The sequence below is a fragment of the Pseudomonas sp. GNP013 genome, assembly GCF_054343995.1.
This window is the reverse complement of sequence record NZ_JBTGUT010000001.1, coordinates 5,201,078-5,315,910: the sequence shown is the minus strand read 5'-3', so window position 1 is coordinate 5,315,910 and position 114,833 is coordinate 5,201,078. Positions and strand designations below refer to the sequence as shown.

The following is a 114,833-nucleotide window of genomic DNA, read 5'->3' as shown; positions in this document are numbered from 1 at the left end:
GCGACCGCTTTGGCTGGCGTACGCGCGCCCAGGGCCTTGGCGACGGCCTCTTTCACACGACCAACGCCCTGGGCCAGCTTCAGGCTTTCCTGAGCGTCTTTTTTCAGTTGGGCAATATAAGTGCGGGTCTCAGACTGGCGATCTTTGAGAGCGTCCAGCAAGTCTTCGAGTTCTTTGACTGCGTCTTTGGCCTTGGCTTGTGCCTTGGACTTGCCTGCAGTGGCGGCGTCTTGCAGTTTGGTGCGGGATTTGTGCAGCTTTTCCTGCGCTTTGCCGCGTTGTTTTTCCAGTTTGGCGAGCAGTTTTTCTGCATCGGCCAAGGCCTGGGCACAAGCGCTTTCCAGATGTTCGAGCAGGCTGCCCGACAGTTGTTGGAGCAAATGCAACGGGGTATTAACAGGCTTCTGTTTGGCCGACATGGTTTACCTCCTGACTGACGTGGGTGCGGCTCATACTAGCCCTCTGCTCTTACCGCCGCTAGCGCATGTTGACAGTATCGATTGACTTGCGTTGCGCCCTGCGAAAATTCTTATCGGCCTGACCGGAATCCACGACACTTTTTACCCTTCCACACTGGCATAATCCGTCGCACTTTCGGCGGGAGCATGCCCATGTCGCGTTACCTTTTTCTTGTGCTTGGCTTGAGTGTTTGCGTCGCTGACGCGAGCGAACAATCGCCGTCCAGCGCGGCTACCCAAGACCAGCATGACCTCGCGTACAGCCTGGGCGCCAGTCTTGGTGAACGGCTGCGCCAGGAAGTCCCCGACCTGCAGATCCAGGCCCTGATCGACGGACTCAAACAAGCCTATCAAGGCAAGCCGTTGGCGCTGGACAGCGCGCGTATCGAAAAACTGCTTGCCCAGCACGAGGCACAGACTGAGGCCGATGCACAGGCGCCCCAAAGTGAAAAGGCACTGGCCGCCGAGCAACACTTTCTCGCCAAGGAAAAAGCCGCGCCCGGTGTGCGCGAATTGGCCGATGGAATCCTGCTCACGGAGCTGACGCCGGGTAACGGCAACAAGCCGGCAGCCAGTGATCAGGTTCAAGTCAAATACGTGGGTCGGTTGCCGGACGGCACGGTGTTCGATCAGAGCACGCAACCGCAGTGGTTTCGCCTGGACAGCGTGATCAGCGGCTGGCGCAGTGCGTTGCAGCAGATGCCGGTGGGCGCAAAATGGCGCCTGGTGATTCCATCGGCGCAGGCCTATGGCGCAGACGGCGCGGGAGAGTTGATCCCGTCCTACACACCGCTGGTGTTTGAGATCGAATTGCTGGGCACGCGTCATTGAGCCAAAAAAAACGGTGCGACATGCGCACCGTTTTTTGTACCGCCAAGGGTCAGGCCTGGGTCACAGCCTCGTCCTTGTGAGCGTTGTGCAGCACTTCGATCAGGCAATCTTCCAGTTCGAAACGCTCATGCAACAATGCACCCAACTCTTTGAATTTTTCAGCAACACATTTGCCCGCATCACACAGGTCGTTGAAGGCAACGAGCTTCTCAGTGATCGCGTCGAGGCGAGGATAAAGCGTATCTGCCAACTCCAACCCACGCTCATCACCGAAGGCTTCTGCTTCCTTGGTCAATTGATCGTAGACGCCGAAATGGCCGGCTGACACGTAGTCCATCAGCACACCGCAGAAGTCCTGCAGCAATTCGCCGTTTTCGGCCAGCGCTTCGGGCTTGGCGCCTAGCGCATCGAAGGACCGAATCAGTTCGTGACGTGCCTTCAACCAGCTGTCTATCAGCTTGTGCACCCCACCCCAGCGTTCCTGGGCATTCCGGCAACTTTCCAACATGATGATCTCTCTTCCCTAGGGGATGCGTTCGCCTTGTGCCGCGCAACACTCAACGGTGAAGCGCCAGCCGCACGAAGCTGCAACTGACAATCGGTTTCAATGACGCGTGCGGGCCAGATTATGCCCGCATGACTATGGCTTCAAGGTACGCAGGACAGAAAGTTCATACAAGCGTTTAATCCCGTCCTACGAATAGCCTTGCACAGTCATTGCCTCGCAACGGCCGCTCGGCGACCGGACAACAGCGGTGAAAACTGCAGGATGCCCAGTATCAGCATCGCTACGAAAAACAACAGGCTCCACTCTGGAAGGCTCAGGTCAAACAGTGTCCAGTTGATCTCGACGCAATCGGCGGTGCCCCTGAACGTCATTTGCAGCGCCTGCCATGGCGACAGGTTTTCAATCATGTATTGCAGGTTCGGCCAGCAGTCGCCTGTCTGCTCCGGAGCGGCATTCTGCAACAGCACTTGGCGCGCGGCCGTAACGGCACCGAGTAATGCGCAGCCCATGCTCGCCAGACCGTAAAAGTAGCTGGCCGAACGTTTTGGATTATGGAGGGCGGCGAGAAGATTGATCAGCACGAAGGTGGCAATCAGGATGCGTTGCACCTGGCACAGGAAACAAGGCCGTAACAACGCACCGTACTCAAGATAAAAAGACGCACCCAACGTCAGCGCACCGGCCACGAAGGCCAGAAGAAACAAGGAGCGTGAAGGGGCCAAAGACATTGTTATCCGTACCGCAAGAGATAGGTCGTTACGGTAGAGGAAAGTCCTGCCGCCTTTCAATACGCGCAGGGGCAGACAATTCCGCGAGAACACAGGGATATGCCGTCAGACCCTGGATGACTTCAAGAAGCTGTCGGTAGGAATTTACTACGCGGCGACCTGAACCAGGTGTTACGCGGTAATTGATGGGTTGACCCTCAGAATCGTCCGAGCCAACCCACATCACTTTTCCTACTTCAAACCCGTGCGGGGACCGGCAAGGGAGACGCCAGAAGCCGGCTGTCCAACAAGCCCAGGCCTTCCTGGAACAACTGGTTGCTGCGCTCGGTATCGCCCAATTGAGCCAACAGGCGTGCCAGTTCAGCACAGGCCTCAGGATTGCGCTGCACCCGCAGGCTGCTTTCCAGGTAGTCACGCGCCTTGCCCCACAGACTATTCTGCAGGCACAGGCGGCCCAGAGTCAGCAACAGGCTGGCATCGCCAGGGTGGTCCTTGAGCCAGCCTTCGGCAAATTTCAGCTGCCGCGCCGGATCGCTGCCGCGCAGCAAACCGTAGAGTCGGATCAGGTGACTGTCGTAGCCGCGCTTGATAGCACCGCGCAGGGCTTCCTCGGCTTGCGCATCCGCCCCCAATTGGCGCAGTTGCTCAGCGTAGGCCAGTACCAGTTGCGGCTCCTGACGCTGTGCGGATGTCAGCTGCTGCCAAGCCCGCTCCAGCGACTGCAACCCCGCTTCGCCCTGTTCTTCGCGCTGTACGGCCAGACCGAGATTTTCACCCCAGGCGCGGCGCTCCAGTTCAGCCAGCTCGGCGGCAGGCAGCACCTTGTCCTTGCGCAACTCGGGCAGCAATCGGATCACCGACGACCAATCGCCACGCTGCTGATGCAGACGTTGCAACTGGCGCAGCACCTGCGCGTTATGAGGATGACGTGCATGCATGGCCTGCAGGGTGGTCAACGCGCCGTCGGTATCGCCGCGATCCATCTGCAACTGTGCATGACTCAAGGCGACCGCCAGTTCGGCCTGGGGCTGACGCTCCAGCGCGCGCTCCAACAGGCTGTCGCACTCCTCGTAACGCCCTTGCTCGTTGGCGGCGCGGGCGGCGCCGAGGTAGTAAAGCAAAGGCTGACGCTCCGCCTCGGCAGCGCGGTGCAGATGGCGCTCGGCGCTGGCCCAACGGCCTTCGGCGAGGTCCATCTGGCCTTGTTCGATTGCGATCTGCACGCGACGGCTGCGATTGCGCCGCGACCACGGGTTGACCACACCACCGGAGGTCATCACCAGACTCAGCAATACCCGCAGCAGGTAGATCACCAGGCCGATCACAAAGATCGCGACCAGCGTCGCCCAAAGGCTCGACTCATAATGCAGCAGGTGCGGATAGGTAATCAGCACGTAGCCGGTGTGTTTCGAAATGCCCACAGCCAGAGTCAGAGCAATGACAATCGCCAGCACCAGGATCACATAGAAACGCTTCATCGGCTCTACTCCTGGGTCGTCGGCTTGCTTGCCGACGCCTTGGCCTCATCGGCAGACAAATGACGACGCTCGAGGTAGGCCTGCACAGCAGCCAGGCTCGCGGCGAGGTCCGGCGTCACCACCGAAACGGCCTTGGGCTCAAGCTCGGCGATACGTGCCAGCATGGCCTTGCTCTGCGGATTGTCCTGATTGAAGTTGTCCTGCAACACACTGCGCGCCTCACCCAGCGAGCGGCTGTACACCGCCGATTCGCCATTGAGCGCCGCCCACTGCGCCTGCTCCAGGGCCAGGCTGAGGGCCAGGCGCACCTGATTCAGGCCCTGGCCTGCCAGCAATGGGCGAATCGTGTCGTCAGGGTTGAAGTTGATGCGGAAGTAACGGGAAATCTGTTCCCACCACTGGCTCAGGCGGTTTTGCGTATCGTCGGTAGGGCGCCCCTGGGACGCGGGCTCGGTGAGTGAATACTCCGGCGCGATAGCCGACAGTTGCACCACCTGATCACGCAGGGCCGCCAATTGCAGGTACAACCCGGTGCGGTCCGGCTGCTCGGTGCTGCGCAGCGCCGCCAGGCTCTTGGCCAATTGTTCACGGGCGGCGTAAGCGCCAGGATCGCTCTGTTCGCGAAGGATCTCGTCGGCACCCTGGACCAGCGACTGGGCACTGTTGATGTCCTGCAGGGCAGACAGGCGCAGGCTCGCCAGGCGGATCAGGTGCTCGGCCTCAGCCAGACGCCAATCCTTGCGGCTGGCGCCCAGCACGGTTTCCAGGCGCTGGTTCAGTCGCTGCTGGTCACCCTGCAATTGGGCAACCAGGCGCCGACGCTCTTCCAGTTCATCCGCAGCCGGCAGTTGCGCCAGACGCGCGGCCAGTTGCTGCTGGCTCTGCTTGAGGCTCTGGGACTGGTCGTCGAGGGTCTGCACCTGGCCCAGCTGTTGCTGGCTGCTGGCTTGCAGCGCACGCACCTGCCACACCCCCCAACCGCCAACGGCAACGCCTGCGGCGCCGAGCAGCAAGGCGACGATTGCCAGGCCATTACCACGGCGTGGCGCGGTAACCGGTGTCTCGTCCGGCGCATCGAGCGCGGGCTGAGTCTCATCTTTAGGCAAGGCTGTTTCGCTCACGTATCCGTCCTTTGCGTATCAGAGAGTGGGAACGGGATAACTCCGTAACGCCACTAACAAAGCCGCGGCACTCGCACCGCGACAATCCACAACTTTTTCTGCGCCGGCAGCCTGCGCCATCTCACAGACTCGCGGGCTGGGCACGAACAATGGCAACTGTGCCACCAGCGGCCAATCGGCGCCCGCCAGGGCCTGCAGGTGTGTAAAACCCTGCCCACTGCTGACCACCAGCCCGTTCAAGCGTTCCAACTGGATGCGTTGTACCAGCACCCGCGAATCATAGGTCGGAAGAAAACGCCGATACAATTCCAGATAGTCGACACTAGCACCTCTGGCGCGCAAACACTGCGCAAGCAACTCCCGTCCGCCTTCGCCGCGCAGGATCAGCACCCTTGCACCGGAACGTGAGACGGCCTCCTGCAGAGCGGGCAATGCGAGCAACGCCTCGCTGTCATCGCCGGTTTGCGGGCAGTGAACCTTGAGGCCCTGATCGGCCAATACCTGCGCCGTCGCGGCCCCCACGCTGAACCACGGCACTTGCCGCCAATGGGGTTGCATCTGTTGCAGGGCCGCGCGGGCGGCCGGCTTGCTCACGACGATGACTGCGCAATAGCGGCCCAGGTCACGGAACACCGCCTGCTGCTCGGGGGTGACGGGCAACGGTTCGATGTCCAGCAAGGGCAGGCTGCTGCTGAAAATACCGGCGTCGGCCAGCGACGCCGCCAGGGCCGTCGACTCCTCGGCCGGCCGCGTCAGCAGCACCCGCCAGCCGCTCACTGCGGTCCGGCCTCGCCGTAAACTTTTTGCAGAATGGCGCCGGCGCCTTTTTCCAGCAATGCTTCGGCCACCTGGATGCCCAGTGCCGTCGCTTCACGCTGTGGCCCGCGCGTCTCGGCGGTGAGCAGCAAACCACCGTCCGGGTCGCCAACCAGCCCGCGCAGCCACAGGTTTTCGCCCTCAAGCACCGCGTAGCAGGCAATGGGCACCTGGCAGCCGCCGTTGAGGTGTTTGTTCAGGGCGCGCTCGGCGGTGACCCGCACCTCGGTGTCCTGGTGATCCAGCGGCTTGAGCAACGCGTGGATTTCACTGTCGACGGTGCGGCATTCGATGCCTACCGCGCCCTGCCCGCCGGCGGGCAAGCTGTCTTCGACGCTGATCGCCGAGGTGATACGGTCTTCGAAGCCCAGGCGGATCAAACCGGCGGCGGCCAGAATGATCGCGTCATATTCACCGGCATCCAGCTTGGCCAGGCGGGTGTTGACGTTGCCCCGCAGAAAGCGGATTTGCAGGTCCGGACGACGCGTGAGCAACTGGGCCTGACGGCGCAGGCTCGACGTGCCGACGATGCTGCCAAGGGGCAGCTCATCCAGGGATGCGTAAGTATTGGAGACAAAGGCATCACGTGGGTCTTCACGCTCGCAGATACAAAAAAGGCCCAGGCCTTCAGGGAAGTCCATGGGCACATCTTTCATCGAGTGCACGGCGATGTCGGCGTGGTTTTCCAGCAGTGCGGTTTCCAGTTCCTTGACGAACAGACCCTTGCCGCCAATCTTGGACAGTGGCGAGTCGAGCAGCTTGTCGCCGCGACTGACCATGGGCACCAGACTCACCTTGAGGCCCGGATGGGCCAGCTCAAGACGAGCCTTGACGTATTCGGCCTGCCACAAGGCCAAGGCACTTTTACGGGTGGCGATGCGGATTTCGCGAAGAGACATTGAACGATCCGTACTGGGTAGATACGGCAGATAATAACAGCTCAGGCCAGTGCGCCTTGACTTGAATCAGCACGGGCAGCACCCCATCCGTGGGGCTAAAGCTGCTGCATCATCTTGCGCACGCCGGCGACATGGCGCCGACTCACGATCAACGCATCGCCATTGAGCCCTTTGAGAAATAACTGAAAGTGTCCCAGCGGCGTGCGCTGCAAACGTTCGATACGCTCACGGGCCACCAGCGCATTGCGATGGATGCGCACGAAGCGCTCGCCAAACTCATCCTCAAGCGCCTTGAGCGGCTCGTCGAGCAACACTTCGCCGGCCTCGTGACGCAAGGTCACGTACTTGTGATCAGCAATAAAATAGACCACCTGATCCAGTGGGATAAGCTCGATGCCTTTGCGGGTACGCGCGCTGATATGGCTGCGCGGCCCGTTACCGCTTTGGGCGGCAGGCTGAGTCAGGGCGGCCAGTTGCAGGCGGTTCGGGCGCTCGGCTTTTTTCAGGGCCTTGAGCAGACCTTCGCCGGCCACCGGTTTGGTCAGAAAGCTCACACCGCTGTCTTCCAGGGTCTGCGCAGAAAATTCTTCCTCTGCCGCACACAGCACCACCGCCGGCGGGGATTCGCGCTCGCTCAGGCGGGCTGCGACTTGCAGGCCATCGAGGCCCGGCATGCGAATATCGAGCAGCACTACGTCGGGCTTGAGGCTGTCGATCAGCGTCAACGCCTCTTCGCCGGTGGTGGCACTCGGTTCCAGGACTGTATAACCCTCGAGCTCTTTGACCAGACGGCTCAGACGCTCGCGGGCTTGGGGTTCGTCATCAACGATCAGGACATTCATATTGCGCTGGATTCCTGCGTGAGTCTCGCACAAGGATAGCGTAGACAGGTGCGGTGACTTGCGTCACAGCGATCCACGCTAAGACTGGTACGAACGGCAAAAAGTGCCCCGGCAGCGGCACCCATGTTTACCCGGACCTGTTCATTAGCGCCCAGGACCTGCTGCCTCCGGGCATCTTCGTAGGGTTTGCTGATACACAATCCGAATACCCCCTTTTTCAATGGACAGTCAGCCTCTGACCGCATTACCCGACTTTGGTGCGTTCATACACTGTCAGTCCAACTGTAGACGCTCGCCAGAACGATATTGCTCAATCGTCAAATATCGTATCAATAAGCCCGCGCTTGCAGTCTCGTCTCGGACGCGGCCGGCGGCAAGGCGCTTGGCCACCTCTGGCACAAATAAATTGCCGATCACCCGCAGCAGCGCCTCCAAGGGCAACCCTGTTATTATCGGCGCCACATTCCACGCCTCTTTCAAGCAGACCACGAGCGAATCCATGAGCACCGACAAGACCAACCAGTCCTGGGGCGGCCGCTTCAGTGAACCCGTCGACGCCTTCGTCGCCCGCTTCACCGCCTCCGTTAATTTCGACCAGCGCCTGTACCGCCACGACATCATGGGCTCCATCGCCCACGCTACGATGCTGGCCAAGGTCGGCGTGCTGACCGATGCCGAGCGCGACAGCATCATCGACGGTCTGACCACCATTGGCGGTGAGATCGAAGCCGGCACGTTCGACTGGCGCGTCGATCTGGAAGACGTGCACATGAATATCGAGGCGCGCCTTACGGACCGCATCGGCGTAACCGGCAAGAAGCTGCACACCGGTCGCAGCCGTAACGACCAGGTGGCCACCGATATCCGCCTGTGGCTGCGCGATGAAATCGACCTGATCCTGGCCGAAATCACACGCCTGCAAAAGGGTTTGCTGGAGCAGGCCGAGCGTGAATCGGACACCATCATGCCAGGGTTCACCCACCTGCAGACCGCGCAGCCAGTGACTTTCGGCCATCATTTGCTGGCCTGGTTCGAAATGCTCAGCCGCGACTACGAGCGCCTGGTGGACTGCCGCAAGCGCGCCAACCGCATGCCCCTGGGCAGCGCCGCACTGGCCGGCACCACGTACCCGATCGACCGCGAATACACCGCGCAACTCCTGGGCTTTGATGCCGTGGGCGGCAACTCCCTGGACGGCGTGTCGGACCGTGACTTCGCCATCGAATTCTGCGCTGCCGCCAGCATCGCCATGATGCACCTGTCGCGGTTCTCCGAAGAGCTGGTGCTGTGGACCAGCGCGCAATTCCAGTTCATCGACCTGCCGGACCGCTTCTGCACCGGCAGCTCGATCATGCCGCAAAAGAAAAACCCCGACGTGCCCGAGCTGGTTCGCGGTAAGAGCGGCCGCGTATTCGGCGCGCTGATGGGCCTGCTGACCCTGATGAAAGGCCAGCCGCTGGCCTACAACAAGGACAACCAGGAAGACAAGGAACCGCTGTTCGACGCCGCCGACACCCTGCGCGACTCGCTGCGCGCGTTCGCCGACATGATCCCGGCGATCAAGCCCAAACACGCGATCATGCGTGAAGCGGCCTTGCGTGGTTTCTCCACCGCGACAGACCTGGCCGACTACCTGGTGCGCCGTGGCCTGCCGTTCCGCGACTGCCACGAAATCGTCGGGCATGCGGTGAAGTACGGCGTGGACAGCGGCAAGGACCTGGCAGAAATGAGCCTGGAAGAACTGCGCCAGTTCAGCGACCAGATCGAGCAGGACGTGTTCGCTGTACTGACCCTGGAAGGCTCGGTGAATGCCCGCAATCACATCGGCGGCACTGCACCGGCACAGGTGAAAGCTGCGGTCGCGCGCGGCCAGGCGCTGCTCGCCAGCCGCTGAAACCATTGCAGGCGAGCAGCTCCCCCGCTGGAATGCATTCCAACGGTGGGAGTGGACTTGCTCCCGATAGCGCAGAGTCAGCCAACACATGTGCTGACTGACATACTGCTATCGGGAGCAAGCCCCCTCTCACACTGGCTTACTTTTTCGCCGCAATCATCGCCCGAAACGCCGGCATCGCCGCCTGCCGGTCCGCCTCGACCTTACGTGCGTTCGGCATGTCATTCAAACGCTCGAGCAACGCCCTCGCCTTCGGCAACTCAGCCAGCAAATCCAGGCCAAACAGCTTCTCGCCCACGCCACACGCCAGGTTCAAGCTGTACATGAAGTACAGGTCGGCAATCGTGAAGCTCTCCCCCGCCACATACGGCGCAAACTTGCCGTGACGCCCCAGGGAACCAACGCCCAACAGCAACTCGGCGCGGGACTTTTCCTTGATCGCCTCCGGCACCGACAGGCCAAAAAATGCCTCGGCGAAACACGCGCGGGCGGGCAACTCGATGTACAGCTCGATTTCCCGGCACAGCGCCAGCACCTGGGCCCGCGCGAAGGGGTCGCCCGGCAACAGCGCCGGCCCTTCCTGGGTTTGCTCGATGTATTCGAGGATCACACTGGTTTCGTTGATGAAACCCTGTTTTACCTCCAGCACGGGCACTTTGCCGCGCGGGCTGATCGTCAGGGTTTCCTGAGTTTGTCCGGCATAAAAAGGCACCTCTTCAAAGGGCAGCCCCTTTTCCAGCAGCGCCAGCTTGACCATGTTGTAGTAGTTGCTGACCGAAAATCCGTAAAGCTTGAGCATCGCAAAGCCTCCAGGCCGTGTGCGGGGTTGGCTGCAAGCGTTATAGATCCTCGCGACCTGCCTGACCAGCAGCATCACCCACCTGAATGGAGGTAGACTGGCGCCCTTTCCTTGAGGAGCCTGCCATGAGCGAGCCAACCGACATCGACAACGACGAAGAAGAATTCACTGAAAACACGCTGATCGAAGCAATCGAAAATCAGATCGAAAGCGACAACCCGCCGGCTGCCAAAGCTGTGTTCAACAAGCTGACGCTGGTGGGTTACGAGCGCGAAGACATCCTGAATTTGATGGCCCATGTGCTGGCGTTCGAGATCGACGCGATGCTCGACGAAGACCGCCCCTTCGATACCCACTGGTACGAAACAGCGTTGCGGGCACTGCCTGAGCTGCCACCGGAAAAGGAATAAGCCCGGCACGCAGCAACACGCTGGACAGTTCGGCAAAGTGCGTTCACCTTATGGCCTGCTAGCCTCTAATAAATTTAGAAAGTCTGGAGTCCTTATGTCGTATACCCCTGAGTTGGTTGCCGAACTGGAAATCCTTGCACTCTTCAACCTGGACAGCTCCCAGGAAGGCCTGAAAGTCCATCAGACCGCCGCCCCCACTGCCGTTGCCGCCGCCAGGCGCCTGTTTGACAAAGAACTGATTACCCAGCCCGATGGTGGCTATCTGACCAGCCTTGGTCGCGATGCTGCCGAACACGCCCAAGGGCTGCTGACCATCCTGAGCACCACCCAAAAAGAAGCCGCCTGACACCTGATACCGCCCATGGAGTCCGCTGCCTGCGGATTCCGCGGGCGTTGCTGTGGGTGAGCGAAAAATTCCGACACTAAACACCACTCCCCTCTAAAACTCCTGCGCATCTGACTGTAGACTCCTACACGGCCGCCCGCGTCGGGCTCTGCGAGCCACCGAGTTCGACATGACCCGCACCCATGAAATACGCCCTGACCTGGACGAGGGCATCGACCGCAAGGTGCTGGCCCAACTGCGTGGGCGCTTCATGGCGCTCAACGAAGGTCGCATGGCCCGTGCCGTCGAAGGGCTGACGCCGCGCCAGCACAGCGTATTGACGCTGCTTCCGCTGTTTTTCCACGTCAACCATCCGCTGTTGCCCGGCTACGTATCGGGCAGCACGCCGGCCGGACTGTCGAATTTCGAACCCGATGCCCAGGCCCTGGCCGAAGCCCAGCGGCTGACCCGCTCGTTCTCCTACAAGCCGCGCCCCGGCAACCAGCCCAGGCCGATCCACGGCCTGTTTCTGATGGGCAGCCTGGGCACTCTGGCCCAGGCGGACCAGAGCGACATGGACGTGTGGGTGTGTCATGCCGCAGACCTTGGCGACATCGAACTGGCCGAACTGCGTAAAAAATGTCAGTTGCTGGAAGCCTGGGCGCTGACCCTGGGCGCCGAGGCGCATTTCTTCCTGATCGAGCCGACGCGGTTTGTGCTGGGGGAGCGCGATACGCAACTGAGTTCCGACGATTGCGGCACCACTCAGCACTACCTGCTGCTGGACGAGTTCTACCGCACCGCCATCTGGCTGGCCGGTCGCACCCCGATCTGGTGGCTGGTGCCGGTGTACGAAGAATCGCGATATGCCGAGTTCACCCACACGCTGATTGCCAAGCGTTTTATCCGCGCCGATGAAACCCTCGACCTCGGCCACCTGGCACGCATTCCCCCGGGCGAATTCATTGGCGCCGGGCTCTGGCAACTGTTCAAAGGTATCGAGTCACCCTACAAGTCGCTGCTCAAGCTGTTGCTGACCGAGGTCTACGCCAGCGAACACCCGAACGTGGACTGCCTGAGCCTGCGCTTCAAACGCGCCGTGTTCGCCGACCGTATGGACCTGGATGAGCTGGATCCATACATCGTGGTGTACCGCCGTATCGAGGAATACCTCAACGCGCGCAACGAACCCGAGCGCCTGGAGCTGGTACGACGTGCACTGTACCTGAAGGTCAACTGCAAGCTCAGCGCCGGCCAGCGCACCGCTAGTTGGCAACGTTTGCTGCTCGAACGCCTGGCCGATGAGTGGGGCTGGGACCCGCGCCAACTGGCCCTGCTGGACAGCCGCAGCCAGTGGAAAGTGCGCCAGGTGGCGGCCGAGCGCCGCGCCCTGGTCAGCGAGCTCAATTACAGTTACCGGTTCCTGACCCAGTTCGCCCGCACCGAACAGACCGTCAGCCTGATCAACAGGCGCGACCTCAATGTACTGGGCCGGCGCTTGTACGCAGCGTTCGAGCGCAAGGCCGGCAAGGTCGAATTCATCAACCCCGGCATTGCCCCGGACCTGGCCGAAGACACGCTGACGCTGGTGCAGTCGCCTAACCGCAAGGAGCCCGACCAGCACCACTGGGGCCTGTACAACGGCAGCCTCACCGCCTTGGAGTGGGAGCACTTTGCACCGATCAAGCGCAGCCGTGACCTGCTCGAAATGCTCACCTGGTGCCACCGCAACGGCGTGATCGACAGCAGCACACGCCTGGCCCTGCACCCGGGGACCAGCGACATGACCGAGTTCGAACTGTTCAACCTGCTGGGCAGCCTGCAGCAAACCCTCCCCCTGCCCTTGCCCAGCGTCGATGAAACCCGCCTGCTGCGCTCGGCGGTGCCCGACGAGGTGTTGCTGCTGATCAACGTCGGCGTCGATCCGCTCAAGCACCACCGCGACCTGAATATCCTGATGACCACCGAGCGCACCGACTCCCTGAGTTACGCCGGTGTGCGCGACAACCTGGTGCTGACCCTGGACCAGGTCACCCTCAACAGCTGGAACGAGGTGATGGTCAGCCGTTACGACGGGCACCACGCGCTACTCGATTGCCTGCGCGACTACCTCAACCAGTTGCCTCTCGACCATCTGCCGCGCCTGCGCGTGCGCTGCTTCTGCCACAACCGTGCGCCGTTCATTGCCCAGCGCGTGGAGGAGATTTTCGACACCGCGCAACACTTGATGCTGGGGCAATCCAACCACCGTTACCTGCTGCAGGTACAACAGCACTATCACGTAATGGAATTGACGCCGGGTCAGGCCAACCATGTGTCGCTGCCGACTCAGCAAGCACTGATCGCCTACCTCGGCGAAGAACTGGCCAGTTACAGTCCCTGGCACCTGGATGCCATGGCCCTGGAAGGTCACGACCTGGCGCTGTTGCTGCCGATGGGCCTGGCCGATTGCGTGCAGGTGTTCTACCGGGTCAATGAAGGCTTCGCCGAGCTGTATGTGCTGGATGAGTTCAATGCGCTCTGGCAACAGCGCTTGCCGTTTCACGACGAGCAGAGCCTGCTGGCGCCGTTGCAGCGTTTTCTGCAATCGATCATCTATCGGCGTGACGCGTTATCGCCGCTTGACCCACAGCAACCGCAGGGCGCAGTCCACGTCCTGTATTACCAACTGCTGCCTTCGGGCAGCACCCGCGCGCGCGGGGTCGAGCCGCGTCCGGCGCCTTCGACGCCGGCCAACACGCCCTTTTATGAGGTGCAGGCAATCATCGCCAGGGCGGCGCCAGGCCAGGTGGGCATTACCCTGTACTGCAATCAGCGGGAGTTTTGCGAACTGGAATTCGGCGACCAGCTGTTCACCGTGGTCGCCCGGGAAATCGTCGGGCAACGCCGGGAAACCGAGCGCTACCGCTGCTACATCACCGACCTCGACCTGTCCGGCCTGCTCGGTGATGTGCAAAGTCCGAGCAACCTGTACCTGCGCTACAAGGCCGAACTGGAAGTGTCGCTGAACGAGGCACTCAGCCAGATTTAAAGCGGAAAGGCGCCGCCGTCCTTTGGCTGGCCTTCGACGCTGAGCAACTCCAGCTTGAGAGTCTTGCCGCCGGGCGCCGGCCAGTCGATGTGCTGGCCAACCTGCAGGCCGAGCAGCGCGCTGCCGACCGGCGCCAGGATCGAAACCTTGCCTTCGTCGGCATTCGCGTGCTTTGGGTACACCAGGGTCAGGTGGTAGTCCTTGCCGCTGCCTTGCTCGCGGCAATGCACGCTGGAGTTCATGGTCACGACACCCGCAGGCACTTCATCGTGGCCAACCACGTCGGCGCGGTCGAGTTCGGCTTGCAACGCTTCGACACCGGGAAACTCGTCGCCCAGGCGGTCGATCAGTTGCTCCAGACGCTGCACGTCAAGACGGGTGAGGATGATGGACGGTGCGGTGGTCATGATTCAGGCAGACTCCTTTTTTCTGCACAAAAAAGCAAAACCCCGCCAGGAAAGGCGGGGTTCTCACGGGCCTCGATGGGTTGAGGCGTAGTCGGACACTACCACAGCGTCACAAATAAACAAGACGACCTCAGGCGAGTGCCCGGCGCTGCTCGGCCTCGGCACAGATAGTGCGCCGCCGGGCATCGTCGGCGGAGCGCCATTCGCGGATGTCTTCCACGTGACGGAAGCAGCCACGGCAGACTTTCTCATCGTCCAGGCGACACAAACTGATACAAGGTGACGGCACCGCCGGGCTCACATTACTGAACAGCGGCTTGGGCGGACGCGTGGGGGCAGGCTGGCTCACGGTCAAATCTCGTCGAAATCCAGCTCGGCGCCGGATTGTTCCAGAACCAGACGGGTCAGCATCTCGCTGAGCAGCTCATCGCTGGTATCGCACTGCCAGTTGTTGTCTTCTTCGTTGTAGTCGAAGTGAAAACCACCGGAACGTGCCGCCAGCCACAACTGCCGCAACGGTTCCTGCCGGCTGAAGATCAACTGAGTGCCGTTCTCGAACTTGACCGTCAACACGCCGGCCGAGTTTTCCAGGTCCACGTCCAGGCCGCTGTCGTCGAAAATATCCTCCAGCGCCTGCTGGGTAGAATCCACCAGATCGTGAAAACGGGCTTCGGTCAAACTCATTGTGGCAACCTCAAAAGTGTCGGGTTCTGCTCAAGCGCCGCACGATACGGAGGCGCCTGCGTGAATGCAACGGATACCGATTTCATTACCGATGACGGTACGAATTATCACCGGCCAGCGTAGCTCTATTCCCGAACAAGTCGGCAAACCCCCGCCGGACGGGTATTTCGGCGCATAGGCAAGCTGCCGGGTGGTCGGTATACTCGGGCGCAATTAATGCATATTCAAGGATTTCGCCATGAAGCGCCTGATCTCTTCCCTTGCTGCGCTCGTCGCGGTCGCTTGCCTCGTTAGTGCTTGTGGACAAAAAGGCCCACTGTACCTGCCCGATGACAGCAAAGACCCCAACGAACAGGCGCAATCGTCGCAGAAGCCTTCAAAAGCGCACAAGCACGACACTTACTAAGGGAACACCATGGACGCTTTTAACTACCGGGACGGTGAACTGTTCGCGGAAGGCGTGGCGTTGTCGGCAATTGCCGAGCGCTTTGGCACCCCGACCTACGTGTACTCGCGTGCGCACATCGAGGCGCAGTACCGCTCCTTCACCGACCCGCTGAACGGCGTGCCGCACCTGGTGTGCTACGCAGTCAAGGCCAACTCCAACCTGGGCGTACTCAATGTCCTGGCGCGTCTGGGCGCCGGTTTCGACATCGTGTCCCGTGGCGAGCTGGAGCGCGTGCTCGCCGCCGGCGGCCAGGCTGACAAGATTGTGTTCTCCGGTGTCGGCAAGAGCCGCGACGACATGCGCCGCGCCCTGGAAGTAGGCGTGCACTGCTTCAACGTCGAATCCACCGACGAGCTGGAGCGCCTGCAGGTGGTGGCCGCCGAGCTGGGCGTTCGCGCGCCGATCTCGCTGCGCGTCAACCCGGACGTCGACGCCGGCACCCACCCGTACATTTCCACCGGTCTCAAAGAGAACAAGTTCGGCATCGCCATTGCCGACGCCGAAGACGTGTACATCCGCGCCGCCCAACTGCCGAACCTGGACGTGCTGGGCGTCGACTGCCACATCGGCTCGCAACTGACCAGCCTGCCACCGTTCCTCGATGCCCTCGACCGCCTGCTGGCGCTGGTCGACCGCCTCGGCGACTGCGGCATCTACCTGCGCCATATCGACCTCGGTGGCGGTGTGGGGGTGCGTTATCGCGACGAAGAGCCGCCGCTGATCGCCGACTACATCCAGGCTGTGCGCGAGCGTATCGAAGGCCGCGACCTGGCGCTGTTGTTCGAGCCAGGCCGCTACATCGTCGCCAATGCCGGCGTGCTGCTGACTCAGGTCGAGTACCTCAAGCACACCGAACACAAGGATTTCGCCATCGTCGATGCGGCGATGAACGACCTGATCCGCCCGGCGCTGTACCAGGCATGGATGAATGTCACCGCCGTGGCCCCTCGCGACAGCGAAGCGCGCGCCTACGATATCGTCGGGCCGATCTGCGAGACCGGCGACTTCCTGGCCAAGGATCGTCAACTGGCGCTCGCCGAAGGCGATCTGCTGGCCATTCATTCGGCCGGCGCCTATGGGTTTGTCATGAGTTCCAACTACAACACGCGCGGGCGTACCGCCGAGGTGCTGGTGGACGGTGATCAAGCATTTGAAGTGCGTCGCCGCGAGACGGTAGCCGAGTTGTATGCTGGCGAAAGCCTGCTGCCGGAGTAAGCCATGCTGCTGCGTTTTACCAAGATGCACGGGCTGGGTAACGATTTCATGGTCCTCGACCTGGTCAGCCAGCACGCGCACATCCTGCCCAAGCACGCCAAACAATGGGGCGACCGGCACACCGGCATTGGTTTCGACCAGTTGCTGATCGTCGAGGCGCCGAGCAATCCGGAGGTGGATTTCCGCTACCGGATCTTCAACGCCGACGGCACCGAAGTGGAACAGTGCGGCAACGGCGCCCGCTGCTTCGCGCGCTTTGTGCTGGACAAGCGCCTGACCGCCAAGCGCCAGATCCGCGTCGAGACCAAGGGCGGCGTGATCGAGCTGGATATCCGCAATGACGGCCAGATCAGCGTCAACATGGGCGCGCCGCGCCTGGTGCCGGCGGACATCCCGTTCCAGGCCGACGCACAGGCCGCAAGCTACCCGTTGGACGTGGACGGCAACAGCGTCGAGATCGCCGCCGTGTCCATGGGCAATCCCCATGCGGTGCTGCGGGTCAATGACATCAACAACGCGCCGGTGCATGAACTGGGGCCGAAGATCGAGCATCATCCGCGCTTTCCGGCGCGGGTGAACGTGGGCTTCATGCAGGTGATCGACCGCTCCCGCGCGCGACTGCGTGTGTGGGAACGCGGCGTCGGCGAAACACAGGCCTGCGGCACCGGTGCCTGCGCCGCCGCCGTGGCCGCGATCAGCCAGGGCTGGATGGATTCGCCGCTGCTGATCGACCTGCCCGGTGGACGCCTGTCCATCGAATGGGCAGGCCCGGGCCACCCGGTACTGATGACCGGGCCGGCCTCGCGCGTCTACGAAGGACAGGTCCGTCTATGAGTGAGCCAAGCCAATGACCGATAAACCTCGAGTACCCGCACACGCTACCCCGAGCGAAAGTCTGGAGGCCGCTGCAGTAGCGGCGTACCTTGAGGCTAATCCGGACTTCTTCGTCGAACACGAAGAGCTGCTGCCGGCCCTTCGTATTCCGCACCAGCGCGGCGATACCGTGTCGCTGGTGGAGCGGCAGATGAAGATCCTGCGCGAGCGCAACATCGAAATGCGCCATCGGCTCTCGCACCTGATGGACGTGGCTCGTGATAATGATCGCCTGTTCGACAAGACCCGTCGCCTGATCCTGACCCTGATGGACGCCGCCAGCCTGGAAGAAACGGTAATGGCCGTCGAGGACAGCCTGCGTGAGGACTTCCAGGTGCCTTTTGTCAGCCTGATCCTGTTCAGCGAAAACCCGATGCCGGTAGGGCGCTGGGTCAGTGGCAGCGACGCACAGACCGCCATCGGCGGCCTGTTGTCCGAAGGCAAGAGCATCAGCGGCACCTTGCGTGAACACGAGCTGGACTTTCTGTTCGGTGCCGAACAGCGCAAGCAGATCGGCTCCACCGCCGTGGTCGCCCTTAGTCACCAGGGTCTGCACGGCGTACTGGCCATCGCCAGTCGTGACCCGCAGCACTACAAAAGTTCGGTAGGCACGCTGTTTCTGACCTACATCGCCGAAGTGCTGGGCCGCGTGTTGCCGCGCTACACCACCGCCCTGCGCGCGGTGCGCTAGCCATGCAAGGGCAACTGGACGCTTATTGCGCGCACCTGCGCAACGAGCGCCAGGTGTCGCCGCACACCCTGGAAGCCTACCGGCGCGACTTGAACAAGGTGCTGGCCTGGTGCGAAAAGCAGCACGTCACCAGCTGGAAGGCCCTGGACATCCAGGCACTGCGCAGCCTGATCGCCAGGCTGCACCAGCAAGGCCAGTCGTCGCGCAGCCTGTCGCGCCTGCTGTCGGCGGTGCGCGGCCTTTACCATTTCCTGAACCGCGAAGGCTTGTGCGACCACGATCCGGCCAATGGCCTGTCGCCGCCCAAGGGCGAACGGCGCCTGCCCAAGACCCTCGACACGGACCGCGCCCTGCAATTGCTCGATGGCGCGGTGGAGGATGATTTCCTCGCCCATCGCGATCAGGCGATTCTGGAGCTCTTCTACTCCTCGGGGCTGCGCCTCTCGGAGCTGACCGGCCTGAACCTCGACCAACTGGACCTCGCGGATGGTCTGGTGCAGGTGCTGGGCAAAGGCAGCAAGACCCGCGTCCTGCCGGTCGGTAGAAAGGCCCGCGAGGCCCTGCAACTGTGGTTGCCGTTGCGGGCACTGGCCAATCCGGTGGACGACGCAGTATTCATCAGCCAGCAAGGCCGGCGACTGGGGCCGCGAGCCATCCAGGTGCGGGTCAAGGCGGCGGGCGAGCGTGAGCTGGGGCAGAACCTGCACCCGCACATGCTGCGGCACTCTTTTGCCAGCCATCTGCTCGAATCCTCCCAGGACCTGCGCGCGGTCCAGGAACTGCTCGGCCACGCCGACATCAAGACCACGCAGATCTACACCCACCTGGACTTCCAGCACCTGGCAACGGTGTACGACAGCGCCCATCCACGGGCCAAACGCATCAAGGGCGGCGACTCATGAGTATCAAGCTGATCACCTTCGACCTGGACGACACGCTCTGGGACAACGTACCCGTCATCATCAGCGCCGAAGCATCGATGCGCGAATGGCTGGCGCTCAATGCATCCAAAGTCGGCGACCTGCCCCTGGAGCATTTCGCCAGCCTGCGCCAGCAAGTGCTGCAGCGCCATCCGGAGCTCAAACACCGTATCAGCGTGCTGCGCCACCGCGTGCTGATGCTGGCCTTCGAGGAAGCGGGCTACCCACAGCCTGAAGCCACGCAAATGGCCGACATCTGCTACGAGGCGTTCATCCACGCACGGCATCAGCTCACCGTGTTCCCCGACGCCGAGCCCATGCTCAAGGCACTGCGCCAGCACTTCCTGCTCGGCGTAATCACCAACGGCAACGCCGACGTGCAGCGTGTGGGCCTGGCGGATTATTTTCACTTTGCGCTGCGCGCCGAAGACATCGGCATCGCCAAGCCGGACTCGCGATTGTTTGAGGAGGCGCTGCAACGTGGCGGCGTGGCGGCCAGTGAGGCGGTGCATGTGGGCGATCATCCCGGGGATGATATTGCCGGCGCGCAGCAGGCCGGGTTGCGTGCGGTGTGGTTCAACCCGACGGGCAAGGCGTGGGAGGCGGACAAGCACCCGGATGCCGAGATTCGCAGCCTGACGGAGTTGCCGGGGTTGCTCACAGGCTGGAAGTGACGCGCTTGCTGCAACACTGAGTATCAATTGTGGGAGGGGGCTTGCTCCCGATAGCGGGCTGTCAGCCCATACACCTGTTGGCTGACCCACTGCTATCGGGAGCAAGCCCCCTCCCACATTGCCTTGTGTTGATTTATAAATTTGTATCAGGCATGAAAAAGCCCGCAGCGACGGCGGGCTTTTTCCTACAGGCAGGTAGCTGACCTCAGATAGGTCGGCTGCCGTACTTGTTATCCGGTTTTTTCGGCGGATCCGCTACGACATTGGGCTCGACCTCGACCACTTTGCCGCCTTTGGCGAGGAACTCTTCCATCGCACGGGCCAGGGCATCGCGCTCTTTGTTCTTGGCTTCAACGCTCGGCAACTCGTCTACCGACACGGCAGCCTTGGCTTTGCCTTTGGCCTTGGGCGCCGCATCATCGCCACCGCCATCATCGGCCTCGTCGGCAACGTCTTCAGCCGCTGCCTCAAGACCTTCTTCGGTGTCGTCTTCATCACCTACTTCGAGGTCGTCTTGTTCCAGATCATCGTCGCTCATGTTCTACCTCATGACTTGCGAAAAGCAGATTAGTTATAGCCCAGCTTTATCCTCTGTCGAGGTCGCCGGAAAAAAATCACATCCACCGGATAACCAGTGGCTTACGCCTCGTCACCGTACAACGTGGCGAGGACTTTTCGAGCACCGCCTTGATCACGGTGCTCGCCCAGATAAACACCTTGCCAGGTCCCCATCGCCAAGCGGCCGGCGCTTACCGGCAGACTCAACTGGCAGCCCAGCAGACTGGCCTTGAAGTGCGCAGGCAGATCATCCGGTCCTTCGTCATTGTGTTCGAACCCGGAACGACCTTGCGGCACCAGCGAGTTGAAAAACCGTTCGAAGTCACGACGTACCGCCGGGTCGGCATTCTCGTTGACCGTCAACGAGGCCGAGGTGTGCTGCAGCCACAGATGCAACAGGCCCACGCGACACGACTTCAGCTCAGGCAAGCCGGCAAGCAGCTCGTCGGTCACCAGGTGAAAGCCCCGAGGCTTGGCCCGCAGGGTAATCAGGGTCTGTTGCCACATACAGTTCTCCGCCCATCGGCGCGCATTCTAGCGCGCTCTGGGAAAAAACAAAGTGCCGAATACGCCTACATGCCTGTAAGACTTTCGCACCCTTGAAAGCACCGAGTGCGCCCCATTACAAACTCGGCGCAAAAACCGGTACAGCATGTTATGACTGACAAACGCCAGACAAAAAAATGCCCGGCAAGCCGGGCAGTTTTTTTCGCATGCTTACAAGTTGTAACCACGCTCGTTGTGTTGCGCCAGGTCAAGGCCCACCGCCTCTTCTTCTTCGGTAACCCGCAGGCCCATGACCATGTCGAGTACCTTGAGGATGACGAAGGTCACAATGGCTGTGTAGATCACCGTGAAACCGACGCCTTTGCACTGAATCCAGACCTGTGCAGCGATGTCGGTCACAGTGCCGAAGCCGCCCAATGCAGGGGCTGCGAATACACCGGTGAGGATCGCACCAACGATACCGCCGATACCGTGCACGCCGAAGGCGTCCAGGGAGTCGTCGTAGCCCAGTTTGCGCTTGAGCGTGGTGGCGCAGAAGAAGCAGATGACACCGGCCGCCAGGCCGATGATCAGCGCGCCCATCGGGCCCACGGTACCGGCAGCCGGCGTAACGGCAACCAGACCGGCGACAACACCCGAGGCAATACCCAGTGCGCTTGGCTTACCGTGCGCGATCCACTCGGCGAACATCCAGCCCAGCGCCGCGGCAGCGGTAGCGATCTGGGTCACCAGCATCGCCATGCCAGCGGTGCCATTGGCCGCAGCCGCGGAACCGGCGTTGAAACCGAACCAGCCGATCCACAGCATCGCCGCGCCCACCAGCGTGTAACCCAGGTTGTGCGGAGCCATCGGGGTGGTCGGGAAACCTTTACGCTTGCCGAGCACGATGCACGCCACCAGGCCAGCCACACCGGCGTTGATGTGCACCACGGTGCCGCCGGCGAAGTCCAGCACGCCCCAGTCCCACAGCAGGCCGCCATTACCACTCCAGACCATGTGCGCAATCGGCGCATAGACCAGGGTGAACCAGATGGCCATGAAGATCAGCATCGCGGAGAATTTCATGCGCTCGGCGAATGCACCGACGATCAGCGCCGGGGTGATGATGGCGAAGGTCATCTGGAAGGTGATGAACACTGCTTCGGGGAACAGCGCCGCAGGCCCGGTGATGCTGGCCGGGGTCACGCCCGCCAGGAACGCCTTGCCCATGCCGCCGAAGAAGGAGTTGAAGTTGACCACGCCCTGTTCCATACCGGTGGTATCGAACGCGATGCTGTAGCCGTAGACGACCCACAGGATGCTGATCAGGCCAGTGATGGCAAAGCACTGCATCATCACCGACAGAATATTTTTGGAGCGGACCATGCCGCCGTAGAACAGCGCAAGGCCCGGGATGGTCATGAACAGCACCAGGGCGGTGGCGGTCAGCATCCAGGCGGTGTCGCCGGAGTTGAGGACTGGAGCCGCCACTTCGTCTGCCGCCATGGCCAGGCTTGGCATTACGATGGACAACAGGGCTCCGAGCCCTGCGAGTTTACGCAGAGTCATATTGTTTTCTCCTGGGGCGTTGGGGTTTGGCGGCTTAGATTGCGTCGGTATCGGTTTCGCCGGTACGGATGCGAATAGCCTGTTCCAGATTGACCACGAAGATCTTGCCGTCACCGATCTTGCCGGTGTTGGCGGCCTTGGTTATCGCTTCGATAACCCGGTCAAGATCCTTGTCGTCAATGGCGACATCAATCTTCACCTTCGGCAGGAAATCCACCACGTATTCCGCGCCGCGATACAGCTCGGTGTGACCCTTCTGCCGACCGAAGCCTTTGACCTCAGTAACGGTAATGCCCTGCACGCCGATCTCGGACAATGACTCGCGGACATCGTCCAACTTGAACGGCTTGATGATGGCAGTGACTAGCTTCATGAAAACTCTCTCCCGAATTGGTGGACTTGCCCCAGGAAAACAAACCCGACTCAAGTCTAAGCGCAGTGCCTGGCTTTGTAACGCATCGTTGCCTCGGCATTCACCGTTGCAACGCAAGCAAACCACTGGTGACGAAACCTGTACCCCTGATCCATCGGCGCACTGCATTCGTCACAACGACTGCATCAGTGCATGGGTCATGATCGACTAAGCAGAAACCTTGCCAGCTCCGTAAAAACCACTTAAATCAGCCATTTGCCCGTTTATGCCGCAACGCACGTGAGCCTGGCGGTCGCAATGCGCACAAAAACAGTGCGCAGCCGCCCGGCGCGATGCGCGAAAAGCGTGCGTCTGCGCGTTTGAAAAAGACTATAGACGCTGCGTGATACACTGCCGGCCAACAGTTATTCCGGAATATTTCCCATGCTCGCGCCCAAAGACTTCCTCGACGCCCTGAGCGGCCACGCCTCTCGCCTGTTCAGCGGCGACACCCCGCTGCCCCGCAATGAAATCGAAAGCCAGTTCAAGGCATTGCTGCAAAGTGGCTTCAGCAAACTCGACCTGGTAAGCCGCGAAGAATTTGACAGCCAGATGGTGGTATTGGCCCGCACGCGTGCGCGGTTGGAGAGCCTGGAGGCGAAGGTGGCGGAGCTGGAGGCGCGGCTGACACCCACTGCCGCTGAATAACCGCGAAAATTGTGGGAGGGGGCTTGCTCCCGATATCGGCGTGTCATACACCCCATAGACGCCTGACACACTGCCATCGGGAGCCAGCCCCCTCCCACATTTATCCTGTGTCGTGCACCGGATACGTTCTGTAAAACCTCCTCGCCTCGCTCTGTCCAGTCTCGTCTACCCTTGAAAAACCCGCACAAAGCGGCCCTCCATTTCAAGGAACGAGCATGTCCCTCGCCATCGTCCACAGCCGCGCCCAGGTTGGCGTCGAAGCGCCCGCCGTCACCGTCGAGGTGCATATGGCCAATGGTTTGCCGTCCCTGACGCTGGTGGGGTTGCCCGAAACCGCCGTCAAGGAAAGCAAGGACCGCGTACGCAGCGCCATTCTCAATTCGGCCCTGCAATACCCGTCGCGCCGCATCACCCTCAACCTCGCGCCCGCCGACCTGCCCAAGGACGGCGGGCGTTTTGATTTAGCGATTGCGCTGGGCATTCTGGCGGCCAGTGTGCAGGTGCCGACGTTGATGCTCGATGACGTGGAGTGCCTCGGGGAATTGGCGTTGTCCGGCGAGGTGCGCGCCGTCAAAGGCGTGCTGCCGGCGGCGCTGGCTGCGCGCAAGGCCGGGCGCACCTTGATAGTGCCGCGGGCGAATGCCGAGGAGGCCTGCCTGGCGTCGGGGTTGAAGGTCATAGCGGTGGATCACCTGCTGCAGGTGGTCGCGCACCTGAATGGGCATGTGCCGATTGAGCCCTACAAGTCAGACGGCTTGCAGTACCTGAACACGCCGTATCCTGACCTGAGCGAAGTGCAGGGCCAGCTCTCGGCCAAGCGCGCCTTGCTGATCGCGGCGGCGGGCGCGCATAACCTGCTGCTCAGCGGCCCGCCCGGCACCGGCAAGACCTTGCTCGCCAGTCGCCTGCCCGGTCTGTTACCCCCGCTGAGTGAGCAGGAGGCGCTGGAAGTCGCGGCGATTCAATCGGTCGTCAGCCTGGCGCCCTTGAGCCACTGGCCCAATCGGCCGTTTCGCCAACCCCATCACTCTGCATCCGGCCCGGCGCTGGTGGGCGGTGGGTCAAAACCGCAACCGGGTGAAATCACCCTGGCGCACCATGGCGTGCTGTTCCTCGATGAATTGCCGGAGTTTGATCGCAAGGTGCTGGAGGTGCTGCGCGAACCTTTGGAGTCGGGACACATCGTGATCTCCCGTGCCCGCGACCGCGTGAGCTTCCCGGCGCGCTTTCAACTGGTGGCGGCGATGAACCCGTGCCCCTGCGGGTATATGGGTGAGCCCAGTGGTCGCTGTCGCTGTACGCCGGAACAGGTTCAGCGCTATCGCAACAAGCTCTCCGGACCGTTGCTGGACCGGATCGACCTGCACCTGACCGTGGCACGGGAGACCACAGCGCTCAACCCCATTCAACACGGCGGTGACACAACAGCCACCGCCTCGGCGCGAGTAGCCGAGGCCCGTGAGCGTCAACAGCAACGCCAGGGGTGTGCAAATGCCTTTCTGGACCTGCCGGGATTGCGCGAGCATTGCACGCTGGCAAAGGTCGACGAGCGCTGGCTGGAGACGGCCTGCGAACGGCTGACGTTGTCCCTGCGTGCGGCGCATCGGCTGCTCAAAGTCGCCCGTACTCTGGCGGACCTGGAGCAGGTCAGTGCAATCCGCCGCGAACACTTGGCAGAGGCCCTGCAATATCGCGCGGCGAGCCCTTCTATATAGACCTTCACACCTCTGCGCAAAACCAGCTATCGCACCGAATAATTGCCAGATTGACGGCGGCATCAAATTGACATTAAGGTCGCCATCTAAATCAGGGAGCGGTTACAGGCATCACGCCTGTCATTGTGCGCGAATGAGCATATGGAGTCTGGATGCGCGGGGCATTATTACGCAGCGGTAAAAGCGGGTCTTTCACTGCCCTGGGCGAAACCGGTCAACCGGTATATCGCGCAGCCCTGCAGTTGCGCGAAGCAATTCGCCGTAAAGATCCGGAACTGGTCAAGCACCTGGCCGTGCCGCAGAGCGATGAACTCGGCAATCAGATTGACTGGTACAGCGATATCGACGGCGACGTCATTCCCTGGAGTAGCGCGACAGAGCAAGAGCGTGCGCCCGCACGCGAACAGCTCGAAAGGCTGAAAACCTCCCTCCAGGAACTCAGCCAGCGTTTTATCGGCTCCGAGGGCGACGCACACACCGGCGATAAAGCAGTGTTCGGCAAGCTGCTCAAGCGCGTCATCCATTTCCCTGACGAAAATTTCGTGTACCTGGTTCAAGGCAAACCCGTACTGACCTTTTGGGGGTTCGAGCATGCAAATGCCGACGCCAATCGCGACCCGCTGACATGCCTTTACCCCAAGCCAGCGGCGCCGCTGGTCTTCCAACTGCCGCCGGACGAGCCGGTCGTCGCAGCTCCGCTGCCGCCGGTCATCGCGCGTCCCTGGTGGCGTCGCTGGTGGTGGCTCTTGCTGCTGCCGTTGCTGCTGCTTCTTTTATGGCTGCTGCTCGGCCTGCGCGGGTGCGTTCCCGGTATAGCGCTGCCACTTGCGGGTATCACCTCGACTGAGCCTCAAACAACAGAAGTCAGGGGCCAGATACCCGTTGTCACTGGCACCAGCAGTACCGGTGCCACAACTGTCGGCGGCGGCGTGCCCGTCAATGGTGGCTCTATCGAGGCCCCGGCAGCCAGTGCGGAGCAGGACGCGCAGCAACCGCAGGCCGAATCACCCACGCCAGCGGCCCAAGAAGCCCCTGAAACTGCCGTCGAGCCTCAGACGCCCCCTGCAACAGCGCCAGCCCCTGTCACTTCCCAGCCTTCCAGTGCCGGGCTTAGCATTCCGCCAGCAGCACCCGACGGTACGGCCGACTTTCTCAATGGCCAGTATCGCGCCGGTGCCGGCATTCAGGACCGCAAGACCGGCAAGCCACTGCGCCTGGAATACAAGTTCAACAACGGCAAAGGCGAAGTCACCGTGCACCGCGCCAACGGCGTCAACTGCACCGGGCCGGTTTCGGCGGCGATGAAAGGCGGCAGCCTGTCGATCGACAGCCAGGGCCAGGCAGTCTGCGGCGACGGAAGTCACTACGACATGCCAAAGGTCGATTGTCGACAAGGCGCGACCAGTATCGCGGACTGCACCGGCGGTTATGGAACTGAAAAATTCCCAATGTCCATGCGCCAGATGGGCGAATAAGACTGGAAGACCTACCAATGCTGCCTGAAGTCACGCAATTCGAAGACACCGTCACTCTTGTCAGTGATACCGGTATCCAGTTCATGGATTTCGCTCTGCGCCTGGATCCCCGCAAGGAACCGGCCGGCGAGTTCGCCCCTATGAACCTGGGTATCTGCCGCCTGCTGTACAACGAAGAGAAAGACTTCTACTTCTACGAACCGGCACCTGGAAAGATCGAAAAAGCCAAACCGGTGTTCAGCCTGGACATGAAAAGCAGCCTCGATCTGCTGGATGGCATTTGGCTGCCAATCCCGTTCTTCCGTTTCATGCCGCCGTATCGTTTCGATAACGGCCCGGTCAACTGGTCACGCTTGCGTCTGGTCAAGCTGCCCACCCCGGACATCGACGGCAACACGCACCGTCTGACCCTGGCGTTCGACAGCCGCATCATGCACAAGCGCAGCGGTACAGCCTACCTCGCGCCGAACGAGGAGGACGTCAGCTCCGGAGTGGCCTTCAAACTGGCGGTCAACCCGGCCGAGGTGCAGGAGTTCCTTGCCCTGCCGTGGGTCAACGAATGGCTGCAGGAGCTGTTCAACGAAGGCAACATGCAGCGCACGCGCGATGAGTTGGACGCCGATGTGCGCGCCCATCATCACCTGGCCCACTACCTCAACGTGCTGAGTCTGCTTGCGAAACCGTCTGCATCGCAGCAAAGCAACCTCAAGGCCAAGGTAGAGATCCCGGAAGTCAAAGTGATCGCCAATGACCCCGATGGTCTGGTCAAGCCGATCCTGGTAGACCTGGTGCTGGACGTCGGCAACTCGCGCACCTGTGGCATCCTGATCGAAAACCACGGCCAGGCCGGTTCCGGGCTCAAGCAAAACTATGTGCTCGAACTGCGCGACCTGATCACCCCGGAACATACCTACAACGAGCCCTTTGAGAGTCGTGTCGAATTTGCCCAGGCGTATTTCGGCAAAGACCACTGCTCGGTCAAAAGTGGCCGTCACGACGCGTTCCAGTGGGCGACTATCGCCAGGGTCGGCAGTGAAGCCGGGCGCCTTGCCAGCCGTCGTCGCGGCACCGAAGGGTCCACTGGGCTGTCGAGCCCCAAGCGCTACCTGTGGGATGAAAACCCTTACGGTCACGGCTGGCGCTTCAATGCCGCTTACGTCAAGACCGACAACGAACCCTATGCCACCGCGGCACCGTTTTCGCACCTGATCAACGAAACCGGCGAGGCGCTCTACAGCCTCGACGAAGATGATCGTTTGCCCGTATTCATGCCGCGCTACTCGCGCAGTTCGTTGATGACGTTCATGCTCGCCGAAGTCATTGCACAGGCCCTTTCGCAGATCAACAGCCCCGCCCAACGCTCGCGTCAGGGCCATACTCGCAAACCGCGTCAGCTCAACAGCATCACCTTGACCGTGCCGCCTGGCATGCCCCAGGCAGAGCGCAGCATTCTCAATGAGCGCCTATTGCAAGCCATCGGCCTGGTGTGGAAGAGCCTGGGTTGGCACGACAGCGAAGACAGCCCCCACGAAGATGGCGCGACCAAGCCCACCACGCCGATCCCGAGTATCCGTGTGGAGTGGGATGAAGCATCGTGCGGCCAGTTGGTGTACCTGTACACCGAGGTCAACGAAAACTTTGCCGGGCATCCCGAAGAGTTCTTCGCCACCCTCGCACGTCCGGACAAGTCAGACCGTGAGCGCATCACCCTGGCGACCATCGACATCGGCGGCGGCACCACCGACCTTGTGATCACCGATTACCGCCTGGACCGCGCGGGCAACACCAGCACCGGCAGCAACGTGCATATCGTGCCGGAGCAGCGTTTTCGTGACGGTTTCAAAGTGGCTGGCGACGATATCGTGCTGGACGTGATCCAGGACTTCATCCTGCCAAGCTTTGAAAAGGCCTTGCAGGCGGCCGGGGTCAAGTCTGCCGACTCACTCATGTCGAGGTTGTGCGGTGCCGAAAATATCGACGCCAAAGACGTCATCCTGCGCCAACAGCTGAACCTGCAAGTGTTCACCCCATTGGCCCTCGCGCTGCTCAAGGAATACGAGCATTACGACCCGCAGACTCAGGTTGAACTCAATACCCGCACCTACCGCGAACTGCTGGGTGACAGCGCCATCAGCCACAACGTACTGGAATACGTCCACAGCGCCGTGCGCCGTGATATCGGCACCCAGAGCGGGTTCGACTTGTACGCGACGCCCATCAGCTTCGACCTGCAAAAGCTCCATGCCGCGTTCCTCAACGACCAGATCAACATCACCAAAGTCCTCGGAGCCCTGTGCGAAGTAGTCGCGCACTATCCCTGTGACGTGTTGTTGCTGACCGGGCGGCCATCGCGCCTGCCGGGTATTCAAGCCTTCATTCGCAAGGTCTTGCCGCTGCCACCAGGACGCATCCTGGCGCTGCAGAATTACCGCACGGGCGGCTGGTACCCGTTCCACAAAAACGGCCGTATCGACGACCCGAAAAGCACCGCATCGGTGGGGGCAATGCTCTGCCTGCTGTGCGCCAACCACAGCGTGCCGAACTTCTATTTCCGCGCCTCGGCGCTCAAGCCGTACTCGACGGTCAAGCACATCGGAGTCATCGACAAGAACAATGTGATCAAAGAGGCCGACGTGCTTTACCGCGACATCGAAACCGAACCCGAAAGCTACAAGATCAAGCTGCCCGTGATCGGCGTTGGTGACGATGCTGACACGCCACAACTGGAAATGCGCGGCGACTTGCGCCTGGGTTTTCGCCAACTGACGGCCGACCGTTGGGCCGCCTCGCCGCTGTATACCCTGAGCTTCACCCATGCCGGGCGTGAAAAATTCTCCCGCGCGGTCGGCGAAGACGGCGCCGCGCCGCTGCTCAAGGTTCGGTTTGAAGTCAAAGCGGGCGACAGGCACACGCGCAAGCAGGGGCTGGTCAGTGACAGGCTCGTGGTTCAAGGCATCGAATCCAATAGCAGTAATGTCAGCTTCAACCCGCGCAGCGATCTTGAGCTGGAACTCAACACCATGCTCGACGTGGGTCTTAGCGAGACCAAATACTGGCTCGACAGTGGAAGTGTGAAACGCAAATGAATGACCTGACCCCCGAGCAAACTCAGCTTTCTGCCAGTTGGGCCGCTGTTTATGAAGGTGCCGGTCAGGCACTGGAATGGATCAGCCAGACCCGCATCAATGCGCCGCGCCTGGACAGCGAAGCAGATAACCTCAACCTGCGCCTGCACCGTGCGCGCAACCTGGCTCACAGCCTGGGCCGCGTAGCGACCACGCCGATGACCATCGGTTTTTTCGGCCTGTCGCAGGCTGGCAAGTCATACCTGATCTCGGCACTCGCAGCCGGCGAGAACGGCAAGCTGGAAACCCGGCTGGGCGAGCGCCGCCTGGACTTTATCAAGCACATCAACCCCGTCGGCGGCGGCAAGGAAGCCACCGGCCTGGTGACACGCTTCAGCCGCCGCGCCAAGCCCGGCGAAGACCCTCAGTTCCCCATCGAGCTTAAGCTGTTCGGTGAAATCGAGCTGGCGAAAATTCTCGCCAACTCCTGGTTCAAGGACTTCGACCTCGAGCGCATTAACTACCAGATTGACGAAGAGCGCATTCAACGTGCGCTCCAGCCGTTCGAAGGGCGTGAAAACGGCCCGCTGCAACAAGGCGTCAGCGCCGACGACATCGTCTCGCTCTGGGACTACATGCGCGAAACCGCACCCAACTCGGTGAAAAAACTCGAACACGCGTACTGGCCAAAAGTGCTGCAATTGGCACCACGCCTGAACTTCCAGGAGCGCGCCGAACTGTTGTCAATCCTCTGGGGCGAGCAGCGCGAGCTGACACGCGCCTATCAGCAACTGGTCGGCACGCTGCACAAGATCGGCCTGGCGCAAACCGTCTTCGCGCCGCTGGAAGCGCTAATCAGCTTCAACGGCGAGGCGTATCACCAGCGCGACAACATCATGAACGTCGATATCCTCGAGCGTTTCGGCACGCCTCAGGACTTGCCGATCAACGTGCGACCACAGGTCGACGGACGCCTGCAGGGCAGCCAGAGCATTCCGGTTGCGCAACTGGCGGCGCTGACGGCAGAAATGATCTTCGTGCTGCTGGAAGCGCCGGTGGACGAACTGGTCAACCAGGTCGATCTGCTGGACTTCCCAGGCTATCGCGGGCGCAAGAACCTGCTGGACATCGCCGACTCCAGTGACCCGCAATCAAGCACCAAGGATAACTCCGTGGCGCAGTTGATTCTGCGGGGCAAGGTCGCCTACCTGTTCGAGCGCTACACCGATACCCAGGAAATGAATGCCCTGGTGGTGTGCACCAGCTCCACCAAGCAAAGTGATGTGAACGATGTCGGCCCGGTGCTCACCCGCTGGATCGACAAGACCCAGGGCCCCACTCCGGCCTCGCGCAGCAAGCGTGAGGCCGGGCTGATCTGGGCGCTTACCATGCTCGACCTGCGCGTTGCCAATGGCCTGAATCAAGAGCCCGACCAGGACGATGAAGGCTGGAATGGCATGGTCAAGCTGACCATGCTCGAACGCTTCGGCAGCCTGCCGTGGATGACCGACTGGGCCGGCACGCCGTTCCAGAACACCTACCTGGTGCGCAAGCCGCGCATGAATGCCGGGTTTGTTCGCCAGGATAAAAACGGCCCGGAAATCGAGATCAATTCCGACAACCAGGCGCGCCTCGACAGCCTTGGCGCGAGCTTTGCCAAAAACGCGCTGGTTGGGCGGCACATCAAGAACCCGGGCAAGGCCTGGACTGAAATGCTGCGCCTGGACGACGGCGGCATCGGCTATTTCGCCAGCAGCTTCAACGGCGTCGCCAATATCGAGTTCAAGCTGGCGCGCATTCGCGAACAACTCGAAGAGTGCATCGAGAGCCTCACCGTTCATGGCCTGAGCAGTTGGTACCACGCCGATGGTGACGGTGCCGCAGCCGCCAAAAAGATCCAAGCGCAAACCATCCTTACCGGCCTGGGCCGACGCGCCACGGTATTGGGCGAATTTATCCACCAGCTCGATATGCCCGGCGAACATATTCGCGATCTTTACTTGAGCGGTGTTTACGAAGACGCGCAAGCAACGAAAGCGGATGAAAGCCAGCCCGCCAGCGCAGCACCCGCCACCAGCCTGTACAGCGACAGTGCCGGGTTCGACTTCGACTTCAGCGACAGCTTCAATGACGAAGCGCCAACAGCCAGCAGCCACACAAGCGTCGCACCGGTGCAGGAGCAGCAAAGCAACGAACACCGTTTCGCCAAAGCCGCCTTCAAAGCCTGGATCGCCCATCTGCGAGAGCTGACTACACGCCAGAACCTGATGAGCTTGCTGGGCCTTGAACGTTCGCTGATCGAAGCGGTGGTCGACGAGTTGATTACCGCTGGTTATCGCCACGACCTCCCGGGCCAGCTCAGCCGCGCCGTACTCAAACGGGCGCAGAGTGGTGCACGTCGTGACCAACTGGTGGAGCGCCAAGTGCTCGAAGTGCAACTGGTGCTGCGTGACTTCGTGTCGTGGTTCGGCTACCTCCAGAAGTCTGTCAGTGAGCGCCCGAACAGCCGCGCCGGTGCCAAGGCACCGCTGTTTTCGTTCTACGCCGATGTTGCACCGGGCCAATTGCCGCAGCTGCCGCCACAACCGGCGAACCAGGCGCAGCGGTTTCTCGGCGACTGGCTCTCGGGCCTGGCTTATATCACCGTGGAAAACGCCGGCCATGGCGCCGGTCGCGAAATCACCATTGAACAGAATGAACGGCTGGGCCTCGTGCTCACTGCCTTCACAGCGAGATAAGCAATGCCCATTCGTGTAGATCTGCTTGCGTTAGAACCCAATGTGCCGGGTCAGGCGCGGCTGTCGGTAAAAAAGTGGAACGGTGCCAGTGAGCAGCTGGAGTTTTCCATCCAGCGCAATCAGGATCATTTCTACCTGCAAGACCGCCAGCAGTGGAGCAACAACCCGTTCTGGTTCAAGGTCAGTCAATTCAGCACAGCCGATGATGCGCTGGAAACGCTGGTGGGCCCGGATGTGGTGAACCCACTACTGGAAGGAAGCGGTAATTCAAACTTCCAGATCGAACTGCGTGAACAGAGCCTGGGCCATAGTGACCGGGGCGTCGTGCGCCCGGGCCTGGGTCTGCTTTCGTCGACTGCCGGTGGTCAAACCCGCTCCACCTATGATGCAACCACACTGGACGTGCCCGAAGCAGAGCCGCAAATCCCCGAGTTACCGGAGCTGGTACTGGAGCTGCCGCCCCAAGAGCCCGCGCCCGAGCCCATCGTCGCTGCGCGCGAACCGGAACCGGTGCCTGTCACACCGGCCAAGCGCAGCAACAACGTATTGATCGGCGTGATGGTAGCGCTGCTCATCGCCCTGCTGGCTGCCGTAGCTGCCTGGCTGTGGCTGGGTGATTCAGCGCCGGCACGCGCGCCTGACGTGCCAGCCCCGGCGCCGGTCGCCCAGGCACTGCCCTGCGACGCGGCCAGCATGAACAGCCAGCCGGAACTGGCGTTCGTTCAAGCCTGCGTCAAGGCCGCTCCGGCCAGCGCACAACTGTTGGAAATCATTGAGGCCGCCAAGGCGAACAAGCACTGTGGCGTAGCTCAGCGCTTGTATGCCAACCGCGCCCAGGGTGGCGACATGTTGATCGCCAAGGCTTACGCCCGCGAATACGACCCCAAATACCTGAAAGCCAGCGAATGTTTCCCCAAACCGGACAACGCCACCGCAGCGTACTGGTACGAAACCATTCTGGGTCACGAACCGGATAACACCGAAGCCAAGCAGCGCCTGGGGGAATTGCAACCGTGAGCCATCCTACTTCGCTCAAGCGCTGGACGCTGAGTACCGTCGCCGTGCTGGCACTGAGCATGGGTTCGCTGGCCAGTGCCGACGACAAGCCACTGATCCAGGAAGGCAAAAAAACCCTCTTTCAACGCGTCTTGACCACCCCCGGCTGCAAGCTCAGCCCTGCGGCCGGCGGCGCCCCGGGCGCTACACAACCGACCTTCAGCCGTTTCTACGTGTATGAGCGCGCGCAGGCCGCCAACGCCGAATGGCTGAAAGTCGGCCCCGACAGCTATGGCAAAACCATTGGCTGGTTGCCGGCGGCGTGTACCACTGACTGGAAAATGCAGCTGACCCTGGCGTTCACCAACCCGGCGAACCGCGACCGATTACTGTTTTTCAAAGAGCGCGCCACGGTCGAAGGCATCCTGGATGCGCCAGACCCGGTCAGCAAGGTCGCACCGCTGCGCGCAGCACTCAAACAAGGCAAAACGGCGCCCGGCGTGCTGGCTGAAGAACCGGCCTACTTTGTCGACCTGCAGAAGCAATTCTATTTACTGCCGGTGCTCAGCGGCGAAGAAGTAATGACTGAGGGCGGTTTCCGCACGCGGTTGCTCAACGTCGCCTCAGTCAGCAAAGCCGATGAGGCTGGCAGCAAAGATACAGGTGCCGCAGGCAGTACCGACCCAGCGGCAGCCGAGGCCAACGCCAGCCGCCAGTTGAAGGAATTCAGCGCGGCGGTGGTGTTTGTCATCGACTCGACTATTTCCATGGACCCGTACATCGACCGTACGCGGGAGGCGATTCGCAAGGTCTACCAGCAGATAGAAGCGCAGAACCTCGGTAAACAGGTGAAGTTCGGTCTGGTGGCATTCCGCTCCAGCACCAAGGCGGTGCCGGGGCTGGACTATGTCAGCAAAATGTACGCAGACCCGAACCAGGTCAAAGACAGCACCGACTTTTTGGCCAAAGTCGCGGACCTGAAACAGGCCAAGGTCTCCAGCAGCAGCTTTGATGAAGATGCATTTGCCGGTGTGATGCACAGCATCGACAAGATCGACTGGAGCCAGTTCGGCGCGCGCTACGTGGTGCTGATTACCGATGCAGGGGCCATCGAGGGCGATAACAAGCTTTCACAAACCGGCCTCAGCGCTTCGCAGGTGCGCCTTGAAGCGGCTAACCCCGGCGTAGCGATTTACACCCTGCACCTGAAAACCCCGGCGGGCATCAAAGACCACAGCAAAGCTGAGGCCCAGTACCAAAACCTGTCGACCTACCCTGGCACCAACACTTCGCTGTACTACCCGGTGAACGCAGGCGACGTGCAAGAGTTCGGGCGCAAGGTCGACTCCCTGGCTGCCGCCATCACCTCGCAGGTCAAAGCTGCCTATATGGGCGACGATGCCATCGGCAGTGCGCTGAACGCCAAGGCAGAACCTGGCGAGAAAAAAATGCTCGAAGACGCCGCGCTCATTGGCCATGCGATGCAGCTGGCGTATTTGGGCGAAAAAACCAACAGCAAAGCGCCTCCGGTGTTCCAGGCCTGGATTACTGACCGCGACCTGATCAAGCAAAACATTCCAACCACCGATGTACGGGTGTTACTGACCAAAGCCCAGCTCAGCGACTTGAGCGCAGTGATGAAGCAGATTCTCGACGCCGCCAATGAAGGCCTGATTTCGCCCACCGAGATGTTTGATCGCTTGCGCTCAGTGGCCGCGACCATGGGCGCCGACCCCAACCAGCTCAAGCAGAACAGTAACGCCAAGCTGGCGGACATGGGTGTACTGGGTGAGTACCTCGAAGGCCTGCCCTATCAGAGTGAGGTGCTGAACCTTGATGAAGAAACCTGGAAGAGCTGGGATGGGCTGGCACAGGAAAAATTCATCCGCACGCTGAACACCAAACTGCGCCATTACCAACGCTATAACGCCGATGTCGACCGTTGGGTCGGCCTGGCTGAAAACAGCGACGCGCGGGATTACGTGTACCCCGTACCACTGGAAATGATGCCCTAAGCTCATGCCCATTCTTGATATCGATAACCTGCTGGTGCGCCGTGGCGACGGAGCACAGGCGCATCAGGTGCGCCTGCCGCGCCTGCTGGTAAGCGCCGGGCAAATCCTTGCGATTACCGGCGAAAGCGGCTGCGGCAAGAGCACCTTGCTGGAAGCGCTGGGCCTGCTGCTGGCGCCGGTGGAACTCGGGCGTTTTTTGCTGAGCCCCAGTGCAGAGGGCGGGCATCCTCAGGATATCGCGCAGTTGCTGGCCAACAATGATCAACCAGCACTGGCCACCGTGCGCTCGCGGCACTTGGGGTTCATCTTGCAGAGCGGCGGCTTACTGCCATTTCTCAGCGTGCGCGACAACATCAACCTGCCACGCCGTATGCTCGGCATGCCGCTGCACAGTGCGCACATCGACCATGCGGTCGAGGTGCTGCGCCTCAATGCGCTGCTCGACAAACGCCCTCAAGCGTTATCAATCGGCGAGCGGCAACGGGTCGCCTGCGTACGCGCCATTGCCCATGAGCCGCAGCTGTTACTGGCCGACGAGCCCACCGCTGCACTGGACCCACACAGTGCCCGGCGTTTGTTTGAACTGCTGCTGAGCCTGGTGGCGAACCTGGGTTTGAGCGCGCTGGTGGTGTCCCATGACTGGGCGCTGCTGAAAGATTTTGGCTTGCCACGCCTGGGCGCGGTGAGCCGTCAGGGAGAGACACGGTTTGAACCGATGGATTGACCGGCTGCACCTGCTCGGCAAGCTCGCGCTCGAAGACCTCTGGCACGACCGTAAAGTGTCGCTGTGCATTGCCGCCTCGCTGGTGGCGGTGATCGCGCCGTTGCTGCTGCTGTTCGGCCTCAAACATGGCGTGGTCAGCCAGTTGCAGGACGATCTGCTGCGGGACCCGCGCAACCTCGAAATCAAAATGCTCAGCAGCGGCAACTATGACAGTGCCTGGATCAGCGCCTTGCGCCAGCGCCCGCAAACCGGTTTTGCGATTGGCCAGACCCGCACGCTGAACACCCAGGCCGATCTGTTTGTGGGCATGCAGCGGTTTGTCGAAGGTGCCGAGATCCTTCCCACTGAAGCGGGTGACCCACAACTGGGCCTGGGCACGCTGACACCCACTGGCCAGCAAGTCATTCTCAGCGAACGCGCCGCACAGCGCCTGCAGGTGAAAGCCGGCGACAGCGTACGCCTGCGTGCCGAGCGCCGCCTTGAGGGGCGTAACGAGCGCGGTGAGCTGAACCTTACGGTGCTGGCGGTATTGGACGGTGCGCGCTTCGGGCGCGCCGCAGGTTTTGTCGCGCCGCCTTTGCTACTGAGCCTGGAATATTTTCGTGACGGCTATCAGGTCAGCGCCTTTGGCGTAGACACCGGCAAACCCCTGGGCGATCTGCAACCCGTTTATGCCCGCGCCAGGGTATATGCCCGCGATATCGATCAGGTCGCGCCGCTTGAGCGCTGGCTGAACGAGCAACGCATCGAGACGTCGAGCCGGCTGGCCGACATCAATAACGTCAAGGCCATCAATCACGTGCTCGGCCTGATTTTCAGCGTGATCGCCATGGCGGCGTTGATTGGCTGCGTGGCGTCGATGGTCGGTGCGTTCCTGGCCAATATCGACCGCAAGCGCAAAAGCCTTGCGGTGTTGCGCCTGCTGGGCTTCAACCGTCCGGCGGTGGCCGGCTTTGTGGTGCTGCAAGCCTTGTTGCTTAGCCTGGCGGGTTATCTCGGCGGGTTGTTGTTCTATCTGATCGGCAGCCGACTGTTCGACCACTTGCTGGGCAGCAGCCAGGCGACCGATACGTTTGTCTGCCATATCACTATTGGGCATGGCCTTGCGGCCCTGCTGTTGACCTTTTTGGTCGCGGGACTGGTGGCCGTTATCGGCGCCGTGCGTGCGATCAGTATCGAACCTGCGGAGAGTCTGCGTGAGCTATAAACGGTGTGCCTGGCTATTGCCCTTGAGCCTGGGCTGCGCGCTCGAAGTATCAGCGGCGGGCTGGGACGAGAAATATTACAACCCGATGCCCGCGGACAACGACGTGGTGCTGCCGATGCCGTGCGAAGGCTCGATGGTGTTTCGCAAGGTGTTCATTCCTCTTGCCGGGCCGCTGGATGATTACCCGATCAACATCGGCCAGGACGGCGCCGAATACGGCTACGTCGAGCAGACGCGTCCGGCGTTCATTGCCGGCAGTTTCACGGCGGCCAAGGGCGACAAGTCGCGCTATTACCTGCTGGCCAAGTACGAAATGAGCGAGCTGCAATATGCCGCGCTCACCGACGCGACCTGCCCCACCGCGGCGACCAAAATGCGCCTGCCGCAGGTCTCGATCAGTTGGGTACAGGCCGTCGAAGCGGCCGATAAATACAACCTGTGGCTGCGTAAAAACGCTGCCGACTCGTTGCCCAAAGAAGACGGCGCGCAGGGCTTTCTGCGCCTGCCTACCGAGACTGAATGGGAGTTCGCGGCTCGCGGTGGGCTGGAAGTCGGCACCGCCGAGTTTCGCGACAGCCACTACCCGATGCCGGAAGGGCTGAACGCCTATGAGTGGTTTGCCGGGGCGCAGTCATCCAACGGCAAGCTGCAACTGGCTGGCCTGCAAAAGCCCAACCCGCTGGGCCTCCACGACATGCTCGGCAACGCCAGTGAAATGATGTTCGAACCGTTTCGCCTGAACAAACTTGACCGCCAGCACGGCCAGGCGGGCGGCTATGTGGTGCGCGGCGGTAACTACCTGACGGCACAGGCCGACATGCGCACCGCCCAGCGCAAGGAAGAGTCGTATTACAACGCTGAAGGCCAGGTAAAAAACAAAACCACCGGAGTGCGTCTGGCGCTGGTATCTCCCACCCTGACCTCCCGTGAACGTGTTGCCAGCATCGAAAGCAGTTGGAAGAAACTCGGCTCCGGCAGCACCGCGCAGGCATCTGCGGCACCGGGTACCGCACAGGCGTTGAGCACATTGGCCTCGGGCGTCGAAGACAAAGCCCTCAAGGAAAAGCTTCAGGCCCTGGAAAACCAGCTACGCGCCAGCAACCAGCAGCAGGAAGAGACTCGCGACCAGGCGATTCGCGCCAGCCTCAACCTTGGCGCCTTTCTATGTACCAAGATGCTTGATGACGGCCAGTACGTGGACTTTCTGCAAAAGAACTACGCGCTCAATTGCGAAGCCGCCGAGAAAGATCCCAGCTGCGACATGCGCAAAGGCAAGCTCGACGAGCAGAAAGACCGACTGCACAAGCTCAGCCGCTACTACGCCAGCAGCCTGGTGGAGTCCGGCACGCTGTACGGCCAGCCACTGCTCGAAGCTCAAGTACCGGTGATGGAAGAAATCATCTCGCGCAACAAACAACTGCAGGACCTCAAGCCTTACCTGCGCACCCACTGGGCCAATCAGAAGACCTTCCTGCAAAAACAGAAGATCGACACTGAAGCCTGGTTGAAAAGCTGCAAGTCTGTGACTCAATAACCGTCACTCAATAACAAATGACCCACCCCGTCATCAGGAGCAACACCATGTCACGCAGCGTATGGACTCGTTTCAAGCTACAGGTCGCCGTCATCCTCACGGGCAGCCTGTTGCTGGGCGGTTGTGCGAGTACCGGCAGTTCGATGCTCGATACCGGCAAGACCGACCCCCGCCTGACCCAGGGCAATGACGCGCAGTTCTTCAGCAAGTCCGGCTACCAGGCGTGCGCCGTGGGCGCGGGTGTTGGCATCCTCACTTGCGCGTTGTCCAACAGCAGCAACAAGGCGGTATGCGCCGTGGCGGCCGGTATCACCGCGTGCGGCGTGGCCATGGGCGCCAACTATTACCTGGACCAGCGCCGCAGCGAATACGCCGATACTGGCCAGCGCTTGAGCAAGATGAACAGCGAAGTGCAGCAGGACACCCAGAACGTCATTGCGCGTACCGCGACCGCACAACAAGTGATCAACGATGATCAGGTGCGCATTGCCCAGATCAAGCAGGCCATGGCCAGCAAGAAGCTCAATGCCGAAAAGGCCAAAACCGACCTGGCCGAGATCGACAACAATATCGCGATCATGCGCAAGGACCTGACCAATATGCGCAACAAGGCCACCGAGTACGCCAAGGTTGCTCAACGGGAGCGCCAGGACGGCGCCGGCGTAGAGATCAAGCAGGTCGACGCAAGCATCGCGAAAATGAACCAGAAAGTCGCCGCGCTGCAAAAAGAAGTCGACGGTCTTTACAACCAGCGCTCCGCAATCACCCTGGGCTGAGAACTTCACCATGATTACGTTTAAACACTCACTCGGGCTGGCGGCCATTCTGGCCCTCGCCGGTTGTGCGACACCGCCCGGCAGCTGCGATGCCGGCAACCGTGACAGCAGCATGCTGACCAAAATGAATTGCGACTATTCGGGTGGCTACAGCGATCAGGTCAAGCAGAAAGAAGCTGCCCTGACCGCCTCGCGCGAAGAGAACGCGATTTTCCATCAGGTCTACGAAAATATCGCCGCGCAGCAGGCTAACACCCGCCGCGACCTCGCGACCCAGCAGCAGTCCCAGGCGCAGTTGAACCAGTCCCTGGCGCAATTGCTCGGCACCCTGAAAAAACGCCGCGCCAATCAGGGCGACGTGCAAAAGCAGGTCGCCAGCCTTGAGCAGCAGTTGAAGGCCAACCAGGCCCAGGCGTCCGGCGGTTCAGCCACGCCCCAGCAGTTGGCGGCCAAGCAGGAACAGTTGAAAACCTTGCAGAAAAAGGTCAACCAACTGCAGTTCAGCCTCGGCTACGAAGAGTAAAACCGGGCCTCTGCCACTTTGCAGGCCTCTGACGGGTGCCTGCTTCATTTTCAGGAATTGCCTTCATGCAACGGGTCATCAGGGACGCGCAAGCCGTTCTGGACGGAACAAGTGCACTGCAGAACAAGGTTGCGCTGATCCAGAAACACCTTCCGCCGGTGACTGCGAGCCTGTTTGCGATTCCGCGCACCGGCGCCGACGGCGTCCTCGAGTGGTGGACGGAACTTGGCGGCCAGCCGACGCCTTACGCCGACCTGGACAAGGACAGCCAGCAACGTCTGCTGCAAACCTATCAGCAACGTCAGGACGCCCTCAGCCAGCTCGCCGATGAGTTGAAAAAACGCGACCAGCAAGGCGCCGCCCATGAGCTGGAATCGCTGATTGGCGAACCCACACTGACCGACCTCTACAGCCTCAATGGCGAGCCTTTGGTGATTCGCTGGAACACACCACGGCCGGCCAAAGTGCTGCCGCCGCCAGTGATAGCGCCCGCCGCGGTCGCCCCGGTCGCTGCTGCCGTCGCCACCAGCAAAGGCTGGCGCCTGGCTGCGCTGCTGCTCGGTTTACTGCTGTTATTACTGTTGTTGCTTGCACTATGGGCGTGGTGGTTCTGGCGCCCGTTGCCAGTGGTCGAGCCAGTGGCGCAAGCGCCCATCGTCACCCCTGCGCCCGTGGTCGCGCCGGCACCTGAGCCCGCCCCCGAACCCGAGCCTGTGGTGGTCCCGGAGCCGGAACCTGCGCGGGTACCAGAACCCGTGCAGGCACCGCCCCCCAAGCCGAAACCCGTGCCCGTGGCCAAGCCTGCGCCACCGCCCTCGCTGGACAATTACGCCTGCCGCAAGGACGCACCCGCAGTAGAAACGCCGCAGTTTGTGGTGGTGCTCGACACCTCAGGCTCCATGATGCTCAACATCAACGCCGCGAAGGCTGACGAAGACTGGTTCTTCGGCGACCCCGCCAACCGTTACCGCAACCCAAACCGTGTGCAGCAGATCTTTCAATCGCCCAACCGCATGGAGGTGGCCGCCGACTCGCTCAATGCCACGATCAAGGCGCTGGATTCGAAAATCGATATCCGCCTGATTACCTTCGCCGGTTGCAACGCCACGCCGGATCACGGCGTGTTTCGTTTTGATCAGCGTCCACGCCTCATGGCAGGCATTCGCGGGCTGGTGGGCAACGATGGCACGCCCTTGGCCGCCAGCCTGCAAAAAGCCGCCGGCACCGTGGACGGGCGCAACCGTGACGCGATGATCGTGATGTTCATCGACGGGGAAGACGGCTGCGATCAGGACGCCTGTGCTGTGTCACGTCAGATCGCCCAACAGCAACCGCGGCTGCGGGTCAATGTAGTGAACATCGGGGCTGGCGGCGCCTCGCGTTGCATCGCTGAAAATACCGGCGGACGCACCTACGCCAGCAACAATGCTACCGAGTTGGCCAAGGCCATGAAGCTGGCGACCAAGGAAGTCTCCAGCAGCGCGAATTGCAAATAACCGCTCGCCTTCGGCTCAGCGGAACCGGTCCACTTCATGGCGCAAGCCTGCCGCCAACGTCTCCAGCTCCTTGGCGGTAATCGCCAGGTTCGACACCACTTCGCGCTGCTCGCTGTTGGCCATCGCAATGCTCTGCAGGTTGCTGCTGAGCAGCGTCGCAGTGCTGCTCTGCTCTTGGGTAGCCGTGGTGATGGCGGCAAACTGCTGACCGGCCGAGCGGCTTTGCTCGTCGATACGCGCCAGGGCCGAGGCCACGTCGGCGTTGCGCGACAGGCCTTCCTGCATCAGGACATTGCCTTGTTCCATGGTGCTGATGGCGTTACCGGTTTCCTGCTGGATGCTCTGGATCATCACGGAAATTTCATCGGTGGCCTGGCGGGTGCGCGAGGCCAGGTTGCGCACCTCGTCGGCGACCACGGCGAAGCCACGGCCTTGCTCACCGGCGCGGGCAGCTTCGATGGCCGCGTTGAGCGCCAGCAGGTTGGTCTGTTCGGCGATGGCGGTGATCACACCGACAATGCCGCCGATTTCCTCGGAGCGCTGGCCGAGGGTATTGATCACCGTGGCGGTGCTGTTCAGGGCGGTGGCGATATGTTCCAGAGACGACGACGCCTCTTGCATCGAGGTACGGCCGATGCGGGTTTGCTGGGCGTTTTCCTGGGCGAGACGCTCGGTGTTGCCCATGTTGTCGGCGATGTTCAGGGAGGTGGCGCTGAACTCCTCCACCGCGCCGGCCATGCTGGTGATCTCACCCGACTGCTGCTCCATGCCTTCATAGGCACTGCCCGACAACCCGGACAACGCCTGGGCACGGCTGTTGACCTCTTCGGCCGCCTTGCGGATCTGCGACACCATGGTCGACAGCGCTTCGCCCATCTGGTTGAAGCTGCGCGCCAACTGGCCGATCTCGTCATGGCTGGAGACGTTGAGGCGTGCGCTCAAATCGCCCGCACCCAAGGCTTCAGCCTGACGCACCAGGTCGCTCAGCGGCGCCAGCTTGCTGCGCAACAGCCACACGATTGCGCCCACCGCCAGCAACATCGCCAGCACACTGCCGATCACCAGCCGCATGCCGACTTCCCAGGTCACGGCACGAATTTCGGCTTTCGGCATGCTCGCCACCACGGCCCAGGGGCCGCCCTCGAAGGGCACCGACACGCTGTAGAAATCTTCGTTTTTGTCACTCCAGAAGCGGCCTGCGCCAGGCTTTTTCGCCAGGTCCAGCATCACCGGCACGGCTTGATCCGGCGCCTGCACGCCAGCGGGCGGCACCAGCCAGTGCTTCTGTTCGTCGAGCAAGGCCAGGGAACCGGTCTGGCCGATGCGGAAGCGCTTGAGGTTTTCGAACTGCGCGGCCTGCGCATCGGTGTAGTCAAAGCCGATGAACAGCACGGCGATGACCTTGCCGCTGCTGTCGCGCACCGGGCTGTACTGAGTCATGTAGGAGCGGTCGAACAACACGGCGCGGCCGATATAGACCTGGCCATTGAGCACGCGCTGATAGGCCGGGCCCTGGCGGTCCAGCACGGTGCCGATGGCGCGGCTGCCGTCCTGCTTGGTCAGGGAGGTGCTGACGCGGATGAAGTCGTCGCCGCTGCGCACGAACACCGTGGCCACACCGCCGGACATCTGCTTGAACTCATCCACTTCCGTGAAGTTGTTGTTGAGCACATCGCTGCCCAGCAACAGGCTCGGGGTCTGCACGCCGCCCACGGCGATCATCTGATCGGCGCGCACGCTCAACCCGGCGCTGAAGCGCTGTTCAAACAGGCCGGTGAGGCGCTGCGTGCTCTCGCGCAGGGTGCTGTGGAAGGTATTGAGCTGATCGGCGAGTAATCGCGCCTCGCTGGCCAGATGCTCCTCGCGGGTGGCAAGGTTGGCGGAGTCGAGAGAACGCAAGGCGAAAACGGTACTGCCGCCGATGGCGACAGCCAGAATCACGGCCAATGCGAGACCTAACTGTGAGGCAATCCGGGCGCGAGGTTGAGACATGACAGCTCCTGACCGAGGCCAGGATCATCCTGATCTCATAGCGATGCTCGGCAAATTATCTAGTGGGAAACGTCGGGGTGAAGGTCCGACACACCTACTTCGGCGGGGTTTGCCAATACTTGAGAGAATCAAGGGGGCATTACGCAAACGATTGCATTCATCTCTTTTTACAATTGCGCGCAAAGCACCGAGAATCCCCCTTCGCCATCCTTCCGCCTTTTCGAGTGTGATGATCATGCAGCCTGCGGCACGTACCGAACTCTGGGCCATTCTGCGGCTGTCAGGGCCGTTGATCGCCTCACAGCTGGCGCACATGCTGATGGTGCTGACCGACACCTTGATGATGGCCCGCCTGAGCCCGGAAGCCCTGGCCGGTGGTGGCCTGGGCGCGGCGACTTATTCGTTCGTGGCGATTTTCTGCATCGGCGTGATTGCGGCGGTGGGCACGCTGGTCGCCATTCGTCATGGTGCAGGGGATATCGAAGGCGCCACCCGCCTGACCCAGGCCGGGCTGTGGCTCGCCTGGTTGATGGCTCTGGCGGCGGCCTTGCTGTTGTGGAACCTCAAGCCGGTGCTGCTGATGTTCGGCCAGACCGAAACCAACGTGCATTCGGCGGGGCAGTTCCTGACCCTGCTGCCGTTCGCCCTGCCCGGCTACCTGAGCTTCATGGCCTTGCGCGGCTTCACCAGCGCCATCGGCAAGGCGACGCCCGTGATGGTGATCAGCCTGGGCGGCACGGTGGTCAACTACCTGCTCAACCATGCATTGATCGAAGGCATGTTCGGCCTGCCCAAGCTCGGCCTGATGGGCATCGGCCTGGTGACTGCCATTGTCGCCAATGGCATGGCGCTGGCCCTGATGGCGTACATCCGCAGCAACCGAGTCTATGCCGCCTACCCGCTGAGCACCGGCCTGCTGCGCCTCAATACCCATTACCTGCGCGAGCTATGGCGCCTGGGCCTGCCGATTGGCGGCACCTATGCGGTGGAGGTCGGGCTGTTCGCCTTTGCGGCGCTGTGCATGGGCACCATGGGCAGCACGCAGTTGGCGGCGCATCAGATTGCCCTGCAGATCGTCTCGGTGGCGTTCATGGTCCCGGCGGGTATGTCCTACGCGGTGACCATGCGCATCGGCCAGCACTACGGCGCCGGGCAATTGCTGAAGGTGCGTACGGCCGGGCGCGTAGGCATGGGCTTTGGCGGCGTGGTGATGCTGGGGTTTGCCGGGGTTTTGTGGCTGTATTCCGACCCGCTGATTGGTCTGTTTCTCGACCACAACGACCCGGCGTTCCACGATGTGATCGTACTGGCCGTCAGCCTGCTGGCCGTGGCGGCCTGGTTCGAACTGTTCGACGGTGTGCAAACCATCGCCATGGGCTGCATCCGTGGGCTCAAGGACGCCAAGACCACCTTTCTGGTGGGGCTCGGTTGCTACTGGCTGATCGGCGCGCCGTCGGCGTGGTTGATGGCGTTCACCTTTGGCTGGGGGCCGACAGGGGTGTGGTGGGGGCTGGCGCTGGGATTGGCGTGTGCGGCGGTGAGCCTGACCTGGGCGTTTGAAGCGAAGATAAAGCGGATGATTCGGCAGGCGGCACTGCCTGGTTAAAACGGTGGGAAGCGGCTTGCTCTCTCCCACCGTTTATGGGGTTTGCACGTCAGCCCAGTTGCGCCTGCTGGCCCTTGCCGTGAGTCAAATACTGCACCAACTCCGGCAACGGCAACGGCTTGCTGATCAGGTAGCCCTGGGCCTGGTCGCAGCCGAACAGGCGCAGCAACGCCAGTTGCTCCGGCGTTTCCACGCCTTCGGCCACCACTTCCAGGTTGAGGTTGTGGGCCAGGTTGATCATGGCGTGGACCAGCTTGCGGTTCTCTTCGCGCTCCTCCATGCCGCCGACAAAGCTCTTGTCGACCTTCAGCAAGGCAATCGGCAGGCTGTTGAGGTGCACGAACGACGAAAAGCCAGTGCCAAAGTCGTCCAGGGAAAACCGCACGCCGAGGCGGCCGAGGGCGTCCATGGTCTGCTTGACCAGGTCGCTGCGGCGCATCACGGCGGTTTCGGTCAGCTCGAACTCCAGCCATTGCGCTTCCACGCCACGCTCGGTGATCAGCCGACTGAGGGTGGACAGCAACTGGCTGTCCTGGAACTGGCGAAACGACAGGTTGACCGCCATGTGCAGCGGCGGCAGGCCGCGTTCGCGCAGGTCCTGCATGTCGCGCAGGGCGCGGGAGATCACCCAGTAACCCAGCGGCACGATCAGGCCGCTCTGTTCGGCCAGGGGCACGAATTCGCTGGGCGCCAGCAGCCCGCGCTCGCCGTGGCGCCAGCGCACCAGGGCTTCGAGGCCGACGATACGGCCGTCGCCCAGGTCCAGGCGCGGCTGGTAATGCAGTTCCAGCTCGTCACGGCGCAAGGCGCGGCGCAGTTCGCTTTCGAGGTCGGCAAGGCTGCGCGCATTGCGGTTGATGCGCTCGTTGAAGATATGAAAGGTGCAGCCCTGGGTGCTCTTGGCTTGCTGCATGGCGATGTGCGCATGCCACATCAACGGGTCGGCGCCAGCGCGCGCGCGGGCATGGGCCACGCCCAGGCTGCAGCCGATCAGCAGGCTTTCACCGTCTACCCAGTAAGGCTCGGCCATGACCTCGGTGATGCGCTCGGCCATCCATTCGGCGCGCTGAGGGGCGCGGCGGGTGTCGATCAACAGGGCGAATTCGTCGCTGCCCAAGCGTGCCAACTGGTCGCCGGCTTCGAGTTGGCTCTTGAGCCGTGAGACCACTTGCAGGATCAGCCGATCGCCGGCCTGATGGCCGAGGGCGTCGTTGGCATGGCGGAAGTTGTCGAGGTCCAGGTGACCGAGCGCCAGGCCGCGTCCTTCATTGTCGGCCAGCCGCGCCGCCAGCAGGGTCTGGAAGCCCTGGCGGTTGGCGATCCCGGTGAGCGGGTCCTGCTCGGCCAGACGCTGCAGCGTGTGTTCGAGCACGCCACGTTCACGCACATGACGCAGGCAACGGCGCACCGTGCCGGCGTCCAGTGCATCACGCACCAGCCAGTCACTGACCCCCAGCGGTGAAACCAGCGGCTCCTGCTCCAGCAGCAATACGCACGGCAGGCTGCAGCGGCCTGGCCCGGGTTGCAGGCCGGGGGTGGTCAACAACACGGCGCTGTGGTCGTCATCGAACAGACGGCTCACCGAGTCCCAGTTGGGCGCGCTGATCAACACAGCTGCGTCGCCCATCGGCGCCAGGCACTCGCGCAACAAGGCTGCCCACTCAGGCGCATCGGACAGCAGCAGCAAACGCAAGGGTTCGACAGGCGTAGCCAAGCTAGCTCCCTAGACTCTGCAAAATTTCGTTGGCGGCGGGCATTATGACGTGCGGCCTGATAATCACCAATGATAGGGGTTATCAAATACGCAAGTTGTCAGAAAAAGTCCTGAAAACGCGTCACATCCTGCGGCAAAGTAACAAAACCGGCAAATTTAGATCGAGTGGTACGTCACACCGTCGATCCAGAGCAGCAGAATCTTGCCAGCCTGTTAAAATGCCCGCCCTTTTGAACAACGACTCCCCGAATTCTGTATGTCCCGACTCAATCCCCGGCAGCAAGAAGCCGTGAACTACGTCGGCGGCCCTCTATTGGTGCTCGCCGGCGCGGGCTCCGGCAAGACCAGCGTGATCACCCGCAAGATCGCGCACCTGATCCAGAACTGCGGCATCCGTGCCCAGTACATCGTCGCCATGACCTTTACCAACAAGGCGGCGCGGGAAATGAAAGAGCGCGTCGGCACCCTGCTCAAGGGTGGCGAAGGCCGTGGGCTCACCGTGTGTACGTTCCACAACCTGGGGCTGAACATCATCCGCAAGGAGCATGCGCGGCTGGGCTACAAGCCGGGCTTTTCGATCTTCGACGAGACCGACGTCAAGTCGCTGATGACCGACATCATGCAGAAGGAATACGCGGGCGACGACGGCGTCGACGAGATCAAGAACATGATCGGGTCGTGGAAAAACGACCTGATCCTGCCTGCCGAGGCGCTGGAAGCGGCGCGCAATCCCAAGGAGCAGACCGCCGCCATCGTCTACACCCACTACCAGCGCACGCTCAAGGCGTTCAACGCGGTGGACTTCGACGACTTGATCCTGCTGCCGGTAAAGCTGTTCCAGGAACACAAGGACATCCTCGAAAAGTGGCAGAACAAGGTGCGCTACCTGCTGGTGGACGAATACCAGGACACCAACGCCAGCCAGTACTTGCTGGTGAAGCTGCTGATCGGCACGCGCAACCAGTTCACCGTGGTCGGCGACGATGACCAGTCGATCTACGCCTGGCGCGGCGCCCGCCCGGAAAACCTGATGCTGCTCAAGGACGACTACCCGTCGTTGAAAGTCGTCATGCTGGAGCAGAACTACCGCTCCACCAGCCGCATCCTGCGGTGCGCCAACGTGCTGATCTCCAACAACCCTCACGCGTTTGAAAAACAGCTGTGGAGCGAGATGGGCCATGGCGACGAGATCCGCGTGATCCGCTGCCGCAACGAAGACGCCGAAGCCGAGCGCGTGGCGGTTGAACTGCTCACGCTGCACCTGCGGACCGACCGGCCCTACAGCGATTTCGCCATCCTGTATCGCGGCAACTACCAGGCCAAACTGATCGAGTTGAAGCTGCAGCACCATCAGATTCCCTATCGCCTGTCGGGCGGCAACAGCTTCTTCGGGCGCCAGGAAGTCAAAGACCTGATGGCCTACTTCCGGCTGATCGTGAACTCCGATGACGACAATGCCTTCCTGCGCGTGATCAACGTCCCACGCCGGGAAATTGGCTCGACTACGCTGGAAAAGCTCGGTAACTACGCCACCGAACGCAAGATCTCGATGTACGCCGCCACCGATGAAATCGGCCTGGGCGAGCACCTGGACACGCGCTTCACCGATCGCCTGGCGCGCTTCAAGCGCTTCATGGACAAGGTGCGTGAACAATGCGCCGGCGAAGACCCGATCAGCGCCCTGCGCAGCATGGTCATGGACATTGATTACGAGAACTGGCTGCGTACCAACAGCTCCAGCGACAAGGCCGCGGATTACCGCATGGGCAACGTCTGGTTCCTGATCGACGCGCTGAAGAACACCCTGGAAAAAGACGAAGACGGCGAAATGACCGTAGAGGACGCCATCGGCAAGCTGGTGCTGCGCGACATGCTCGAGCGCCAGCAGGAAGAGGAAGACGGCGCCGAAGGCGTGCAGATGATGACCTTGCATGCCTCCAAAGGCCTGGAATTTCCCTATGTGTTCATCATGGGCATGGAGGAGGAAATTCTCCCGCACCGTTCCAGCATCGAAGCCGACACCATTGAGGAAGAACGCCGACTGGCCTATGTGGGCATTACCCGCGCACGTCAGACGCTGGCCTTCACCTTTGCCGCCAAGCGCAAGCAATACGGCGAAATCATCGATTGCGCCCCCAGCCGGTTCCTGGACGAACTGCCGCCGGACGATCTGGCCTGGGAAGGCAACGACGACACCCCGACCGAGGTCAAGGCCGTTCGCGGCAACACTGCCCTGGCCGACATACGCGCGATGTTAAAGCGCTAGAATCGACTACTTTTTAATCTACTTTCGGCGCAGACCGCGCCATTAGAGGAAGCTTTCCGTGGAAGCACTGCACAAGAAAATTCGCGAAGAAGGCATCGTGCTTTCCGATCAGGTTCTCAAGGTCGACGCCTTCTTGAACCACCAGATCGATCCGGCGCTGATGAAACTGATCGGCGACGAGTTCGCCGCGCTGTTCAAGGATTCGGGCATTACCAAGATCGTCACCATCGAAGCCTCGGGCATCGCGCCGGCGATCATGACCGGCCTGAACCTCGGCGTGCCGGTGATTTTCGCCCGCAAGCAGCAGTCCCTGACCCTGACTGAAAATCTGCTGTCGGCGACCGTGTATTCCTTCACCAAGAAGACCGAAAGCACCGTGGCCATTTCGCCGCGCCACTTGACCAGCAGCGACCGCGTACTGGTGATCGATGACTTTTTGGCCAATGGCAAGGCCTCCCAGGCACTGATCTCGATCATCAAGCAGGCCGGCGCGACCGTTGCCGGGCTGGGCATCGTGATCGAGAAGTCGTTCCAGGGCGGCCGTGCGGAACTCGATGCGCAGGGTTATCGGGTTGAATCGCTGGCGCGGGTGAAATCCCTGGCCGGTGGTGTCGTCACGTTCATCTGAGCCAACACCGCTCTAAAAAGTGGGAGGGGGCTTGCTCCCGATAGCAGGGTGTCAGTCGCCGGATGTACGACTGATACACCGCCATCGGGAGCAAGCCCCCTCGCACATTTGGTTTTGTGTGAGTCTTTCAGTGTGCCGTGGCCTGGAGGCCCGCGAGCAGCAGGCGCTGATACAGGTCTTCTTTTAACCCCTCGGGCTTGTTCAGGCGCATCCGCTCCAGGTGCCTGGGAAAGGCCTCCGGCTCCGGCGCATCCAGCGCCGCACGGCCCAACTCAAGAATCTCCGTCAGCTTGAATTTGCTCTTGAGCCAATTCAGCGCGCGCAACAGATCCCGTTCTTCGTCGGTAAAATCCGTGCCCAGCGGGTACTCAGGGAACAACCGGCCATGCCGTGCCTGAATCGCTTTCAAGCGCTCCGGCGTGTTGTCACGAAAGCGCGGATCCAGCTGGAAATCCCTGGGCAACTTGCCGGCCTTTTGCGCGCGCTCGATCAGGTCACCCTGGAACCGTGAGTCGGTGATATTGAGCAGCGCCTCGATCACCTGGGCATCGGTCTGACCCCGCAGGTCGGCGATACCGTACTCGGTGATGACGATATCGCGCAGGTGCCGAGGAATGGTGCAGTGGCCATATTCCCAGACGATATTGGAGCTGACCTCCCCCGCCGACTCGCGCCAGCTGCGCAGGATCAGGATCGAGCGTGCACCTTCCAGCGCATGCCCTTGGGCGACGAAGTTGTACTGCCCGCCGACGCCGCTGAGTACCCGGCCATCTTCAAGCTGGTCAGCCACGCCGGCGCCGAGCAGGGTCACCATGATCGCGCTGTTGATGAACCGCGCATCCAGGCGTTGCAAGCGCTTGAGTTCTTCCTGGCCATACAGTTCGTTGATGTAGCTGATGCGCGTCATGTTGAATTCAAGGCGCTTGGCGTGCGTCATTTCCTGCAGGCGCTGGTAAAAACTGCGGGGCCCCAGGAAGAAGCCGCCGTGAACCGACACGCCGTCGGGTTGCGCTGCATCATCGAGCAGGCCGGCGTTGGCCTGCTCCTGAGTCGCCACATCCGGGTAGACCTTGCGCCGTATGATTCCGGCATCCGCCAGCACCAGCAGGCCGTTGACGAACATTTCGCTGCAGCCGTAGAGGCCACGGACGAAGGGATCGACACCGCCTTCACGGCTGATCAGGCGCGCCCACTGGTACACATTCAGGTCGGTAAGCAGCAGACGGTAGGCCTCGTTATCGGCCTGGCGCGCGAGCAAGGCGGCGGTCAATGCGTCGCCCATGGAGCCGATGCCGATCTGCAGGGTGCCGCCATCGCGCACCAGGGTGCTGGCATGCACGCCGATAAAGTGGTCCTGGAAGCCCACCGGCATATTGGGCGTGGAGAACAGCGTGGTGTTGTCTTTCTCGTCGAGCAGGTAATCGAAGGCGTCCATGCCCAGCTCGGCATCGCCGGGCATGTAGGGCAAATCGCTGTGCACTTGGCCGACGACGAGAATGGTTTCCCCGGCTTCGCGGCGCTTGGCGATCATTGGCAACAGGTCGAGGGAAATATCCGGGTTGCAGCTCAGGCTCAGGCGGTCGGGATGCTCAGGGCTGCTGGCGACCAGTTGCGCCACCAGGTTCAGCCCGGCGGCGTTGATATCGCGCGCCGCGTGGCTGTAGTTGCTGCTGACGTAATCCTGCTGCGCGGCCGCACTGTGCAGCAGGCTGCCGGGCTGCATGAAAAACTGCTGCACACGGATGTTCTTCGGCAGGCTGTCCTTGTTCAGGTCAGCGAGGAAATCCAGCTCGGGGTAATCGCCAAACACGCGCTCGATGAAGGGTTCGAGGAAGCGTTTCTGCAAGCCGTCGCCCATCGTCGGGCGACCCAGGCTAAGTGCGGTGTAGACAGTCAAGGCGCGGTCCGGCAGCGTGGCGATGCGCCGGTAAAGCGCATTGACGAACTGATTGGGTTTGCCCAGACCCAGGGGGATGCCCAGGTGGATATGCGCCGGCAACCGCGCCAGTACGTCGTCAACTGCTTGCTCGATTGAACACAACTGCACCATCCGACCCTCCTGACATTCCATGATGTGGGGTTGGACCGAGATTGCCGGGTCTTTGCTGCAATGAACAGCGTCGAAACAAAAATGACGCCCACAAAAAAGCCGCGGGGCAGCGGCTTTTTGACAAAGATCGGACTATTTCAGCCCAGACATTTTCTCGATGGCGCCCTTGAGTTCGTCATCCGAGCAATCCCCGCAGGTGCCCTTGGGCGGCATGGCATTGATACCGGTGATGGCTTTGGCAAGCAAGCCATCAAGACCTCCCTGCTCCTGGGCGCGTTTACCCCAGTCTGCCGCATCGCCAATTTTCGGCGCGTTCAACAGGCCGACGCTGTGACATGCGGTGCAATGCTGGGCGATCACCTCATCCGGCGTTCTCGCACTGGCGCCGCCCGCAGTTACGGCAACGTCCGTGCCTGTGCAGGCCTTACCCTGAACGCACACCTGTCCTACAGGCTCCAGGCGCTTGGCAATGTCGTCGTCGGTTGCCGCCTGGGCGCTGAACGCCCACAGGGCCAATAAAGTGGCTGGTGCAGCCAGCATTCTGCTGATCCGGTTCACGCGTTCACCCTCATGGTGGCTGTTCACGCCTGCGGCCAGGGTTTCGCAGGCAGCGCGCCTCGTTGCTTAAAAATTCGCGGGGGTGGCTGCGCTGATCAGTCGCGCCGGCACGTCGAACGGGTTGCGAAAACGATGAGGTCTGCTGCTCTCGAAGTAGTAGCTATCGCCCGCTTCGAGCACAAACGTTTCAAGACCGACCACCAACTCCAGACGCCCTTCCACCAGGATCCCGGTTTCTTCGCCTTCGTGGGTGAGCATTTCTTCGCCCGTGTCGGCGCCCGGCGGGTAGATCTCGTTGAGAAACGCAATCGCCCGGCTGGGGTGCGCCCGGCCGACCAGCTTCATGGTGACGGCGCCGTCGGAAATGTCGATCAGCTCGTGGGCCTTGTAGACGATCTGCGTGGGGACTTCCTGGAGAATCTCCTCGGAAAAGAACTCAACCATGGACATGGGGATGCCGCCCAGCACCTTGCGCAAGGAGCTGATCGAGGGGCTGACGCTGTTTTTTTCGATCATCGAAATGGTGCTATTGGTGACACCCGCGCGCTTGGCAAGCTCACGCTGGGAAAGACCTTTGAGTTTACGGATGGATTGCAGTCGTTCGCCGACGTCCAATGCTGGTGCCTCCTGGGATTCAGGCTTTGTTGTAGTTGAGCGTTATCATGGCGACAGCGTTCAGTATTTACAACACTTGGGCCTGAATCCCGGACGGCCGTCTCGCTCGCTTGCGATCAAGCGCCGCAATAGAGCCTTGGCACGCGGCGCAGATTGCAGAAGATCTGATAGGGGATGGTCTCGGCGGCAGCGGCTACGTCACTGGCAAGAATGTGTTTGCCCCATAGCTCCACGGTGGAACCGAGGCCGGCGTGCGGGATATCCGTGAGATCGACGCACAGCATGTCCATGGACACACGCCCCAACAACTGGCTGCGCTGGCCCGCCACCAGCACCGGCGTGCCGGTAGGTGCATGGCGCGGGTAGCCATCGGCGTAACCCATGGCAACCACGCCGACGCGCATCGGCCTGGGCGTGATGAACCTGGCGCCGTAACCCACCGGCTCGCCAGCCGGCAGTTCACGCACGCAAATCACCTTCGACTCCAGGGTCATCACCGGCTGCAGGCGCGCGGCGATGGCCTGGTCTTCGCCAAACGGGGTGGCGCCGTACAGCATGATGCCGGGGCGTACCCAGTCGCTGGACACCTGTGGCCAGCCCATCACCGACGGTGAATTGCGCAGGCTGACCTCGGCCGACAAGCCCTGGCGCGCCGCCTCGAACACCGCCACCTGTTCATCACTGCGCACGCAGTCGAGTTCATCGGCACGGGCGAAGTGGCTCATGAGTACGATCTTCGCCGCCTTGCCACTGGCCAGCAGGCGCTGATAAGCCGACGGGTAATCCTCGGGATGCAGGCCGACGCGGTGCATGCCCGAGTCGAGCTTGAGCCAGACGGTCAGCGGTTTGCTCAAGGGGGCCTGTTCGATGGCCTCCAGTTGCCACAGCGAATGCACCACGCACCAGAAATCATGCTCGATGATCAGCGGCAGTTCGTCGGCTTCGAAAAACCCTTCCAGCAGCAGCACCGGCGCACGAATGCCGGCCGCTCGCAGTTCCAGCGCTTCCTCGATGCACGCCACGGCAAACCCGTCGGCTTCGGCTTCCAGCGCCTGGGCCACGCGCACGGCGCCGTGGCCATAGGCGTCGGCCTTGACCACCGCAAGGGCCTTGGCTCCCGCAACCTCACGGGCCAATTGGTAGTTGTGGCGCAGGGCCTGGAGATCAATGAGGGCACGGGCAGGACGCATGGCGGCGGGCTTCTATCCAGTAGGCGGCAAGGTGAAAAAAAAACGGCGCCGACTGAACGCGTCGGCGCTGGATCGGTAGTTATGGCAACGCAGCCACGACGGACAGCTCTACCAGAATGTCCGGTTCGCACAGCCTGGCCTCAACCGTGGCGCGAGCCGGGGCGACACCCTTGGGCAGCCACTGGTCCCACACCGCGTTCATGCCGGCAAAATCAGCGTCGATATCCTTGAGGTAGATGGTCACCGACAGCAACCGGGTTTTGTCGGTGCCGGCGAGGTCCAGCAAACGCTCGATGTTGACCAGGGTTTCACGGGTCTGCTGCGCAATACCGGCGCTCATGTCGTCGCCGACCTGCCCCGCCAGATATACAGTGCCGCTGTGGACCACAATCTGACTCATGCGCTCATTGGTGAGCTGGCGCTGGATGGACATGTTTTGCGGACTCCTGGTGACTACCGTAACGGGAAATATCGAGGCCTTCGGCGCTGATCTGCGGAGTTTTACGCGCGATCAGGTCGGCCAGCAAGCGACCGGAGCCACAGGCCATGGTCCAGCCGAGGGTGCCATGGCCGGTATTGAGGAACAGGTTCCTGAACGGGGTGGCACCCACAATCGGCGTGCCATCCGGCGTGGTCGGGCGCAGGCCGGTCCAGAAATTCGCCTGGGCCAGATCGCCGCCCTGAGGATAAAGGTCGTTGACGATCATCTCCAGGGTTTCGCGTCGACGCGGGTTCAGCGACAGGTCAAAACCGGCTATTTCGGCCATGCCGCCGACGCGGATGCGGTTGTCGAAACGGGTGATCGCGACCTTGTAGGTCTCGTCGAGAATGGTCGACGTTGGCGCCATCGCCGGGTTGGTGATCGGCACGGTCAACGAGTAACCCTTGAGCGGGTACACCGGCGCCTTGATGCCCAGCGGTTTGAGCAGCTTGGGCGAGTAACTGCCCAAGGCCAGTACGTAGCGGTCGGCGGTTTCCAGCTTGCCGTCGACCCACACGCCATTGACGCGGTCGCCGGCCCAGTCGAGGCGCTGGATATCCTGTTCGAAGCGGAACTCCACACCCAACTGCCTGCACATGTCAGCCAGGCGCGTGGTGAACAGCTGGCAATCGCCGGTCTGGTCGTTCGGCAGGCGCAGGGCGCCGGCAAGAATATCAGTGACACTGGCCAGGGCCGGCTCAACGCGGGCGATGCCGGCGCGGTCGAGCAACTCGAACGGCACACCCGACGCCTGCAGCACGGCGATGTCCTTGGCAGCGCCGTCGAGCTGCGCCTGGGTGCGGAACAACTGCGTCGTTCCCAGGCTGCGGCCTTCGTAGGCAATGCCGGTTTCGGCGCGCAATTCGTCGAGGCAATCGCGGCTGTACTCGGACAGGCGCACCATGCGCTCCTTGTTCACCGCATAGCGGCTGGCCGTGCAGTTGCGCAGCATCTGCGCCATCCACAGGTATTGGTCGATATCGGCAGTGGCCTTGATCGCCAGCGGCGCGTGGCGTTGCAGCAACCACTTGATCGCCTTGAGCGGCACACCCGGCGCGGCCCATGGCGAGGCATAACCTGGCGACACCTGGCCGGCGTTGGCGAAGCTGGTTTCCATGGCAGCGGCAGGCTGACGGTCGACCACAACCACCTCATAGCCGGCCCGTGCCAAATAGTAGGCACTGGTCACACCAATGACGCCGCTACCCAAAACCAGAACGCGCATTTTTTATCCTCATCGCGGGCTCAGCCGCTGACGTGTGTTATTGGAGCAATGATGGGCGCAGTGTAAAAAAGAATCTCCAGTGCATTTCACTATATAAGTGCCTATATTTGGCGACAATTCTCGGCAAAAACCCTTTTCACAGAGGCGTATCCCCTATGCGTACCAACACCCAGACCAAGCGGGAGCTGGACAAGATCGACCGCAATATCCTGCGCATCCTGCAAGCCGATGGGCGTATTTCGTTCACGGAGCTGGGGGAAAAGGTCGGGCTGTCGACCACGCCCTGTACCGAGCGGGTGCGGCGCCTGGAGCGGGAGGGGATCATCATGGGCTATAACGCGCGGCTCAATCCGCAGCATTTGAAGGGGAGTTTGCTGGTATTTGTCGAGATCAGCCTGGATTACAAGTCGGGCGACACCTTTGAGGAGTTCCGCCGCGCGGTGCTGAAACTGCCCCATGTGCTGGAGTGCCACCTGGTGTCAGGCGACTTCGATTACCTGGTGAAAGCGCGGATTTCCGAGATGGCGTCGTACCGCAAATTGCTCGGCGACATCCTGCTCAAGCTGCCCCATGTGCGCGAATCCAAGAGCTATATCGTGATGGAAGAGGTGAAGGAGAGCCTGAACCTGCCGATTCCGGACTAACCGCGCGCATTCAATTGCTAGACCAGCACCTGGCGAGTGCTGGCCATGTAGGCGTGAATCTGCTTTTCCACCCGTGGATGGATCAACTCCACCGGCCGCCGCCCATTGGGGCAAGGCAGGGTTTTGGTTGTGCCAAACAGCCTGCAAATCAGCGGGCGCTCGTCATACACGGTGCAGCCGTTGGGGCCCAGGTGCACACAGTTCAGCTCATCCATTGCCGCGTCCTGTTCGGCAGCCGTCTTGCGCGGCAGGCGTGACATTTCCTCGGGCGAGGTGGTCACCGGCCCACAGCAATCATGGCAGCCGGGGACGCACTCGAACGAAGGAATCTGCTTGCGCAGTGCGCTGATTTTCTGGCTGTTGCAACTCATCGAAACCCATACCAAACGGCGAACAGGCGTGGATTCTGCCGCAAAACGCCGCCCACAGACAGCTCCGCCCGACCGTTGTATCCTGCGTCAAATTTTCCACACAGGGAGGCTCCCATGACCACCAGCGCCCGGCACACCACGTCCTACTACGCCGCCAGCAGCGTGCCGCAGCCCGATTACCCGGCGCTTGCAGGCGACGCGAGCGCCGACGTGTGCGTGATCGGCGGCGGTTATTCGGGGCTCAACACGGCGCTGGAGCTGGCCGAGCGCGGCTTCAGCGTGGTGTTGCTGGAAGCGCGCAAAATCGGCTGGGGCGCCAGCGGGCGCAACGGCGGTCAGCTGATTCGCGGCGTCGGCCATGGCCTGGACCAGTTCGCCAATGTGATCGGCAGCGACGGCGTGCGCCAGATGAAACTCATGGGTCTGGAAGCGGTGGAAATCGTGCGTGAGCGCGTCGAGCGCTTTCAGATCCCCTGCGATCTCACCTGGGGCTATTGCGACCTGGCCAACAAGCCCCGCGACCTGCAAGGCCTGGCCGAAGACGCCGAAGAACTGCGCAGCCTCGGCTATCGCCACGAAGTGCGCCTGCTGCAAGCCTCAGAGATGGGCAGTGTGATCGGCTCCGAGCGCTATGTGGGCGGCATGATCGACATGGGTTCCGGCCACCTGCACCCGTTGAACCTGGCGCTGGGCGAAGCGAACGCCGCGCAGCAACTGGGGGTGCGACTGTTCGAACAATCCGAGGTCACGGGCATCGACTACGGCCCCGAGGTCACCGTGCACACCGCCCACGGCCAGGTACGCGCCAAGACCCTGGTGCTGGCCTGCAACGCCTACCTGAACGGGCTCAACCCGCACTTGAGCGGCAAGGTGCTGCCCGCCGGCAGCTACATCATCGCCACCGAACCGTTGGACGAGGCGCAGGCTGCCAGGCTGTTGCCGCAGAACATGGCTGTATGCGATCAACGGGTGACAGTGGATTACTTCCGCCTGTCTGCCGACCGCCGCCTGCTGTTCGGCGGTGCCTGCCACTATTCCGGGCGTGATCCCCAGGATATCGGTGCCTACATGCGGCCCAAGATGCTGAAGGTGTTCCCGCAACTGGCCAACGTGAAGATCGACTACCAATGGGGCGGCATGATTGGCATCGGCGCCAACCGTCTGCCGCAGATCGGCCGGCTGGCGGACCAACCCAATGTGTATTACGCCCAGGCCTACGCGGGGCACGGCCTTAATGCCACGCACCTGGCCGGCAGGCTGCTGGCCGAAGCCATCAGCGGCCAGCAACAGGGGCGCTTCGACCTGTTCGCCCAGGTGCCGCACATGACCTTCCCCGGCGGCAAGCATTTGCGCTCACCGCTGCTGGCCCTTGGCATGCTCTGGCATCGTCTCAAAGAACTGGTGTGATCAGTCGCGCCAGAACGGCTTGAGTCCTTCCTCGCGCGCCTGTTCTTCGGTCAGGCCGATGTCACGCAATTGCTCGCGGGTCAGCGTCAGCAGGGCCTTGCGGGTATGGCGACGCAGCCAGAACAAATCCCAGCGCTCGCGGGCAGGCGCCGACCGCACGCGCCGCTGCCCGGCTTCCAGTTCCTGACCCTGTAGCGCCAGCCGCACATCACAGATCCCGTTCATATTGCTGCCCCTTTGTTGGCTCGCTGCCTTGAGTGACAAGCATGGGCGTTGCGGCAAAACCAATACAGATCCAACACAGCTTTATTAAATCCATACAGACGCTGCCTATTTGTGGCTGAATCCTGTATTTTTCGCCTATCTGTATTGGTCCCAGGGAATGACCGTCATGACGCTTTACGTCAATCTTGCCGAATTGCTCGGCACTCGGATCGAACAGGGCTTCTACCGCCCCGGCGACCGTCTTCCTTCAGTGCGGGCTTTGAGCGTGGAGCACGGCGTCAGCCTGAGCACCGTGCAACAGGCTTATCGCGTGCTGGAAGACAGCGGCCTGGCGACGCCCAGGCCCAAGTCGGGCTACTTCGTACCGGTGAGCCGTGAGCTGCCGGCGCTGCCCGAAGTGGGCCGCCCGGCGCAGCGGCCGGTTGAGATCTCGCAGTGGGATCAGGTGCTGGAACTGATCCGCACAGTGCCGCGCAAGGATGTCATACAGCTAGGTCGCGGCATGCCGGATGTATTGTCGCCCACCCTCAAACCGCTGCTGCGCAGCCTCGCCCGCGTGAGTCGGCGCCAGGACCTGCCGGGCCTGTATTACGACACGATCCTCGGCTGTATGGAGCTGCGTGAGCAAATTGCGCGGCTGTCACTGGACTCCGGCTGCCAGTTGACCGCCGACGACATTGTGATCACCACCGGCTGCCACGAAGCGCTGTCGGCCAGCATCCACGCGATTTGCGAACCCGGCGATATCGTGGCGGTGGACTCGCCCAGCTTTCACGGCGCCATGCAGACCCTCAAGGGCCTGGGCATGAAAGCCCTGGAAATTCCCACCGACCCGCTCACCGGTATCAGCCTGGAAGCGCTTGAGCTGGCCCTGGAACAGTGGCCGATCAAAGTCATTCAACTGACCCCAAACTGCAACAACCCGCTGGGCTACATCATGCCCGAGGCACGCAAGCGCGCACTGCTGACCCTGGCCCAGCGCTTTGACGTCGCGATCATCGAAGACGACGTATATGGCGAACTGGCCTACAGCTACCCGCGCCCGCGCACCATCAAGTCCTTCGACGAAGACGGTCGCGTGCTGCTGTGCAGTTCGTTCTCCAAAACCCTGGCGCCGGGCCTGCGTATTGGCTGGGTGGCGCCGGGCCGTTACCTGGAGCGGGTGCTGCACATGAAATACATCAGCACAGGTTCTACCGCCACCCAGCCGCAGATTGCGATTGCCGAATTTCTCAAGGGCGGGTATTTCGAACCGCACGTGCGGCGCATGCGCGCGCAATATCAGCGCCAGCGCGACCTGATGCTCGACTGGGTCAGCCGCTATTTCCCCGCTGGCACCCGCGCCAGCCGGCCGCAGGGCAGCTTCATGCTGTGGATAGAGTTGCCGGAGGGCTTCGACACCTTGAAGCTCAACCGCGTCCTCGTCGAACAAGGCGTGCAGGTAGCGGTGGGCAGCATCTTTTCTGCGTCGGGCAAGTACCGCAATTGCCTGCGCATGAACTACGCTGCCAGGCCGACGCCGCAGATTGAAGAAGCCGTGCGCAAGGTCGGCGCCGCCGCGATCACCCTGCTGGCCGAGGCGGCGCACTGACCTTTCCCGTAAACTCGCCGTCAGATGTCGACAACCGCCCTGATCTGGAAACCACGCCCTTGATGATTCGACGGCTTTTACCGTTTTGCCTGTTGGGCGCCCTGGCGCTGGGCGGTTGCGCCACCACGAGTGCACCGCGTATCCCCAGCGACGCGCTGCCCGCCGCGCAATCGTCATTCGGCCGCTCGATCCAGGCTCAGGCGGCGCCGCATCAGGGTCAGTCGGGCTTTCGGCTGCTGCCCAACAGCAGCGAAGCGTTCATGGCCCGCGCCGAGCTGATCCGCAATGCCCAGAGCAGCCTCGACCTGCAGTACTACATCGTTCACGACGGCATCAGCACGCGCATGCTGGTGGATGAGCTGCTCAAGGCCGCCGACCGTGGCGTGCGCATCCGCATTCTGCTGGATGACACCACCAGCGATGGCCTCGATCAGATCATCGCCACCCTCGCCGCCCATCCCAAAATCGACATTCGCCTGTTCAACCCGCTGCACCTGGGGCGCAGCACCGGCGTCACCCGGGCCATGGGCCGCCTGTTCAACCTGTCGCTGCAACACCGGCGCATGCACAACAAGCTATGGCTGGCGGACAACAGCGTGGCCATCGTGGGCGGTCGCAATCTGGGGGACGAGTACTTCGACGCCGAGCCGAACCTGAATTTCACCGACATCGACATGCTCAGCGTTGGACCTGTGGCCGAGCAACTGGGCCACAGTTTCGATCAGTACTGGAACAGCGCCCTGAGCAAACCCATCGATGAGTTTGTCTCCAACGTGCCCACCAAAGGCGACCTGGCGGTTGCGCGCAAGCGGCTGGAGGCCTCGCTGGCCGAGTCACGCCAGCAGAATCACGTGCTGTACAACCGCTTGCGCACCTACCAGACCCAACCGCGCATGGACATCTGGCGGCGCGAACTGATCTGGGCCTGGAACCAGGCGCTGTGGGACGCGCCGAGCAAGGTCCTGGCCAAGGCCGACCCGGACCCGCGCCTGCTGCTGACCACTCAATTGGCGCCGGAGCTGGAGGGCGTCAAGCAAGAGCTGATGATGATCTCGGCGTACTTCGTGCCCGGCCAGCCGGGCCTGGTGTACCTGACCGGACGCGCCGACGCCGGCGTGTCGGTGAGCCTGCTGACCAACTCGCTGGAAGCCACCGACGTGCCGGCCGTGCACGGCGGCTACGCGCCCTATCGCAAGGCGTTGCTGGAACACGGCGTGAAACTCTATGAGTTGCGTCGCCAGCCCGGCGACCCCAGTGCCGGCAGCGGGCCGCACCTGTTCCGGCGCGGCAGTTTCCGGGGCTCGGACTCCAGCCTGCACAGCAAGGCGATGATCTTTGATCGGGAAAAGTCGTTTATCGGCTCATTCAACTTCGACCCGCGCTCGGTGCTGTGGAACACCGAAGTGGGCGTACTGGTCGACAGCTCGGAGCTGGCCGAACACGTGCGCAACCTGGCGCTGCAAGGCATGGCGCCAGCGTTGAGTTATGAGGCAAAACTGCAGGATGGCAACGTGGTGTGGGTGACCGAGGATGACGGCCAGATGCACACCCTGACCCGCGAGCCGGGCAACTGGTGGCGGCGCTTCAATGCCTGGTTTGCCACCAGCGTTGGCCTGGAACGCATGCTCTAAAAGCAATACAGATCAGGCGGGTTGGGCGGTGCCGAATGCGCCTTGGCGCAGCAAAAGTATGACCAACCCCAGCGCCCCTGCCGCCATCAGCAACGGCAGCGCATGCCCACTGATCCACTGGCTGCCCGCACCGGCCACCAGCGGCCCGATCAGGCAACCGATGCCCCACAACTGGGCCACGTGGGCGTTGGCACGCACCAGCGCATCATCGCGATACCGTTCGCCGATCAGGATCAGCGACAGCGTAAACAACCCACCCGCACTCGCACCGAACAGCACCCACACCGGCCAGATCAGCGGCGTATGCATCACCAAGGGAATCGCCAGGCTCGATGCCAGCAACAGCACCGCACAACTCAGGAACAAGGTGCGCCGTGGCAGGTAATCCGCCAGGGCGCCGATGGGCAATTGCAGCAGCGCATCGCCGACCACCACCGTGCTGACCATCGCCAGCGCGACCTCGGCGGTGAAGCCTTGCTGCAGGCAATACACCGGCAGCAGCGTCAGAATCATCGCCTCGAACGCGGCGAACAGCGCCACCGCCCAGGCAATCGCAGGCAGGCTCAGGCAGAAGCGCCACAAGTCGCCGAAGGTCACGCTGAAAGCATCCGCCGTCGGCGCGCCGGAGCGGCCCAGCAGTAACAGCGGCGCCACCAGCAGCAGGCCCACGCCCACCCAGAAACCATAGTCATGCCCGGTGCCGATCACGCCCAACAGCAGCGGCCCCGACAATTGGCTCAGCGCATAACTACAGCCATACAGCGCCACCAGCCGGCCGCGCCACTGTTCCACCACCAGTTGGTTGATCCAGCTTTCGCCGAGGATAAACACGATGGTCAGGATCACCCCGATCATCAGCCTCAGCACCAGCCACACCGGGTAGCTGGGCAGAATCGCCAGCAGGCCGATGGACACGGCCCCTGCCCACAGGCACAGGCGCATCAGATTGGCGGTGCCGAGCCACGCCGCCAGCCGGCTGGACACCTTGGCGCCAAGCAGCACGCCAAACGCCGGCATCGCCGCCATCACGCCAATGGCGAAACTGCCGTAGCCCCAGCCTTCAAGGCGCAGGGACACCAGCGGCATGCTCACGCCCAACGCCAGGCCGACGCTGAGTACCGAGGCCAACACGGCGAAGTAGGTCGCCCAACGCATTGCCATGCTCCAGTGGATAATTCTTGAGTACACACAAAACAGTGCGGGAGGGGGCTTGTCCCCCGATAGCGGTGAATCAGCCAGCACTTGTGGTGCCTGACACACTGCTATCGGGGCAAGCCCCCTCCCACATTTGTACTGCTGTGCTGGTTAGAGCTTGATCCAGGTCGACTTCAGTTCGGTGTATTTGTCGAACGCATGCAGCGACTTGTCGCGACCATTACCCGACTGCTTGAAACCACCAAACGGCGCGGTCATGTCGCCGCCGTCGTACTGGTTGACCCACACACTGCCCGCACGCAGCGCCTTGGCGGTCAGGTGAGCCTTGGAGATATCGGCGGTCCACACCGCGGCGGCCAGGCCGTAGACGGTGTCGTTGGCGATCCTGACCGCCTCTTCAGCACTGTCGAAGGTGATCACCGACAACACCGGGCCGAAGATCTCTTCCTGGGCGATTTTCATGGCATTGGTCACGCCATCGAAGATCGTCGGCTCGACATAGGTGCCACCGGTTTCCTCAAGGATCCGCTTGCCGCCAACGACCAGCTTGGCGCCGTCCGCATGGCCGGCTTCGATGTACGACAGCACAGTGTTCATCTGCTGGGTGTCCACCAGCGCGCCGACGGTGGTTGCCGGGTCCAGCGGGTTGCCTGGCTTCCAGCCTTTGAGGGCTTCGATCACCAGGGGCAGGAAGCTGTCCTTGATTGAACGCTCGACCAGCAGGCGCGAACCGGCGGTGCAGACTTCGCCCTGGTTGAAGGCGATGGCGCTGGCGGCGGATTTGGCGGCGGCCTGCAGGTCCGGCGCATCGGCGAACACGATGTTCGGGCTCTTGCCGCCGGCTTCCAGCCACACGCGCTTCATGTTCGATTCGCCGGAGCGGATCAGCAGTTGCTTGGCAATTTTGGTCGAACCGGTGAACACCAGGGTGTCGACGTCCATGTGCAGCGCCAGCGCATTCCCCACGGTGTGGCCGTAGCCCGGCAGCACGTTGAACACGCCTTTGGGAATACCGGCTTCAACGGCCAGGGCGGCGATGCGGATGGCGGTCAGCGGGGATTTTTCGGACGGCTTGAGGATCACCGAGTTACCGGTGGACAGCGCAGGGCCGAGTTTCCAGCAGGCCATCATCAGCGGAAAGTTCCACGGCACAATAGCGCCAACCACGCCGACCGGCTCGCGGGTGACCAGACCCAATTGATCGTGCGGGGTGGCGGCGACTTCATCGTAGATCTTGTCGATCGCCTCGCCACTCCAGCTCAGCGCATTGGCGGCGCCGGGCACGTCGATGTTCAGGGAGTCGCTGATCGGCTTGCCCATGTCCAGGGTCTCAAGCAGCGCCAGCTCTTCGGCATTGGCCTTGAGCAGCGCGGCGAAGCGGATCATGGTGGCTTTGCGCTTGGCCGGCGCCAGGCGCGACCAGACACCGGAATTGAAGGTAGCGCGGGCGTTTTCGACGGCGCGCTGGGCGTCGGCGACGTCGCAGCTGGCGATAGTGGCCAGCAGGCGGCCGTCGACCGGGCTGATGCATTCGAAGGTGTCACCGGAAACGGCATCGGTGTATTCGCCATTGATGTAGGCGCGACCTTCAATCTTCAGGTCCTTGGCGCGTTGTTCCCAGTCGGCACGGGTCAGGGTGGTCATGCGAGTGTCCTCCTCTTATGAATACAAGGGCCGGGCTATGCCCGGCGGCCTTAAAGAATGCGTGCCCGGCCAGCCTGCTGTTCGGCTCAAGGCAGCTGCCACCCTAAACCAGCGGCTGGTGATGTTTCAATATATTTGACATAACGCCGAAAAACGCCCTTGCGATGTTCATTTTAATAAACATAGACTTTGGGCTCTCCTACCGCAGGCCAGACGGGACACGCACATGAGCATCCAGGATATCGTCGACTTCAGCCAAGCCAGCACCGCCCCCGAACGCTATCGCCCTGCCGCCGAAAAAATCCTCAAAGGCGATCCCGAACAGACTCTCTACAACCACTACAACAGTCCGTGCGGCCAGATGAACGCCGGGGTGTGGGAAGGTGAAGTCGGGCAGTGGAAGGTCAACTACACCGAGCACGAGTACTGCGAGATTGTGCAGGGTGTGTCGGTATTGCGCGATGGCGACGGCAACGCCAAAACCCTGCGCGCCGGCGACCGCTTCGTCATACCGGCCGGCTTCAGCGGCACCTGGGAAGTGCTGGAGGCGTGCCGCAAGATCTACGTGGTGTTCGAACAGAAGGCATAGTCTGCGGGGCGCGGGTTACCACGCAGCGCGCAGATACCCTCCATAAAAAAGCCTGCGCAAGGCAGGCTGATTTATTCGGCGGTGCAATACGTGTGCGGCTGTCAGTGCTAGTCCACGACTTCCCAGATCAGGTTATCGTCGTCGATCATGACCTTCACGATCAGTGTTTCAGGGCCATCCGGGCCTTCGAACTCAACGAGCCCGCGGTACTTGTTTTCCCCGCGCTTGATCAGCGTCAGCTCTTTGATCCTGTTTTCGCCGGGCGAGGTGTCGCTGTCCCACTGCTCCTGGATGCTTTCCCGCACTACTTGAGCAAGCTCTTCATTGGCAGCGTTCGCACTGCCGACGCAAAACAGGTACGCGGCGAACACCAATACGGTCCTGAATCTTGCTGTTGCACGGCTCATTTGAGTGTCCTTGAAGGAGTAGTCCCGGGCGCAGCCTGCGCCCGTCTTGATTTCAGGCCTGCTGGGGTTGTTGAGTTTGCTGGGCCTGGCCGCGCAGGATGTTTTGCTTGCGCTGCTGTTCGGGCAGGTCGTTGATGCAGTAGTTGATGTAGAAGATATGGAAGAGGAAGGTGTAGAAACCGTTCATCCGCAGGTCGATTTTGAACTCGCTGAGAGCGTATTCCGACAGGGCTTTTTTGGCCTTGAATGCCCAGACGATGTAAAGGGCGCTGGAGGCGATCATCAGAACAAAGGACAGCAGGGCCGTAGACGGCGTAGCGCTGTTTGAAAGGAGCCCGCCCAGGCCCAGGCACACCGCCAGCCAAATGATGTAGGTGTCGTCGACCAGGCGAATTTTGATGGTGTCGCTGATGATTTTATTGTTTCGGGACAGCCACAACAGCGCGTAAAGACCTGCGGTCGCCATGCACAGCAATACCGCATTCAAGGTTTTGGTGTTGATCTTGTCTTTCAATTCGTTGATGTCGGACATAACTCTTCCATGTCGATAAATGTCGAGGGGGGACGCAACAAGGGGGTATTGAGGGTGAGTGACGGAGTCACCTGGCCTGTTTTGGTTTTGAATGCCAAAGGCCGACTGGATACGCGAGGGATGCATCCGCGTGATGTTGCTCGCCTGCCATGGCATTCAGCCAAATCATATCATAATGCTACTAGCCTTCAACACGGCGCATGCGTGCAAGGCAGCACCAAATCCCAGGCAAAAAAAAGCCCGACTCGTGAGAGACGGGCTTTTTTCACAAGGAGGAAGACCAATTACTTGATTTTGCCTTCTTTGTAGATCACGTGCTTGCGAACGCGCGGGTCGAACATTTTCTTTTCGAGCTTGTCCGGGGTAGTACGCTTGTTCTTGTCGGTAGTGTAGAAGTGACCAGTACCGGCGCTAGAGATCATTCGAATCAATTCACGCATGATAGAGCTCCTTAGATCTTGCCGGCGGCGCGGATTTCGGCCAGCACGACAGTGATGCCACGCTTGTCGATGATACGCATGCCTTTGGCAGATACACGCAGGCGAACAAAACGTTTCTCTTCTTCAACCCAGAAGCGGTGATGCTGCAGGTTCGGCAGGAAACGACGACGGGTTTTGTTATTTGCGTGGGAAATGTTATTCCCAGTCACCGGACCCTTACCGGTAACTTGACAGACTCTCGACATGCCTCAGCCCTCTAAAACCACATGCCCAACCCGGCATGGGTTGGCCGCTTAATCTCTCAGTCATTTGGCGCCAGGCGCCGCGTTTCTTTAAGGGTCTTACCGGCTACACCTACAGTGAAGGAACCGGGCCCCTAGAAAAGAGCGCTGCTTTATACCAGAAAGACCCTGGCGCAACAACAGCCCGTATGTTTTTACCGGAGTAAATCTGCGCCGTTGTCGCCTGAACCGTTGCCAGGAGGGGCCGCTGTCACAGCCGACCGCTCGTCGCACAGAATGATTTCCAGCGCTCTCTCGCACCGCAAAGGGCAGCGCGAAACCATCTGAGGCGCCATCAAAACAGCATTTGCGGCAAAAGCACAGGCAAAAATGGGCTAGTCATTTATTCATCAGACCACTACGGTAGGACTTTTCCAGACTGCACTCGCAGATGGGCCTTCGATCTGCAAAGGAAACCGACTATGCGCCTCGCTGCCCTACCGCTCCTGCTAGCCCCTTTCTTCATCGCCCCGCTGGCGTCTGCTGCCACCAACCTGAGCGTATGCACCGAGGCCAGTCCCGAAGGGTTCGATGTGGTGCAGTACAACTCGCTGACCACCACCAATGCCTCGGCCGATGTGCTGATGAACCGCCTGGTGGACTATGACGCAGCCAGCGGCAAGCTGGTGCCGAGCCTGGCGGACAGCTGGGACGTCTCGCCGGACGGCCTGACCTACACCTTCAAGCTGCACCCTGACGTGAAATTCCATCGCACCGCATATTTCACGCCGAGCCGCACCCTCACGGCGGAAGACGTGCGCTTCAGCTTCGAACGCATGCTCGATCCGGCCAACCCATGGCACAAGATCGCCCAGAGCGGCTTCCCCCACGCGCAATCCCTGCAGTTGCCCACGCTGGTCAAGAAGATCGATGCCCTCGACCCGCTGACGGTGCGCTTTACCCTGGATCACGCCGACTCGACCTTCCTCGCGGCGCTGAGCATGGGCTTTGCCTCGATCTACCCGGCCGAATACGCCGACAAACTGCTCAAGGCCGGCACCCCGGAGAAGCTCAACAGCCAGCCCATCGGCACCGGCCCATTCATCTTCACGCGCTTCCAGAAGGACGCCGTGGTGCGTTACAAGGCCAACCCGGAATACTTCGCCGGTAAACCGGCGGTGGACAACCTGATCTTTGCCATTACCCCGGACGCCAACGTGCGCCTGCAGAAACTGCACCGTGACGAATGCCAGATCGCCCTGTCGCCCAAGCCGCTGGATGTGGGCGAAGCCGAGAAAGACCCGGCGCTCAAGGTGGAAAAAACCGCAGCGTTCATGACCGCTTTCGTTGCCATCAACAGCCAGCATCCACCGCTGGACAAACCGGAAGTGCGCCAGGCCATCAACTTGGCCTTCGACAAGGACAGCTACCTTAAAGCGGTGTTTGAAGGCACTGCCGAAGCAGCCAACGGTCCGTTCCCGCCCAACACTTGGAGCTACGCCAAGGATTTGCCGGGTTATCCACAGGACCTCACCAAGGCCAGGGCCCTGCTGGCGCGTGCCGGGCTCAAGGACGGGTTCAAAACCACTATCTGGACGCGCCCCACCGGTAGCCTGCTGAACCCCAACCCTAATCTGGGCGCACAACTGTTGCAGGCGGACCTGGCCAAGGTCGGCATTCAGGCCGAAATCCGCGTGATCGAATGGGGCGAACTGATCCGCCGCGCCAAGGCCGGTGAGCATGACCTGCTGTTCATGGGCTGGGCGGGTGACAATGGCGACCCGGATAACTTCCTGACCCCGCAATTTTCCTGCGCGGCAGTCAAATCCGGCACCAACTTCGCCCGCTATTGCGACCCTGCGCTGGACAAACTCATCAGCGCCGGCAAGACCACCAGCGAGCAAGGGGTGCGCAGCAAGCTGTATCAGCAGGCCCAGGCGCAGATCCAGCAGCAGGCGCTGTGGTTGCCGTTGGCACATCCGACAGCGTTTGCCCTGACGCGCAAGAATGTCGAGGGGTACCAGGTGAGTCCGTTTGGCCGGCAGGATTTCTCCAGGGTCAACGTCAAACCGTAATCGCTGCAGCGGGTGGCATTACATCCACCCGTACTCCGCCATCGACAGTGGATCACCGTCACCCACGATGATGTGATCCAGCACCCGCACATCCACCATTTCCAGGGCATCTTGCAAGGTCCTGGTCAATTTTCGATCAGCCGCGCTGGGCTCGACACTGCCCGAAGGATGGTTGTGGCACAGGATCAACGCCGCCGCGTTGTAGGCCAGTGCACGCTTGACCACCTGCCGGGGATAAACCTGCGCCTTGTCGATGGTGCCTTGGGACAAGGCCTCGAAACCCAGCACGCGGTGCCTTGAATCGAGAAACAGGCAGCCAAAAATCTCGTGAGGCTCATGACGCAGCAGCGCCTTGAGGTAATCACGCACGGCTTCGGGGCTTTCCAGCACCGAATAATGACGCAGCCCCTCGGCCATGTGGCGCCGGGCGATTTCCAGCACCGCCTGCAATTGGGCGTATTTTGCCGGGCCCAGGCCCAATTGCTGATTAAACAGGGTCTGACTGGCCTCCAGCAGCGGGCGCAGGCCGCCAAAGCGCGTCAACAAATGGCGCGCCAGGTCCACCGCGCTCAGGCCGCAAACCCCGGTACGCAGGAAGATTGCCAGCAATTCGGCGTCGGACAGGCTCGCCGCGCCCCATTCCAGAAGCCTCTCTCGCGGCCGTTCAGCGGCTGGCCAATCGCGAATACTCATGTCACGTCCCTCTCCATATGCACCCTGCGCGCCGCTGTTGCCAGACGGGCGCTGTGTTATCGTAGGCCCTCTTTTTGCCTGCGATTTCACCTGGGGAGCAGGCATCGCAGGCGTCACTGAACTGGCTTCACTGAACTGGAAAGGCAAACCAATGCAGCGTCTGTATCGGAAACGCATCGTTCTCGGCGTCGGCGGCGGCATTGCCGCCTACAAGAGCGCAGAGCTGGTTCGCAGGCTCCTGGACCAGGGCGCCGAAGTGCGCGTGGTCATGACCCGCGGCGGCAGCGAATTCATCACGCCGCTGACCATGCAGGCCCTGTCCGGCCACCCGGTTCACCTGGACCTGCTGGACCCGGCCGCCGAAGCCGCCATGGGTCATATCGAACTGGCCAAATGGGCCGACCTGGTGCTGATCGCCCCGGCCACCGCTGACCTGATCGCCCGCCTGGCCCAGGGCATTGCCGATGACCTGCTGACCACCCTGGTACTGGCCACCGACGCCACCGTCGCCATCGCCCCGGCGATGAACCAGGCCATGTGGCGCGACCCGGCCACCCAGGCCAACACCCAACTCCTGCAAAGCCGTGGCCTGAAGGTGTTCGGCCCGGCGTCCGGCAGCCAGGCCTGCGGCGACGTCGGCATGGGCCGCATGCTCGAAGCCAACGACCTGGCGCTGTGCGCCGCCGAGTGCTTCCAGCACCTGGCCCTGACCGGCAAACACGTGCTGATCACCGCCGGCCCGACCCAGGAAAACATCGACCCGGTGCGCTACATCACCAACCATAGCTCAGGGAAAATGGGCTTTGCGCTGGCAGAAGCGGCGGTCGAGGCAGGCGCACGCGTCACCCTGATCACCGGTCCGGTGCATTTGCCGACCCCCGATCGCGTCACGCGAATCGACGTAGTCAGCGCCCGGGACATGCTGGCGGCCTGTGAAGCCGCGATTCCGTGCGACCTGTTTATCGCCTCGGCAGCGGTTGCGGATTACCGCCCGGAAGTCATCGCCCCGCAAAAGCTCAAGAAAGACCCTACGAGCGGTGACGGCCTGCTCCTGCAAATGGTGCGCAACCCGGACATCCTGGCCACCATCGCCACCCGCCCGGACCGCCCTTTCAGCGTCGGCTTCGCCGCCGAGACCGAGCACCTGCTCGACTACGCCGCTCGCAAACTGAAAGACAAAAACCTCGACCTGATCGTTGCCAATGATGTCGCCAACCCCAGCATCGGCTTCAACAGCGAGGAAAACGCCTGCAGCGTGATTGACCGCGAGCTGCATGCCACCCTTTTCGCCCAGACCAGCAAGGGCAAAATTGCCCGCCAACTGATCTCCTTTATCGCCCAACGGCTGAACCAGGTTTAATCTCCATGCACGCTTTGCAAGCCAAGATCCTCGATCCCCGCATCGGCACCGACTTCCCGCTGCCCGCCTACGCCACTCCCGGTTCAGCCGGCCTGGACCTCTGCGCCATGCTCAAGCAGGACACTGTTCTCGAGCCTGGCCAGACCATCCTGATTCCTACCGGCCTGTCGATCTACGTAGGCGACCCAGGCCTGGCCGCGCTGATCCTGCCGCGCTCGGGTCTTGGCCACAAACACGGCATCGTGCTGGGCAACCTGGTGGGCCTGATCGACTCCGACTACCAGGGCGAACTGATGGTGTCGTGCTGGAACCGCGGCCAGACCGCGTTCAACATCGCCGTAGGCGAGCGCATCGCCCAACTGGTGCTGGTACCGGTGGTGCAGGCGCAATTCGAACTGGTCGAGGAATTTGACGAAACACAACGCGGCGCAGGTGGTTTTGGGCATTCCGGCAGCCACTGACTAAGCTGAACCTGGCCGGATGCGTTTATCCGGCCAGACGCCACCGCATGGCTTTTCAGGAAGAAGAATGCGCGGTTTTAATCAGCGAGATTTTCACAGCAAAATCAAAGCATTACGCTTTAACAAGGCAGGCACCGACGCGCCGATGGCCTTTTTGCACTACGAACTCCCCGCCGAAAACGCCGTCATACCCTTCAGTTTGAGCCTGCCGGTCAGTCAGTTAAAGGCCAGCCTTGCCCCTTTCCAATGGAGATTCCCCCCGCGATGAGTACCGCACCCCGCGTCGCCCCGACCTTTCCCGACAGCATCTTCCGCGCCTACGACATTCGTGGCGTTGTGCCCAAGACCCTGACCGCCGAAACCGCCTATTGGATCGGCCGCGCCATCGGCGCCCAGAGCCTGGCCCAGGGCGAGCCGAACGTGTCGGTAGGCCGCGATGGACGCTTGTCCGGCCCGGAGCTGGTGGAGCAGCTGATCCAGGGCCTGGCCGACAGCGGCTGTCATGTGAGTGACGTCGGCCTGGTGCCCACACCAGCGCTGTACTACGCGGCCAACGTACTGGCCGGCAAATCCGGCGTGATGCTGACCGGCAGCCACAACCCGTCCGACTACAACGGCTTCAAGATTGTCATTGCCGGCGACACCCTGGCCAACGAACAGATCCAGGCCCTGCACACGCGCCTGAAGACCAATGACCTGACCAGCGGCCAGGGCAGCATCACCCGGGTCGACATCCTGCAGCGCTACTCCGATGAAATCACCCGTGACGTCAAACTCGCACGCCGCCTCAAGGTGGTGGTGGACTGCGGCAACGGCGCGGCCGGCGTAATCGCCCCGCAACTGCTCGAAGCGCTGAACTGCGAAGTGATCCCGCTGTTCTGCGACGTCGATGGCCACTTCCCCAACCATCACCCGGACCCGGGCAAGCCTGAAAACCTGGTGGACCTGATCGCCAAGGTCAAGGAAGTCGGCGCCGATGTGGGCCTGGCCTTTGACGGTGACGGCGACCGTGTCGGTGTGGTGACTGAAACCGGCGAGATCGTGTTTCCAGACCGCCTGCTGATGCTGTTCGCCCGCGACGTGGTGGCGCGCAACCCTGGCGCCGAGATCATCTTCGACGTCAAATGCACCCGCCGCCTGACGCCGTTGATCAAGGAGTACGGCGGTCGTCCGCTAATGTGGAAGACCGGTCATTCGTTGATCAAAAAGAAAATGAAGGAAACCGGCGCTCTGCTCGCCGGCGAAATGAGTGGCCATGTGTTCTTCAAGGAGCGCTGGTTCGGGTTCGACGACGGCATCTACAGCGCTGCGCGTCTGCTGGAGATCCTCAGCAAGGAAAAATCCACCTGCGAAGAGCTGTTTCAGACCTTCCCGAATGATATTTCCACGCCAGAGATCAATATCCATGTGACCGAGGAGAGCAAATTCAGCATCATTGACACATTGCACGATGCACAATGGGGCGAAGGTGCCAACCTGACCACCATTGATGGTGTGCGAGTCGATTACGCCAAAGGCTGGGGCCTGGTTCGCGCGTCCAACACCACGCCGGTGCTGGTCCTGCGTTTCGAGGCGGATACCGAGGCTGAGTTGCAGCGCATCAAGGACGTGTTCCACGCCCAGTTGAAACGTGTTGCCCCTGATCTCCAATTACCGTTCTGATTTTTTGCCCGGAGCCCTGAATGACCCTCGAACGCGAAGCCGCTGCCAATACCGCCAAGGTCCTGTCCGAAGCGTTGCCCTACATTCGACGCTACGTCGGCAAGACGCTGGTGATCAAATACGGCGGCAATGCCATGGAAAGCGAGGAGCTGAAAACCGGCTTTGCCCGCGACATCGTGATGATGAAGGCCGTGGGCATCAACCCGGTGGTGGTACACGGCGGCGGCCCGCAGATCGGCGACCTGCTCAAGCGCTTGTCGATCGAGAGTCATTTCATTGATGGCATGCGCGTCACTGACGCGCAGACCATGGACGTGGTGGAGATGGTCCTTGGCGGCCAGGTCAACAAGGACATCGTCAACCTGATCAACCGCCACGGCGGCAGCGCCATCGGCCTGACCGGTAAAGACGCGGAGCTGATCCGGGCAAAAAAAATGACCGTGACCCGGCAGACGCCGGAGATGACTCAGCCGGAAATCATCGACATCGGCCAGGTGGGCGAAGTGATCGGCATCAACACCGATTTGCTGAACCTGCTGGTCAAGGGCGATTTTATCCCGGTGATCGCGCCCATCGGCGTGGGCGCAAACGGTGAGTCCTACAACATCAACGCCGACCTGGTGGCGGGCAAGGTGGCTGAAGCGTTGAAGGCTGAAAAGCTGATGCTGCTGACCAACATCGCCGGCTTGATGGATAAGGAAGGCAAGGTGCTGACCGGTCTGACCACGCAACAGGTAGACGATCTGATCGCCGACGGCACCATCTACGGCGGCATGCTGCCGAAGATTCGTTGTGCGCTGGAAGCCGTGCAGGGCGGCGTTGGCAGCTCGCTGATCCTGGATGGCCGCGTGCCGAATGCGATCCTGCTGGAAATCTTCACCGATACCGGTGTGGGCACCCTGATCAGTAATCGCAAGCGTCCCTGAACAACGCCGTAATCAAAATGTGGGAGGGGGCTTGCTCCCGATGGCGATGGGTCAGTCACCGAAGATGTTGACTGATACACCGCCATCGGGAGCAAGCCCCCTCCCACATTGTCTTTCTGATACAGAGCTATCGGTGTCAGACGCCGAATTGCTCGCGGTATGCACGCACCGCCGGCAAATGCTGCTTGAGCTGCGGATCATCTTCCAGGAACTGCAACACCTGGTTCAGCGACACGATGCTCACCACCGGAATACCGAAATCGCGCTCCACTTCCTGGATGGCCGACAACTCGCCGTTGCCGCGCTCCTGGCGGTTCAGCGCGATGAGCACGCCGGCGGCTTTGGCGCCGTCCTGGGAAGCGATGATCTGCATCACTTCGCGGATTGCGGTGCCGGCGGTGATCACGTCGTCGATGATCAGCACGTCGCCGGTCAGCGGTGCGCCCACCAGGCTGCCACCTTCACCGTGGGCTTTGGCTTCCTTGCGGTTGAAACACCAAGGCAGATCCTGTCCGTGGTGTTCGGCGAGGGCCACAGCGGTCGCGGCGGCCAGGGGGATGCCCTTGTAGGCCGGGCCGAACAGCACGTCAAAGGAAATCCCGCTTTCAACGATGGCCGCCGCATAGAAACGACCCAACTGAGCCAGGGCCGAACCCGAGTTGAACAAGCCTGCATTGAAGAAGTAGGGGCTGGTGCGCCCGGACTTCAGGGTGAACTCACCGAAGCGCAAAACGCCGCGATCGATGGCAAAACGAATGAAATCGCGTTGATACGCCTGCATGAAAAAAGCCTCAGATACCACGGATTTAGCTAATTAGGTAGACGGCGTGTATCATACACGCACGCGATTTTTGGGGCCATTTATGCGGATCATCAGTGTGAACGTCAATGGTATTCAGGCTGCAGTCGAGCGTGGTTTGCTCAGTTGGCTGCAAGCACAGAATGCCGACGTCATCTGCCTGCAGGACACCCGCGCCTCCGCCTTTGAACTGGACGACCCAGCCTTCCAACTGGATGGCTACTTCCTTTATGCCTGCGATGCCGAAGTGCCCACCCAAGGTGGCGTGGCTTTGTACTCGCGGTTGCAACCCAAGGCGGTCATCAGCGGCCTGGGCTTTGAGACAGCCGACCGCTACGGGCGCTACCTGCAAGCCGATTTCGACAAGGTCAGCATCGCGACCTTGCTGCTCCCTTCGGGGCAGAACGGCGATGAAGACTTGAACCAGAAGTTCAAGCTAATGGACGATTTCGCCCGTTATCTGGATAAACAGCGACGCAAACGTCGCGAGTACATTTACTGTGGCTCGCTGTACGTGGCGCAACAGAAGCTGGATATCAAGAACTGGCGCGACAGCCAGCAATCCCCGGGTTTCCTGGCGCCGGAACGGGCCTGGATGGACGAGATTGTCGGCAACATGGGCTATGTGGATGCCCTGCGCGAAGTCAGCCGTGAAGGCGACCAGTACAGCTGGTGGCCGGATAACGAACAGGCCGAGATGCTCAACCTGGGCTGGCGTTTCGACTACCAGTTGCTGACCCCGGGGCTGCGCCGGTTCGTTCGCAGCGCACGCCTGCCCCGTCAGCCGCGCTTCTCGCAGCACGCGCCGCTGATCGTGGACTACGACTGGACCCTGACCATCTGAGGTCTTTTCCAGGCACAAAAAAACCGACATCGCTGTCGGTTTTTTTGTGGGCGCTCATTATTTGACCAGTCGCCAGGTCAAGGGATAGCGATAAGCGATGCCCTTGTTGGCCTTGATCGAACCGATGATCGTCAGCACCACGCTGGCGATGGCCAGGGCGGTCATCAGGAAAAACCCGATGACTGCAAACGCCAGCACGATGCAGACGATCCAGGCGATGGCCACGGTGATCTGGAAATTCAAGGCTTCCTTGCCCTGATCATCAATGAACGGGTCCACTTCCTTCTTCATCTGCCACAGGATCAGCGGCCCCACGACGCTGCCGAAGGGGAAAACGAACCCCAGAAACGCCGCGAGATGGCACAACATTGCTGCTTGGCGCACTTCGTACGAAGGCGTGGGCACCGGTAGTTGCTGGTCATTCATGGCGCTTCTCCTTGAGGCGGATTTCAGTCAGCCAGGGCGGCGTTCTGCAGTGCGAAAATCTCGGTCATGCCTTTCTGGGCCAGGGCCAGCATGGCATTCAGTTCGGCCGGCTGGAATGGCGCGCCTTCAGCGGTGCCCTGTACTTCGATAAAGCCACCGGTACTGGTCATCACCACGTTGAGGTCGGTCTCGGCGGCCGAGTCTTCCAGGTAGTCCAGGTCCAGCACAGGCTCGCCCTGGTACATGCCCACCGACACGGCGGCGATCATCTGCTTGAGCGGGTCACCGCCCTTGAGGCCACCGCGCTTCTTGATGACTTTGAGCGCATCCACCAGGGCCACCATGGCGCCGGTGATGGACGCGGTGCGCGTACCGCCGTCGGCCTGGATCACGTCGCAGTCGACGTACAGGGTCACATCGCCCAGCTTGGACATGTCCAGAGCCGCGCGCAGGGAGCGGCCGATCAGGCGCTGGATTTCCAGGGTACGGCCGCCCTGCTTGCCACGGCTGGCTTCACGCTGGTTACGCTCGCCGGTAGCGCGCGGCAGCATGCCGTACTCGGCGGTCAACCAGCCCTGGCCCTGGCCCTTGAGGAAACGCGGCACGCCGTTCTCGACGCTGACGGTGCAGATCACCTTGGTATCGCCAAACTCGACCAGTACGGATCCCTCGGCGTGTTTGGTGTAGTTGCGGGTGATGCGGATCGAGCGGAGCTGATCGGCAGCGCGACCACTTGGACGTTTCATAGGGAATTCCTGTACTGAGGACGAAAAACTGCCGAGCATTATAGAGCCGCGAACCGATTCGGGGCACTTCTTAAAATCCGGTTACGAATGCTCGGGTTTGGGCGCATCCGCCCCACTGCGCTACAATCCTGCGCCTTCTTAACCATCAGCCCGTGTGTGCGGGCTGCAACGCGAGGTACCTCCATGGTGCACAGCATGACCGCCTTCGCCCGCGTCGAACAAGCCGGCGCCCAGGGCACCCTGAGCTGGGAGCTGCGCTCGGTCAACAGCCGCTACCTGGAGCCGCACCTGCGTCTGCCGGAATCGTTCCGCGACCTCGAAGGCGCCGTGCGTGAAGCCCTGCGCCAGGGCATCTCCCGGGGCAAGCTGGAATGCACCCTGCGTTTTACCGAAGAAACCACCGGCAAGCCGCTGCAAGTGGACCGCGAGCGCGCCGCGCAACTGGTCGCCGCCGCCGAAACCATCGCCGGCCTGATCAAGCAGCCGGCGGCATTGAACCCGCTTGAAGTATTGGCCTGGCCCGGCGTGCTGGTGGCCGACGCCAGCGACCCGCAGGCCCTCAACGCCCAAGCCCTCGCGCTGTTCACCCAGGGCTTGAAGGAGCTCAAGGCCGGCCGCGAACGCGAAGGCGCCGAGCTGGCGCGGTTGATCAGCGAGCGCCTGACCTCCATCGAAGCCGACGTGATCATCCTGCGCGAGTTGGTGCCGCAGATGCTCGCCACCCAGCGCCAGAAGGTGCTCGACCGCTTCACCGACATGAAGGCCGACCTCGACCCCGTGCGCCTGGAGCAGGAAATGGTGCTGCTGGCGCAGAAAAGCGACGTCGCCGAAGAACTCGACCGTCTCAGCACCCACATCCTCGAAGTGCGCCGCGTGCTCAAGTCCGGCGGCGCCGCCGGTCGGCGCCTGGACTTCCTGATGCAGGAACTCAACCGCGAAGCCAATACACTCGGCTCCAAGGCGTTTGACCCGCGCAGCACCACCGCCGCGGTCAACCTCAAAGTGTTGATCGAGCAGATGCGCGAACAAGTACAGAATATTGAGTAAGGCAACCTTCATGACCCACAGCACCGGCACCCTTTACATCATTTCCGCGCCTTCGGGCGCGGGCAAGAGCAGCCTGGTCAAAGCCTTGACCGACGCTGACCAGCAGATCCGCATTTCGGTCTCGCACACCACCCGCGCCATGCGCCCGGGCGAAGTGAACGGCGTGCACTATCACTTCGTCGAGCGTACCGAGTTCGTCAGGATGATCGAACACGGCGACTTTCTGGAGCGCGCCGAAGTGTTCGGCAACCTCTACGGCACCTCGCAAAGTCACCTGCAGCAGACCCTGGACGAAGGCCATGACCTGATCCTGGAAATCGACTGGCAGGGCGCCGAGCAAGTACGCCAATTGATGCCCAAGGCACGTTCGATCTTCATTCTGCCGCCCTCGCTCGAAGCCTTGCACCAGCGCCTGACCAACCGTGGCCAGGACAGCGACGCGATCATCGAAGGCCGCATGCGCGAAGCCGTCAGCGAAATGAGCCACTACGTCGACTACGACTACCTGATCATCAATGACGATTTTGCCCACGCGCTGGACGACTTGAAGGCGATTTTCCGTGCCAATCAGCTCCAGCAAAAGCGCCAGCAGCAACGTTTCGGCAAGTTACTGGCCGAACTGCTCGGCTGATTGACGCTTCCCAAAACCGCCGCAAGGGCCTTACATTGGCACTTGCAGCGGTTTTGCGAAGGTGTCGCGAAAATCAGCGCTTCCCTAAACGCTGGTGTTTTTTTAAACTGCTCAGTCCGCTCGCCCAGCCGGGCAGCGCGCATCTTGCATTCGCTCCGAGGAATACCATGGCCCGCGTAACCGTTGAAGACTGCCTAGAACACGTGGATAACCGTTTTGAGCTGGTCATGCTCTCTACCAAGCGTGCCCGTCAACTGGCCACTGGCGGCAAAGAGCCTCTGGTCCAGTGGGAAAACGACAAGCCCACCGTTGTAGCCCTGCGCGAAATCGCCGAAGGCCTGATGAGCTACGAGTTCATCGCCAACGCCGAAATCGTTGAAGACGAACCGCTGTTCGCAGCGTTCGAGGACGAGTCCAACGAGGCCGTCTAAGCCTATGCCTGGTCGACGTAGCACGGCGCGGGGTCACAGCCTTCGGCAGGAGTTCACACTTTGCCGAGCATAGACGCCCTCGCCGATCGCTTATCGGCCTACCTCGGTCCAGACCAGGTCAACCTGGTCCGCCGGGCGTATTTCTACGCCGAACAAGCCCACGACGGCCAACGCCGCCGCAGTGGCGAGGCGTATGTCACCCATCCTCTTGCGGTGGCCAATATTCTTGCCGACATGCACATGGACCATCAGAGCCTGATGGCCGCGATGCTGCATGACGTGATCGAAGACACCGGCATTGCCAAGGAAGCGCTCAATGCGCAATTTGGCGAAACCGTGGCCGAACTGGTCGACGGGGTCAGCAAACTGACCCAGATGAACTTCGAGACCAAGGCCGAAGCCCAGGCGGAGAACTTCCAGAAAATGGCCATGGCCATGGCCCGCGACATTCGGGTCATCCTGGTGAAGCTGGCAGACCGGCTGCACAACATGCGCACGCTGGAAGTGCTGTCCGGCGAAAAACGCCGGCGCATCGCCAAGGAAACCCTGGAAATCTACGCGCCCATCGCCAACCGGCTGGGCATGCACGCCATTCGTATCGAATTCGAAGACCTCGGCTTCAAGGCCATGCACCCGATGCGTTCGGCACGCATCTACCAGGCGGTCAAGCGCGCCCGGGGCAACCGCAAGGAAATCGTCAACAAGATCGAAGAGTCCCTCAGCCATTGCCTGGCAATCGACGAAATTGAGGGCGAGGTCAGCGGGCGGCAAAAGCACATCTACGGCATCTACAAGAAGATGCGCGGCAAGCGTCGGGCCTTCAACGAGATCATGGACGTGTACGCGTTCCGCATCATCGTTGACAAGGTCGACACCTGCTACCGCGTGCTCGGCGCTGTACATAATTTGTACAAACCCCTGCCGGGCCGCTTCAAGGACTACATCGCAATTCCCAAGGCCAACGGCTACCAATCGCTGCATACCACGTTGTTCGGTATGCATGGCGTGCCGATCGAGATCCAGATCCGCACCCGCGAAATGGAAGAAATGGCCAATAACGGCATCGCCGCCCACTGGCTGTACAAATCCAGCGGCGACGAGCAGCCCAAAGGCACCCATGCCCGCGCCCGCCAGTGGGTCAAGGGCGTGCTCGAAATGCAGCAACGGGCCGGCAACTCCCTGGAATTCATCGAAAGCGTGAAGATCGACCTGTTCCCGGACGAGGTCTACGTGTTCACGCCCAAAGGCCGCATCATGGAGCTGCCCAAAGGCTCCACGGCGGTCGATTTTGCCTACGCGGTGCACACCGACGTCGGCAACAGTTGCATTGCCTGTCGGATCAATCGCCGTCTCGCGCCGCTGTCCGAGCCGCTGCAAAGTGGCTCCACGGTGGAGATCGTCAGCGCACCGGGCGCCCGCCCGAACCCCGCCTGGCTCAATTTCGTGGTCACCGGCAAGGCACGCACGCACATCCGCCATGCGCTGAAACTGCAGCGCCGTTCCGAATCGATCAGCCTGGGCGAACGCTTGCTGAACAAGGTGCTAAACGGTTTCGACAGTGCTCTGGACAAGATCGCGCAGGAGCGTGTGAAAGCGATGCTCCACGAGTATCGCCAGGAAACCATCGAAGACCTGCTGGAAGACATCGGCCTGGGCAATCGCATGGCCTATGTGGTGGCGCGTCGCCTGCTCGGCGAAGGCGAACAACTGCCGAGTCCGGAAGGCCCGCTGGCGATTCGCGGCACCGAGGGCCTGGTGCTCAGCTATGCCAAGTGCTGCACACCGATCCCCGGCGACCCGATTGTCGGGCATCTGTCGGCAGGCAAGGGCATGGTGGTGCACCTGGACAACTGCCGCAACATCACCGAAATCCGCCACAACCCGGAAAAATGCATCCAGCTCTCGTGGGCCAAGGATGTCACCGGCGAATTCAACGTCGAGCTGCGCGTGGAGCTGGAACACCAGCGTGGCCTGATCGCCCTGCTGGCCAGCAGCGTCAACGCGGCCGACGGCAATATCGAAAAAATCAGCATGGACGAGCGCGATGGTCGCATCAGCGTGGTCCAGCTGGTGGTCAGCGTGCACGACCGCGTGCACCTGGCCCGCGTGATCAAAAAGCTGCGCGCTTTGATCGGGGTTATCCGCATCACCCGTATGCGTGCCTAACCCACCTCTAACAAGGAGTCACACATGACCAAGACCGTAATCACCAGCGACAAAGCCCCGGCCGCCATCGGTACCTACTCCCAGGCGATCAAGGCGGGCAATACCGTCTACATGTCGGGTCAGATCCCGCTGGACCCAAAGACCATGGAACTGGTTGAAGGCTTCGAAGCACAGACCGTACAGGTGTTCGAAAACCTCAAGTCCGTGGCCGAAGCTGCAGGCGGTTCGTTCAAGGACATCGTCAAACTGAACATCTTCCTTACCGACCTGAGCCACTTCGCCAAGGTCAACGAGATCATGGGCAAATATTTCGAACAGCCCTACCCGGCACGCGCGGCCATCGGCGTTGCTGCTCTGCCAAAGGGCGCGCAGGTCGAAATGGACGCGATCCTGGTCATCGAATAAAACACCCGGCGCAGCCTTCTCAAGAGGCCGCGCCGACTTTGTTTCAGAAGGATTTCATGATGCGCAAAGCGCTTGTAGCCTCTTCGTTGCTCGCCCTGTTGCTCGGCGGCTGTGCCAGCAACCCTGCCGACCGGGATGTAAGCGGCACCTGGATCAATCAGGTCGCCATCGACGCGGCAGCCAAGGGCGGTCCTTTGCGTGAAGCATTGCAACGCTTTGGCCCGAACCTCGAATGGGAGGTCAACACCAAGGCCGCGCAGGCGCGTTATTACAACGGCTTTGAAGTGGCCGAAGGCAAGCTGACCGGCGAGAAATCCGGCGCCTGGAGCGTGGACTTCTACGGCAGCTCCGCCACCGAACTCAAGCGCAAAGGCCGGCAACTGCTGCAAGTGGCCAATGACAACGAGCCCGAGCAGCTGTTTGCCCGCGCCAAGGACCCTGCGCCGGAAGGCGCGCCACTGGGCGCCAACTTCGAACGCGCCCTGTACGGGGCCTATATGGGCGGCGACTGGAAAATCACCGACGGCTTCGGCGACGGCGCCACGGTGCAGTTCCAGGCGGACGGCAAGGTCGCCGGCTTGCCCGGCGTAGATCGCTACTCGCTGTGCCTGGCAGGCGACTGCGCCTCGATGAGCGGCGGCTACGACAGCATCTGGCTACAACTGAACGGCCAGGGCAACCCGTGGATTTTTGCGCGCAAGGGCAAGCAGCTGGAGATTTTTCAGGCGGTGAATACTGCACAGGCGGACGAAGTGCCGTCGTTTACCCCTGGCCCTCGTCAATGGTTGCTTGAAAAGTAACAAGCACCCAAGCTCGGATCAACATGTGGGAGGGGGCTTGCTCCCGATAGCGGTGTATCAGTCACAGATGGTTTGACTGACACACTGCCATCGGAAGCAAGCCCCCTCCCACATTTTTTGACCGTGTTTTTCAGCCTTTGAGGATCGCGGCATAACCTTCACGATAAGTCGGGTAGGTCGGCTCCCATCCCAACGCCTTGACCCGCTTATTGCTGCACCGCTTGCTGCCCGCGCGCCGCACACTGGCGTCCTCGGACCACTCGGTCACTCCCAGATACTCACGCAACCAGCCCACCACATCGGCCAGCGGCGCAGGCTCGTTGTCCACGCCGATATAGACCTTGTCCAGCGAACCGCCCTGCTCCACATGGCGCAATAAAAACGCCAGCAAACCGGCCGCGTCGTCCGCGTGGATGCGGTTGCCATATAAAGGTGGATCGGTCGCCACGCGATAACCTTTGCGCACCTGAGTCAGCAGCCACTCACGGCCCGGGCCATAAATGCCGGTCAAGCGCACGACGCTCGCCGGGATGGCGCTGTTGAGTGCCACCTGCTCGGCTTCCAGCATCACCTGACCGGAATAGCCCTGCGCCTGGGTGTCGGACGTTTCGTCGACCCACTCACCATGCTGCTGACCGTAAACGCTGCTGCTGGAGACAAACAGCAGATGCCTGGGCTGCTGGCCATAGTCATCCAGCCACTCCAGCACATGCTGCAAACCGTGCACGTAAGCCGCACGATAGCCGGCCTCGTCGTGGTCGGTCGCGGCGGCGCAGTACACCAGGTAATCCACCCCGCCAATCGGCCAGGTGTCCGGACAATCCTTTTTGAACAGATCGCCGGCGATGCCAATGACGCCCTCGGGCAGGCGCGAAATATCGCGCCGCAGGCCATGAACCTCCCATCCCGAGGCCAGCAATTGGCTAGCCAGCCGACTACCCACATCGCCGCAACCGGCAATCACAACAGAAGGCGCAGACATCACAAAACTCCATTCTCAAAGGCGCAGGTTAGCTGCGCTCGGGGTTCAGCGGCCAGTAAAAATAGAAATAAAGTAACACTGGCACTTTAGTTAACAAGAATTACTTGCAATAATGACCGCCCATTTGTCCTCGGCCCGCGACGGGTCTGGAAGGACGATCACTCCATTTTTTCTTCTCATCAGGTCCGGCCAGCATGACACGTATTACAACCCCCGCTTCGCCAACCAAGCTGCACAGCCCATCCCGCGCCTGGCGCGCGATTGCTGCGTTGCTGTTCAGCGTAATGCTGGCACCGACCGCCGCATTCGCTGATGCCAGCGCTCCCGCAGCGCCCGCCGCTGCCGAGCAAAATGCCGCGAACCCGGCCGCACCCGCGCCGGCAGCAACCGACCCTGCTGCGCCAGCCCCCGCCGATGGCACCGGCGTCGTACTGGAAGAAGACAACACCCTGGGCATGGCCCACGACCTGTCCCCATGGGGCATGTACCAGAACGCCGACGTAGTGGTGAAGGCCGTGATGATCGGCCTGGCCATCGCCTCCATCATTACCTGGACCATCTGGATCGCCAAAGGCTTCGAGCTGCTGGGTGCCAAACGTCGTCTGCGCACTGAAATCGTCCACCTGAAAAAAGCCACCACCCTCAAGGAAGCCAGTGAAACGGCGACCAAAAAGGGCACCCTGGCCAACACGCTGGTGCACGACGCGCTCGAAGAAATGCGCCTGTCAGCCAACGCCCGCGAAAAAGAAGGCATCAAGGAACGCGTGGCCTTCCGCCTCGAGCGCCTGGTAGCCGCCTGCGGCCGCAACATGAGCAGCGGCACCGGCGTGCTGGCGACCATCGGTTCCACCGCGCCCTTCGTCGGCCTGTTCGGCACCGTGTGGGGCATCATGAACAGCTTCATCGGCATCGCCAAAACCCAGACCACCAACCTCGCCGTCGTTGCCCCCGGCATCGCCGAAGCCCTGCTGGCCACGGCCCTGGGCCTGGTTGCGGCAATCCCTGCGGTGGTGATCTACAACGTCTTCGCCCGTTCGATTGCCGGCTACAAGGCCCAGGTATCGGACGCATCGGCAGAAGTCCTGCTGCTGGTCAGCCGCGACCTCGATCACCTGCCTCCCGAGCGCAGCTCGCAACCGCAGATGGTAAAAGTGGGGTAATCGGCCATGGGCCTGCATTTGAATCAAGGCGACGACGAGCTCGTCGAAAACCACGAAATCAACGTCACGCCGTTTATCGACGTGATGCTGGTGCTGCTGATCATCTTCATGGTCGCGGCGCCTCTGGCCACCGTGGATATCAAGGTTGACCTGCCCGCGTCCAGCGCCAAGCCGGCACCGCGCCCGGAGAAGCCGATTTTCCTCAGCGTCAAGGCAGACCAGCGTCTGTTTCTGGGCGAAGAAGAGGTCAAGCCTGAGTCCCTGGGTCCGGTGCTCGACGCCAAGACCCAGGGCAAGAAAGACACGACGATCTTCTTCCAGGCCGACAAGGGCGTGGACTACGGCGACTTGATGAGCGTGATGGATGCCCTGCGGGCAGCCGGCTACCTCAAGGTAGGTCTGGTCGGACTTGAGACGGCAGCCAAAAAATGATCACGACGCGCCACAAACTGACGCGTTATGGCACCAGCCTCGCCGTCGTACTGGGCGTGCATGCCGTCGCGATTGCCATCGCGCTCCATTGGTCGGCCCCGCGTACGGTAGTGCTGCCGCCAGCAGCCATGGTCATCGACCTGGCGCCTGCGCCTGCGCCGCCGCCACCACCGGCACCGCCAAAAGTGGTAACGCCGCCACCGGCACCGGTGGAAGAACCGCCGCTGCCGAAACTGGCCGAAGCGCCCAAGCCGACCATCCAGGTGCCCAAGCCGGTCAAGCCCAAACCCAAACCGCAGCCGCCCAAGCCGGTGGAGAAAAAGCCCGAGCCGCCCAAGGAGAAACCTTCCGATCAGCCGCCGAGTGACGCGCCGCAGAACAACGCCCCGGTTGAAAAATCGGCGCAGCCGACACCCGGCCCATCGCCGCAACAGTTGGCGGCCAAGGCTTCCTGGGAAGGCACGCTGCTGGCGCATTTGCAGAAGTACAAGAAGTACCCGCCAGGCGCCCAGGCCCGTGGCAAGGAAGGCCTGAACCGCTTGCGCTTCGTGGTCGATGGCGAAGGCAACGTGCTGTCCTATGAGTTGGTAGGCCGCTCCGGCAACGCCGACCTGGACCGCGCGACCCTGGACATGATCCGTCGTGCCCAGCCGCTGCCCAAACCGCCGGCCGACATGTTGAAAGGCGGTAGCGTCGAAATCGTCGCGCCGTTTGTCTACAACATCGAAAAGCGTCGCCGGTAAGCGATGCTTTTGTGGGAGGGGGCTTGCTCCCTCCCACATTGTTTTTCAGCACATCTCTGACAGTCCTCGCTCAATCCCCAACAAACTTCTGATAACGTGCGTCTATCGATTGCAGTCGGTATGCTTGGCCCGCAACTTCATGGACGCCCGCTATGACTCTTACAGAATTACGCTACATCGTGACCCTCGCCCAGGAGCAACACTTCGGCCATGCGGCCGAGCGTTGCCACGTCAGCCAGCCGACGCTGTCGGTGGGCGTGAAAAAGCTTGAAGACGAACTCGGTGTGCTGATTTTCGAGCGCAGCAAAAGCGCCGTGCGCCTCACGCCGGTAGGCGAAGGCATCGTCGCCCAGGCCCAGAAGGTGCTGGAGCAGGCGCAAAGCATTCGCGAACTGGCCCAGGCCGGCAAGAACCAGCTGACCGCACCGCTCAAGGTCGGCGCCATCTACACCGTCGGCCCGTACCTGTTCCCCCACCTGATTCCGCAACTGCACCGCGTCGCGCCGCAGATGCCGCTGTACATCGAAGAAAACTTCACCCACGTGCTGCGCGACAAACTGCGCAACGGCGAGCTGGACGCGATCATCATCGCCCTGCCGTTCAATGAAGCCGATGTACTGACCCTGCCGCTCTACGACGAGCCGTTCTATGTGCTGATGCCGGCTTCCCACCCCTGGACGCAGAAGGCCACCATCGACGCCGGCCTGCTCAACGACAAGAGCCTGTTGCTGCTCGGCGAAGGCCACTGCTTCCGCGATCAGGTGCTCGAAGCCTGCCCGACCCTGACCAAGGGCAACGACGGCGCCAAGCACACCACGGTTGAATCCAGCTCCCTGGAGACCATTCGCCATATGGTCGCGTCCGGCCTGGGTATCTCGATCCTGCCGCTGTCGGCGGTGGACAGCCATCACTACGCCCCCGGCGTGATCGAAGTGCGTCCACTCACGCCGCCGGTGCCGTTCCGCACCGTGGCGATCGCCTGGCGTGCCAGCTTTCCACGGCCAAAAGCCATTGAGATCCTCGCCGACTCGATCCGCCTGTGTTCGGTGGCCAAGCCGCCCGCAGCGAGCTAAGCAGACGTATGACTGAGCTGTCGCAGGTGTCGGTGACGGCACTCAAGGGTGTCGGTGAGGCCATGGCCGAGAAACTGGCCAAGGTCGGCCTGGAAAACCTCCAGGATGTGCTGTTCCACCTGCCCCTGCGTTATCAGGACCGCACCCGCGTCGTGCCCATCGGCCACCTGCGCCCCGGGCAGGACGCGGTGGTCGAAGGCACCGTCAGCGGCGCCGATGTGGTGATGGGCAAGCGCCGCAGCCTGGTGGTGCGCCTGCAGGACGGCACTGGCGGCCTGAGCCTGCGCTTCTATCACTTCAGCAATGCACAAAAGGAAGGCCTCAAGCGCGGCACCCGCGTGCGCTGCTACGGCGAAGCGCGCCCTGGCGCCTCCGGGCTGGAAATCTATCACCCGGAATACCGCGCCATTACCGGCGACGAACCACCGCCGGTGGACACCACCCTCACGCCCATCTACCCGCTCACCGAAGGCCTCACCCAACAGCGCCTGCGCCAGTTGTGCATGCAGACGCTGACGATGCTCGGTCCCCAGAGCCTGCCCGACTGGCTGCCCCTGGAGCTGGCCCGCGACTATCAACTGGCGCCATTGGCCGATGCGATTCGCTACCTGCATCACCCACCGGCCGATGCCGATGTCGACGAACTCGCCCTCGGCCACCACTGGGCCCAGCATCGCCTGGCCTTTGAAGAACTGCTGACCCACCAACTGTCCCAGCAACGCCTGCGCGAAAGTATGCGCTCCCTGCGCGCGCCAGCGATGCCCAAGGCCACGCGCCTGCCTGCGCAATACCTGGCCAACCTGGGCTTTGCGCCGACCGGTGCGCAACAGCGCGTGGGCAATGAAATCGCCTACGACCTCAGCCAGCACGAACCCATGCTGCGCCTGATCCAGGGTGACGTGGGCGCGGGCAAAACCGTGGTTGCCGCCCTCGCCGCCCTGCAGGCGCTGGAAGCCGGTTATCAGGTGGCGCTGATGGCGCCCACCGAGATCCTCGCCGAACAACACTTCATTACCTTCAAGCGCTGGCTCGAACCCCTGGGCCTGGAAGTTGCCTGGCTGGCCGGCAAGCTCAAGGGCAAGGTGCGCGCAGCCGCGCTGGAGCAGATTGCCAATGGCGCCCCGATGGTGGTCGGCACCCACGCGCTGTTCCAGGACGAAGTGCAGTTCAAGAACCTCGCCCTGGTGATCATCGACGAACAACACCGCTTCGGCGTGCAGCAACGCCTGGCACTGCGTCAGAAAGGCGTGGGCGGGCGCATGAACCCGCACCAGTTGATCATGACCGCCACGCCGATTCCACGCACGCTGGCCATGAGCGCCTACGCCGACCTCGACACCTCGATCCTAGACGAACTGCCGCCCGGCCGTACGCCGGTCAACACCGTGCTGGTCACCGACACGCGGCGCGTCGAAGTGATCGAACGCGTGCGCGGCGCCTGCGCCGAAGGGCGCCAGGCCTATTGGGTGTGCACGCTGATTGAAGAGTCCGAAGAGCTGACCTGCCAGGCCGCCGAAACCACCTTCGAGGACCTCACCAGCGCCCTCGGTGAGCTCAAGGTCGGGCTGATCCACGGGCGCATGAAGCCCGTGGAAAAGGCCGCGGTCATGGCTGAGTTCAAGGCCGGCAACCTGCAACTGCTGGTCGCCACCACCGTGATCGAGGTGGGTGTGGACGTGCCCAACGCCAGCCTGATGATCATCGAAAACCCCGAGCGCCTGGGCCTGGCGCAACTGCACCAGCTGCGCGGACGCGTGGGCCGCGGCAGCGCCGCCAGCCATTGCGTGCTGCTGTACCACCCGCCGCTGTCGCAGATCGGCCGCCAGCGCCTGGGGATCATGCGCGAGACCAACGACGGTTTTGTGATTGCCGAAAAAGACCTCGAACTGCGCGGTCCCGGCGAAATGCTCGGCACCCGCCAGACCGGCCTGCTGCAATTCAAGGTCGCCGACCTGATGCGCGACGCCGACTTGCTGCCCGCCGTGCGCGATGCGGCGCAAGCGCTGCTGGAGCGCTGGCCCGAGCACGTCAGCCCGCTGCTGGATCGCTGGTTGCGGCATGGGCAGCAATACGGCCAAGTGTGACGGCTGGCGCAGTTATCCAACCCTCACCCGTAACAAGCTGGTTATACTTCGGTGACTGTACGAATTTGGATCAGGCCATGTCAGAAGTCGCCCTCGCCTCCGCCCCACTGACCGCCCCGTCGGTTATTCAGGCGCTGCTCGCAAAACTCGCCATCCCCTACACGGAAGTCGCCGAACACGCGGGCCTGAACCCAGCGCGAAAGGTCCAGGCAGTCTTGTTGGAAGACGCGGTAGGCGCCCTGATGGTGCTGTTCCCCCAGAACCAGTTGCTCGACCTCAACCGCCTCGCCGAACTCACCGGCCGGCGCCTTACGGCCGTAGCGCCGGACCGCGTCAAGCGCATGCTCAGCAAACACGACCTGAACCTGCTGCCGGGCCTGCCGCCACTGACCAGTTCGCCGTGCCTGTATGAAGGCAGCCTGCTGAACGAGCCCAGCCTGCTGGTGCATTCGGGCGAAGCCGGTCTGCTGCTGGACATCCCCACCGACGCCTTCAAGACCCTGCTGACCAAAGCCAGCGCCGCGCAGTTCGGCGAGCCGCTGCGCAATATCCGTCCCAACCTCGACCGCCCCAATGACGACCGCGAGGAAATCACCCAGGCGATGCAGGCGTTCACCGCCCGCCGTATCCAGCAACGCCTGGAAGCGACCATCGAAATCCCGCCGCTGGCCGACACCGCGCAGAAGATCATCAAGCTGCGTGTCGACCCCAATGCAACCATTGATGACATCACCGGCGTAGTCGAAACCGACCCGGCCCTGGCCGCCCAGGTCGTCAGCTGGGCCGCGTCGCCGTACTACGCCTCGCCGGGCAAGATTCGCTCGGTGGAAGACGCCATCGTGCGCGTGCTGGGCTTTGACCTGGTGATCAACCTGGCGCTGGGCCTGGCCCTGGGCAAGACCCTCAGCCTGCCCAAGGACAACCCACACCAGGCCACGCCGTACTGGCACCAGTCGATCTACACCGCCGCCGTCATCGAAGGTCTGACCCGCGCCATGCCGCGCGCCCAGCGACCGGAAGCCGGCCTGACGTATCTGGCCGGCCTGCTGCACAACTTCGGTTACCTGCTGCTGGCGCACGTGTTCCCGCCGCATTTCTCACTGATCTGCCGGCACCTGGAAGTCAACCCGCACCTGTGCCACAGCTATGTGGAGCAACACTTGCTGGGCATCAGCCGCGAACAGATCGGCGCCTGGCTGATGCGCTTCTGGGACATGCCGGACGAACTGTCCACCGCGCTGCGCTTTCAGCACGATCCAGCCTATGACGGTCAGTACGCCGAATACCCGAACCTGGTGTGCCTGGCCGTGCGCCTGCTGCGCAGCCGGGGCGTAGGCTCCGGGCCGGATGAAGCGATTCCGGATGCGCTGCTGGCGCGGCTCGGGCTGAGCCGCGAAAAGGCGGAAGAGGTGGTGGGCAAGGTGCTGGATGCCGAGGTGCTGCTGCGTGAGCTGGCATCCCAGTTCAGCCAGGGATAACTCTGCCGACTTTCAGATAGCTATCGGGAGCAAGCCCCCTCCCACAGTCGACCGGGTTCCAGCTTTGGAATACGGCCCCCTGTGGGAGCTGGCTTGCCTGCGATGAATTCAACTCGATCTGTCCGAAACCCTACTTCTTTTTCTTCGGCCTCAAATACTTGGTCAGCCCCTGAAACCAGATCACCAGCGCCGGGTTGCCCTTGATCTGGATCGACTTGTCCTGAATCCCCGTCATAAACGCCAGCTGCTTGTTCTTCGCCTGCATCGTGGCAAAGCCGTAGGCGGCATCCTTGAACGCAATCGCAAACGCCGGCGCGGGGTGCACGCCCGAGCGGCTGGTGATGCGCTGGTCTTTGACGATGAAGTGACGGGCAACCTTGCCGTCGAGGGTTTGCAACTGGAAGGCCAGGTCTTTATCGCCCAGCTGTTGCTGGAAGGCAGGATTGGTGCGGCTGGCTTTGCCCATCATCAGGCCCAGCACCCACAGCAGGAGACGAAATTTCATGCACACGGCCTCGGTGTAATTATTGAGTGGCCGCAGCAGTTTAACGAATTGGCGGGAGAACGCTACAAAACTTGCGCTTTGGCAGGAGATCGGTCGATTTTTAACGGTGATAGCAACTTATTGCCCAGTTTCGAAAATGCGCGAAAAAACAACCACTAGCTACAAAGCGATACAATTCTTCTCATTGTCTACCACCACTCATCAGCATTTTCATTTGTTTGCACAGCGCATCGGCGGTTAGAGTTTCCGCCACTTAGACATGGAGGTCGAAAAATGAGCATTTGCCGTTTTACAGGGAGTTACAACACTGATGAATTTGACCCACGTTTTCGCACCTCAAAACCGACGCCTGATCAAGCTCATCACCGCCGTCAACGAGGAGCAGACACTGCTGCTGGAGCACTTCAGCGGAAGTGAAGCACTCTCCACGCTGTTCAGCTTTGAGCTGTCGCTGATCTGTCAGGACGCCCGGCGCGAACTCAAATCCCTGATCGGCCACCCCGCCCACCTCGAAATCGAACTGACCGACGGCGGCGTGCGCTATATCCATGGCCACATCACCCATTTCAGCCTGCTGGGCAGTGACGGTGGCCTGGCCCGCTACCGTGCGACATTGAGCCCCTGGCTGTGGATGCTGACGCGTCGGTTCGACTCGCGGATCTTTCAGGAGCAGACCATAGAAACGGTCATTCGCACGGTGTTCGACCACTACGGCGGGTTGGCCGCGTTCGAATTTCGCCTGCAGGCGCCACTCAAGTCCCACAGCTACATCACCCAATACCGCGAAACCGATCTGAGTTTTGTAATGCGCTTGCTGGAGCAGGACGGGTTGTTCTTCTACTTCGATCACACCCAAGACGGTCACCGCCTGATCATCACCGATCAATCGCAATCGTTGGAGGCGCTGGCAGAGCAACCGCAGATCCGCTACCACAGCGCCTCCGTCACCGAGACCGACGATTCAATCACTCAGTGGCACGGTCACCGGGTGCTGCAATCGGGCAAGATGACCACTCAAACCTTTGACTACAAACAGCCGAGAAACCCGCTGCCCATTCACATGGCCAGCCTGAACCAACAGGGCGATACACCGCCTTACGAGGTCTACGATTTTTTCGGCGCCTACAGCCATGGCCTGCCGGAGCAAGGCGAGGGGGCTGGTTCGTCAACGCCTCGAAGCCATGGAAGTGCAGGGCAAAACCTTCATCGGCAACAGCAACTGCCGAGCCATGCGCCCAGGCTTTACGTTTGAACTGACCCAGCACTTTGACCACGACGCCGGCTCCGCAGAGGATCGCCAGTTCCTGCTGATGTCGGTCGAGCATCAGGGCCGCAACAACTACCTGTCGGATGAGCCCGCGGGTTACACCAACGAGTTCGTCTGCATTCGCCGCAAAATCCCCTACCGCCACCCACTCACAGTGCCCCGTCCCACCATCGGCGGGCCACTCAGCGCGATCGTCATCGGGCCCGAGGGCGAAGAGGTATTTACCGATGAGATGGCGCGCATCCAGGTCAGGTTTCACTGGCAGCGCGGCGATGCCCAACCTCAGGGCACCACCTGGGTACGGGTGGCAATGCCCAGCGCCGGCAGTGGGTTTGGTCATCAGTTTTTGCCGCGAATCGGGCAGGAAGTGTTGGTGACTTTCCTGGCGGGCGATATCGATCGCCCCGTGGTGACGTCGGTGCTCTACAACGCCGACCAAACGCCGCCGCGTTTTAGCAAGGCCTCGGGTTTGCCGGGCAATCGCGCACTCTCGGGGATTCAGACCCAGGAGCACAAGGGCCGTGGGTTCAATGAACTGTTGTTCGACGACACGCCGGGGGCCTTGCGTGCGCGTGTCGCCACGACCCATAACGCGACGGCCCTCAACCTGGGCAAGCTCACTGAGCCGCGCACCGACGGCCAGGCCCAGCCCCGCGGCAACGGCGCGGAACTGCGCACCGATGCCGCGATTGCCCTGCGCGCCGCCCAGGGCATGTTGCTGACCACCTACGCGCGGCAGGACGCCAGCGGTTCACAGCTGGACCGTGAAGAACTGCTCAAGCTGCTGGACGAGTGTGGCGAGCTGTTTAAAAACCTCGGGCAAACCGCCGCCGCACGTGGCGGCGCAGCGTTAAACAACCAGGGCATCGACGCTCTGCGCCAGTCCCTTAACCAGTGGCCGGCCCCAGGCAGCAACAGCGCTGGCGACCCACTGCTGGCGACGGCGGCGCAGGCTGGCATCACCAGCGCAACGCCGCGTTCGCAACTGCATTACGCCGGGGCGAACCACGACACCACCGCCCAGGACCATCTGCAACTGACCAGCGGCGCCGCCATGCGCCTGCAAGCCGGCAAGGGCATCAGTGCCTTCGCCCAGGACGACGGCATCAGCGCCATTGCCAATCGCGGCAAGGTGCTGGTCCAGGCGCAGGAAGACGACATCACCCTCAACGCGAAGAAAAACCTGCACCTTTCGGCAGCCGAGGGCGAGGTGGTGATCACTGCGCCAACCATTCGCCTGGTGGCCGATGACGGCAGTTACATCAAGATCGGCGGCGGCGTCGAAATAGGCAGCCAGGGCAAAGTGATGGTGCATGCCAGCGACCATGACTGGGTCGGCCCCAAAACCGACAGCGCGCAGGTCCCGGCATTCAACCGTGACCCAGCGGCCCAGCGCCTGGTCTTCCACTACCCTGGGCACGCCGACGACAACGCCCGAATGGCAGTCGACCACGCCTACCAGATAAAGCTGGAAGACGGCAGCACCGTGCAAGGCCTCACCGACGCCAGCGGCCTGACCGAGCGCGTCGAACGCGAGGCCATGCACCAGGCGCGAATCGCCGCGAAACGCGACCCGAAAGGAGGCAGCCAATGAGTGGTGATCAATACACCGTGGCAGAAAGCGTGACCCGGCTGATACCCAACTTCAGCACCGACCGCAAAATGGAAGTCCCCGCCGACCTGCCAGGGGTGGTGATTTTTCTGCATGGGGTGAATGACCCGGGGGCGTCTTATGAGTCAGTGGAGACGGGGTTGTGTCAGGGGGTGAATGAGCGGTTGGATCGGCCGGATTTGAAGGCGGGAAGGTATGGGGCCGCTTATGCCGAAGCTAAAAAAATGCCGAAAGAAGACCTGCAGGACTGGCAGGTTGACACGCTGAATGACCCAGATACCTATCTTTACCAGCGTGACACCGAAGCACCCAAAACTCGCAGCCTGATGATCCCGTTCTACTGGGGCTACCGCGCCGAGCCAGGCGAGATAAAGCGGGATAAAAACAACGACCCCACCAAGCTGCGCGATCAATACCAGGACGCGTTCGAAAACCGTCTGGACCGACACTTCGCCAAGGGTGGCGGTTTCTTCGCCAACGCCACCAATAACTTGCTGGAAATGTACAGGGAAGGGTTCAACAATTGGATGCGCCATGGTGCCCAACTCACCCTGAAAAAAACTCAGTACATGGGCCGGGGGCCTCATCGGCGTTATTACGTACTCGCAGCAACCCGGTTGGCCATGCTGATCAGCGAAATTCGACGCGTCTCGCCCGATGAAACCATCACCATCATGGGTCACAGTCAAGGCACCTTGATCACCCTGCTGGCCCAAGCCTTGTTGATCGATAAAGCCCAGCGATGCGCCGACACCGTCATCATGGTGGACTCGCCGTACAGCCTGATGCCCGGCGCCACCCCCAAAGGCCATGACACCCTCGCCACGCTGATCGGCATCGTCACTGCCATTACCGGAACGCCTCACGCGCAGCCACCACTGTCTGCCCTGCGAGAGACTAAAACCTATGGCGGTCGCACGGGCCCCAAATGGTCACCGACCCAGGGCACCCGCAAAAACAAAGTCGGCAACCTCACGGTTTTTCCCGAGCGGGACAATCGCGGCAAGGTCTATCTGTACTTCTGCCCCGATGACACCACGGTCGCCCTCGACACGGTGAAGGGTATCGGTACTTTTGGCGTACCAGACGTTGTGCCGGATTTCGGTCGGCCCGCCATGATGGCCCTGCAGTTTTTACGTTTTTATCAACGAATGTGGACAAAACGTGAACGCGACGGTGAACCGTTCACGATAGGGAAAGCCCCTCAACCAGACTTTCTCCGCGCAGGGGGCGAACCCCGTTACTCAGGGGACGACCAGTTCGTTGGGGTTATCTCGCGAACGGGCACTGCGGAGCGCGAAGAGCGCCTGATCAATGGCGAACCTCTAAACCCCCTGCACATACCGCAAATGTTCGGTGGTGAGGCCGTACCTGGAACCCGCAACACGGCAGGCCTGGACAAACCGGACGATGTCGCTATCGAGTCCGCGCTGGGCAACCCCCATGCACAATTCAATCGGCTAAAGATCGATGAACGTACGACAGCGTTCGATCTGGAGCAGGAAGCCAGCCGATGGAACGAGGGAAAGGAGACCGGCGATCACGCGCGCATGAGTCAAGTTAAAATCCCGAACGCGCGCATGGACGGGTCGTTATACATCCTCCTCAGGGAAGAGACCGCAAACGAGATTCGTGCCCGACTGAGGGATAAACCTGAATTGGAGCCCAACAGTTATCACTCTGCGATTTTACGCAGCCCCGAAAATCAGCGCTGGGTGACAGCGATGGATATTGCGGTGGGTCAGGCTCATTGCCTTGACGACCCGGTTATGCGGGAGGTGTTGGTGGCGATTGCGGATTGGAGGATGGATGAAAAACTGTTTAGGGCTACGAGCGAACTACCAGGCTGGTCGCGATTGAGTGAGGAGTCTCAGACATTGGTTGAGGCGTGCTCTCAGTATTATGAAATAGGAACATTCCCTCCTGCGGAGTTGGTATCGCTGACACCTCCCTCTCTTGTAACCAGCCCCGATAAAAAAGAAGCAGGCCAATGAGCGACCAGCAAAAGTCCATGCGAACGCTGCCCAAATTAAAACTCTATCTTTGGAGTGTCGGAGTGCTGCTTGTGCTTTGGCTCGGATTTATCTGGATTCTCCAAATCAAAGCACAGGAACTCAACATGGTACTTCGTGATATGAAACCCGTCATGGCCTGGGGCATCGCTGCCATTGTAGGCCCGTTGTTATTGATCTTTAGCATTCACTGGTGGGCCAACGCCATCGCTGGCGAGAAAGCGGAAATTGCTGCTTATCAAAACAGGATGGAAGCCAGAGACGCTGAACAACGGGCCGCTCGGACTCGAACCTACGGCTTGGAAATACGGGGAATAGGGCTTGCAGTAGATGGTTGGCAGCAATCCACAATCTGGAAGTTGATCAAAAAGAAAAACGATAACTTTGCTTCCATATACTCACAGAATTCGGACGATTACAGAGCGTCTCGAATCGTCAGAGAGAATATTCAGAGAATTAATACCCGCGCGGCCTTCAAACACTCGGCAAGCGAATCGGTAGCCTACTGGCCAATCCCCACCTTTGCTCTGGGTCCGCCCGATCCTTACGAAAAAGGCTACAAATCTGCAAGCCTTATCAACTCTGGGCGTAACGCCGCTACCTTGGGCGTTACACAATTTCTCTGGCAAGCAGATGAAAATACCAGTCATGCCCAAGGCATGATCGAGCGACTGTTTAAGTTTTTTGACGATAACCCCAAGGTGCCACAAGCTCTCATCGTTAGCGAAGACGGCGATGTGACTCGCGATATCTATCGCGAGCCAGGCACTCCCGGATTACGAAGTGCACAGGTCGTACCCACGATCTACGAGAGCATGACTGGCCTGCTAGTGACTCGTTCAGATCGTGTCGACCGTTACATTCGCCCTTTTGTCACTCAGGAGCCTGAGGACAATCAAAATAAAAATACCGATATGGGCAAATTGTGGGCTTTTTATTGGGACCGTAGTAAAGGCTTTAACAGCTGGTACAAGGCTACAGAACAAGCAAAAGGCGTAAAAAAAGTTTCAAACCCCAACACCATGTCCACCGCCTACTGGCAATCCCAGCTCCCCACCTTCTGGAAAACCATCAGCAACCGCGGCCCCGGTTATTTCGAGCCTTCCCCCTGGCTGCCCATCCGTTGGGCCGACCATCAGCTCAAGGAGTTCGATACTGCGCCAGTGCTGGGCTATCTGCACCGCCCCATCAAAGTCCCCCTGCAGGACGAAAGCGGCAAACGCTTCAAACCTGCCCTGCAAGTCAAAGCCCTGCAAGCTGGCTGGCTCAAAGCCCTGGACACCCTGCCTGACGGACAAAAGCCGGTGCGCGTGTTTTACGACACCACCGACAACCTCGAAGCAGAAATCGCCCTGACCAATGCCTTGCACAGCCTCAATACCGACGGCCATGGCCTGGAAGTAGGCAACGTTGAGGAGGGTTATGACATCGGCCGGCGCCTGGGCAACACGGGTGTGAGTGGCGCACTGGTGCAAATCAACCTGGCCACCATCGCCAGCTACCTCGACGGCGGCGCCAGCGCCGTGGTCTACGCCGGCAGCGACGGCAGCCTGACCGTGCAAATGATCAGCCCACCCAATGATGCACAGAAGGCGAAGAACCAACAGTACCGTGGCGCCGATCCCTTCAAGTTCGGTTCCCCAACAGGCGGGGCACCCAAAACATGAGCCATCCCATCTGCTTCGGCGACCCCACCAGCAGCGGCGGCAGCGTGGTGTCGTGCCAACTGGCCGGCACCCATACGCTCAACGGCAAAACCCCGGCAGTCAAAGGTGACAAAGCCTCCTGCCCGTTACACGGGGGCCTGTTTGCGTTTATCGAGGGGCATCCCCATCGACGCATGAACGCAATACCGGTGGTACTGCAAGGGCATCGGCTGGCCTGCGGCTGTCATGGCGTGGCGAGCCATGCGCTGAATGTGCGCGTGGTGTAAATGCGAGCAGAACATTGGAAACCAATAGGGTTCTTCGCGATATGAAACCCGTAATGGCCTGGGGCATTGCCGCGATTGTCGGCCCGCTGTTATTGATATTCAGCATTCACTGGTGGGGCAATGCCATTGCTGGTGAGAAAGCGGAAATTGCTGCTTATCAAAGCAGGATGGAAGCCAGAGACGCCGAACAGCGGGCCACTCGAGTGCGGACCTATGCGCTGGAAATACAGGGAGTGGGTCTTGCTGTAGATGGTTGGCAGCAATCCACAATTTGGAAATTGATCAAAAAGAAGAACGATAATTTTGCCTCGATATATTCGCAGAATCCGAATGATTACAGAGCGTCTGTAACCATCAGACAGAACATCCAGAGAATCAATACCCGCGCAGCATTCAAATACTCAGCAAGCGAATCAGTTGCCTACTGGCCCATCCCAGCGTTCTCTATAGGCCCACCCAAACAACCCTCAGACACAGGCGCAGCGGACAGCATCCTCAACGGTCGCAATGCCGCAACCTTGGGCGTCACACTTTTCCTGTGGCAAGACGCCGAGAATACAACTCATGCGCAGGGCATGATTGAGCGGCTGTTCAAGTTCTTTGATGACAACCCTAAAGTACCGCAAGCGTTGATGGTCAGTGAAGACGGCGACGTGACTCGAAACGGCTTACGTGTAGCGGGAACTCCCGGACTGCAAAGTGCCCAAGTCGTACCCACGATCTACGAAAGCATGACCGGACTTCTTGTCACTCGCTCGGATCGCGTGGACCGTTACATACGCCCATTCGCCACTCACGAGCCTGAGGACAATCAAAATAAAAATACCGACATGGGCAAGCTCTGGGACTTTTACTGGAAGCAATCGCCCAAGTTCATCGACATATACGAGAACGCAGAACGCGCCAAAGGCGCCAAGGACCCCTTGGCCCCTGGCACCATGTCCACCGCCTACTGGCAGTCCCAGCTCCCCACCTTCTGGAAAACCATCAGCAACCGCGGCCCCGGTTATTTCGAGCCCTCCCCTTGGCTGCCCATTCGTTGGGCCGACCATCAGCTCAAGGAATTCGATACTGCGCCAGTGCTGGGCTATCTGCACCGTCCCATCAAGGTCCCTCTGCAGGACGAAAACGGCAAACGCCTCAAACCTGCCCTGCAAGTCAAAGCCCTGCAGGCTGGCTGGCTCAAAGCCCTGGACACGCTGCCTGACGGACAAAAGCCGGTACGCGTGTTCTACGACACCACCGACAACCTCGAAGCAGAAATCGCCCTGACCAATGCCTTGCACAGCCTCAATACCGACGGCCATGGCCTGGAAGTGGGCAACGTTGAGGAGGGTTATGACATCGGCCGGCGCCTGGGCAATACGGGCGTGAGTGGCGCACTGGTGCAAATCAACCTGGCCACCATCGCCAGCTATCTCGACGGCGACGCCAGCGCCGTGGTCTATGCCGGCAGCGACGGCAGCCTGACCGTGCAAATGATCAGCCCACCCAGTGATGCGCAGAAGGCGAAAAACCAACAGTACCGAGGTGCCGACCCCTTCAAGTTCGGTTCCCCAACAGGCGGGGCACCCAAAAAATGAGCTATCCCATCTGCTTCGGCGACCCCACCAGCAGCAGCGGCAGCGTGGTGTCGTGCCAACTACCCACAAAAAATGGGCACCCGACCCAGTCGGCATGCCCATTTTTTTCGTAACGCCCCGCCTCCCTTCGAGGCAGTGCCGCCCCTTACGGATTAACGCTGTCCTTCAACGACTTGCCCGGCTTGAACGCAACGGTGTTGCTCGCCTTGATTTTCACCGGCTCGCCGGTCTGCGGGTTTTTGCCGGTGCGGGCGCCGCGGTGGCGTTGCAGGAAGGTGCCGAAACCAACGAGGGTGACGCTGTCCTTGCGGTGCAGGGCGCCGGTGATTTCTTCGAGGACGGCGTTGAGCACGCGGTTGGCCTGTTCTTTGGTCAGGTCCGCTTTTTCAGCGATGGCGGCTGCGAGTTCTGGTTTACGCATAGATGAAGCCTCTTTGACGGTTTTTTGTTGTTATGTCCGTGCCACTCTCTGGCGGAACGGCGCCCAAAGCGCCGCAGGCTCTACTCTGCGGCAGACGGGAGTGAGGATGGCATGCTCACAGACGCCGCGCCAGCCTCGCGGCGACCTTTCTCTAGGCAAAAACGTGCTTATTCCGACAGAACGACAGGCATTTACGCCAGCAAAGGTGGGAGTTCCTTGTTGAGCGCCAGTTTTTCCATCACGGCGCTGCCGGTCAGCGCGTAACCCAGCAGGCGGCCACTGGCGTCGCGGCACAGGGCCTTGATGTTGGCGCCCTCGCCTTCGACACTCCACACGCCTTCGGTACCCCGTGGCGGTGGCGACACCACCAGTGGGCAAACCGGGGTTTTCACCGTAACCGGCATTGGCCCATAGCTGACCGCCGTGGCATTGCCGGCCAGGGTCTGGGCCAGGGCGCGGGCGCAGGTCATGAGGGGCATCACGTACAGCAGGTTCAGGCCATCGACCTCGGCGCAGTCGCCCAGGGCGTAGATATTGGCATGGGAGGTCTTGAGGTGGCGGTCCACCATGATTCCACGGTTGATCTGCAGGCCGGCGGCGGCGGCGAGGTCGACGCGCGGGCGCAGGCCGATGGCCGAGACCACCAGGTCGCACGGGATCACCTTGCCGTCCGACAAGTGGGCCTCAAGACCATCCGCCGTGCGTTGCAGGCGGTTGAGCACCGGGCCCAGGTGGAAACGCGCGCCCAGGCCTTCCAGGCCGGCCTGTACCGCAGCGGCCGCCGCAGGGTGCAGCAAAGTCGGCATGACTTGTTCGCACGGCGCCACCAGGTCGATTTCATAGCCACCGAGGATCAGGTCGTTGGCGAATTCACAGCCAATCAGGCCGGCGCCGAGCACCAGCACGCGACGTTTGCCCGCAGCGGCGGCGCGAAAGCGGGCGTAGTCTTCGAGGTCGTTGATCGGAAAAATCAGCTCAGCCGCATCGCCTTCAACCGGCACGCGTACGGTTTCGGCGCCCCAGGCCAGGATCAGGTCGCGGTAGGTCACCGCTTCCTCGCCGATCCACAGGCGTTTGTGGCCGGGGTCAATGCCGCTGATGCGGGTGTGGGTGCGCACTTCGGCCTTGAGTTGCTCGGCCATGGCGCCCGGTTCAGCCATGCTCAGGCCATCGGCTTCCTTGTTCTTGCCAAAGCCGGTGGAGAGCATGGGCTTGGAGTAGGAGCGCCCGTCATCTGCGGTGATCAGCAGCAACGGGGTTTCGCTGTCGAGCTTGCGAAACTCCCGGGCCACGTTGTAACCGGCCAGTCCTGTGCCGATGATCACGACAGGTGCGTTCATTCCTTTCTCCTTGTAATACGTTTCTCAAACTTCGAATCAGCCGATTTCGATCATCTCGAAATCCATCTTGCCCACGCCGCAGTCCGGGCACAGCCAGTCTTCCGGGACGTCCTGCCACAGGGTGCCCGGCGCGATTCCGTCATCCGGCCAGCCGTCCTTTTCGTCGTAGATCAGGCCGCAGACTACACATTGCCACTTCTTCATTACTTGCTTCCTCAGGGTCCAGGCATTTTGGCCGGCGGTCCATATTCTGCATTGCCGCACGGCTCAGGGCGTTTTGTACTGACAGGGGCCGCCGGATGCAAGCACGTTCGGCGCAAACGGCCGGTTCAGCCCGGCAAAAGGTCGGGACGCCATGATAAGCTCGGCGCCTCTTTTACTGCCCATACTGACTCGCCGTGCCGCACTCAATCGCCCTTTCCGATGCTTGCCAATGGCTGCCCCAGAGCCTTCTGCGCCCGACACCCGCGCCCCTGATCCTCGATTGGCTGTTCGACGAAGGCTCGCTCACGCGCCGGCTGACAGGGTTGTCCAACGACACGTTCAGCGTGACGCCGCTGGTCGAAGGCTGGCAAGCGCTGCGGGACGACGAATGCGCGGCGCTGGGCCTGCCGCCAGCCACGCTCGGCTGGGTGCGGGAGGTGTACCTGCGCGGGCACGGCCAGCCGTGGGTATTTGCCCGCAGCGTGGCGTCGCGCAGTGCGTTGCAGGGTGACGGCTTGCACATGGACGCACTGGGCAGCCGCTCGCTGGGTGAGTTGTTGTTCTGTGACCACGCGTTTACCCGCCAGGCCATTGAGGTCTGCCATTACCCACGCCAGTGGCTGCCCACGCCGGACCAGGCCGACAGGCTGTGGGCACGCCGCTCGCGCTTTGATCGCGGGGCATTGAGCGTGCTGGTGGCGGAAACCTTCCTGCCCGGCTTCTGGCAGGCGCTGCATGACCATCCGGAGAGTTGCTGATGTATCAACGTGTGCTCAAGTCCCTGAATCGCCTGAACCCCAGGGCCTGGGATTTTATTCAGTTGACGCGCATGGACAAGCCCATCGGCATCTACCTGCTGCTGTGGCCGACACTGTGGGCGCTGTGGATCGCCGGCAAGGGCGCGCCGTCGCTGCTCAATATCGTGATTTTCGTGCTCGGCGTGGTGCTCACCCGTGCGGGCGGCTGCGTGATCAACGACTGGGCCGACCGCAAGGTCGACGGCCACGTGAAACGCACCGAACAACGCCCGCTGGTCAGCGGCAGGATCAGCTCGAAAGAGGCACTGGTGTTTTTTGCGCTGCTGATGGGCATCAGTTTCCTGCTGGTGCTGCTGACCAATGCCAGCACCATCCTGCTGTCCCTCGGCGGCCTGGCGCTGGCGGCAAGCTATCCGTTCATGAAGCGCTACACCTATTACCCGCAGGTGGTGCTGGGCGCGGCGTTTTCCTGGGGCATGCCGATGGCGTTTACCGCCGAAACCGGCCACCTGCCGGCCACTGCCTGGCTGCTGTATATCGCCAACCTGCTGTGGACGGTGGGGTATGACACCTATTACGCAATGACCGACCGCGACGACGATGTGAGGATCGGGGTGAAATCCACGGCGATTCTGTTTGGCGATGCCGATCGGGTGATTATTCTCACCCTGCAGGGCCTGTCGCTGGTGTGCCTGTTGCTGGCCGGCGCGCGGTTCGAACTGGGCGGCTGGTTCCAGTTGGGGCTGCTGGCGGCGGCGGGCTGTTTTGTGTGGGAGTTCTGGTACACGCGGGACAGGGACCGCATGAAATGCTTCAAGGCGTTTTTGCACAACCACTGGGCGGGGTTGGCGATTTTTGTGGGGATTGTGCTGGATTACGCGGTTCGCTGAGGTGTTTGCGGCGACGGTTCGGAGGCCATCGCGAGCAAGCCTCCTTCCACATTTGAATGCATTCACAGATCAAAATGTGGGAGGGGGCTTGCTCCCGATGCGCTCACCAGCGGCGCAGTCTCAAGGTTTGATGACGTGCCAGACGCCACCCTTGCCATCACCGGTCTTTTCCCCGGCCTTGGTGTCACCCTTGAACGTGTACACCGGCTTGCCTTTGTAGGCCCACTGGCTGGTCTGATCGTCACGGGTGATGACGGTCCAGTCGCCGGTCTTGGTGTCGGTGGATTCCGCCTTCAACGGCGGCCAGTTGATTGCGCACTGGTCCTTGCACGCGGATTTGCCATCGGCATCCTTGTCGAAGGTGTAGAGGGTCAGGCCCTTGTGGTCCACCAGCAGACCGTCTTTGGTCATTGCAGGCTCTGCTGCGGATGCCAGGCCAGGCAGCGCCAGTGCAGCCGATACCAGCAGGGCTTTCCAGAAAACAGTGCGGTACGTCATCGGAACCTTCCTCTTGTGGTTGTCAGGATTCGGACCCAAAGGGTAGTCCAGAGTGCCGTGAATTGCCCAGGCGAAGAAATTACTGTCACACGACTGCAATAATTCCGTTATCTAATGCGGCGCAAGACAGTTAAATGACAAGAGGATTTTCGAGCATGGTTGGCAGGAGCATTCTGATCGTCGACGACGAAGCGCCCATCCGCGAGATGATCGCCGTTGCGTTGGAAATGGCCGGCTACGACTGCCTGGAGGCGGAAAACTCCCAGCAGGCCCATGCCATTATCGTCGACCGCAAGCCGGACCTGATCCTGCTGGACTGGATGCTGCCCGGTACCTCCGGCATCGAACTGGCCCGCCGCCTCAAGCGTGACGAGCTGACCGGTGACATCCCGATCATCATGCTCACCGCCAAGGGCGAAGAGGACAACAAGATCCAGGGCCTGGAAGTGGGCGCGGATGACTACATCACCAAGCCGTTTTCCCCACGCGAGCTGGTCGCGCGCCTGAAGGCCGTACTGCGTCGCGCCGGGCCGACCGATGGTGAAGCGCCAATCGAAGTCGGCGGCCTTATCCTGGACCCGATCAGCCACCGGGTGACCATCGACGGCACACCGGCGGAGATGGGGCCCACCGAATACCGCCTGCTGCAGTTCTTCATGACGCACCAGGAACGCGCCTACACCCGTGGCCAGTTGCTGGACCAGGTGTGGGGCGGCAATGTGTACGTGGAAGAGCGTACCGTGGACGTGCATATCCGCCGCCTGCGCAAAGCCTTGGGCGATGCCTACGAGAATCTGGTACAAACCGTGCGCGGTACCGGCTATCGGTTTTCCACCAAGGGCTGAGCCCCGCCTCTGACTTAAGCGCCTGACTTAACCGCTGACAAGGACGCATGTTCAAGTGAATCAAAACTGGCATGGCACCCTGATCCGCCACATGCTGCTGCTGATCACCGCCTGCCTGCTGGTGGGCCTGATCAGCGGTTATTACGGCTGGAGCCTGGCGGTGGGTATCGCCCTGTATCTGGGCTGGACCCTCAAGCAATTGCTGCGTCTGCACGAATGGCTGCGCCAGCACAAACCCGACGAAGCGCCCCCCGACGGCTACGGCCTGTGGGGTGAGGTGTTCGACAGCATCTACCACCTGCAACGCCGCGACCAACGGGTGCGCGGACGCCTGCAGGCGGTGATCGACCGAGTGCAGGAGTCCACCGCCGCGCTCAAGGATGCGGTGATCATGCTCGACAGCGACGGCAACCTGGAATGGTGGAACCGCGCCGCCGAGACCCTGCTGGGCCTCAAGACGCCCCAGGACAGCGGTCAGCCGGTCACCAACCTGGTGCGCCACCCGCGCTTCAAGGAATACTTCGAGCAGGACAACTTCGAAGAAGCCTTGGAAATCCCCTCGCCCACCAACGACCGGGTGCGCATCCAGCTGTACCTGACGCGTTACGGCAACAATGAACACCTGATGCTGGTGCGCGATGTCACGCGCATCCACCAGATGGAACAGATGCGCAAGGACTTCGTCGCCAACGTTTCCCACGAACTGCGCACGCCGTTGACGGTGATCTGCGGCTACCTGGAGACGCTGCTGGACAACGTCGACGGGATCAACCCGCGCTGGACCCGCGCCTTGCAACAGATGCAGCAGCAGGGCTCGCGCATGCAGACCCTGCTCAACGATTTGCTGTTGCTGGCCAAGCTGGAAGCCACCGACTACCCCTCGGATAACCATCCGGTGGCGGTGAAAAGCCTGTTGCACACCATCAAGAACGACGCCCAGGCCCTCTCCGGCGAGCGCGGGCAGCAGATCAGCCTGGAAGCCGACCCGTCGATCCTGCTCAAGGGCAGCGAAGGCGAGTTGCGCAGTGCATTTTCCAACCTGGTGTTCAACGCCGTGAAGTACACCCAGGACAAGGGCAACATCCGCGTCCGCTGGTGGGCTGACGAACACGGCGCGCACCTGAGCGTGCAGGACTCCGGCATCGGCATCGACGCCAAGCACCTGCCGCGCCTGACCGAGCGCTTCTACCGCGTCGACTCCAGCCGCAACTCCAATACCGGCGGCACCGGCCTGGGCCTGGCCATCGTCAAGCATGTGCTGCTGCGCCATCGCGCACGCCTGGAAATCAGCAGCGTGCTGGGGCATGGCAGTACGTTCACCTGCCATTTTCCGCCGACGCAGGTGACGCGTTCGCCCCTGGTCGACGAAGACCTGTAACCCAAGAACACTGTAGATCCCCTGTGGGAGGGAGCTTGCTCCCGATAGCGGTGGATCAGCCAGCCTGTGTGGCTCTGACCCACCGCTATCGGGAGCAAGCCCCCTCCCACATTGGAATTGTGTTGACCTGGAAGCGGTATTCCAGAGCCCGCGCGCCAGCGGGTACTAGGCAAGCGCCCCGCCAGCCGCTACATTGGCCGCCTTGCGCCTGCCTTTCGGGGCCTGCCTGCCATCCCTAATTGAACACACGGAACCCGCAAAACCCCATCATGGACCCTTCCCCTGGTATCACCTTCGCCACACTCTTCGCCGATTTCGGCATGATTCTTTTTGCACTGGTCCTGGTACTGCTCAACGGTTTCTTCGTTGCCGCGGAATTTGCCATGGTCAAGCTGCGCTCCACCCGGGTGGAGGCCATCGCCCACACCAACGGCTGGCGCGGGCAGATCCTGCGCACCGTGCACAGCCAGCTCGACGCCTACCTGTCGGCCTGTCAGCTGGGTATCACCCTCGCCTCCCTCGGCCTGGGCTGGGTCGGTGAGCCGGCGTTTGCGCATATCCTCGAGCCCTTGCTGGGTGCCGCAGGCGTCGAATCGCCGGAAGTGATCAAGGGTGTGTCGTTCTTTGCCGCCTTCTTTGTGATTTCCTACCTGCACATCGTGGTCGGCGAGCTGGCGCCCAAATCCTGGGCGATTCGCAAGCCCGAGCTGCTGTCGTTGTGGACGGCAGTGCCGCTCTACCTGTTCTACTGGGCGATGTACCCGGCGATCTACCTGCTCAACGCCAGCGCCAACGCTATCTTGCGTATCGCAGGCCAGGGCGAGCCTGGCCCGCACCATGAGCACCATTACAGCCGTGAAGAACTCAAGCTGATCCTGCACTCCAGCCGTGGCCAGGACCCAAGCGACCAAGGCATGCGCGTACTGGCCTCGGCCGTGGAGATGGGCGAGCTGGAGGTGGTCGACTGGGCCAACTCCCGGGAAGACCTGGTAACCCTGGACTTCAATGCCCCGCTCAAGGAAATCCTCGCGCTGTTTCGCCGCCACAAATTCAGCCGCTACCCGGTGTATGACGCCGAGCGCAATGAATTCGTCGGCCTGCTGCACATCAAGGACCTGCTGCTGGAGCTGGCGGCGCTCGATCACATCCCCGAGTCATTCAACCTGGCCGAGCTGACGCGTCCGCTGGAGCGCGTGTCGCGACACATGCCGTTGTCGCAGTTGCTGGAGCAGTTCCGCAAGGGCGGCGCGCACTTTGCCCTGGTGGAAGAAGCCGACGGCAACATTATCGGCTACCTCACCATGGAGGATGTGCTGGAAGTGCTGGTGGGCGATATCCAGGATGAACACCGCAAGGCCGAGCGCGGCATCCTGGCCTACCAGCCGGGCAAACTGCTGGTGCGCGGCGACACCCCGCTGTTCAAGGTCGAACGTCTGCTGGGCGTGGACCTGGACCACATCGAAGCCGAAACCCTGGCCGGCCTGATCTACGACACCTTGAAACGGGTGCCGGAAGAAGAAGAAGTGCTGGAGGTGGAAGGCCTGCGGATCATCATCAAGAAGATGAAAGGGCCGAAGATCGTGCTGGCCAAGGTTGTGATGCTGGATTGAATCTTGTGTGGCGAGCCCGCTTGTTGTGGCGAGCGGGCTTGCCCTAATGCCGTTCAGTTAAGCGCAGATTCCCTGTGGCGAGCAGGCTTGTCCTGCGTTGGGCTGCGCAGCAGCCCCAAAATCAGGCGCTGAGCCGTATCAGGTACACCGCGTTTTGCTCGATGGGGGGCGCTTCGCACCCCAACGCGGGGCAAGCCCGCTCGCCACAATAAGCCCACACATTTTCCTTAACTGAACGGCATTAGGGCTTGCCACAGAGAGGTGGTCGGCTGGAAATACTCATGCGCGGCGCTTGATGATGAGAGAGAGCAAGCCCCTCCCACATGGGAAGATCAGGCACCCGGCACAAAATGCTTCTGCGCCGTGCCGCGCGCGATCAGGCGGGAGATGTAGTCGAGCTTCTGCGCGTCCTGGTCGATGAACCGGAAGGTCAGTTGCAGCCAGTCGCTGTCGGGCCTGGGCTCGAAGGCGGCGATGGCGTGCAGGTAGCCGTTGAGGCGCGCGACTTCGGCGTTGTCGCCCTGCTCAAGGTCGAGCACGGCGCTTTCCAGCACCTGGGGCAGTACTTCGCCGCGACGCACCACCAGCAGCGCCTCCTTAATGCTCAGGGCCTTGATCACGCACTGCTGGGTGCCGCTGGACAGACGCAACTGGCCCTGGCCACGACCGCTGGCAGGCGAAGCAGCCGGGGCGGACGGCGGTGGGATGTTGAGCAGGCCTTTGCTCGGCGCCGCCACCGGAGCCGCCCGGACGGCTTCGGGCTTGCCGCCGGTGAGAGCACTCAGGGAATCGTTGCCGAAGGCCGAGCTCATCCTGGTCGGTGCGCTGGCGATCAGCGCGTCGAGGCGGCCCACTTTGTGCAGCGCCTGACGCACCTTGCTCAGCAACTGTTCGTTGGTAAACGGCTTGCTGACGTAGCCGGAAACACCGGCCTGGATCGCCTGCACCACGTTTTCCTTGTCGCCACGGCTGGTCACCATCACGAAGGGCATGGCCTTCAGGTGTTCCTGTTCGCGGCACCAGGTCAGCAACTCCAGGCCGGACATCTCCGGCATTTCCCAGTCGCACAACACCAGGTCGTAGGCTTCGCGCATCAGGATGGATTGCGCCTTTTTGCCGTTTACCGCGTCTTCAAGCTTGATCCCCGGGAAGTAATTGCGCAGGCACTTCTTCACCAGGTCGCGAATAAACGAGGCGTCATCCACCACCAATACACTGACTTTACTCATCGACCCTTCATCCTTTAAAAACCTTGGCTGGCAGCACGCCTGACTGATGGCATTTTGCCAAAACTCTGCAATTACGTTCGGACTTTATTTCGCCTTTGGCGCAATAACATTCAACTGGCCCCAAACGAAAACGCCCGGCCAATGGCCGGGCGTTAATTTCACGGGCAACCTTACTTATCGTCAGGTTCGCCCGGAACATTAGGCATTTGATCGGCAGTGCCCTCAACTTCGGCTTTCATGCGCTTGAGGCCCATGTGCCGTACGTCGGTGCCGCGCACCAGGTAAATCACCAATTCAGAGATATTGCGCGCGTGATCGCCGATGCGTTCCAGCGAACGCAGCACCCAGATAATGTTCAGGACCCGCGAGATAGAGCGTGGGTCTTCCATCATGTAGGTGGCCAGCTCGCGCAGGGCCGTCTTGTATTCGCGGTCGATGATCTTGTCGTACTGCGCCACCGACAGCGCCAGATCGGCATCGAAGCGGGCAAATGCGTCGAGGGCATCGCGCACCATGTTGCGCACCTGATCGCCAATGTGGCGCACTTCCACGTAGCCGCGCGGCGCTTCGCCTTCTTCGCACAGCTGGATGGCCCGGCGCGCGATCTTGGTGGCTTCGTCGCCGATGCGCTCAAGGTCGATCACCGACTTGGAAATACTGATGATCAGACGCAGGTCGGAGGCCGCCGGCTGGCGACGGGCGAGAATGCGCAGGCATTCCTCGTCGATATTGCGTTCCATCTGGTTGATCTGGTCGTCGATCTCGCGCACTTGCTGGGCCAGGCCCGAGTCGGCCTCGATCAGCGCGGTGACCGCATCGTTGACTTGCTTCTCCACCAGCCCGCCCATCGCCAGGAGGTGACTGCGCACTTCCTCAAGCTCGGCGTTGAACTGCGCGGAGATGTGGTGGGTAAGGCCTTCCTTTGAAATCATGGTTTTGCTCCGCAAACGCTGTAAGCCGCAAGCTACAAGCTGCAAGTTGATAGGTGTCGTTGCATTGAACTGCTCTTACTTGCCGCTTGAAGCTTGCGGCTCGCAGCTGCTCCAACTAGCCATACCGCCCCGTAATATAGTCCTCGGTCTGCTTCTTCGCCGGATTGGTGAACAGGGTGTCGGTGTCGCCGAATTCCACCAGCTTGCCCATGTACATGAACGCGGTGTAGTCGGAAACCCGTGCCGCCTGCTGCATGTTGTGGGTCACGATGACGATGGTGAATTTGGATTTGAGTTCGTAGATCAGCTCTTCGACTTTCAGCGTGGAGATCGGGTCGAGGGCCGAGCAGGGTTCGTCGAGCAGCAGCACTTCCGGCTCCACGGCGATGGTACGTGCGATCACCAGACGCTGCTGCTGGCCGCCGGACAAGCCGAGTGCCGATTCGTGCAGGCGGTCCTTGACCTCGTCCCACAGTGCCGCGCCCTTGAGCGCCCACTCCACCGCTTCGTCGAGGACGCGCTTCTTGTTGATGCCCTGGATGCGCAGGCCGTACACCACGTTTTCGTAGATGGTCTTGGGAAACGGGTTGGGCTTCTGGAACACCATGCCGACGCGACGACGCAGCTCGGCCACGTCTTCGCCCTTGCGATAGATGTTGGTGCCGTAGAGGTTGATCGCGCCTTCCACACGGCAGCCGTCCACCAGGTCGTTCATGCGGTTGAAGGTGCGCAGCAGCGTGGACTTGCCGCAGCCGGACGGGCCGATGAAGGCGGTCACGCGCTGCTTGGGGATGTTCATGCTGACGTCGAACAGCGCCTGCTTTTCACCGTAGTACAGGCTCAGGCCAGGCACTTCGATGGCCACGGTTTCCTGGGCCAGGCTCAGGCTCTGCTTGTCGCGACCCAGGGCGGACATGTTGATGCCGTGGGATTGGGTTTCATGTTGCATGGTCTCACTCCGTTCGTAGCTGCCAGCGTCTAGCTGCAAGCTGCAAGATTTGAGCAAAAGCGGCTTGTAGCTTGCCGCTTGTGGCTAATGGCTTTAGCTGTCCAACGCTTTGTACTTCTCGCGCAGGTGGTTACGGATCCACACCGCCGACAGGTTGAGCGTGGCGATCACCAGCACCAGCAACAGCGCAGTGGCGTACACCAGCGGGCGTGCCGCTTCGACGTTGGGGCTCTGGAAGCCAACGTCGTAGATATGAAAGCCCAGGTGCATGATCTTCTGGTCCAGGTGCAGGTACGGGTAGTTGCCGTCCACCGGCAGCGACGGCGCCAGTTTCACTACGCCCACCAGCATCAGCGGCGCCACTTCGCCAGCGGCGCGGGCCACGGCGAGGATCATGCCGGTCATCATGGCCGGGCTGGCCATTGGCAGCACGATCTTCCACAGCGTTTCCGCCTTGGTTGCACCCAGCGCCAGGGAGCCTTCACGCACGGTGCGCGGTATGCGCGCCAAGCCTTCTTCAGTGGCCACGATCACCACCGGCACTGCCAGCAGCGCCAGGGTCAGCGAGGCCCACAGCAGGCCCGGCGTGCCGAAGGTGGGTGCCGGCAGGGCTTCGGCGAAGAACAGGCGGTCCACCGAGCCACCCAGCACATACACGAAGAAGCCCAGGCCGAACACGCCATAGACGATGGCCGGGACGCCCGCCAGGTTGTTCACGGCGATGCGGATAACCCGCGTCAGGGTGTTCTGCTTGGCATATTCGCGCAGGTACACCGCCGCCAGTACGCCGAACGGCGTCACGATCATCGCCATGATCAGCGTCATCATCACGGTGCCGAAAATCGCCGGGAAGATCCCGCCTTCAGTGTTGGCTTCCCGTGGGTCATCGCTCAGAAATTCCCAGACCTTGCTGAAGTAGAAGCCGATCTTGGTCAGCGTGCCCATCGCGTTCGGCTGGTAGGCGTGCACCACCTTGCCGATGCCAATTTCAAGTTCCTTGCCATTGCCGTCGCGCGCCGTCAGCGCATCGCGGTTGAACTGGGCATGCAGGTCAGCCAGACGCGCCTCGATATCCTGATAACGCGCGTTCAGCTCAGCGCGGTCAGCCTCCATGTCGGCCTGGGCGGCGGCGTCGAGCTTGCCTTCCAGTTCCAGCTTGCGACCGTGCAGGCGGATGCGTTCGAGACCGGCGTTGATCGCACCAATGTCGGATTTCTCCAGCGTCTTGAGCTGAGCGGCCAGTGCGTTCACACGGTCGACGCGGGCTTGCAGCTCCGGCCACGCAGCCTCGCCTTCGGCGATCACCTTGCCGTCCTGTTTGACGTTGACCAGAGTGCCGTAGAAATTGCCCCACTCACGACGCTCGATGGTCATGAGGTTCTTCGGCGTGGTCTGGTCCTTCAACCATTCGCCGACAATCCAGGTGAAGTCATTGCCGTTGAGGTCACGGTTGCCGACCTTGATCAGCTCGCGGGTCATGAACTCCGGGCCCGCATCGGGCACCGGCAGGCCCGCGCTTTTCAGGCGTTCGCGCGGTACTTCTTCCTTCTGCACCACTTCGCCGATGACGATATGGTTTTCCTGGCCCGGCACGTTGTAGCTGGCCTGGATCAGGTCGGCCGGCCAGAAGTGGCCCAGGCCACGCACCGCAATCACGGCCAGCAAACCCAGGGTCATGATGACCGCGATGGACACCGCGCCACCGCTGATCCAGACGCCGGGGGCGCCGCTCTTGAACCATCCGTTCAGGGAGTTCTGTTTCACAGACTTCTACCTTTCTTAAAGCGACGAGTATTTCTTGCGCAGACGCTGACGGATCAGCTCGGCGAGGGTGTTCATGACGAAGGTGAACAGCAGCAGCACCAGCGCCGAGAGGAACAGCACGCGGTAGTGACTGCCGCCGACTTCCGACTCCGGCATTTCTACCGCGACGTTGGCCGCCAGCGTGCGCAGGCCTTCGAACAGGTTCATCTCCATCACCGGGGTGTTGCCGGTGGCCATCAGCACGATCATGGTCTCGCCCACGGCGCGGCCCATGCCGATCATCAGCGCCGAGAAAATCCCCGGGCTGGCGGTCAGGATCACCACGCGTGTCATGGTCTGCCACGGCGTGGCGCCCAGCGCCAGCGAGCCCAGGGTCAGGCCGCGCGGCACGCTGAACACGGCGTCTTCGGCGATGGAGTAGATGTTCGGGATCACCGCAAAACCCATCGCCAGGCCCACCACCAGCGCGTTGCGCTGGTCGTAGGTAATGCCCAGGTCGTGGGAGATCCACATGCGCATGTCGCCGCCGAAAAACCAGGTTTCCAGGTACGGGCTCATGTACAGCGACAGCCAGCCCACAAACAGAATCACCGGGATCAGGATCGCGCTTTCCCAGCCATCGGGAACCCGCAGGCGGATCGACTCAGGCAGGCGGCTGAACACGAAACCGGCCACCAGGATGCCAATCGGCAGCAGCATCAGCAGGCTGAAAATCCCCGGCAGATGCCCCTCCACATACGGCGCGAGAAACAGACCGGCGAAAAAGCCAAGGATCACCGTCGGCATGGCTTCCATCAACTCGATCACCGGCTTGACCTTGCGGCGCAGGCTCGGCGCCATGAAGTAGGCGGTGTAGATCGCTGCGGCCACCGCCAGCGGCGCGGCCAGCAGCATGGCGTAGAACGCTGCCTTCAGGGTGCCGAAGGTCAGCGGTGCGAGGCTCATCTTGGGTTCGAAATCGGTATTGGCGGCGGTCGATTGCCAGACGTATTTGGGCTCGTCGTAGTTCTCGTACCAGACCTTGCTCCACAGCGCGCTCCATGAAACCTCGGGGTGCGGGTTGTCGAGTAGCAACGGTTGCAGCTTGCCACCGGCCTCGACGATCACCCGGTTGGCCCGAGGCGACAGGCCGTACACGCCCTGGCCGTCGACCACCGGATCGACCAGCAGGGTGCGGTGCGCGGTGCTGTGGAATACGCCGAACTGGCCGGACGCATCCAGTGCGGTGAAGCCCTTGCGACGCTCTTCGGCGCTGATTTCCACAATGGGCGAGGTGCCCATCTGGAACGTGCGGATCTGCTTCAGGCGCTGCTCGCCATCCGGGTCGCGGGCCATGAACCACTGGGCCAGGCCACCCTTGGAGTTACCGACGATCAGCGAGATACCGCCTACCAGCTGAGTGCTGGCGGTGATTTCGGCGTTGCCGTCTTCGAGCAATTTGTAGCGACCGTTGAGGTTTTTGTCGCGCAGGCTGAACACATCGGCCAGGGCGCGGCCGTTAATCACGTACAGCCATTGCTGGCGCGGGTCGATGAAGATCGCCTTCACCGGCTCGGTCATCTGCGGCAGCTCGATGCGCTTCTGCTCGCTGGTGACTTCGCCGGTCATCATGTTTTCTTCGCGGCTCAGGGACAGCACGTTCAGGAACGAGCCGGCGGAACCGGCCAGCACCAGCGTGGAGTCGGTGGCGTTGAGGGCCACGTGCTCCAGCGGGCGACCGGCGTCATCCAATACGATCGGCGTTTCGCCGTACGGGTATTCGATGGCAGGGCTGATGGTTTTCTTGCCGTCCGGGTAGGACACCTTATAGGTGTGGCGGAACACCAGAGACTGACCGTTGGACAGGCCGAGCACCACCAGCGGGCTGCCGGGCTGGTCTTCACCGATGGATACCACGCTGGCACCGGCCGGCAGCGGCAGGTCGACACGCTTGAGTTCTGCGCCGGTGGTGATGTCAAAGAACAGCGCCTGGCCCTTGTCGGAAACCCGCATGGCCACCTGGTTCTGTTCCTCAAGGGAAATCATCAGCGGCTTGCCCGCGTCCTGGATCCAGGCCGGGGTGAGTGCGTCTTCTCTGGTCAGCGAGGCGCCCTGGAACAGCGGTGCCACTACATAGGCAAGAAAGAAGAAAATCAGCGTGATGGCGCCGAGGACGGCGAGACCGCCGACCAACACGTACCAGCGGGTCAGGCGGTCCTTGAGCGCGCGAATGCGGCGCTTGCGTTGCAGCTCAGGCGTATTGAAATCAATGCGCTTGGGGGGGGAAGTCGTCGTCATGGTGGAATTGGCCAGATCATTCATGCGCACACCCTAGCGGTCCTGTATGACAGAAAGATGACAATGCGGTGACGCAGGAAATCCGCCGCGCAGCGAGGCTGGCAGCGGATAAAAGAATTTTTGGTGCAGGCCGCTTGTGTGGGAGCCGGGCTTGCCCGCGATGGCATCAACACGGTTCAACGTTAAACCGCGTCGCCAGCATCGCGGGCAGCCCGCTCCCACAGAGAAGCG

Annotated in this window: 106 protein-coding genes and 3 pseudogenes (1 of these 109 cut by a window edge); 61 read left to right on the top strand and 48 right to left on the bottom strand. The window is 61.5% G+C overall.

All coding sequences use genetic code 11. The annotated features are described in order from the left end of the window. On the bottom strand, window positions 1–419 hold the start of the coding sequence (locus tag ACXX81_RS23455; protein ID WP_458572477.1) for an AlgP family protein. It extends 727 nt beyond the left edge of the window; 419 of the gene's 1,146 nt are visible here — the first part of the coding sequence; the start codon lies at window positions 417–419; the stop codon falls past the left edge of the window. Between the two features lie 192 nt (window positions 420–611). Here ACXX81_RS23455 and ACXX81_RS23450 point away from each other — a divergent pair, with 192 nt between their 5' ends. Further along, the gene (locus ACXX81_RS23450) at window positions 612–1,289 is read left to right on the top strand and encodes an FKBP-type peptidyl-prolyl cis-trans isomerase (RefSeq protein ID WP_209986279.1); all 678 of its coding nucleotides are present in this window, start codon (window positions 612–614) and stop codon (window positions 1,287–1,289) included. A 49-nt stretch (window positions 1,290–1,338) separates the two neighbouring features. Here ACXX81_RS23450 and rsd read toward each other — a convergent pair whose 3' ends face one another. The 8 genes from rsd to ACXX81_RS23410 form a co-directional block, all read right to left on the bottom strand. Further along, on the bottom strand, window positions 1,339–1,797 hold the full coding sequence (rsd, locus tag ACXX81_RS23445) for a sigma D regulator (protein WP_169896174.1): 459 nt from the start codon (window positions 1,795–1,797) through the stop codon (window positions 1,339–1,341). 206 nt (window positions 1,798–2,003) lie between these two features. Then, window positions 2,004–2,525 carry a disulfide bond formation protein B gene (locus ACXX81_RS23440; RefSeq protein WP_231422801.1) on the bottom strand — a complete coding sequence of 174 codons (522 nt, stop codon included), beginning with the start codon at window positions 2,523–2,525 and terminating at the stop codon, window positions 2,004–2,006. 236 nt (window positions 2,526–2,761) lie between these two features. Then, complete coding sequence (locus tag ACXX81_RS23435) at window positions 2,762–4,003, bottom strand: heme biosynthesis protein HemY (protein WP_209986282.1); 1,242 nt, start codon at window positions 4,001–4,003, stop codon at window positions 2,762–2,764. 5 nt (window positions 4,004–4,008) lie between these two features. After that, complete coding sequence (locus ACXX81_RS23430; RefSeq protein ID WP_458572476.1) at window positions 4,009–5,124, bottom strand: uroporphyrinogen-III C-methyltransferase; 1,116 nt, start codon at window positions 5,122–5,124, stop codon at window positions 4,009–4,011. A gap of 18 nt (window positions 5,125–5,142) precedes the next feature. Beyond that, entirely contained in the window at window positions 5,143–5,901 is a 759-nt protein-coding gene (locus tag ACXX81_RS23425; protein ID WP_458572475.1) for a uroporphyrinogen-III synthase, read from the bottom strand. Continuing rightward, entirely contained in the window at window positions 5,898–6,839 is a 942-nt protein-coding gene (gene hemC, locus ACXX81_RS23420) for a hydroxymethylbilane synthase (RefSeq protein ID WP_231422790.1), read from the bottom strand. The genes ACXX81_RS23425 and hemC overlap by 4 nt, the downstream gene beginning before the upstream one ends. 95 nt (window positions 6,840–6,934) lie before the next feature. Further along, window positions 6,935–7,681, bottom strand: a complete 747-nt coding sequence (locus ACXX81_RS23415) for a LytR/AlgR family response regulator transcription factor (protein WP_209986288.1) — start codon at window positions 7,679–7,681, stop codon at window positions 6,935–6,937. A gap of 273 nt (window positions 7,682–7,954) precedes the next feature. After that, window positions 7,955–8,194 carry a hypothetical protein gene (locus tag ACXX81_RS23410; RefSeq protein ID WP_209986291.1) on the bottom strand — a complete coding sequence of 80 codons (240 nt, stop codon included), beginning with the start codon at window positions 8,192–8,194 and terminating at the stop codon, window positions 7,955–7,957. Here ACXX81_RS23410 and argH point away from each other — a divergent pair. Beyond that, the gene (argH, locus tag ACXX81_RS23405) at window positions 8,181–9,575 is read left to right on the top strand and encodes an argininosuccinate lyase (protein ID WP_057006391.1); all 1,395 of its coding nucleotides are present in this window, start codon (window positions 8,181–8,183) and stop codon (window positions 9,573–9,575) included. The genes ACXX81_RS23410 and argH overlap by 14 nt on opposite strands. 139 nt (window positions 9,576–9,714) lie before the next feature. On the opposite strand, the gene ACXX81_RS23400 is transcribed toward argH, so the two are convergent. Then, window positions 9,715–10,374 carry a glutathione S-transferase family protein gene (locus tag ACXX81_RS23400; RefSeq protein ID WP_231422791.1) on the bottom strand — a complete coding sequence of 220 codons (660 nt, stop codon included), beginning with the start codon at window positions 10,372–10,374 and terminating at the stop codon, window positions 9,715–9,717. Between the two features lie 125 nt (window positions 10,375–10,499). Here ACXX81_RS23400 and ACXX81_RS23395 point away from each other — a divergent pair, with 125 nt between their 5' ends. The 3 genes from ACXX81_RS23395 to ACXX81_RS23385 all read left to right on the top strand — a co-directional run bounded on the left by ACXX81_RS23395 (window position 10,500) and on the right by ACXX81_RS23385 (window position 14,140). Beyond that, a complete protein-coding gene (locus tag ACXX81_RS23395) occupies window positions 10,500–10,784 on the top strand; it encodes a hypothetical protein (RefSeq protein WP_209986296.1) in 285 nt (94 codons plus the stop codon). Between the two features lie 94 nt (window positions 10,785–10,878). Next, entirely contained in the window at window positions 10,879–11,130 is a 252-nt protein-coding gene (locus ACXX81_RS23390; RefSeq protein WP_209986299.1) for a TIGR02647 family protein, read from the top strand. Window positions 11,131–11,299: 169 nt separating this feature from the next. Further along, on the top strand, window positions 11,300–14,140 hold the full coding sequence (locus ACXX81_RS23385; RefSeq protein ID WP_458572474.1) for a class I adenylate cyclase: 2,841 nt from the start codon (window positions 11,300–11,302) through the stop codon (window positions 14,138–14,140). Here the strand turns inward: ACXX81_RS23385 and rnk are convergent. From rnk to cyaY, 3 genes are all read right to left on the bottom strand, one after another. Further along, window positions 14,137–14,547 carry a nucleoside diphosphate kinase regulator gene (rnk, locus tag ACXX81_RS23380; RefSeq protein WP_209986305.1) on the bottom strand — a complete coding sequence of 137 codons (411 nt, stop codon included), beginning with the start codon at window positions 14,545–14,547 and terminating at the stop codon, window positions 14,137–14,139. The two genes, ACXX81_RS23385 and rnk, sit on opposite strands and share 4 nt — an antisense overlap. Before the next feature lie 130 nt (window positions 14,548–14,677). Continuing rightward, window positions 14,678–14,896 (bottom strand): DUF1289 domain-containing protein, encoded by a 219-nt coding sequence (locus tag ACXX81_RS23375; RefSeq protein ID WP_209986307.1) that lies wholly within the window; start codon window positions 14,894–14,896, stop codon window positions 14,678–14,680. A gap of 2 nt (window positions 14,897–14,898) precedes the next feature. Continuing rightward, the gene (gene cyaY / locus ACXX81_RS23370) at window positions 14,899–15,231 is read right to left on the bottom strand and encodes an iron donor protein CyaY (RefSeq protein ID WP_231422794.1); all 333 of its coding nucleotides are present in this window, start codon (window positions 15,229–15,231) and stop codon (window positions 14,899–14,901) included. A gap of 238 nt (window positions 15,232–15,469) precedes the next feature. Here cyaY and lptM point away from each other — a divergent pair, with 238 nt between their 5' ends. The 6 genes from lptM to ACXX81_RS23340 are packed head-to-tail and all read left to right on the top strand — an operon-like array spanning window position 15,470 to window position 20,052. Further along, window positions 15,470–15,637, top strand: a complete 168-nt coding sequence (lptM, locus tag ACXX81_RS23365) for an LPS translocon maturation chaperone LptM (protein WP_003195417.1) — start codon at window positions 15,470–15,472, stop codon at window positions 15,635–15,637. Window positions 15,638–15,646: 9 nt separating this feature from the next. Further along, window positions 15,647–16,894, top strand: coding sequence for a diaminopimelate decarboxylase (lysA, locus tag ACXX81_RS23360; protein WP_231422795.1), 1,248 nt, complete (start codon window positions 15,647–15,649; stop codon window positions 16,892–16,894). A 3-nt stretch (window positions 16,895–16,897) separates the two neighbouring features. Next, window positions 16,898–17,728, top strand: a complete 831-nt coding sequence (gene dapF / locus ACXX81_RS23355) for a diaminopimelate epimerase (RefSeq protein ID WP_458572473.1) — start codon at window positions 16,898–16,900, stop codon at window positions 17,726–17,728. A gap of 13 nt (window positions 17,729–17,741) precedes the next feature. Next, window positions 17,742–18,458 carry a DUF484 family protein gene (locus ACXX81_RS23350; RefSeq protein WP_057006385.1) on the top strand — a complete coding sequence of 239 codons (717 nt, stop codon included), beginning with the start codon at window positions 17,742–17,744 and terminating at the stop codon, window positions 18,456–18,458. A gap of 2 nt (window positions 18,459–18,460) precedes the next feature. Beyond that, complete coding sequence (gene xerC, locus ACXX81_RS23345) at window positions 18,461–19,360, top strand: tyrosine recombinase XerC (protein ID WP_209986318.1); 900 nt, start codon at window positions 18,461–18,463, stop codon at window positions 19,358–19,360. Next, entirely contained in the window at window positions 19,357–20,052 is a 696-nt protein-coding gene (locus ACXX81_RS23340) for an HAD family hydrolase (RefSeq protein WP_209986321.1), read from the top strand. The genes xerC and ACXX81_RS23340 overlap by 4 nt, the downstream gene beginning before the upstream one ends. A gap of 205 nt (window positions 20,053–20,257) precedes the next feature. Here the strand turns inward: ACXX81_RS23340 and sutA are convergent, their stop codons facing one another. From sutA to glnK, 4 genes are all read right to left on the bottom strand, one after another. Continuing rightward, window positions 20,258–20,590 carry a dormancy-specific transcriptional regulator SutA gene (gene sutA, locus ACXX81_RS23335; protein ID WP_057006382.1) on the bottom strand — a complete coding sequence of 111 codons (333 nt, stop codon included), beginning with the start codon at window positions 20,588–20,590 and terminating at the stop codon, window positions 20,258–20,260. Window positions 20,591–20,691: 101 nt separating this feature from the next. Further along, window positions 20,692–21,117 (bottom strand): secondary thiamine-phosphate synthase enzyme YjbQ, encoded by a 426-nt coding sequence (locus ACXX81_RS23330; RefSeq protein WP_209986325.1) that lies wholly within the window; start codon window positions 21,115–21,117, stop codon window positions 20,692–20,694. 210 nt (window positions 21,118–21,327) lie between these two features. Then, window positions 21,328–22,665: an ammonium transporter gene (locus ACXX81_RS23325; RefSeq protein WP_057006380.1), complete on the bottom strand. Its 1,338-nt coding sequence runs from the start codon at window positions 22,663–22,665 to the stop codon at window positions 21,328–21,330. A gap of 34 nt (window positions 22,666–22,699) precedes the next feature. Then, window positions 22,700–23,038 carry a P-II family nitrogen regulator gene (gene glnK, locus ACXX81_RS23320; protein WP_002555808.1) on the bottom strand — a complete coding sequence of 113 codons (339 nt, stop codon included), beginning with the start codon at window positions 23,036–23,038 and terminating at the stop codon, window positions 22,700–22,702. 423 nt (window positions 23,039–23,461) lie between these two features. Here glnK and ACXX81_RS23315 point away from each other — a divergent pair, with 423 nt between their 5' ends. The 13 genes from ACXX81_RS23315 to ACXX81_RS23255 all read left to right on the top strand — a co-directional run bounded on the left by ACXX81_RS23315 (window position 23,462) and on the right by ACXX81_RS23255 (window position 41,989). Next, complete coding sequence (locus ACXX81_RS23315; protein ID WP_209986328.1) at window positions 23,462–23,725, top strand: accessory factor UbiK family protein; 264 nt, start codon at window positions 23,462–23,464, stop codon at window positions 23,723–23,725. 215 nt (window positions 23,726–23,940) lie between these two features. Next, window positions 23,941–25,440 (top strand): YifB family Mg chelatase-like AAA ATPase, encoded by a 1,500-nt coding sequence (locus tag ACXX81_RS23310; protein ID WP_458572472.1) that lies wholly within the window; start codon window positions 23,941–23,943, stop codon window positions 25,438–25,440. A gap of 152 nt (window positions 25,441–25,592) precedes the next feature. Then, on the top strand, window positions 25,593–26,915 hold the full coding sequence (locus ACXX81_RS23305; protein WP_458572471.1) for an SrfA family protein: 1,323 nt from the start codon (window positions 25,593–25,595) through the stop codon (window positions 26,913–26,915). 17 nt (window positions 26,916–26,932) lie between these two features. Next, entirely contained in the window at window positions 26,933–30,001 is a 3,069-nt protein-coding gene (locus ACXX81_RS23300; RefSeq protein ID WP_458572470.1) for a virulence factor SrfB, read from the top strand. After that, a complete protein-coding gene (locus ACXX81_RS23295) occupies window positions 29,998–32,718 on the top strand; it encodes a putative virulence factor (protein ID WP_458572469.1) in 2,721 nt (906 codons plus the stop codon). Before ACXX81_RS23300 ends, ACXX81_RS23295 begins: the two co-directional genes overlap by 4 nt. Before the next feature lie 3 nt (window positions 32,719–32,721). Continuing rightward, complete coding sequence (locus ACXX81_RS23290) at window positions 32,722–33,735, top strand: hypothetical protein (protein WP_458572468.1); 1,014 nt, start codon at window positions 32,722–32,724, stop codon at window positions 33,733–33,735. Between the two features lie 59 nt (window positions 33,736–33,794). After that, entirely contained in the window at window positions 33,795–35,729 is a 1,935-nt protein-coding gene (locus ACXX81_RS23285; RefSeq protein WP_458572610.1) for a vWA domain-containing protein, read from the top strand. 10 nt (window positions 35,730–35,739) lie between these two features. Continuing rightward, window positions 35,740–36,453, top strand: coding sequence for an ABC transporter ATP-binding protein (locus ACXX81_RS23280; protein ID WP_209990574.1), 714 nt, complete (start codon window positions 35,740–35,742; stop codon window positions 36,451–36,453). After that, the gene (locus ACXX81_RS23275) at window positions 36,437–37,660 is read left to right on the top strand and encodes an ABC transporter permease (RefSeq protein ID WP_209986350.1); all 1,224 of its coding nucleotides are present in this window, start codon (window positions 36,437–36,439) and stop codon (window positions 37,658–37,660) included. The genes ACXX81_RS23280 and ACXX81_RS23275 overlap by 17 nt, the downstream gene beginning before the upstream one ends. Then, window positions 37,650–39,194, top strand: coding sequence for an SUMF1/EgtB/PvdO family nonheme iron enzyme (locus ACXX81_RS23270; RefSeq protein WP_458572467.1), 1,545 nt, complete (start codon window positions 37,650–37,652; stop codon window positions 39,192–39,194). The genes ACXX81_RS23275 and ACXX81_RS23270 overlap by 11 nt, the downstream gene beginning before the upstream one ends. Window positions 39,195–39,241: 47 nt before the next feature. Next, the gene (locus tag ACXX81_RS23265; protein WP_458572466.1) at window positions 39,242–39,970 is read left to right on the top strand and encodes a hypothetical protein; all 729 of its coding nucleotides are present in this window, start codon (window positions 39,242–39,244) and stop codon (window positions 39,968–39,970) included. Between the two features lie 10 nt (window positions 39,971–39,980). After that, complete coding sequence (locus ACXX81_RS23260; protein WP_458572465.1) at window positions 39,981–40,493, top strand: hypothetical protein; 513 nt, start codon at window positions 39,981–39,983, stop codon at window positions 40,491–40,493. 65 nt (window positions 40,494–40,558) lie between these two features. Next, window positions 40,559–41,989, top strand: coding sequence for a VWA domain-containing protein (locus ACXX81_RS23255; RefSeq protein WP_458572464.1), 1,431 nt, complete (start codon window positions 40,559–40,561; stop codon window positions 41,987–41,989). A gap of 15 nt (window positions 41,990–42,004) precedes the next feature. Here the strand turns inward: ACXX81_RS23255 and ACXX81_RS23250 are convergent, their stop codons facing one another. Continuing rightward, a complete protein-coding gene (locus ACXX81_RS23250) occupies window positions 42,005–43,981 on the bottom strand; it encodes a methyl-accepting chemotaxis protein (protein ID WP_231422319.1) in 1,977 nt (658 codons plus the stop codon). A gap of 229 nt (window positions 43,982–44,210) precedes the next feature. Between ACXX81_RS23250 and ACXX81_RS23245 the strand changes: the two genes are divergently transcribed. Then, window positions 44,211–45,587 (top strand): NorM family multidrug efflux MATE transporter, encoded by a 1,377-nt coding sequence (locus ACXX81_RS23245; protein WP_231422318.1) that lies wholly within the window; start codon window positions 44,211–44,213, stop codon window positions 45,585–45,587. 49 nt (window positions 45,588–45,636) lie between these two features. On the opposite strand, the gene ACXX81_RS23240 is transcribed toward ACXX81_RS23245, so the two are convergent. Next, on the bottom strand, window positions 45,637–47,301 hold the full coding sequence (locus ACXX81_RS23240; RefSeq protein WP_209986389.1) for a putative bifunctional diguanylate cyclase/phosphodiesterase: 1,665 nt from the start codon (window positions 47,299–47,301) through the stop codon (window positions 45,637–45,639). Window positions 47,302–47,557: 256 nt separating this feature from the next. Between ACXX81_RS23240 and rep the strand changes: the two genes are divergently transcribed. Together rep and ACXX81_RS23230 are read left to right on the top strand one after the other, a co-directional pair. Further along, window positions 47,558–49,567 carry a DNA helicase Rep gene (gene rep, locus ACXX81_RS23235; protein WP_458572463.1) on the top strand — a complete coding sequence of 670 codons (2,010 nt, stop codon included), beginning with the start codon at window positions 47,558–47,560 and terminating at the stop codon, window positions 49,565–49,567. Between the two features lie 58 nt (window positions 49,568–49,625). Continuing rightward, entirely contained in the window at window positions 49,626–50,195 is a 570-nt protein-coding gene (locus tag ACXX81_RS23230; protein ID WP_003176890.1) for a xanthine phosphoribosyltransferase, read from the top strand. Window positions 50,196–50,322: 127 nt separating this feature from the next. Here ACXX81_RS23230 and ACXX81_RS23225 read toward each other — a convergent pair whose 3' ends face one another. The 6 genes from ACXX81_RS23225 to dadA form a co-directional block, all read right to left on the bottom strand. Beyond that, entirely contained in the window at window positions 50,323–52,245 is a 1,923-nt protein-coding gene (locus ACXX81_RS23225) for an acetyl-CoA hydrolase/transferase C-terminal domain-containing protein (RefSeq protein ID WP_322212175.1), read from the bottom strand. Window positions 52,246–52,377: 132 nt separating this feature from the next. Further along, window positions 52,378–52,803: a c-type cytochrome gene (locus ACXX81_RS23220; RefSeq protein ID WP_458572462.1), complete on the bottom strand. Its 426-nt coding sequence runs from the start codon at window positions 52,801–52,803 to the stop codon at window positions 52,378–52,380. Window positions 52,804–52,869: 66 nt separating this feature from the next. Then, the gene (locus ACXX81_RS23215; protein WP_209986400.1) at window positions 52,870–53,418 is read right to left on the bottom strand and encodes a cupin domain-containing protein; all 549 of its coding nucleotides are present in this window, start codon (window positions 53,416–53,418) and stop codon (window positions 52,870–52,872) included. A gap of 116 nt (window positions 53,419–53,534) precedes the next feature. Next, window positions 53,535–54,608 carry an alanine racemase gene (alr, locus tag ACXX81_RS23210; protein WP_231422315.1) on the bottom strand — a complete coding sequence of 358 codons (1,074 nt, stop codon included), beginning with the start codon at window positions 54,606–54,608 and terminating at the stop codon, window positions 53,535–53,537. A gap of 79 nt (window positions 54,609–54,687) precedes the next feature. Beyond that, the gene (locus ACXX81_RS23205; protein WP_458572461.1) at window positions 54,688–55,041 is read right to left on the bottom strand and encodes a RidA family protein; all 354 of its coding nucleotides are present in this window, start codon (window positions 55,039–55,041) and stop codon (window positions 54,688–54,690) included. Continuing rightward, a complete protein-coding gene (dadA, locus tag ACXX81_RS23200; protein ID WP_231422313.1) occupies window positions 55,013–56,314 on the bottom strand; it encodes a D-amino acid dehydrogenase in 1,302 nt (433 codons plus the stop codon). Before dadA ends, ACXX81_RS23205 begins: the two co-directional genes overlap by 29 nt. Window positions 56,315–56,469: 155 nt before the next feature. Here dadA and ACXX81_RS23195 point away from each other — a divergent pair, with 155 nt between their 5' ends. Then, window positions 56,470–56,958, top strand: coding sequence for an Lrp/AsnC ligand binding domain-containing protein (locus ACXX81_RS23195; RefSeq protein ID WP_003206849.1), 489 nt, complete (start codon window positions 56,470–56,472; stop codon window positions 56,956–56,958). 17 nt (window positions 56,959–56,975) lie between these two features. Here the strand turns inward: ACXX81_RS23195 and ACXX81_RS23190 are convergent, their stop codons facing one another. Then, window positions 56,976–57,329 (bottom strand): YkgJ family cysteine cluster protein, encoded by a 354-nt coding sequence (locus ACXX81_RS23190; protein WP_209986414.1) that lies wholly within the window; start codon window positions 57,327–57,329, stop codon window positions 56,976–56,978. A 114-nt stretch (window positions 57,330–57,443) separates the two neighbouring features. Here ACXX81_RS23190 and ACXX81_RS23185 point away from each other — a divergent pair, with 114 nt between their 5' ends. Then, complete coding sequence (locus ACXX81_RS23185) at window positions 57,444–58,736, top strand: NAD(P)/FAD-dependent oxidoreductase (protein WP_209986418.1); 1,293 nt, start codon at window positions 57,444–57,446, stop codon at window positions 58,734–58,736. Here the strand turns inward: ACXX81_RS23185 and ACXX81_RS23180 are convergent, their stop codons facing one another. Beyond that, complete coding sequence (locus ACXX81_RS23180; protein WP_209986423.1) at window positions 58,737–58,961, bottom strand: DUF1127 domain-containing protein; 225 nt, start codon at window positions 58,959–58,961, stop codon at window positions 58,737–58,739. It abuts the gene before it with no gap. Window positions 58,962–59,127: 166 nt separating this feature from the next. Here ACXX81_RS23180 and ACXX81_RS23175 point away from each other — a divergent pair, with 166 nt between their 5' ends. Then, entirely contained in the window at window positions 59,128–60,552 is a 1,425-nt protein-coding gene (locus ACXX81_RS23175) for an aminotransferase-like domain-containing protein (RefSeq protein WP_209986426.1), read from the top strand. Between the two features lie 62 nt (window positions 60,553–60,614). Next, the gene (locus tag ACXX81_RS23170; RefSeq protein WP_458572460.1) at window positions 60,615–62,183 is read left to right on the top strand and encodes a phospholipase D family protein; all 1,569 of its coding nucleotides are present in this window, start codon (window positions 60,615–60,617) and stop codon (window positions 62,181–62,183) included. 12 nt (window positions 62,184–62,195) lie between these two features. On the opposite strand, the gene ACXX81_RS23165 is transcribed toward ACXX81_RS23170, so the two are convergent. Beyond that, entirely contained in the window at window positions 62,196–63,338 is a 1,143-nt protein-coding gene (locus ACXX81_RS23165) for an MFS transporter (protein ID WP_209986432.1), read from the bottom strand. Window positions 63,339–63,488: 150 nt separating this feature from the next. Continuing rightward, window positions 63,489–64,982, bottom strand: coding sequence for an aldehyde dehydrogenase (locus ACXX81_RS23160; protein WP_209986435.1), 1,494 nt, complete (start codon window positions 64,980–64,982; stop codon window positions 63,489–63,491). 226 nt (window positions 64,983–65,208) lie between these two features. Between ACXX81_RS23160 and ACXX81_RS23155 the strand changes: the two genes are divergently transcribed. Continuing rightward, window positions 65,209–65,571 carry a cupin domain-containing protein gene (locus tag ACXX81_RS23155; protein WP_458572459.1) on the top strand — a complete coding sequence of 121 codons (363 nt, stop codon included), beginning with the start codon at window positions 65,209–65,211 and terminating at the stop codon, window positions 65,569–65,571. 107 nt (window positions 65,572–65,678) lie between these two features. Here the strand turns inward: ACXX81_RS23155 and ACXX81_RS23150 are convergent, their stop codons facing one another. From ACXX81_RS23150 to rpmB, 4 genes are all read right to left on the bottom strand, one after another. After that, window positions 65,679–65,978 (bottom strand): hypothetical protein, encoded by a 300-nt coding sequence (locus tag ACXX81_RS23150; RefSeq protein WP_458572458.1) that lies wholly within the window; start codon window positions 65,976–65,978, stop codon window positions 65,679–65,681. Between the two features lie 52 nt (window positions 65,979–66,030). After that, the gene (locus ACXX81_RS23145; RefSeq protein ID WP_458572457.1) at window positions 66,031–66,510 is read right to left on the bottom strand and encodes a hypothetical protein; all 480 of its coding nucleotides are present in this window, start codon (window positions 66,508–66,510) and stop codon (window positions 66,031–66,033) included. A 284-nt stretch (window positions 66,511–66,794) separates the two neighbouring features. Beyond that, on the bottom strand, window positions 66,795–66,950 hold the full coding sequence (rpmG, locus tag ACXX81_RS23140; RefSeq protein ID WP_003176906.1) for a 50S ribosomal protein L33: 156 nt from the start codon (window positions 66,948–66,950) through the stop codon (window positions 66,795–66,797). An 11-nt stretch (window positions 66,951–66,961) separates the two neighbouring features. Next, entirely contained in the window at window positions 66,962–67,195 is a 234-nt protein-coding gene (rpmB, locus tag ACXX81_RS23135) for a 50S ribosomal protein L28 (RefSeq protein ID WP_003176907.1), read from the bottom strand. Window positions 67,196–67,653: 458 nt separating this feature from the next. Between rpmB and ACXX81_RS23130 the strand changes: the two genes are divergently transcribed. Further along, a complete protein-coding gene (locus tag ACXX81_RS23130; RefSeq protein WP_322212179.1) occupies window positions 67,654–69,246 on the top strand; it encodes an ABC transporter substrate-binding protein in 1,593 nt (530 codons plus the stop codon). A gap of 18 nt (window positions 69,247–69,264) precedes the next feature. Here the strand turns inward: ACXX81_RS23130 and radC are convergent, their stop codons facing one another. Then, on the bottom strand, window positions 69,265–69,939 hold the full coding sequence (gene radC / locus ACXX81_RS23125) for a RadC family protein (RefSeq protein ID WP_209986444.1): 675 nt from the start codon (window positions 69,937–69,939) through the stop codon (window positions 69,265–69,267). Window positions 69,940–70,090: 151 nt separating this feature from the next. On the opposite strand from radC, the gene coaBC reads away from it, so the two are divergent. The 5 genes and pseudogenes from coaBC (at window position 70,091) to argB (ending at window position 74,348) form a co-directional block, all read left to right on the top strand. Next, complete coding sequence (coaBC, locus tag ACXX81_RS23120; RefSeq protein WP_057006359.1) at window positions 70,091–71,299, top strand: bifunctional phosphopantothenoylcysteine decarboxylase/phosphopantothenate--cysteine ligase CoaBC; 1,209 nt, start codon at window positions 70,091–70,093, stop codon at window positions 71,297–71,299. 5 nt (window positions 71,300–71,304) lie between these two features. Next, window positions 71,305–71,760, top strand: a complete 456-nt coding sequence (gene dut / locus ACXX81_RS23115) for a dUTP diphosphatase (RefSeq protein WP_458572456.1) — start codon at window positions 71,305–71,307, stop codon at window positions 71,758–71,760. A gap of 67 nt (window positions 71,761–71,827) precedes the next feature. Beyond that, window positions 71,828–72,028: a hypothetical protein gene (locus tag ACXX81_RS23110; protein WP_209986449.1), complete on the top strand. Its 201-nt coding sequence runs from the start codon at window positions 71,828–71,830 to the stop codon at window positions 72,026–72,028. Beyond that, a pseudogene (locus ACXX81_RS23105) lies at window positions 72,007–73,422 on the top strand (phosphomannomutase/phosphoglucomutase); the annotation flags it as partial. The gene ACXX81_RS23110 and the pseudogene ACXX81_RS23105, both read left to right, overlap by 22 nt. Before the next feature lie 20 nt (window positions 73,423–73,442). Continuing rightward, entirely contained in the window at window positions 73,443–74,348 is a 906-nt protein-coding gene (argB, locus tag ACXX81_RS23100) for an acetylglutamate kinase (RefSeq protein WP_209986455.1), read from the top strand. Between the two features lie 136 nt (window positions 74,349–74,484). Here argB and pyrE read toward each other — a convergent pair whose 3' ends face one another. Further along, window positions 74,485–75,129 carry an orotate phosphoribosyltransferase gene (pyrE, locus tag ACXX81_RS23095; RefSeq protein WP_003195489.1) on the bottom strand — a complete coding sequence of 215 codons (645 nt, stop codon included), beginning with the start codon at window positions 75,127–75,129 and terminating at the stop codon, window positions 74,485–74,487. Window positions 75,130–75,211: 82 nt separating this feature from the next. On the opposite strand from pyrE, the gene crc reads away from it, so the two are divergent. Then, window positions 75,212–75,991 (top strand): catabolite repression control protein Crc, encoded by a 780-nt coding sequence (crc, locus tag ACXX81_RS23090; protein ID WP_003195493.1) that lies wholly within the window; start codon window positions 75,212–75,214, stop codon window positions 75,989–75,991. A 57-nt stretch (window positions 75,992–76,048) separates the two neighbouring features. Here the strand turns inward: crc and ACXX81_RS23085 are convergent, their stop codons facing one another. Further along, window positions 76,049–76,417 carry a DUF4870 domain-containing protein gene (locus ACXX81_RS23085; RefSeq protein ID WP_209986459.1) on the bottom strand — a complete coding sequence of 123 codons (369 nt, stop codon included), beginning with the start codon at window positions 76,415–76,417 and terminating at the stop codon, window positions 76,049–76,051. Window positions 76,418–76,440: 23 nt separating this feature from the next. Beyond that, window positions 76,441–77,163 (bottom strand): ribonuclease PH, encoded by a 723-nt coding sequence (gene rph / locus ACXX81_RS23080; protein WP_003176917.1) that lies wholly within the window; start codon window positions 77,161–77,163, stop codon window positions 76,441–76,443. 183 nt (window positions 77,164–77,346) lie between these two features. Here rph and ACXX81_RS23075 point away from each other — a divergent pair, with 183 nt between their 5' ends. The 6 genes from ACXX81_RS23075 to ACXX81_RS23050 all read left to right on the top strand — a co-directional run bounded on the left by ACXX81_RS23075 (window position 77,347) and on the right by ACXX81_RS23050 (window position 82,643). Then, window positions 77,347–78,210 (top strand): YicC/YloC family endoribonuclease, encoded by an 864-nt coding sequence (locus ACXX81_RS23075; RefSeq protein ID WP_209986461.1) that lies wholly within the window; start codon window positions 77,347–77,349, stop codon window positions 78,208–78,210. 10 nt (window positions 78,211–78,220) lie between these two features. After that, window positions 78,221–78,841, top strand: coding sequence for a guanylate kinase (gene gmk, locus ACXX81_RS23070; protein WP_209986464.1), 621 nt, complete (start codon window positions 78,221–78,223; stop codon window positions 78,839–78,841). A 167-nt stretch (window positions 78,842–79,008) separates the two neighbouring features. Beyond that, entirely contained in the window at window positions 79,009–79,272 is a 264-nt protein-coding gene (gene rpoZ, locus ACXX81_RS23065; RefSeq protein WP_003176920.1) for a DNA-directed RNA polymerase subunit omega, read from the top strand. 60 nt (window positions 79,273–79,332) lie between these two features. Continuing rightward, window positions 79,333–81,438, top strand: coding sequence for a bifunctional GTP diphosphokinase/guanosine-3',5'-bis pyrophosphate 3'-pyrophosphohydrolase (spoT, locus tag ACXX81_RS23060; RefSeq protein WP_231422307.1), 2,106 nt, complete (start codon window positions 79,333–79,335; stop codon window positions 81,436–81,438). A gap of 24 nt (window positions 81,439–81,462) precedes the next feature. Then, window positions 81,463–81,843, top strand: a complete 381-nt coding sequence (ridA, locus tag ACXX81_RS23055; protein ID WP_003176922.1) for a deaminase RidA — start codon at window positions 81,463–81,465, stop codon at window positions 81,841–81,843. 59 nt (window positions 81,844–81,902) lie between these two features. Further along, window positions 81,903–82,643, top strand: coding sequence for a hypothetical protein (locus tag ACXX81_RS23050; RefSeq protein ID WP_231422306.1), 741 nt, complete (start codon window positions 81,903–81,905; stop codon window positions 82,641–82,643). Between the two features lie 130 nt (window positions 82,644–82,773). Here ACXX81_RS23050 and ACXX81_RS23045 read toward each other — a convergent pair whose 3' ends face one another. Next, window positions 82,774–83,625 (bottom strand): SDR family oxidoreductase, encoded by an 852-nt coding sequence (locus ACXX81_RS23045; protein WP_209986471.1) that lies wholly within the window; start codon window positions 83,623–83,625, stop codon window positions 82,774–82,776. 194 nt (window positions 83,626–83,819) lie between these two features. On the opposite strand from ACXX81_RS23045, the gene exbB reads away from it, so the two are divergent. From exbB to ACXX81_RS23015, 6 genes are all read left to right on the top strand, one after another. Next, the gene (gene exbB / locus ACXX81_RS23040) at window positions 83,820–84,785 is read left to right on the top strand and encodes a tonB-system energizer ExbB (RefSeq protein ID WP_231422305.1); all 966 of its coding nucleotides are present in this window, start codon (window positions 83,820–83,822) and stop codon (window positions 84,783–84,785) included. Window positions 84,786–84,791: 6 nt separating this feature from the next. Further along, window positions 84,792–85,217 carry a TonB system transport protein ExbD gene (gene exbD, locus ACXX81_RS23035; RefSeq protein WP_003231649.1) on the top strand — a complete coding sequence of 142 codons (426 nt, stop codon included), beginning with the start codon at window positions 84,792–84,794 and terminating at the stop codon, window positions 85,215–85,217. Further along, the gene (locus ACXX81_RS23030; RefSeq protein ID WP_209986476.1) at window positions 85,214–85,960 is read left to right on the top strand and encodes an energy transducer TonB family protein; all 747 of its coding nucleotides are present in this window, start codon (window positions 85,214–85,216) and stop codon (window positions 85,958–85,960) included. The genes exbD and ACXX81_RS23030 overlap by 4 nt, the downstream gene beginning before the upstream one ends. A 152-nt stretch (window positions 85,961–86,112) precedes the next feature. Further along, window positions 86,113–87,033, top strand: a complete 921-nt coding sequence (locus tag ACXX81_RS23025) for a hydrogen peroxide-inducible genes activator (RefSeq protein WP_057006348.1) — start codon at window positions 86,113–86,115, stop codon at window positions 87,031–87,033. A gap of 8 nt (window positions 87,034–87,041) precedes the next feature. After that, the gene (gene recG / locus ACXX81_RS23020) at window positions 87,042–89,117 is read left to right on the top strand and encodes an ATP-dependent DNA helicase RecG (protein WP_209986479.1); all 2,076 of its coding nucleotides are present in this window, start codon (window positions 87,042–87,044) and stop codon (window positions 89,115–89,117) included. A gap of 77 nt (window positions 89,118–89,194) precedes the next feature. After that, window positions 89,195–90,595: an aminoacyl-tRNA deacylase and HDOD domain-containing protein gene (locus ACXX81_RS23015; RefSeq protein WP_231422304.1), complete on the top strand. Its 1,401-nt coding sequence runs from the start codon at window positions 89,195–89,197 to the stop codon at window positions 90,593–90,595. 130 nt (window positions 90,596–90,725) lie between these two features. On the opposite strand, the gene ACXX81_RS23010 is transcribed toward ACXX81_RS23015, so the two are convergent. Next, entirely contained in the window at window positions 90,726–91,100 is a 375-nt protein-coding gene (locus tag ACXX81_RS23010; RefSeq protein ID WP_057006710.1) for a hypothetical protein, read from the bottom strand. 310 nt (window positions 91,101–91,410) lie between these two features. Between ACXX81_RS23010 and ACXX81_RS23005 the strand changes: the two are divergent. The 5 genes and pseudogenes from ACXX81_RS23005 to ACXX81_RS22985 form a co-directional block, all read left to right on the top strand. After that, window positions 91,411–93,961: pseudogene (locus ACXX81_RS23005) on the top strand (type VI secretion system Vgr family protein). Then, a complete protein-coding gene (locus ACXX81_RS23000) occupies window positions 93,958–95,973 on the top strand; it encodes a T6SS effector phospholipase Tle3 domain-containing protein (RefSeq protein ID WP_458572455.1) in 2,016 nt (671 codons plus the stop codon). Before ACXX81_RS23005 ends, ACXX81_RS23000 begins: the two are co-directional and overlap by 4 nt. After that, on the top strand, window positions 95,970–97,658 hold the full coding sequence (locus ACXX81_RS22995) for a type VI lipase adapter Tla3 domain-containing protein (RefSeq protein WP_458572454.1): 1,689 nt from the start codon (window positions 95,970–95,972) through the stop codon (window positions 97,656–97,658). The genes ACXX81_RS23000 and ACXX81_RS22995 overlap by 4 nt, the downstream gene beginning before the upstream one ends. Further along, the gene (locus tag ACXX81_RS22990) at window positions 97,655–97,924 is read left to right on the top strand and encodes a PAAR domain-containing protein (RefSeq protein WP_458572453.1); all 270 of its coding nucleotides are present in this window, start codon (window positions 97,655–97,657) and stop codon (window positions 97,922–97,924) included. Before ACXX81_RS22995 ends, ACXX81_RS22990 begins: the two co-directional genes overlap by 4 nt. Window positions 97,925–97,941: 17 nt before the next feature. Beyond that, window positions 97,942–99,507, top strand: a pseudogene (locus ACXX81_RS22985) (type VI lipase adapter Tla3 domain-containing protein); the annotation flags it as partial. 145 nt (window positions 99,508–99,652) lie between these two features. Here the strand turns inward: ACXX81_RS22985 and ACXX81_RS22980 are convergent. From ACXX81_RS22980 to ACXX81_RS22970, 3 genes are all read right to left on the bottom strand, one after another. Then, window positions 99,653–99,928 carry an HU family DNA-binding protein gene (locus tag ACXX81_RS22980; protein WP_003213368.1) on the bottom strand — a complete coding sequence of 92 codons (276 nt, stop codon included), beginning with the start codon at window positions 99,926–99,928 and terminating at the stop codon, window positions 99,653–99,655. Between the two features lie 191 nt (window positions 99,929–100,119). Continuing rightward, on the bottom strand, window positions 100,120–101,268 hold the full coding sequence (locus ACXX81_RS22975; protein ID WP_209986494.1) for an NAD(P)/FAD-dependent oxidoreductase: 1,149 nt from the start codon (window positions 101,266–101,268) through the stop codon (window positions 100,120–100,122). A 36-nt stretch (window positions 101,269–101,304) separates the two neighbouring features. Continuing rightward, the gene (locus tag ACXX81_RS22970) at window positions 101,305–101,472 is read right to left on the bottom strand and encodes a rubredoxin (RefSeq protein ID WP_003213373.1); all 168 of its coding nucleotides are present in this window, start codon (window positions 101,470–101,472) and stop codon (window positions 101,305–101,307) included. A 194-nt stretch (window positions 101,473–101,666) separates the two neighbouring features. Between ACXX81_RS22970 and ACXX81_RS22965 the strand changes: the two genes are divergently transcribed. Beyond that, the gene (locus ACXX81_RS22965; RefSeq protein ID WP_458572452.1) at window positions 101,667–102,230 is read left to right on the top strand and encodes a chorismate--pyruvate lyase family protein; all 564 of its coding nucleotides are present in this window, start codon (window positions 101,667–101,669) and stop codon (window positions 102,228–102,230) included. Further along, on the top strand, window positions 102,230–103,120 hold the full coding sequence (gene ubiA / locus ACXX81_RS22960; protein WP_209986500.1) for a 4-hydroxybenzoate octaprenyltransferase: 891 nt from the start codon (window positions 102,230–102,232) through the stop codon (window positions 103,118–103,120). The genes ACXX81_RS22965 and ubiA overlap by 1 nt, the downstream gene beginning before the upstream one ends. 120 nt (window positions 103,121–103,240) lie before the next feature. On the opposite strand, the gene ACXX81_RS22955 is transcribed toward ubiA, so the two are convergent. After that, window positions 103,241–103,618, bottom strand: coding sequence for a COG4315 family predicted lipoprotein (locus ACXX81_RS22955; RefSeq protein ID WP_458572451.1), 378 nt, complete (start codon window positions 103,616–103,618; stop codon window positions 103,241–103,243). Between the two features lie 155 nt (window positions 103,619–103,773). Between ACXX81_RS22955 and phoB the strand changes: the two genes are divergently transcribed. The 3 genes from phoB to ACXX81_RS22940 all read left to right on the top strand — a co-directional run bounded on the left by phoB (window position 103,774) and on the right by ACXX81_RS22940 (window position 107,451). Further along, window positions 103,774–104,463, top strand: coding sequence for a phosphate regulon transcriptional regulator PhoB (gene phoB / locus ACXX81_RS22950; protein WP_003231714.1), 690 nt, complete (start codon window positions 103,774–103,776; stop codon window positions 104,461–104,463). 91 nt (window positions 104,464–104,554) lie between these two features. Then, window positions 104,555–105,841 (top strand): phosphate regulon sensor histidine kinase PhoR, encoded by a 1,287-nt coding sequence (gene phoR / locus ACXX81_RS22945; protein WP_458572609.1) that lies wholly within the window; start codon window positions 104,555–104,557, stop codon window positions 105,839–105,841. 269 nt (window positions 105,842–106,110) lie between these two features. After that, window positions 106,111–107,451: a hemolysin family protein gene (locus tag ACXX81_RS22940; protein WP_057006318.1), complete on the top strand. Its 1,341-nt coding sequence runs from the start codon at window positions 106,111–106,113 to the stop codon at window positions 107,449–107,451. 332 nt (window positions 107,452–107,783) lie between these two features. Here ACXX81_RS22940 and ACXX81_RS22935 read toward each other — a convergent pair whose 3' ends face one another. The 5 genes from ACXX81_RS22935 to ACXX81_RS22915 all read right to left on the bottom strand — a co-directional run bounded on the left by ACXX81_RS22935 (window position 107,784) and on the right by ACXX81_RS22915 (window position 114,374). Beyond that, window positions 107,784–108,680 carry a response regulator gene (locus tag ACXX81_RS22935; protein ID WP_209986509.1) on the bottom strand — a complete coding sequence of 299 codons (897 nt, stop codon included), beginning with the start codon at window positions 108,678–108,680 and terminating at the stop codon, window positions 107,784–107,786. Between the two features lie 170 nt (window positions 108,681–108,850). Continuing rightward, window positions 108,851–109,612, bottom strand: a complete 762-nt coding sequence (gene phoU, locus ACXX81_RS22930) for a phosphate signaling complex protein PhoU (RefSeq protein ID WP_057006316.1) — start codon at window positions 109,610–109,612, stop codon at window positions 108,851–108,853. A gap of 115 nt (window positions 109,613–109,727) precedes the next feature. Next, window positions 109,728–110,561 (bottom strand): phosphate ABC transporter ATP-binding protein PstB, encoded by an 834-nt coding sequence (gene pstB / locus ACXX81_RS22925; protein WP_003231719.1) that lies wholly within the window; start codon window positions 110,559–110,561, stop codon window positions 109,728–109,730. Between the two features lie 93 nt (window positions 110,562–110,654). Further along, entirely contained in the window at window positions 110,655–112,325 is a 1,671-nt protein-coding gene (gene pstA / locus ACXX81_RS22920; RefSeq protein WP_458572450.1) for a phosphate ABC transporter permease PstA, read from the bottom strand. 15 nt (window positions 112,326–112,340) lie between these two features. Next, complete coding sequence (locus ACXX81_RS22915; RefSeq protein WP_458572608.1) at window positions 112,341–114,374, bottom strand: ABC transporter permease subunit; 2,034 nt, start codon at window positions 114,372–114,374, stop codon at window positions 112,341–112,343. Window positions 114,375–114,833 lie beyond the last annotated feature (459 nt).

Coding starts and splice junctions, on each gene's coding strand:
- ACXX81_RS23450 (WP_209986279.1), top strand. CDS start 612: ATGTCGCGTTACCTTTTTCTTGTGCTTGGCTTGAGTGTTTGCGTCGCT.
- rsd (WP_169896174.1), bottom strand. CDS start 1,797: ATGTTGGAAAGTTGCCGGAATGCCCAGGAACGCTGGGGTGGGGTGCAC.
- ACXX81_RS23440 (WP_231422801.1), bottom strand. CDS start 2,525: ATGTCTTTGGCCCCTTCACGCTCCTTGTTTCTTCTGGCCTTCGTGGCC.
- ACXX81_RS23435 (WP_209986282.1), bottom strand. CDS start 4,003: ATGAAGCGTTTCTATGTGATCCTGGTGCTGGCGATTGTCATTGCTCTG.
- hemC (WP_231422790.1), bottom strand. CDS start 6,839: ATGTCTCTTCGCGAAATCCGCATCGCCACCCGTAAAAGTGCCTTGGCC.
- ACXX81_RS23415 (WP_209986288.1), bottom strand. CDS start 7,681: ATGAATGTCCTGATCGTTGATGACGAACCCCAAGCCCGCGAGCGTCTG.
- argH (WP_057006391.1), top strand. CDS start 8,181: ATGAGCACCGACAAGACCAACCAGTCCTGGGGCGGCCGCTTCAGTGAA.
- ACXX81_RS23400 (WP_231422791.1), bottom strand. CDS start 10,374: ATGCTCAAGCTTTACGGATTTTCGGTCAGCAACTACTACAACATGGTC.
- ACXX81_RS23395 (WP_209986296.1), top strand. CDS start 10,500: ATGAGCGAGCCAACCGACATCGACAACGACGAAGAAGAATTCACTGAA.
- ACXX81_RS23390 (WP_209986299.1), top strand. CDS start 10,879: ATGTCGTATACCCCTGAGTTGGTTGCCGAACTGGAAATCCTTGCACTC.
- ACXX81_RS23385 (WP_458572474.1), top strand. CDS start 11,300: ATGACCCGCACCCATGAAATACGCCCTGACCTGGACGAGGGCATCGAC.
- rnk (WP_209986305.1), bottom strand. CDS start 14,547: ATGACCACCGCACCGTCCATCATCCTCACCCGTCTTGACGTGCAGCGT.
- cyaY (WP_231422794.1), bottom strand. CDS start 15,231: ATGAGTTTGACCGAAGCCCGTTTTCACGATCTGGTGGATTCTACCCAG.
- lptM (WP_003195417.1), top strand. CDS start 15,470: ATGAAGCGCCTGATCTCTTCCCTTGCTGCGCTCGTCGCGGTCGCTTGC.
- lysA (WP_231422795.1), top strand. CDS start 15,647: ATGGACGCTTTTAACTACCGGGACGGTGAACTGTTCGCGGAAGGCGTG.
- dapF (WP_458572473.1), top strand. CDS start 16,898: ATGCTGCTGCGTTTTACCAAGATGCACGGGCTGGGTAACGATTTCATG.
- ACXX81_RS23350 (WP_057006385.1), top strand. CDS start 17,742: ATGACCGATAAACCTCGAGTACCCGCACACGCTACCCCGAGCGAAAGT.
- xerC (WP_209986318.1), top strand. CDS start 18,461: ATGCAAGGGCAACTGGACGCTTATTGCGCGCACCTGCGCAACGAGCGC.
- ACXX81_RS23340 (WP_209986321.1), top strand. CDS start 19,357: ATGAGTATCAAGCTGATCACCTTCGACCTGGACGACACGCTCTGGGAC.
- sutA (WP_057006382.1), bottom strand. CDS start 20,590: ATGAGCGACGATGATCTGGAACAAGACGACCTCGAAGTAGGTGATGAA.
- ACXX81_RS23330 (WP_209986325.1), bottom strand. CDS start 21,117: ATGTGGCAACAGACCCTGATTACCCTGCGGGCCAAGCCTCGGGGCTTT.
- ACXX81_RS23325 (WP_057006380.1), bottom strand. CDS start 22,665: ATGACTCTGCGTAAACTCGCAGGGCTCGGAGCCCTGTTGTCCATCGTA.
- glnK (WP_002555808.1), bottom strand. CDS start 23,038: ATGAAGCTAGTCACTGCCATCATCAAGCCGTTCAAGTTGGACGATGTC.
- ACXX81_RS23315 (WP_209986328.1), top strand. CDS start 23,462: ATGCTCGCGCCCAAAGACTTCCTCGACGCCCTGAGCGGCCACGCCTCT.
- ACXX81_RS23310 (WP_458572472.1), top strand. CDS start 23,941: ATGTCCCTCGCCATCGTCCACAGCCGCGCCCAGGTTGGCGTCGAAGCG.
- ACXX81_RS23305 (WP_458572471.1), top strand. CDS start 25,593: ATGCGCGGGGCATTATTACGCAGCGGTAAAAGCGGGTCTTTCACTGCC.
- ACXX81_RS23300 (WP_458572470.1), top strand. CDS start 26,933: ATGCTGCCTGAAGTCACGCAATTCGAAGACACCGTCACTCTTGTCAGT.
- ACXX81_RS23295 (WP_458572469.1), top strand. CDS start 29,998: ATGAATGACCTGACCCCCGAGCAAACTCAGCTTTCTGCCAGTTGGGCC.
- ACXX81_RS23290 (WP_458572468.1), top strand. CDS start 32,722: ATGCCCATTCGTGTAGATCTGCTTGCGTTAGAACCCAATGTGCCGGGT.
- ACXX81_RS23285 (WP_458572610.1), top strand. CDS start 33,795: ATGGGTTCGCTGGCCAGTGCCGACGACAAGCCACTGATCCAGGAAGGC.
- ACXX81_RS23265 (WP_458572466.1), top strand. CDS start 39,242: ATGTCACGCAGCGTATGGACTCGTTTCAAGCTACAGGTCGCCGTCATC.
- ACXX81_RS23260 (WP_458572465.1), top strand. CDS start 39,981: ATGATTACGTTTAAACACTCACTCGGGCTGGCGGCCATTCTGGCCCTC.
- ACXX81_RS23255 (WP_458572464.1), top strand. CDS start 40,559: ATGCAACGGGTCATCAGGGACGCGCAAGCCGTTCTGGACGGAACAAGT.
- ACXX81_RS23250 (WP_231422319.1), bottom strand. CDS start 43,981: ATGTCTCAACCTCGCGCCCGGATTGCCTCACAGTTAGGTCTCGCATTG.
- ACXX81_RS23245 (WP_231422318.1), top strand. CDS start 44,211: ATGATCATGCAGCCTGCGGCACGTACCGAACTCTGGGCCATTCTGCGG.
- rep (WP_458572463.1), top strand. CDS start 47,558: ATGTCCCGACTCAATCCCCGGCAGCAAGAAGCCGTGAACTACGTCGGC.
- ACXX81_RS23225 (WP_322212175.1), bottom strand. CDS start 52,245: ATGGTGCAGTTGTGTTCAATCGAGCAAGCAGTTGACGACGTACTGGCG.
- alr (WP_231422315.1), bottom strand. CDS start 54,608: ATGCGTCCTGCCCGTGCCCTCATTGATCTCCAGGCCCTGCGCCACAAC.
- ACXX81_RS23205 (WP_458572461.1), bottom strand. CDS start 55,041: ATGTCCATCCAGCGCCAGCTCACCAATGAGCGCATGAGTCAGATTGTG.
- dadA (WP_231422313.1), bottom strand. CDS start 56,314: ATGCGCGTTCTGGTTTTGGGTAGCGGCGTCATTGGTGTGACCAGTGCC.
- ACXX81_RS23195 (WP_003206849.1), top strand. CDS start 56,470: ATGCGTACCAACACCCAGACCAAGCGGGAGCTGGACAAGATCGACCGC.
- ACXX81_RS23190 (WP_209986414.1), bottom strand. CDS start 57,329: ATGAGTTGCAACAGCCAGAAAATCAGCGCACTGCGCAAGCAGATTCCT.
- ACXX81_RS23185 (WP_209986418.1), top strand. CDS start 57,444: ATGACCACCAGCGCCCGGCACACCACGTCCTACTACGCCGCCAGCAGC.
- ACXX81_RS23180 (WP_209986423.1), bottom strand. CDS start 58,961: ATGAACGGGATCTGTGATGTGCGGCTGGCGCTACAGGGTCAGGAACTG.
- ACXX81_RS23175 (WP_209986426.1), top strand. CDS start 59,128: ATGACGCTTTACGTCAATCTTGCCGAATTGCTCGGCACTCGGATCGAA.
- ACXX81_RS23170 (WP_458572460.1), top strand. CDS start 60,615: ATGATTCGACGGCTTTTACCGTTTTGCCTGTTGGGCGCCCTGGCGCTG.
- ACXX81_RS23165 (WP_209986432.1), bottom strand. CDS start 63,338: ATGCGTTGGGCGACCTACTTCGCCGTGTTGGCCTCGGTACTCAGCGTC.
- ACXX81_RS23160 (WP_209986435.1), bottom strand. CDS start 64,982: ATGACCACCCTGACCCGTGCCGACTGGGAACAACGCGCCAAGGACCTG.
- ACXX81_RS23155 (WP_458572459.1), top strand. CDS start 65,209: ATGAGCATCCAGGATATCGTCGACTTCAGCCAAGCCAGCACCGCCCCC.
- ACXX81_RS23150 (WP_458572458.1), bottom strand. CDS start 65,978: ATGAGCCGTGCAACAGCAAGATTCAGGACCGTATTGGTGTTCGCCGCG.
- ACXX81_RS23145 (WP_458572457.1), bottom strand. CDS start 66,510: ATGTCCGACATCAACGAATTGAAAGACAAGATCAACACCAAAACCTTG.
- rpmG (WP_003176906.1), bottom strand. CDS start 66,950: ATGCGTGAATTGATTCGAATGATCTCTAGCGCCGGTACTGGTCACTTC.
- rpmB (WP_003176907.1), bottom strand. CDS start 67,195: ATGTCGAGAGTCTGTCAAGTTACCGGTAAGGGTCCGGTGACTGGGAAT.
- ACXX81_RS23130 (WP_322212179.1), top strand. CDS start 67,654: ATGCGCCTCGCTGCCCTACCGCTCCTGCTAGCCCCTTTCTTCATCGCC.
- radC (WP_209986444.1), bottom strand. CDS start 69,939: ATGAGTATTCGCGATTGGCCAGCCGCTGAACGGCCGCGAGAGAGGCTT.
- coaBC (WP_057006359.1), top strand. CDS start 70,091: ATGCAGCGTCTGTATCGGAAACGCATCGTTCTCGGCGTCGGCGGCGGC.
- dut (WP_458572456.1), top strand. CDS start 71,305: ATGCACGCTTTGCAAGCCAAGATCCTCGATCCCCGCATCGGCACCGAC.
- ACXX81_RS23110 (WP_209986449.1), top strand. CDS start 71,828: ATGCGCGGTTTTAATCAGCGAGATTTTCACAGCAAAATCAAAGCATTA.
- argB (WP_209986455.1), top strand. CDS start 73,443: ATGACCCTCGAACGCGAAGCCGCTGCCAATACCGCCAAGGTCCTGTCC.
- pyrE (WP_003195489.1), bottom strand. CDS start 75,129: ATGCAGGCGTATCAACGCGATTTCATTCGTTTTGCCATCGATCGCGGC.
- crc (WP_003195493.1), top strand. CDS start 75,212: ATGCGGATCATCAGTGTGAACGTCAATGGTATTCAGGCTGCAGTCGAG.
- ACXX81_RS23085 (WP_209986459.1), bottom strand. CDS start 76,417: ATGAATGACCAGCAACTACCGGTGCCCACGCCTTCGTACGAAGTGCGC.
- rph (WP_003176917.1), bottom strand. CDS start 77,163: ATGAAACGTCCAAGTGGTCGCGCTGCCGATCAGCTCCGCTCGATCCGC.
- ACXX81_RS23075 (WP_209986461.1), top strand. CDS start 77,347: ATGGTGCACAGCATGACCGCCTTCGCCCGCGTCGAACAAGCCGGCGCC.
- gmk (WP_209986464.1), top strand. CDS start 78,221: ATGACCCACAGCACCGGCACCCTTTACATCATTTCCGCGCCTTCGGGC.
- rpoZ (WP_003176920.1), top strand. CDS start 79,009: ATGGCCCGCGTAACCGTTGAAGACTGCCTAGAACACGTGGATAACCGT.
- ridA (WP_003176922.1), top strand. CDS start 81,463: ATGACCAAGACCGTAATCACCAGCGACAAAGCCCCGGCCGCCATCGGT.
- ACXX81_RS23050 (WP_231422306.1), top strand. CDS start 81,903: ATGCGCAAAGCGCTTGTAGCCTCTTCGTTGCTCGCCCTGTTGCTCGGC.
- ACXX81_RS23045 (WP_209986471.1), bottom strand. CDS start 83,625: ATGTCTGCGCCTTCTGTTGTGATTGCCGGTTGCGGCGATGTGGGTAGT.
- exbB (WP_231422305.1), top strand. CDS start 83,820: ATGACACGTATTACAACCCCCGCTTCGCCAACCAAGCTGCACAGCCCA.
- exbD (WP_003231649.1), top strand. CDS start 84,792: ATGGGCCTGCATTTGAATCAAGGCGACGACGAGCTCGTCGAAAACCAC.
- ACXX81_RS23030 (WP_209986476.1), top strand. CDS start 85,214: ATGATCACGACGCGCCACAAACTGACGCGTTATGGCACCAGCCTCGCC.
- ACXX81_RS23025 (WP_057006348.1), top strand. CDS start 86,113: ATGACTCTTACAGAATTACGCTACATCGTGACCCTCGCCCAGGAGCAA.
- recG (WP_209986479.1), top strand. CDS start 87,042: ATGACTGAGCTGTCGCAGGTGTCGGTGACGGCACTCAAGGGTGTCGGT.
- ACXX81_RS23015 (WP_231422304.1), top strand. CDS start 89,195: ATGTCAGAAGTCGCCCTCGCCTCCGCCCCACTGACCGCCCCGTCGGTT.
- ACXX81_RS23010 (WP_057006710.1), bottom strand. CDS start 91,100: ATGAAATTTCGTCTCCTGCTGTGGGTGCTGGGCCTGATGATGGGCAAA.
- ACXX81_RS23000 (WP_458572455.1), top strand. CDS start 93,958: ATGAGTGGTGATCAATACACCGTGGCAGAAAGCGTGACCCGGCTGATA.
- ACXX81_RS22995 (WP_458572454.1), top strand. CDS start 95,970: ATGAGCGACCAGCAAAAGTCCATGCGAACGCTGCCCAAATTAAAACTC.
- ACXX81_RS22990 (WP_458572453.1), top strand. CDS start 97,655: ATGAGCCATCCCATCTGCTTCGGCGACCCCACCAGCAGCGGCGGCAGC.
- ACXX81_RS22980 (WP_003213368.1), bottom strand. CDS start 99,928: ATGCGTAAACCAGAACTCGCAGCCGCCATCGCTGAAAAAGCGGACCTG.
- ACXX81_RS22975 (WP_209986494.1), bottom strand. CDS start 101,268: ATGAACGCACCTGTCGTGATCATCGGCACAGGACTGGCCGGTTACAAC.
- ACXX81_RS22970 (WP_003213373.1), bottom strand. CDS start 101,472: ATGAAGAAGTGGCAATGTGTAGTCTGCGGCCTGATCTACGACGAAAAG.
- ubiA (WP_209986500.1), top strand. CDS start 102,230: ATGTATCAACGTGTGCTCAAGTCCCTGAATCGCCTGAACCCCAGGGCC.
- ACXX81_RS22955 (WP_458572451.1), bottom strand. CDS start 103,618: ATGACGTACCGCACTGTTTTCTGGAAAGCCCTGCTGGTATCGGCTGCA.
- phoB (WP_003231714.1), top strand. CDS start 103,774: ATGGTTGGCAGGAGCATTCTGATCGTCGACGACGAAGCGCCCATCCGC.
- phoR (WP_458572609.1), top strand. CDS start 104,555: ATGCTGCTGCTGATCACCGCCTGCCTGCTGGTGGGCCTGATCAGCGGT.
- ACXX81_RS22940 (WP_057006318.1), top strand. CDS start 106,111: ATGGACCCTTCCCCTGGTATCACCTTCGCCACACTCTTCGCCGATTTC.
- ACXX81_RS22935 (WP_209986509.1), bottom strand. CDS start 108,680: ATGAGTAAAGTCAGTGTATTGGTGGTGGATGACGCCTCGTTTATTCGC.
- phoU (WP_057006316.1), bottom strand. CDS start 109,612: ATGATTTCAAAGGAAGGCCTTACCCACCACATCTCCGCGCAGTTCAAC.
- pstB (WP_003231719.1), bottom strand. CDS start 110,561: ATGCAACATGAAACCCAATCCCACGGCATCAACATGTCCGCCCTGGGT.